The organism is Hymenobacter tenuis (genome assembly GCF_054780495.1).
In genome coordinates, this window is record NZ_BAAGWF010000004.1 from 513507 (window position 1) to 624726 (window position 111220).

Annotated in this window: 119 protein-coding genes and 1 tRNA gene (1 of these 120 running past the window's edge); 89 read left to right on the plus strand and 31 right to left on the minus strand. The window is 58.3% G+C overall.

The annotated features are described in order from the left end of the window. Nucleotides 1–53: 53 nt before the first annotated feature. The gene (locus ACYVGU_RS15670; RefSeq protein ID WP_460622822.1) at nucleotides 54–713 is read right to left on the minus strand and encodes a helix-turn-helix domain-containing protein; all 660 of its coding nucleotides are present in this window, start codon (nucleotides 711–713) and stop codon (nucleotides 54–56) included. Nucleotides 714–840: 127 nt separating this feature from the next. Here ACYVGU_RS15670 and ACYVGU_RS15675 point away from each other — a divergent pair, with 127 nt between their 5' ends. The 15 genes from ACYVGU_RS15675 (at nucleotide 841) to ACYVGU_RS15745 (ending at nucleotide 7277) form a co-directional block, all read left to right on the plus strand. Then, on the plus strand, nucleotides 841–1107 hold the full coding sequence (locus tag ACYVGU_RS15675) for a hypothetical protein (protein ID WP_460622823.1): 267 nt from the start codon (nucleotides 841–843) through the stop codon (nucleotides 1105–1107). Then, the gene (locus tag ACYVGU_RS15680; RefSeq protein ID WP_460622824.1) at nucleotides 1104–1949 is read left to right on the plus strand and encodes a hypothetical protein; all 846 of its coding nucleotides are present in this window, start codon (nucleotides 1104–1106) and stop codon (nucleotides 1947–1949) included. The genes ACYVGU_RS15675 and ACYVGU_RS15680 overlap by 4 nt, the downstream gene beginning before the upstream one ends. Further along, on the plus strand, nucleotides 1949–2728 hold the full coding sequence (locus tag ACYVGU_RS15685) for an antA/AntB antirepressor family protein (protein WP_460622825.1): 780 nt from the start codon (nucleotides 1949–1951) through the stop codon (nucleotides 2726–2728). Before ACYVGU_RS15680 ends, ACYVGU_RS15685 begins: the two co-directional genes overlap by 1 nt. Before the next feature lie 131 nt (nucleotides 2729–2859). Next, nucleotides 2860–3267 carry a hypothetical protein gene (locus ACYVGU_RS15690; protein WP_460622826.1) on the plus strand — a complete coding sequence of 136 codons (408 nt, stop codon included), beginning with the start codon at nucleotides 2860–2862 and terminating at the stop codon, nucleotides 3265–3267. A gap of 74 nt (nucleotides 3268–3341) precedes the next feature. Further along, entirely contained in the window at nucleotides 3342–3578 is a 237-nt protein-coding gene (locus tag ACYVGU_RS15695) for a hypothetical protein (RefSeq protein WP_460622827.1), read from the plus strand. Nucleotides 3579–3849: 271 nt separating this feature from the next. Continuing rightward, nucleotides 3850–4278 carry a hypothetical protein gene (locus ACYVGU_RS15700; RefSeq protein ID WP_460622828.1) on the plus strand — a complete coding sequence of 143 codons (429 nt, stop codon included), beginning with the start codon at nucleotides 3850–3852 and terminating at the stop codon, nucleotides 4276–4278. Between the two features lie 9 nt (nucleotides 4279–4287). Beyond that, nucleotides 4288–4545, plus strand: a complete 258-nt coding sequence (locus tag ACYVGU_RS15705; protein WP_460622829.1) for a hypothetical protein — start codon at nucleotides 4288–4290, stop codon at nucleotides 4543–4545. A gap of 246 nt (nucleotides 4546–4791) precedes the next feature. Beyond that, entirely contained in the window at nucleotides 4792–4989 is a 198-nt protein-coding gene (locus ACYVGU_RS15710) for a hypothetical protein (RefSeq protein WP_460622830.1), read from the plus strand. An 11-nt stretch (nucleotides 4990–5000) separates the two neighbouring features. Beyond that, nucleotides 5001–5261: a hypothetical protein gene (locus tag ACYVGU_RS15715; RefSeq protein ID WP_460622831.1), complete on the plus strand. Its 261-nt coding sequence runs from the start codon at nucleotides 5001–5003 to the stop codon at nucleotides 5259–5261. Nucleotides 5262–5264: 3 nt separating this feature from the next. Then, a complete protein-coding gene (locus ACYVGU_RS15720; protein WP_460622832.1) occupies nucleotides 5265–5594 on the plus strand; it encodes a hypothetical protein in 330 nt (109 codons plus the stop codon). Between the two features lie 241 nt (nucleotides 5595–5835). Then, nucleotides 5836–6030 carry a hypothetical protein gene (locus tag ACYVGU_RS15725; protein ID WP_460622833.1) on the plus strand — a complete coding sequence of 65 codons (195 nt, stop codon included), beginning with the start codon at nucleotides 5836–5838 and terminating at the stop codon, nucleotides 6028–6030. Further along, nucleotides 6024–6380 carry a hypothetical protein gene (locus ACYVGU_RS15730; protein ID WP_460622834.1) on the plus strand — a complete coding sequence of 119 codons (357 nt, stop codon included), beginning with the start codon at nucleotides 6024–6026 and terminating at the stop codon, nucleotides 6378–6380. Before ACYVGU_RS15725 ends, ACYVGU_RS15730 begins: the two co-directional genes overlap by 7 nt. Before the next feature lie 4 nt (nucleotides 6381–6384). Next, complete coding sequence (locus ACYVGU_RS15735; protein WP_460622835.1) at nucleotides 6385–6642, plus strand: hypothetical protein; 258 nt, start codon at nucleotides 6385–6387, stop codon at nucleotides 6640–6642. Then, entirely contained in the window at nucleotides 6627–6800 is a 174-nt protein-coding gene (locus ACYVGU_RS15740; protein WP_460622836.1) for a hypothetical protein, read from the plus strand. The genes ACYVGU_RS15735 and ACYVGU_RS15740 overlap by 16 nt, the downstream gene beginning before the upstream one ends. Nucleotides 6801–6803: 3 nt before the next feature. Further along, on the plus strand, nucleotides 6804–7277 hold the full coding sequence (locus ACYVGU_RS15745) for a dUTP diphosphatase (protein ID WP_460622837.1): 474 nt from the start codon (nucleotides 6804–6806) through the stop codon (nucleotides 7275–7277). A 236-nt stretch (nucleotides 7278–7513) separates the two neighbouring features. Here ACYVGU_RS15745 and ACYVGU_RS15750 read toward each other — a convergent pair whose 3' ends face one another. Continuing rightward, the gene (locus ACYVGU_RS15750) at nucleotides 7514–7699 is read right to left on the minus strand and encodes a hypothetical protein (RefSeq protein WP_460622838.1); all 186 of its coding nucleotides are present in this window, start codon (nucleotides 7697–7699) and stop codon (nucleotides 7514–7516) included. A 232-nt stretch (nucleotides 7700–7931) separates the two neighbouring features. Between ACYVGU_RS15750 and ACYVGU_RS15755 the strand changes: the two genes are divergently transcribed. From ACYVGU_RS15755 to ACYVGU_RS15850, 20 genes are all read left to right on the plus strand, one after another. Further along, nucleotides 7932–8603, plus strand: a complete 672-nt coding sequence (locus tag ACYVGU_RS15755; RefSeq protein ID WP_460622839.1) for a hypothetical protein — start codon at nucleotides 7932–7934, stop codon at nucleotides 8601–8603. Next, entirely contained in the window at nucleotides 8590–9624 is a 1035-nt protein-coding gene (locus ACYVGU_RS15760; protein WP_460622840.1) for a hypothetical protein, read from the plus strand. The genes ACYVGU_RS15755 and ACYVGU_RS15760 overlap by 14 nt, the downstream gene beginning before the upstream one ends. Further along, on the plus strand, nucleotides 9563–10384 hold the full coding sequence (locus tag ACYVGU_RS15765) for a hypothetical protein (protein WP_460622841.1): 822 nt from the start codon (nucleotides 9563–9565) through the stop codon (nucleotides 10382–10384). The genes ACYVGU_RS15760 and ACYVGU_RS15765 overlap by 62 nt, the downstream gene beginning before the upstream one ends. A gap of 2 nt (nucleotides 10385–10386) precedes the next feature. Beyond that, complete coding sequence (locus tag ACYVGU_RS15770; protein WP_460622842.1) at nucleotides 10387–10635, plus strand: hypothetical protein; 249 nt, start codon at nucleotides 10387–10389, stop codon at nucleotides 10633–10635. Further along, nucleotides 10628–10825 (plus strand): hypothetical protein, encoded by a 198-nt coding sequence (locus tag ACYVGU_RS15775; RefSeq protein ID WP_460622843.1) that lies wholly within the window; start codon nucleotides 10628–10630, stop codon nucleotides 10823–10825. The genes ACYVGU_RS15770 and ACYVGU_RS15775 overlap by 8 nt, the downstream gene beginning before the upstream one ends. Then, nucleotides 10822–11043: a hypothetical protein gene (locus tag ACYVGU_RS15780; RefSeq protein WP_460622844.1), complete on the plus strand. Its 222-nt coding sequence runs from the start codon at nucleotides 10822–10824 to the stop codon at nucleotides 11041–11043. Before ACYVGU_RS15775 ends, ACYVGU_RS15780 begins: the two co-directional genes overlap by 4 nt. 30 nt (nucleotides 11044–11073) lie before the next feature. Next, nucleotides 11074–11640: a hypothetical protein gene (locus tag ACYVGU_RS15785; RefSeq protein WP_460622845.1), complete on the plus strand. Its 567-nt coding sequence runs from the start codon at nucleotides 11074–11076 to the stop codon at nucleotides 11638–11640. Next, nucleotides 11637–12032, plus strand: a complete 396-nt coding sequence (locus tag ACYVGU_RS15790) for a VRR-NUC domain-containing protein (RefSeq protein ID WP_460622846.1) — start codon at nucleotides 11637–11639, stop codon at nucleotides 12030–12032. Before ACYVGU_RS15785 ends, ACYVGU_RS15790 begins: the two co-directional genes overlap by 4 nt. 219 nt (nucleotides 12033–12251) lie before the next feature. Next, entirely contained in the window at nucleotides 12252–12638 is a 387-nt protein-coding gene (locus tag ACYVGU_RS15795; protein WP_460622847.1) for a hypothetical protein, read from the plus strand. Next, nucleotides 12628–13035 carry a hypothetical protein gene (locus ACYVGU_RS15800; RefSeq protein WP_460622848.1) on the plus strand — a complete coding sequence of 136 codons (408 nt, stop codon included), beginning with the start codon at nucleotides 12628–12630 and terminating at the stop codon, nucleotides 13033–13035. The genes ACYVGU_RS15795 and ACYVGU_RS15800 overlap by 11 nt, the downstream gene beginning before the upstream one ends. Before the next feature lie 87 nt (nucleotides 13036–13122). Further along, nucleotides 13123–13701: a hypothetical protein gene (locus ACYVGU_RS15805; RefSeq protein ID WP_460622849.1), complete on the plus strand. Its 579-nt coding sequence runs from the start codon at nucleotides 13123–13125 to the stop codon at nucleotides 13699–13701. A 19-nt stretch (nucleotides 13702–13720) separates the two neighbouring features. Continuing rightward, entirely contained in the window at nucleotides 13721–14476 is a 756-nt protein-coding gene (locus tag ACYVGU_RS15810) for a hypothetical protein (RefSeq protein ID WP_460622850.1), read from the plus strand. 124 nt (nucleotides 14477–14600) lie between these two features. Further along, nucleotides 14601–14966 carry a DUF5681 domain-containing protein gene (locus ACYVGU_RS15815; protein WP_460622851.1) on the plus strand — a complete coding sequence of 122 codons (366 nt, stop codon included), beginning with the start codon at nucleotides 14601–14603 and terminating at the stop codon, nucleotides 14964–14966. After that, nucleotides 14947–16389: a phage terminase large subunit gene (locus tag ACYVGU_RS15820; protein ID WP_460622852.1), complete on the plus strand. Its 1443-nt coding sequence runs from the start codon at nucleotides 14947–14949 to the stop codon at nucleotides 16387–16389. Before ACYVGU_RS15815 ends, ACYVGU_RS15820 begins: the two co-directional genes overlap by 20 nt. Before the next feature lie 64 nt (nucleotides 16390–16453). Next, nucleotides 16454–18487 carry a hypothetical protein gene (locus tag ACYVGU_RS15825; RefSeq protein ID WP_460622853.1) on the plus strand — a complete coding sequence of 678 codons (2034 nt, stop codon included), beginning with the start codon at nucleotides 16454–16456 and terminating at the stop codon, nucleotides 18485–18487. A 176-nt stretch (nucleotides 18488–18663) separates the two neighbouring features. Further along, nucleotides 18664–18849 carry a hypothetical protein gene (locus ACYVGU_RS15830; protein ID WP_460622854.1) on the plus strand — a complete coding sequence of 62 codons (186 nt, stop codon included), beginning with the start codon at nucleotides 18664–18666 and terminating at the stop codon, nucleotides 18847–18849. Nucleotides 18850–18857: 8 nt separating this feature from the next. Further along, entirely contained in the window at nucleotides 18858–18989 is a 132-nt protein-coding gene (locus ACYVGU_RS15835; RefSeq protein WP_460622855.1) for a hypothetical protein, read from the plus strand. 4 nt (nucleotides 18990–18993) lie between these two features. Beyond that, the gene (locus tag ACYVGU_RS15840; protein ID WP_460622856.1) at nucleotides 18994–19365 is read left to right on the plus strand and encodes a GNAT family N-acetyltransferase; all 372 of its coding nucleotides are present in this window, start codon (nucleotides 18994–18996) and stop codon (nucleotides 19363–19365) included. Then, a complete protein-coding gene (locus tag ACYVGU_RS15845; protein WP_460622857.1) occupies nucleotides 19355–20251 on the plus strand; it encodes a hypothetical protein in 897 nt (298 codons plus the stop codon). The genes ACYVGU_RS15840 and ACYVGU_RS15845 overlap by 11 nt, the downstream gene beginning before the upstream one ends. A 17-nt stretch (nucleotides 20252–20268) precedes the next feature. Then, nucleotides 20269–20520: a hypothetical protein gene (locus tag ACYVGU_RS15850; RefSeq protein WP_460622858.1), complete on the plus strand. Its 252-nt coding sequence runs from the start codon at nucleotides 20269–20271 to the stop codon at nucleotides 20518–20520. Nucleotides 20521–20896: 376 nt separating this feature from the next. Here the strand turns inward: ACYVGU_RS15850 and ACYVGU_RS15855 are convergent, their stop codons facing one another. Next, nucleotides 20897–21058 carry a hypothetical protein gene (locus ACYVGU_RS15855; protein ID WP_460622859.1) on the minus strand — a complete coding sequence of 54 codons (162 nt, stop codon included), beginning with the start codon at nucleotides 21056–21058 and terminating at the stop codon, nucleotides 20897–20899. A gap of 82 nt (nucleotides 21059–21140) precedes the next feature. Between ACYVGU_RS15855 and ACYVGU_RS15860 the strand changes: the two genes are divergently transcribed. From ACYVGU_RS15860 to ACYVGU_RS16010, 31 genes are all read left to right on the plus strand, one after another. Further along, nucleotides 21141–21326 (plus strand): hypothetical protein, encoded by a 186-nt coding sequence (locus tag ACYVGU_RS15860; RefSeq protein ID WP_460622860.1) that lies wholly within the window; start codon nucleotides 21141–21143, stop codon nucleotides 21324–21326. A 3-nt stretch (nucleotides 21327–21329) separates the two neighbouring features. Further along, nucleotides 21330–21527, plus strand: a complete 198-nt coding sequence (locus tag ACYVGU_RS15865; protein WP_460622861.1) for a hypothetical protein — start codon at nucleotides 21330–21332, stop codon at nucleotides 21525–21527. A gap of 68 nt (nucleotides 21528–21595) precedes the next feature. Continuing rightward, entirely contained in the window at nucleotides 21596–22480 is an 885-nt protein-coding gene (locus ACYVGU_RS15870) for a hypothetical protein (RefSeq protein WP_460622862.1), read from the plus strand. A gap of 43 nt (nucleotides 22481–22523) precedes the next feature. Then, the gene (locus ACYVGU_RS15875) at nucleotides 22524–23564 is read left to right on the plus strand and encodes a hypothetical protein (protein ID WP_460622863.1); all 1041 of its coding nucleotides are present in this window, start codon (nucleotides 22524–22526) and stop codon (nucleotides 23562–23564) included. Between the two features lie 101 nt (nucleotides 23565–23665). Continuing rightward, the gene (locus ACYVGU_RS15880) at nucleotides 23666–24727 is read left to right on the plus strand and encodes a hypothetical protein (RefSeq protein ID WP_460622864.1); all 1062 of its coding nucleotides are present in this window, start codon (nucleotides 23666–23668) and stop codon (nucleotides 24725–24727) included. Beyond that, nucleotides 24727–25236, plus strand: coding sequence for a hypothetical protein (locus ACYVGU_RS15885; RefSeq protein WP_460622865.1), 510 nt, complete (start codon nucleotides 24727–24729; stop codon nucleotides 25234–25236). Before ACYVGU_RS15880 ends, ACYVGU_RS15885 begins: the two co-directional genes overlap by 1 nt. After that, nucleotides 25233–25529 (plus strand): hypothetical protein, encoded by a 297-nt coding sequence (locus ACYVGU_RS15890; RefSeq protein WP_460622866.1) that lies wholly within the window; start codon nucleotides 25233–25235, stop codon nucleotides 25527–25529. Before ACYVGU_RS15885 ends, ACYVGU_RS15890 begins: the two co-directional genes overlap by 4 nt. Continuing rightward, nucleotides 25522–26097, plus strand: coding sequence for a hypothetical protein (locus tag ACYVGU_RS15895; RefSeq protein ID WP_460622867.1), 576 nt, complete (start codon nucleotides 25522–25524; stop codon nucleotides 26095–26097). The genes ACYVGU_RS15890 and ACYVGU_RS15895 overlap by 8 nt, the downstream gene beginning before the upstream one ends. Before the next feature lie 397 nt (nucleotides 26098–26494). Continuing rightward, a complete protein-coding gene (locus ACYVGU_RS15900) occupies nucleotides 26495–27013 on the plus strand; it encodes a hypothetical protein (RefSeq protein ID WP_460622868.1) in 519 nt (172 codons plus the stop codon). A 188-nt stretch (nucleotides 27014–27201) separates the two neighbouring features. Continuing rightward, nucleotides 27202–30969 (plus strand): tape measure protein, encoded by a 3768-nt coding sequence (locus ACYVGU_RS15905; RefSeq protein ID WP_460622869.1) that lies wholly within the window; start codon nucleotides 27202–27204, stop codon nucleotides 30967–30969. A 31-nt stretch (nucleotides 30970–31000) separates the two neighbouring features. Next, entirely contained in the window at nucleotides 31001–31522 is a 522-nt protein-coding gene (locus tag ACYVGU_RS15910) for a hypothetical protein (RefSeq protein ID WP_460622870.1), read from the plus strand. Between the two features lie 77 nt (nucleotides 31523–31599). Beyond that, nucleotides 31600–33702 carry a hypothetical protein gene (locus tag ACYVGU_RS15915; protein ID WP_460622871.1) on the plus strand — a complete coding sequence of 701 codons (2103 nt, stop codon included), beginning with the start codon at nucleotides 31600–31602 and terminating at the stop codon, nucleotides 33700–33702. Nucleotides 33703–33705: 3 nt separating this feature from the next. Beyond that, the gene (locus tag ACYVGU_RS15920) at nucleotides 33706–35634 is read left to right on the plus strand and encodes a hypothetical protein (protein ID WP_460622872.1); all 1929 of its coding nucleotides are present in this window, start codon (nucleotides 33706–33708) and stop codon (nucleotides 35632–35634) included. Nucleotides 35635–35683: 49 nt separating this feature from the next. Then, the gene (locus ACYVGU_RS15925; RefSeq protein WP_460622873.1) at nucleotides 35684–36256 is read left to right on the plus strand and encodes a hypothetical protein; all 573 of its coding nucleotides are present in this window, start codon (nucleotides 35684–35686) and stop codon (nucleotides 36254–36256) included. Nucleotides 36257–36320: 64 nt separating this feature from the next. Next, a complete protein-coding gene (locus tag ACYVGU_RS15930) occupies nucleotides 36321–36992 on the plus strand; it encodes a hypothetical protein (protein WP_460622874.1) in 672 nt (223 codons plus the stop codon). A 3-nt stretch (nucleotides 36993–36995) separates the two neighbouring features. Further along, complete coding sequence (locus tag ACYVGU_RS15935) at nucleotides 36996–38090, plus strand: hypothetical protein (RefSeq protein WP_460622875.1); 1095 nt, start codon at nucleotides 36996–36998, stop codon at nucleotides 38088–38090. Between the two features lie 2 nt (nucleotides 38091–38092). Further along, entirely contained in the window at nucleotides 38093–38962 is an 870-nt protein-coding gene (locus ACYVGU_RS15940; protein ID WP_460622876.1) for a hypothetical protein, read from the plus strand. Beyond that, on the plus strand, nucleotides 38963–39484 hold the full coding sequence (locus ACYVGU_RS15945) for a hyaluronate lyase N-terminal domain-containing protein (protein ID WP_460622877.1): 522 nt from the start codon (nucleotides 38963–38965) through the stop codon (nucleotides 39482–39484). A 2-nt stretch (nucleotides 39485–39486) separates the two neighbouring features. Beyond that, complete coding sequence (locus ACYVGU_RS15950; protein ID WP_460622878.1) at nucleotides 39487–41442, plus strand: hypothetical protein; 1956 nt, start codon at nucleotides 39487–39489, stop codon at nucleotides 41440–41442. A 7-nt stretch (nucleotides 41443–41449) separates the two neighbouring features. Continuing rightward, nucleotides 41450–42172, plus strand: a complete 723-nt coding sequence (locus ACYVGU_RS15955; protein ID WP_460622879.1) for a hypothetical protein — start codon at nucleotides 41450–41452, stop codon at nucleotides 42170–42172. 12 nt (nucleotides 42173–42184) lie between these two features. Further along, nucleotides 42185–42658: a hypothetical protein gene (locus ACYVGU_RS15960; protein ID WP_460622880.1), complete on the plus strand. Its 474-nt coding sequence runs from the start codon at nucleotides 42185–42187 to the stop codon at nucleotides 42656–42658. Next, nucleotides 42658–42786 carry a hypothetical protein gene (locus tag ACYVGU_RS15965; RefSeq protein WP_460622881.1) on the plus strand — a complete coding sequence of 43 codons (129 nt, stop codon included), beginning with the start codon at nucleotides 42658–42660 and terminating at the stop codon, nucleotides 42784–42786. The genes ACYVGU_RS15960 and ACYVGU_RS15965 overlap by 1 nt, the downstream gene beginning before the upstream one ends. A 2-nt stretch (nucleotides 42787–42788) precedes the next feature. Further along, nucleotides 42789–44072 (plus strand): hypothetical protein, encoded by a 1284-nt coding sequence (locus ACYVGU_RS15970; RefSeq protein ID WP_460622882.1) that lies wholly within the window; start codon nucleotides 42789–42791, stop codon nucleotides 44070–44072. A gap of 60 nt (nucleotides 44073–44132) precedes the next feature. Further along, nucleotides 44133–44654: a hypothetical protein gene (locus ACYVGU_RS15975; RefSeq protein WP_460622883.1), complete on the plus strand. Its 522-nt coding sequence runs from the start codon at nucleotides 44133–44135 to the stop codon at nucleotides 44652–44654. Continuing rightward, nucleotides 44632–45081 (plus strand): hypothetical protein, encoded by a 450-nt coding sequence (locus ACYVGU_RS15980; protein WP_460622884.1) that lies wholly within the window; start codon nucleotides 44632–44634, stop codon nucleotides 45079–45081. The genes ACYVGU_RS15975 and ACYVGU_RS15980 overlap by 23 nt, the downstream gene beginning before the upstream one ends. Next, nucleotides 45078–45398 carry a hypothetical protein gene (locus ACYVGU_RS15985; RefSeq protein ID WP_460622885.1) on the plus strand — a complete coding sequence of 107 codons (321 nt, stop codon included), beginning with the start codon at nucleotides 45078–45080 and terminating at the stop codon, nucleotides 45396–45398. The genes ACYVGU_RS15980 and ACYVGU_RS15985 overlap by 4 nt, the downstream gene beginning before the upstream one ends. 2 nt (nucleotides 45399–45400) lie before the next feature. Beyond that, nucleotides 45401–45925 (plus strand): hypothetical protein, encoded by a 525-nt coding sequence (locus ACYVGU_RS15990; RefSeq protein ID WP_460622886.1) that lies wholly within the window; start codon nucleotides 45401–45403, stop codon nucleotides 45923–45925. A 3-nt stretch (nucleotides 45926–45928) separates the two neighbouring features. Further along, nucleotides 45929–46399, plus strand: a complete 471-nt coding sequence (locus tag ACYVGU_RS15995; protein WP_460622887.1) for a M15 family metallopeptidase — start codon at nucleotides 45929–45931, stop codon at nucleotides 46397–46399. Nucleotides 46400–46412: 13 nt separating this feature from the next. Further along, nucleotides 46413–46769 carry a hypothetical protein gene (locus ACYVGU_RS16000; RefSeq protein ID WP_460622888.1) on the plus strand — a complete coding sequence of 119 codons (357 nt, stop codon included), beginning with the start codon at nucleotides 46413–46415 and terminating at the stop codon, nucleotides 46767–46769. Further along, nucleotides 46769–47167 (plus strand): hypothetical protein, encoded by a 399-nt coding sequence (locus tag ACYVGU_RS16005; protein ID WP_460622889.1) that lies wholly within the window; start codon nucleotides 46769–46771, stop codon nucleotides 47165–47167. The genes ACYVGU_RS16000 and ACYVGU_RS16005 overlap by 1 nt, the downstream gene beginning before the upstream one ends. Before the next feature lie 517 nt (nucleotides 47168–47684). Continuing rightward, complete coding sequence (locus ACYVGU_RS16010; protein ID WP_460622890.1) at nucleotides 47685–47918, plus strand: hypothetical protein; 234 nt, start codon at nucleotides 47685–47687, stop codon at nucleotides 47916–47918. 142 nt (nucleotides 47919–48060) lie between these two features. Here the strand turns inward: ACYVGU_RS16010 and ACYVGU_RS16015 are convergent, their stop codons facing one another. Beyond that, a complete protein-coding gene (locus tag ACYVGU_RS16015; protein ID WP_460622891.1) occupies nucleotides 48061–49389 on the minus strand; it encodes a phage integrase SAM-like domain-containing protein in 1329 nt (442 codons plus the stop codon). Nucleotides 49390–49643: 254 nt separating this feature from the next. Then, a tRNA-Arg gene (locus ACYVGU_RS16020) sits at nucleotides 49644–49715 on the minus strand. 132 nt (nucleotides 49716–49847) lie between these two features. Here ACYVGU_RS16020 and ACYVGU_RS16025 point away from each other — a divergent pair. Continuing rightward, nucleotides 49848–51008, plus strand: a complete 1161-nt coding sequence (locus ACYVGU_RS16025) for a DUF2652 domain-containing protein (RefSeq protein ID WP_460622892.1) — start codon at nucleotides 49848–49850, stop codon at nucleotides 51006–51008. 116 nt (nucleotides 51009–51124) lie between these two features. Here ACYVGU_RS16025 and ACYVGU_RS16030 read toward each other — a convergent pair whose 3' ends face one another. After that, nucleotides 51125–52366, minus strand: coding sequence for a Pycsar system effector family protein (locus ACYVGU_RS16030; protein ID WP_460622893.1), 1242 nt, complete (start codon nucleotides 52364–52366; stop codon nucleotides 51125–51127). Nucleotides 52367–52607: 241 nt separating this feature from the next. On the opposite strand from ACYVGU_RS16030, the gene ACYVGU_RS16035 reads away from it, so the two are divergent. Both ACYVGU_RS16035 and ACYVGU_RS16040 read left to right on the plus strand, forming a co-directional pair. Continuing rightward, complete coding sequence (locus ACYVGU_RS16035; protein WP_460622894.1) at nucleotides 52608–56507, plus strand: metallophosphoesterase; 3900 nt, start codon at nucleotides 52608–52610, stop codon at nucleotides 56505–56507. Between the two features lie 94 nt (nucleotides 56508–56601). Continuing rightward, nucleotides 56602–57726 carry a DUF6268 family outer membrane beta-barrel protein gene (locus tag ACYVGU_RS16040; RefSeq protein ID WP_460613598.1) on the plus strand — a complete coding sequence of 375 codons (1125 nt, stop codon included), beginning with the start codon at nucleotides 56602–56604 and terminating at the stop codon, nucleotides 57724–57726. 217 nt (nucleotides 57727–57943) lie between these two features. Here ACYVGU_RS16040 and ACYVGU_RS16045 read toward each other — a convergent pair whose 3' ends face one another. From ACYVGU_RS16045 to ACYVGU_RS16075, 7 genes are all read right to left on the minus strand, one after another. Continuing rightward, nucleotides 57944–58279: an ASCH/PUA domain-containing protein gene (locus tag ACYVGU_RS16045; protein WP_460613599.1), complete on the minus strand. Its 336-nt coding sequence runs from the start codon at nucleotides 58277–58279 to the stop codon at nucleotides 57944–57946. Nucleotides 58280–58624: 345 nt separating this feature from the next. Further along, nucleotides 58625–60724 carry a polyphosphate kinase gene (gene ppk1 / locus ACYVGU_RS16050; RefSeq protein ID WP_460613600.1) on the minus strand — a complete coding sequence of 700 codons (2100 nt, stop codon included), beginning with the start codon at nucleotides 60722–60724 and terminating at the stop codon, nucleotides 58625–58627. 84 nt (nucleotides 60725–60808) lie between these two features. After that, on the minus strand, nucleotides 60809–61300 hold the full coding sequence (locus ACYVGU_RS16055; RefSeq protein WP_460613601.1) for a SixA phosphatase family protein: 492 nt from the start codon (nucleotides 61298–61300) through the stop codon (nucleotides 60809–60811). Between the two features lie 184 nt (nucleotides 61301–61484). Next, nucleotides 61485–63188 (minus strand): GEVED domain-containing protein, encoded by a 1704-nt coding sequence (locus ACYVGU_RS16060; RefSeq protein ID WP_460622895.1) that lies wholly within the window; start codon nucleotides 63186–63188, stop codon nucleotides 61485–61487. A gap of 280 nt (nucleotides 63189–63468) precedes the next feature. After that, complete coding sequence (locus ACYVGU_RS16065; protein ID WP_460622896.1) at nucleotides 63469–64743, minus strand: M43 family zinc metalloprotease; 1275 nt, start codon at nucleotides 64741–64743, stop codon at nucleotides 63469–63471. A 348-nt stretch (nucleotides 64744–65091) separates the two neighbouring features. Beyond that, complete coding sequence (gene hflX, locus ACYVGU_RS16070) at nucleotides 65092–66336, minus strand: GTPase HflX (protein WP_460623401.1); 1245 nt, start codon at nucleotides 66334–66336, stop codon at nucleotides 65092–65094. Nucleotides 66337–66496: 160 nt separating this feature from the next. Next, nucleotides 66497–67276 carry a c-type cytochrome gene (locus ACYVGU_RS16075; RefSeq protein WP_460622897.1) on the minus strand — a complete coding sequence of 260 codons (780 nt, stop codon included), beginning with the start codon at nucleotides 67274–67276 and terminating at the stop codon, nucleotides 66497–66499. Nucleotides 67277–67460: 184 nt separating this feature from the next. On the opposite strand from ACYVGU_RS16075, the gene ACYVGU_RS16080 reads away from it, so the two are divergent. Together ACYVGU_RS16080 and rfbC are read left to right on the plus strand one after the other, a co-directional pair. Continuing rightward, nucleotides 67461–68588 (plus strand): glycosyltransferase family 4 protein, encoded by a 1128-nt coding sequence (locus tag ACYVGU_RS16080; protein WP_460622898.1) that lies wholly within the window; start codon nucleotides 67461–67463, stop codon nucleotides 68586–68588. 63 nt (nucleotides 68589–68651) lie between these two features. Continuing rightward, nucleotides 68652–69194 (plus strand): dTDP-4-dehydrorhamnose 3,5-epimerase family protein, encoded by a 543-nt coding sequence (gene rfbC / locus ACYVGU_RS16085; RefSeq protein ID WP_460622899.1) that lies wholly within the window; start codon nucleotides 68652–68654, stop codon nucleotides 69192–69194. Between the two features lie 102 nt (nucleotides 69195–69296). Here the strand turns inward: rfbC and ACYVGU_RS16090 are convergent, their stop codons facing one another. Next, nucleotides 69297–70607 (minus strand): UDP-N-acetylmuramoyl-tripeptide--D-alanyl-D-alanine ligase, encoded by a 1311-nt coding sequence (locus ACYVGU_RS16090; protein ID WP_460622900.1) that lies wholly within the window; start codon nucleotides 70605–70607, stop codon nucleotides 69297–69299. 60 nt (nucleotides 70608–70667) lie between these two features. Between ACYVGU_RS16090 and ACYVGU_RS16095 the strand changes: the two genes are divergently transcribed. Beyond that, nucleotides 70668–72965, plus strand: coding sequence for an FG-GAP-like repeat-containing protein (locus ACYVGU_RS16095; RefSeq protein ID WP_460622901.1), 2298 nt, complete (start codon nucleotides 70668–70670; stop codon nucleotides 72963–72965). A 134-nt stretch (nucleotides 72966–73099) separates the two neighbouring features. On the opposite strand, the gene ACYVGU_RS16100 is transcribed toward ACYVGU_RS16095, so the two are convergent. The 3 genes from ACYVGU_RS16100 to msrA form a co-directional block, all read right to left on the minus strand. After that, on the minus strand, nucleotides 73100–73909 hold the full coding sequence (locus ACYVGU_RS16100) for a nitrilase family protein (protein WP_460622902.1): 810 nt from the start codon (nucleotides 73907–73909) through the stop codon (nucleotides 73100–73102). Nucleotides 73910–74011: 102 nt separating this feature from the next. Further along, nucleotides 74012–75169, minus strand: coding sequence for a pyridoxal phosphate-dependent aspartate aminotransferase family protein (locus ACYVGU_RS16105; protein WP_460622903.1), 1158 nt, complete (start codon nucleotides 75167–75169; stop codon nucleotides 74012–74014). A 160-nt stretch (nucleotides 75170–75329) separates the two neighbouring features. After that, a complete protein-coding gene (gene msrA, locus ACYVGU_RS16110) occupies nucleotides 75330–76004 on the minus strand; it encodes a peptide-methionine (S)-S-oxide reductase (protein ID WP_460622904.1) in 675 nt (224 codons plus the stop codon). Nucleotides 76005–76133: 129 nt separating this feature from the next. On the opposite strand from msrA, the gene ACYVGU_RS16115 reads away from it, so the two are divergent. Next, complete coding sequence (locus tag ACYVGU_RS16115; protein WP_460613612.1) at nucleotides 76134–76529, plus strand: hypothetical protein; 396 nt, start codon at nucleotides 76134–76136, stop codon at nucleotides 76527–76529. 73 nt (nucleotides 76530–76602) lie between these two features. After that, the gene (locus ACYVGU_RS16120) at nucleotides 76603–79482 is read left to right on the plus strand and encodes a TolB family protein (protein ID WP_460622905.1); all 2880 of its coding nucleotides are present in this window, start codon (nucleotides 76603–76605) and stop codon (nucleotides 79480–79482) included. 95 nt (nucleotides 79483–79577) lie between these two features. On the opposite strand, the gene ACYVGU_RS16125 is transcribed toward ACYVGU_RS16120, so the two are convergent. Beyond that, nucleotides 79578–80015: an META domain-containing protein gene (locus ACYVGU_RS16125; protein WP_460622906.1), complete on the minus strand. Its 438-nt coding sequence runs from the start codon at nucleotides 80013–80015 to the stop codon at nucleotides 79578–79580. A gap of 357 nt (nucleotides 80016–80372) precedes the next feature. Between ACYVGU_RS16125 and ACYVGU_RS16130 the strand changes: the two genes are divergently transcribed. Next, on the plus strand, nucleotides 80373–80822 hold the full coding sequence (locus ACYVGU_RS16130) for a DUF2141 domain-containing protein (protein ID WP_460622907.1): 450 nt from the start codon (nucleotides 80373–80375) through the stop codon (nucleotides 80820–80822). Nucleotides 80823–80824: 2 nt separating this feature from the next. On the opposite strand, the gene ACYVGU_RS16135 is transcribed toward ACYVGU_RS16130, so the two are convergent. Together ACYVGU_RS16135 and ACYVGU_RS16140 are read right to left on the minus strand one after the other, a co-directional pair. Next, the gene (locus tag ACYVGU_RS16135) at nucleotides 80825–81304 is read right to left on the minus strand and encodes a YdeI/OmpD-associated family protein (RefSeq protein ID WP_460622908.1); all 480 of its coding nucleotides are present in this window, start codon (nucleotides 81302–81304) and stop codon (nucleotides 80825–80827) included. 226 nt (nucleotides 81305–81530) lie between these two features. Next, a complete protein-coding gene (locus ACYVGU_RS16140) occupies nucleotides 81531–82598 on the minus strand; it encodes a TlpA family protein disulfide reductase (protein ID WP_460622909.1) in 1068 nt (355 codons plus the stop codon). A gap of 305 nt (nucleotides 82599–82903) precedes the next feature. Here ACYVGU_RS16140 and ACYVGU_RS16145 point away from each other — a divergent pair, with 305 nt between their 5' ends. Continuing rightward, nucleotides 82904–83605 (plus strand): DsbA family oxidoreductase, encoded by a 702-nt coding sequence (locus ACYVGU_RS16145; RefSeq protein ID WP_460622910.1) that lies wholly within the window; start codon nucleotides 82904–82906, stop codon nucleotides 83603–83605. Nucleotides 83606–83675: 70 nt separating this feature from the next. Here ACYVGU_RS16145 and ACYVGU_RS16150 read toward each other — a convergent pair whose 3' ends face one another. Both ACYVGU_RS16150 and ACYVGU_RS16155 read right to left on the minus strand, forming a co-directional pair. Then, nucleotides 83676–84107 (minus strand): META domain-containing protein, encoded by a 432-nt coding sequence (locus tag ACYVGU_RS16150; RefSeq protein WP_460622911.1) that lies wholly within the window; start codon nucleotides 84105–84107, stop codon nucleotides 83676–83678. A gap of 69 nt (nucleotides 84108–84176) precedes the next feature. Then, entirely contained in the window at nucleotides 84177–85160 is a 984-nt protein-coding gene (locus ACYVGU_RS16155) for an aldo/keto reductase (RefSeq protein WP_460622912.1), read from the minus strand. 262 nt (nucleotides 85161–85422) lie between these two features. Between ACYVGU_RS16155 and ACYVGU_RS16160 the strand changes: the two genes are divergently transcribed. Next, a complete protein-coding gene (locus ACYVGU_RS16160) occupies nucleotides 85423–87930 on the plus strand; it encodes an MG2 domain-containing protein (RefSeq protein ID WP_460622913.1) in 2508 nt (835 codons plus the stop codon). Nucleotides 87931–87977: 47 nt separating this feature from the next. On the opposite strand, the gene ACYVGU_RS16165 is transcribed toward ACYVGU_RS16160, so the two are convergent. Beyond that, complete coding sequence (locus tag ACYVGU_RS16165) at nucleotides 87978–88697, minus strand: hypothetical protein (protein ID WP_460622914.1); 720 nt, start codon at nucleotides 88695–88697, stop codon at nucleotides 87978–87980. 586 nt (nucleotides 88698–89283) lie between these two features. Here ACYVGU_RS16165 and ACYVGU_RS16170 point away from each other — a divergent pair. Both ACYVGU_RS16170 and ACYVGU_RS16175 read left to right on the plus strand, forming a co-directional pair. Beyond that, on the plus strand, nucleotides 89284–89754 hold the full coding sequence (locus ACYVGU_RS16170) for a YsnF/AvaK domain-containing protein (protein WP_460622915.1): 471 nt from the start codon (nucleotides 89284–89286) through the stop codon (nucleotides 89752–89754). A gap of 36 nt (nucleotides 89755–89790) precedes the next feature. Beyond that, on the plus strand, nucleotides 89791–90684 hold the full coding sequence (locus ACYVGU_RS16175; RefSeq protein ID WP_460613624.1) for a YsnF/AvaK domain-containing protein: 894 nt from the start codon (nucleotides 89791–89793) through the stop codon (nucleotides 90682–90684). Between the two features lie 301 nt (nucleotides 90685–90985). On the opposite strand, the gene ACYVGU_RS16180 is transcribed toward ACYVGU_RS16175, so the two are convergent. Continuing rightward, nucleotides 90986–91354, minus strand: coding sequence for a hypothetical protein (locus ACYVGU_RS16180; RefSeq protein WP_460622916.1), 369 nt, complete (start codon nucleotides 91352–91354; stop codon nucleotides 90986–90988). A 504-nt stretch (nucleotides 91355–91858) separates the two neighbouring features. Between ACYVGU_RS16180 and ACYVGU_RS16185 the strand changes: the two genes are divergently transcribed. Both ACYVGU_RS16185 and ACYVGU_RS16190 read left to right on the plus strand, forming a co-directional pair. After that, nucleotides 91859–92407 (plus strand): fasciclin domain-containing protein, encoded by a 549-nt coding sequence (locus ACYVGU_RS16185; protein ID WP_460622917.1) that lies wholly within the window; start codon nucleotides 91859–91861, stop codon nucleotides 92405–92407. Nucleotides 92408–92811: 404 nt separating this feature from the next. After that, on the plus strand, nucleotides 92812–94209 hold the full coding sequence (locus ACYVGU_RS16190; protein WP_460622918.1) for an FAD-binding oxidoreductase: 1398 nt from the start codon (nucleotides 92812–92814) through the stop codon (nucleotides 94207–94209). A 124-nt stretch (nucleotides 94210–94333) separates the two neighbouring features. Here the strand turns inward: ACYVGU_RS16190 and ACYVGU_RS16195 are convergent, their stop codons facing one another. After that, the gene (locus ACYVGU_RS16195; RefSeq protein WP_460622919.1) at nucleotides 94334–95878 is read right to left on the minus strand and encodes a DUF4394 domain-containing protein; all 1545 of its coding nucleotides are present in this window, start codon (nucleotides 95876–95878) and stop codon (nucleotides 94334–94336) included. A gap of 738 nt (nucleotides 95879–96616) precedes the next feature. Beyond that, complete coding sequence (locus ACYVGU_RS16200; protein WP_460622920.1) at nucleotides 96617–97678, minus strand: serine hydrolase domain-containing protein; 1062 nt, start codon at nucleotides 97676–97678, stop codon at nucleotides 96617–96619. 426 nt (nucleotides 97679–98104) lie between these two features. Between ACYVGU_RS16200 and ACYVGU_RS16205 the strand changes: the two genes are divergently transcribed. After that, complete coding sequence (locus tag ACYVGU_RS16205) at nucleotides 98105–98614, plus strand: GNAT family N-acetyltransferase (protein WP_460622921.1); 510 nt, start codon at nucleotides 98105–98107, stop codon at nucleotides 98612–98614. Nucleotides 98615–98790: 176 nt separating this feature from the next. Beyond that, a complete protein-coding gene (locus ACYVGU_RS16210) occupies nucleotides 98791–100794 on the plus strand; it encodes an NACHT domain-containing protein (RefSeq protein ID WP_460622922.1) in 2004 nt (667 codons plus the stop codon). A 61-nt stretch (nucleotides 100795–100855) separates the two neighbouring features. Here the strand turns inward: ACYVGU_RS16210 and mfd are convergent, their stop codons facing one another. Further along, nucleotides 100856–104395, minus strand: a complete 3540-nt coding sequence (gene mfd, locus ACYVGU_RS16215; protein WP_460622923.1) for a transcription-repair coupling factor — start codon at nucleotides 104393–104395, stop codon at nucleotides 100856–100858. A 201-nt stretch (nucleotides 104396–104596) separates the two neighbouring features. Between mfd and ACYVGU_RS16220 the strand changes: the two genes are divergently transcribed. The 3 genes from ACYVGU_RS16220 to ACYVGU_RS16230 all read left to right on the plus strand — a co-directional run bounded on the left by ACYVGU_RS16220 (nucleotide 104597) and on the right by ACYVGU_RS16230 (nucleotide 107297). After that, nucleotides 104597–104827 carry a hypothetical protein gene (locus ACYVGU_RS16220; RefSeq protein WP_460622924.1) on the plus strand — a complete coding sequence of 77 codons (231 nt, stop codon included), beginning with the start codon at nucleotides 104597–104599 and terminating at the stop codon, nucleotides 104825–104827. 119 nt (nucleotides 104828–104946) lie between these two features. Continuing rightward, a complete protein-coding gene (locus ACYVGU_RS16225; RefSeq protein WP_460613635.1) occupies nucleotides 104947–105687 on the plus strand; it encodes a metal-dependent hydrolase in 741 nt (246 codons plus the stop codon). A gap of 608 nt (nucleotides 105688–106295) precedes the next feature. Then, entirely contained in the window at nucleotides 106296–107297 is a 1002-nt protein-coding gene (locus tag ACYVGU_RS16230; RefSeq protein WP_460613636.1) for an NYN domain-containing protein, read from the plus strand. Nucleotides 107298–107447: 150 nt separating this feature from the next. On the opposite strand, the gene ACYVGU_RS16235 is transcribed toward ACYVGU_RS16230, so the two are convergent. Beyond that, the gene (locus ACYVGU_RS16235; RefSeq protein ID WP_460622925.1) at nucleotides 107448–107927 is read right to left on the minus strand and encodes a PaaI family thioesterase; all 480 of its coding nucleotides are present in this window, start codon (nucleotides 107925–107927) and stop codon (nucleotides 107448–107450) included. A 73-nt stretch (nucleotides 107928–108000) separates the two neighbouring features. On the opposite strand from ACYVGU_RS16235, the gene ACYVGU_RS16240 reads away from it, so the two are divergent. Then, a complete protein-coding gene (locus ACYVGU_RS16240) occupies nucleotides 108001–108309 on the plus strand; it encodes an Mpo1-like protein (RefSeq protein WP_460622926.1) in 309 nt (102 codons plus the stop codon). 11 nt (nucleotides 108310–108320) lie between these two features. On the opposite strand, the gene ACYVGU_RS16245 is transcribed toward ACYVGU_RS16240, so the two are convergent. After that, nucleotides 108321–108761 (minus strand): GNAT family N-acetyltransferase, encoded by a 441-nt coding sequence (locus ACYVGU_RS16245; protein WP_460622927.1) that lies wholly within the window; start codon nucleotides 108759–108761, stop codon nucleotides 108321–108323. 211 nt (nucleotides 108762–108972) lie between these two features. Between ACYVGU_RS16245 and ACYVGU_RS16250 the strand changes: the two genes are divergently transcribed. Beyond that, entirely contained in the window at nucleotides 108973–109464 is a 492-nt protein-coding gene (locus ACYVGU_RS16250) for a YajQ family nucleotide-binding protein (protein WP_460613640.1), read from the plus strand. 105 nt (nucleotides 109465–109569) lie between these two features. After that, nucleotides 109570–110343, plus strand: a complete 774-nt coding sequence (locus ACYVGU_RS16255) for a TerC family protein (RefSeq protein WP_460622928.1) — start codon at nucleotides 109570–109572, stop codon at nucleotides 110341–110343. A gap of 73 nt (nucleotides 110344–110416) precedes the next feature. Here ACYVGU_RS16255 and ACYVGU_RS16260 read toward each other — a convergent pair whose 3' ends face one another. Then, on the minus strand, nucleotides 110417–111217 hold the full coding sequence (locus tag ACYVGU_RS16260; RefSeq protein ID WP_460622929.1) for a J domain-containing protein: 801 nt from the start codon (nucleotides 111215–111217) through the stop codon (nucleotides 110417–110419). Continuing rightward, nucleotides 111217–111220, minus strand: partial view of a hypothetical protein gene (locus ACYVGU_RS16265; RefSeq protein WP_460622930.1) — the 3' portion only. It continues 425 nt past the right edge of the window; only the last 4 of its 429 coding nucleotides appear in the window; its start codon lies off the right edge, out of view — the gene reads right to left on this strand; it ends in the stop codon at nucleotides 111217–111219. Before ACYVGU_RS16265 ends, ACYVGU_RS16260 begins: the two co-directional genes overlap by 1 nt.

Consider the following 111220-nt stretch of genomic DNA (forward strand, 5'->3'; position numbering starts at 1 on the left):
ATTTTCAGCAGCTTACAAACGTGTGCTTGTGTGACCTAACCTGAGGACTGACCTTAGGCGGCTGTAGCATCACTTTGTAAATGAGTAACCGAGCCCGTGTGCTCCTCGATTTTCCTAGCTACCCAGGCGGCCATTTCAATTACCGTGGCTTCGGGCTGCGCGGCATCCGTCTTGCACTTGGTAGGAATCATGGAAGGGGTAGAGGAAGGATTTACAAACAGGGCTGCATCCGGGTTACCCTCAGGCTTTTTTCGCAGCTCCTCCTTAAAGAACCGTTTATCTTCTTTCAGGTCAGCAATGGCCGCGTCGCGTTCGGCTATCTTATCCAGCGCCGCCTGTAGCTGTTCGCGTAGGCTCACGTTCTCAATCAGCACGTCGCTTACCTGCTCATCGGTGAGCCCTTCCATCTTGGAGAGCTTCAACCGGCCTAATGGCTCCAGCGTACGGCCTGCTTCTTTTTTTGCGGGCGCTTCTACGGGCGTCAGGCTGCGGCCGTCGCGTAACATCGGGCCGTTGCCCATCAGCAGCCAGTCCGGGTTGAGGTCAGGCTTACGGCGCAAGAGTTCAGCCAGCGCATCCGCGTCGGGCGTGGTCTTGCCGTTGACGATGGTGCCGACTGTGCCGCGCTTGATGCCGCACAGATTACCCAGTTCCTCCTGAGTAAGACCCCACACCTCTAATAGGTGCCGGAATCGTTCTGCATGTGTTTCCATGAGTCAAAATATTGTGCTAATACCTTGCTTATGTTAAAGGTTTAGCGTATGTTTGTTGAGGTTGAAGCCAATATATCGGCGTTAGACAACACAAACGTACAAAGTATTAGCACAAACGCAAGAAATCATGCGAAGAAAGTCACAAGACAAAATTCAGCAGGACCAGCTCGTTGATGAGCTGTACCCCTACCTGCCCCCGAACTACGCGCAGATTGTGAGGCACTTTCGGCCTGATATTGATGCGATGCGGCTTTACAACGTCGTTCGCAAGCGCGGCACGGAAGCCGACCACGAAGCCTACATGGCGCTGCTGATGGCTAAAAAACCGACACTGGTAGCTCGGCAGCCCCGCAAGAAGCACGCCTCACGTTCCTTATCTACTGCTACGGTATGAGTGTCTATGCTATTCACGCCATCAAGGGCAAGGCCCCGGTGACGAAGCTGTTTAATGAGTATCTGAATGCCCTGCGCACACCGGATATGGCCGCCGCGCCGCGCTACAGCATGAAGCGTTTCTGGAAAGAGTGCGACAAGCCGGAAGACGAAGACGCAACAATGGGCCGGGTGGCCTTCAATCATTACTTACTGCGCACCGTCAATTGCAGCCTACACGATTTAAACCGGGCGCTAAAGAACGCTGAGGATACCTTGGAATCCTTCTTTAAAGAAGGCAAGACCCTGGAAGAGTGGGCGCGGGCTAACCGGCTGCAGATGATTGAAGAGTATGGCGGCGAACCGGAAGATTGGTTTGACACGGGCGCTGTAGACGAAGCAGGGGAGCCGGTCTGGGCTATTTGCGAGGCTACGCCAGAAGACCTTACTCACTACGATCTGTGGGATGAAATGAGCCGCTTCTTTGCTTCTGGCGGAATGCATGGGGAGTACATAGGGTCTAGCCGCCCAGAGGATTACAACCCGACTACCATCATTGTAGAATCTCAATCGGTCTTCTCGTTTCGACGGATGATTGAAGGCGTTACTGGCAAGCCTGCCAATCTGGTGACAGTGAATGAAACAGGGGAGCAAACGCCCGTCTCGCTGGGTCAGATGATTGAAGATGAGATAAATGAGGACTTGCGCGGAGCAGATGTGGCCGGACGCTTCCGGGGTGCCATTGCCGCCTGTTGCATGGCCCGCACCTTTTTTAAGCGCCTAGATCGGACTAACCCAGAAGACTTCCGCGCCCTACTGCAACTAGTACAGAACATTCGTCAACTTAATACAGCCCCCTTCTAATGAGCAACCTAGCAAAACCCATCGGCAGCATTGACCTGAGCAAGTTCCGCCTGCTGAAAAATGATCTGTTCCCTGTCTATGAAAGCCAGCGCGGAGAAAAGATTGTAAACCTTCGGGATGTACATGCCGCCCTTCAGGTGCGCAAGAAGTTTGCCGACTGGGCAGACGAGAAGATGGAAGAACACGCCTTCACCGAGGGAACAGACTATGCTAAAAAACACCTACAGGGGAAAATCAAAAAGGCAGGCCGCCAACGGGTTGAGTATATCCTTCCGTTGAAAGTAGCCAAGAAGGTAGCAATGGGTGTCAACACGAAGGATGCCGAGTTTGTAAAGGACTACTTCCTAATCTGTGAAGAAGTGGCCGTATCCATCACGGCGGCACTGGAGCCGCAGCCCCTGAACCTGCTGGACTTCACGAATGAACGGGTGCAGGTACAATGCGTGCGCCGGGTGGCAACCTACCTAATGCCCACTACGAACCCGGCTCTTGCTATTGACCACTTCCGCGAAACCTGCAAGCTGCTGACTGGCCAGCGCCCTTCCGCCTACCGCAAGGCCTTTGTTCAGGCAGGTAATCGGGTTAAGTCACTCAGTGGGCGTCAGTTAATGCGTCGGTTTGAGCCCGCCAAGGCGTGTGCCGCCGCCTTCCTAGATGATGCCCGCCAACGGGGCCGGGATGTTGCCCAGCTGGCGCAAGCCGGGGTAGTAGATGCCATTACACCCGCCTTTGATGCGCTCTTGAAAGCAGGGTACACCATGCAGGAATTAGGGGCGTGATATTTTTTTGCTTACTTGTGTCAAAATATTAGCTCAATATGTTTGACGTTGTGCTAAATAATTAGCACCTTTGATTCACCGGCAGGGCAGCACCCGCCACACCAACCCCCGAACCACTAGCCACTACCACGATGAACGCCGCCCAGCTAACCCTCGAATCTGCTTCCCTTACTGCTCGCCTAAACGAGTTCATGCAGAGCTACCCGATTGAGTGGGCTGGCAAGACGAAAGTTGCAGGTCTGCCTCATTCAGACACGAAGGTGCAATACGAGGCTACCATCATCGGGAGTGGCATGCAGGGTATGTACGACTTAGCGGAGGCACTATATGGCGAACCCGCCTATCTGTATGGCCCCGTTGCTCGGGCTAAAGAACAGCAGTCCAGCCGCTACTACACCATTCTAACGCGTCGCATCAGCCGCGTAGGTCGCGGCAAAGCAAAAGTAGGGGAGTGGGGCTACTTCGGTATCGAATCCACCCTAGAGGCCGCCCTTGCCAACCTGCCCACTGTGCGCTCAGGCGCTTTCATTCAAGCATAACACCCCACAAAAAAGCCGGGCACATGCTACCAACACGCGCCCGGCCATTCCTAACCATTAGCACGACAAAGATAATGACAATTGCCCGCGACACCCAACGAACCAAGATTAATCCGAGCGAACTGCGCTACCTGCGCGAATCCATTGCCGCCTGCTCCGTGGGCTGCCGCTACCAAGCCATGCAGGCCATTGTCGCCTACGCCTACCTGCATGATGGCTTAGACCTGACGGATGAGGCCGCTTACCTGAAGGCCGAGTTTGAAGCCGCTGAAGTGAACGAAACCCCGGTGCATCTGAGCGCCGCCAATTAAGAGATACGGATATGGAACTGAACCCTGATTTCTCCTACATCTACCCACGCACGAAGAACTCTAACGTGGTATTGCTCTACGGTAAGCAGCACACAGAATGGGTGTTTCACTCTCAGTACCCGAAGGCCTTCACATGCGCTGTAACAGGTCTTAAGTACTTCGCTGACGGCCCTTGCTATACCAGTTCCGAAGCTCCTGGCGTCCTGATAAGTGGTGAGGGTGTGGCTCGCCTACAGGAGAAAGCCTTCTACTTCTTTAAGTAGCCCGCCCGATGGCTGTCAACTACCACCGCAAGCTACTAGGGCAAGCCTACTCGCTGGAATTTGCCGAGTGGGAAAAGCAGGCCCTCGTTCCCAAAGACATCTTCCGTACCCCTTCCGAACTCGCTGACCGTGCCCGCATTGCCGAATGCATGCGCGACCTGCGCCGGGCGCTGGAGCCGGCCTTAGTACCCGCCACGGTCCTGAATGAACTCCGGGCGCTGGTGGTCAAGCAGACCAAAGCCCTGAACTGCGCCGAGGTCTGGAAGCCAGCCGAAGTCGAGCGCATCCGCTCCGCCGCCGCGAAGGAAACCGACTGGAGCCGCCTGCTGCTCTGGTGCCGCAACACCCGCCGCGAAACGATGCGCCGCTACGACCTGCTGATGGCCGCGCAATACGACACCCAAGGATACTCCGATGGCTGGAATACAGCCGCCTAACCTACCACGATGCAAGACTTCCCCCTCCTTCTAGCCGACCTCGCTCCCTTGGTAGCCTCGGCGGGCCTGCAGAACCTGACCCTGCAAAGCGAGTGCTGCGCCCGCTACGGCTGGCACTTCTCCGCCCACGCCTTCCGGGGTGCTTCGGCCCTGATGCTCGTCCACTCCTTTGATGGCATCGCCACAGCCGGGGAACTACGCGAGGCCATCACCAACGCCCTGCTCGATCAACTGGCTGCCTACTACGCTACCGCCCCGCAGCTATGAAGCCGATCCGCATTATCTGCCGCCTGTCCGACCTGACTACCCTCATCCGTCAAACTGCCTGACCCATGCGCCTGAAAGACCTCTCCCAGCCCATGCAAGCGGCCCTGCAAGCCAAGATAGAGCGCATCCGCAGCGGCGGCCCGATTCAGCCACCCGCCCCGCTCAAGCCGCAGCCCGGCCTCCCGAAACCGCCGTGTGCCGCCTGTGTCGGCTGCGCGAAACCCAACTGCTAACGGAACTACTAAGATGGATACGACTATAAGCCATGCTGCCGAGAAGGCCTTCGAAAAGGCAGAGGAGCAGATAGACTTCTGGCTAGAGGGCAAACCAGTTGAGGAGCAAGCCGCCGCCTTGCTGGCAACAGCTGAGGCCTTGAAAGCAGAAGCCCGATACCGCACCACCAGTGGGCGCGTGCTCTACACCCCCACACCTCCCACCTGCTAATCCTTCCCGCCATGCTAACCCCCAAATACTCCCTCGATATGTTCCGCTCTGAAACCCCGGCCTACTACCTCTCTCGTGCCCCGCGTGGCAAGAAGGCCAAGAAACGGGATGGCTTCCGCTCGTGCGTGATCTGCGCCGCCTTTGGCCTGTTCCTGTTCATGCTTGGTTGCCTCGTGCAATGGCTGGAGCCGCACCCGTTGGCTGGAGTAGATAAGCAGTGGCCTACCCCGAAGAACGGCGTATCTGCCGACATCGCTACTACTAGTAAGTAAGCCATGCTTTCCCTGATGATTACCAAGAAGATCGGGCGCAAGGCGTACCACTTCACCGTGCAGGCCTCTGACTTTCACGAGCTGATTACCGAAGCTGACCGCCTGAGCTTCGAGGACGTGGCTCAATGTGGGCTGTGTGGCTCGGATAGCCTCGAGCTATCGGCGCGCGTGGCAAAGGACAAATACAAGTATGTGAGCGTCAAGTGTCGGGGTTGTAAGGCTGATGTCACTTTCGGCAAGCGGCAGGACGACGACAAGCAGGTGTTCCTACGCAAGAAGGAGGGAGGCCACCCCGGCGAACTGGATTGGAAACTATACCAGCCAGAAGCATGAGCCGCTCCTACTACGGTACCAAACGCGGTCTACGCAACCCGTTCGGCTCTAGCGGTAAACGCCAGATAGAGAAGGCGCCAAAGCTACCTAGCACGGTAGGCCTTCTACTGCGACTATCCGAGCTAGCCCGGCGCGAATGGGTAACCACGCCAATCAAAGCACCCGCCCCCTGTTGGGCCAATGCTGCCCTTGCTGTCTTTCAGGACGTTGGGCAGGCGCTGTATCACGAGGGGTACTACTAATGATCGGCCTCTATCACTGTACGACTGACCAATTGCTTTACAAAGTCAGCTACTCCGACTCCAAACGAACGGCCCTCCAGATGCAGCGCCGCGCCCGCCACGAAACCGAGTGGCGGGCGCCCTACGCGGTGGAAGCCAAACACATTACCCGGCTGCTGAGCTTCGGCAGCTTTACCAGAACTGAACCATGCTAAACGACCAAGAGAGAGGCGCCCTCATCGGCCAACTAGCCGCCGCCCTCGTGAACCTCGACCACTGTAGCCGCCGCCTGCAAACCGGGGGCAACTTCAAACATGACCTGAAACGTCAGCTCAACTTGCTCCAGTTGCAAGGGGAGAAGCTGCTGGATGCCTCCCAAAAGCTCTTTGACTGCCACGATGCCGATTCCATCAATGCCCTGTCGGATGTGCTCGGCATGGCCGGGGAACTGCTCTTACAGCTAACGCCCGCCCAAATCGAATCCTCTTTGGCCCATATGCACAACATGGCCCAATCCAATCTAGCCTACCTGCCAGCCCCCATTCCTTACGCTTCCGCCGCCTAGCCCCATGATACGCAACTCCCTCTTTGACCCCATGCGCAGCCAGCCCGCGCCACACGTTGCCACCGCCACGATGAGCGCCAACCAGCGCCGCGTTATTGCCGCCTGGCATTCGCGCAACCTGCGCTTTACCGAAGATCAGGAACTCAACCAGCTGGCCACGCTCCTGGATACCAACCCCGCCCTACGGGAGCACTTCGTGGGCAAGATGCTCCACAGCCGGGTCACCACCGAAAAGCAGCGCCGGGAATGCCTACCAAAGTAACCCCGAAGAACGCCCACCTCTGGAGCCCGCCAGAACTCATTGCCCGCGAAGATGAGCTGCGCCGCCAGGAACTCGGCAGCAAGTACCGCAGCATCAGCCGCGAATCTGAAATCCGCCTTGTCCGGCTGCAAATCCGGGCTATCACCAATACGATCTAAGTCATGCTCCCTATAAAAATCCAACTCCTGCACCCCAACGCCACGCTGCCCAGCAAGGCCCACCCATCGGATGCCTGCTTTGATGTGGTAGCGGTCAGCATTACCCGTGAGGTAGACTATATCGAGTACGGCCTAGGGTTTGCCACCGAGATACCGGAAGGCTGGCAAGGGCTGGTATACCCCCGTAGCTCCATCAGCAAGTACAATCTGGCTCTGGCTAATGGCGTGGCTGTGATTGATGCCGACTACCGAGGGGAGTGGAAGGTGCGCTTCCGTCAGACGCTCAAAGAGGACCGGCAGTACATGGATGAAGGGGCTTACTACTCCACTATAAAGCCCGGTAATACCATCTATAAGGTAGGCGACAAGGTAGCGCAAATCCAATTCCAGCGGGTGCCCGAGGTGGCCTTTGAGCGGGTGGGCTCCTTACCCGATTCCACCCGAGGCACGGGCGGCTTCGGTTCCACGGGTGCCTAGCCCCGCCCGCCGCCTATGCCACCTGCGCCACTGGCCGGCCATCTCCGCCCGATGCTGGGAGCGGATACTTCAGAGACTACCTAACGAGATACCAGGATGAAGCCGCTCCGCATTTTTTTATACGTCTTAGCCTTAATCAGCTGGAACCTAGGCATGCCCATCTATTGCCGCACTTATCGGGGCACACTGGCTGATATGGAATACTTCGCCGCCTAGCCGCCCCGCTTCCCCCGAGGCTACTGTTTCGGGGGAATGGGCGGGGCCGGGAGCTTGGCCATATCCTCTGCTAGCAGGTGCTTAATGAGGGCCGCCAGGTTCAGCCCCCGCCGCTTGGCGTGCTGATGATACTTCTCCTTATCGCCTTCCTCATCGAAGGTGAAGCTGTAGCCTCGGCTGATGCGGGTGTCTCGGGTAGCTGCCATGCTGCAAAAGTATAAACATATTTCTTACTACTTGCTTGCATATACAGTACATATGTACGACATTAGCATAAGCAATGTAAGTTAAGACGCCCTGGCAGGGGTGCTACTTACGAAACGGGCTGACCACTACCAGCCTTTGCAACGACTTCAACTAGGGCTGCCACCCTTCAACCCGAAGCCGACTTAGCTGCCCTGTAGTGGGGGCGGCGGTCGGCTTCATCATTGGCAGAATATGAGATTCATTGAAAAGGACTTGGAAACTATCATCTGGGAAGATCCTGATTTCTGCCTAGATCGTGGCTTATCAATAGAGCCTTGCTGGCATACGCGATATCGTCAACTAAACCTAACTCCATTTGGGATAGCTGATTTAGTATATCTCGGTTGGGTGCCGCTTGAAAATGCGCTTCGCGTTCAGATAATCGAATGCAAGAAGGACCGGATAGATACCGCTACCTATTTGCAAGCCAAGCGGTACCAAACCGCTCTCAGTCATATTGTTGAGGGGATTCCTGCCATGACCCGTGGCTACGAAATCAGGGATATACAGTATGATGTGTACCTGATAGGTCGGCAGGTTGAGAAGAATATTGACTTCGTTAATCTCTTGACCCTAGATAGCAATGCCCATGTATTCACTTATGAATATAAAGCGGATGGCATTCACTTCAACCGGTATGATGCCCTAAGCACATTAGGAGACCACTATAAAAAGGGTGCAACCAATCCAGGCTTTAGCGCCCAATTACAGGATGATCTTAGCAAACGTATCCGGGATTCGGATGCTATGTGGGCTGGCTTTGAACAGCAGGAATACCAACAGAGCTTGCCATTGCTCATTACCGACAACAAAGTACTGGTTAATGAGAAGGCGGTTAATCTAGACGCGAATGGAACAGACTAAAGCCCTGTTCCCGGTCTACCAGATGATGGACAAGTGGGCGGCCTTTGCCTATGCCACGCCTGAAGTCAAGTCGCACCACCACGCGATGTACTTCGCCTTCGTGACCATCTGCAAGAACAAAGGTGGTATGCCCCGCTTCACCATGCCCTACCAGACGGGTATGGAGCTGTGTGGCATCGGCTCCAAGTCTACCTACCTGACTGCTCTAAAAGAGATGGAGAGCTGGGGCTTCCTGGCTTACACGGCCGGGGCTAACCGCTTCACTGTCCCCATTATAGAAGTCCATTTCTGCCCCTCTATTGGGAATCTACTGGCCCTCTATAGGGAATCTATCGGTACCTCTATCGATACCTCTATAGACACCTCTACTGATACCTCTACTGGCCGCAATAAAGAACTATTAGACTTAGCTACTAAGGAACTTGAAGACTTAAAGACTTCTCTAACGAACGAACGAAAGGAGGCAGAGGGCGTTCGTTCGGGCCTCGAAAAAAAAATAGAGGAGCTTGAACTTGAAATCAAAGGTTTGCAGGAAGAAGTCGAAGAGTTAGACACCCTCAACGGCCAGCTAAAAGCCTCGGTACTTGCCCAACGCCCGGCTTCGCAAACAGGGGGCGGCCGCAGCAAAGACCCGCTGCACTTTGCTCCCTTCTCACAAAGCAAGTACGCTACAGAGGCAGGCTTCCATGAGCTGGCAACCAAGCTCGGCTACCCAGCGGCTTACGTGCCCTACTACCTCTCTCAGGTGAAGCTAAAGACAGCGGGGTTAGATGACCGGACCCCGGAAGGCTGGCAAACCTTCATCGACAACTTCCTGCACAACGACGCTAAGCGCAGCAGCCTCATTACCTCGGACCCCAACAAGCAAACACATGCCAATGGTACCGCAACTCAGTTCCCACAGCAACAACGCCCTGGCCAGAAACCAACCGGTCAAGCCGGATCAATGGCTCGGATGCTTGCTGAACGTCGGGGAGGACCCGGCCACCAGTCGTTCACTGGCGTTATCGATTGCGGATAAGCAGTCGGGCCTAACGCCCGCCCTTGCTCGTCAGTCTCCGCAGGTATCGGCCCTACGCCGCGCCGCGCCGGGGGATGCCGCCGAAGCCCTGGCCAACCTGCTCACCTTCACGGCCCACCTGTTCAACGTGGTGCGCAACCTGAGCGAAGTACAGATTACGCTACTAGCACAGGACTTGATGGAGCGCTACTGGCACTGGAAGTTCGATGAGTTTATCTACGTCTTCCGCGAAGCCACAGCGGGCCGGTGGGGTAAGGTCTATGACCGCCTAGACGCTGGAACCGTGCACGAGTGGTGCAAGGCCTACGAAATCGAAGTACAGCAGCCGCTACTGGAGAAGCAGGCCCTGAATGAGTCGGCCAAGTTCAAGCAGCTGGAGCAAGGGGCGGCCCTGAATGAGAACATGAACCGCGTCTACACCAAACACGCCCTGCTTACCCGGACCAATGAAGAACTAGAAGCTGGCATTGACTACTACTGGCGGCATTTAGACGCGCCGGGGGCCGATATGAAGATTGAGCTGGCGAACGAGATACTTGAAGAGCGGGCCGCCGCCGCCAAACGAGCCGCCGAACGCCTGGAAGAGCAACGCGCCAAAGCCCGCGCCATGATAGGCGAGTACGACGCCGCTACACTTCCTACGCCAGACCTCGAATCAGAAGCCGCCAGGCACTTCGCCGCTGTCAAAGCCATCCCCAAACCCTCGGATATTCTCAAGCCTGCCACCATGCAGGTAGTCAAAGACACTAACGCCGCCTAGTTATGAAGAACCTGAACTACAAACTCATTTCACAGGCACCCAACGAAGGAAGCGTGGTGCTTGAGATAAACAAGTCCCGTGAAACATGGACAGGCGGGACAGCCAAAGCCTCCTTTGCCTGCCTGGTTACGGGCTTGACCTACTATGCCGGGTGCTGGATATACACCAATAGTCAGCGCATTATCAGTCGGGAAGGCATGGTGAAGATTATGAAAGCCCACCCCAACGAACTAGCAATAGCACATGGATAACGCCGCCCACATTCAGCCCGGCCAAACCTTCCCGGCTTGTAACCGCTGCCAGTACATCGCCCGGTCGCCTAACGTGGAATGCTGCCCCTATTGCGGTGGCAATTGGACCCACGATGTAACCCGGCCCGCTAGCCCCTCCCAGTTCGATACCTCTACCATTCAACCAGAAGTCAAGACCCCCGAGATATGAACGAGATAACCGAATTCTCCCAGATACAGGATGGCGACACGCTCACTGTCAAAGGGCTTTTCAAAGGACGCGACATCCACACCTTTCACAATGTGAAAAAGAAGGAAACCGAAGTAGATGGACGTGAAGTGATTCTGCGTCGCCGGGATAATGTCTACTTCAACTTCGACCTGTACCAGGCTGGAACCTCATGGGTGAAGGCTGTATGGAAGCTCTAACCCCCCCCCTCCACCACCATGCCACACGAGATGAACGAGAGAATAGAACAGATACGGGAACGGCTACAGGCCGCAACGCCAGGGCCGTGGGAGAAGGGACGCACCCGCGAATCTTCCAAAGGAGACTTAGTGGCTTCATTCGATATTGAAACAGCCGTATTCCCAACCGTAGCGGGCTATTCAGGTCCAATAGCCGAGGTCGGCGGTGGTGAATGTGACGATGCCACTTTCATCGCCCACGCCCCCGAAGACATCACGTTCCTCCTGGCCCAGCTCCAGCAGGCGCAGGCGGAAGCGGCGGGGCTGCGGGAGCGGGTAGGTGAGTCGCAGCAGACACTGTTCTGCGGCCCACACACTGCCTACTACACCAGCATTGAAGCTAGTGAGGTCTCTGCAGCCATTACACGCCTACATGCTAGCAATAGAGCCGCTGGCAGTGTGTTGCGTCGGATGTTCAATGATTTCATAGGCGGTAAGGCCTTTGTCGAAACCAATGCATTGAACCCCGCGCCGCTCCGCCCCACCGAGCCGCAGGTAGCGCAGGGGTTGCCCGTGGAGCCGCTGAATAAAGGCCTTGACAACACGAACGGGGTATGAGTGCTAACCTGACACCATCCGCCGCCGTGCGTCGCACCACGGGCCTGAAACGGGCTAAGCCGGAAGCTAACCTACAGACCGCGTGCCTGCGCTGGTTCGCCCTGCAATACCCCCGCCTGCGGGACTTGCTCCGGGCCGGGGCCGAAGGAGGAAGCCGCAACGCCCGCGAGGCCGCTAACCTCAAGCGCACCGGGGTATCCGCTGGCTGGCCCGATCTACATCTGGCCGATGGGCGCCCCGGCCTCTGGGTAGAGCTCAAGGTCCCCGGTGGCCGCCTCTCGGAGCTGCAGCGCACGAAGCTGGCCTTGCTCCAGTCGCAGGGCTACACCACGGCGGTCTGCTACAGCATCGAAGAGTTTCAAGACACGATTAATACCTACCTGAAGCCATGAAAAAACACGAGATACTCCGCTACGAAGTCAGTTCCTCTTGGTGGGCAGGATATGTGCCAGCTGGAACCCGCCTAAGCCAGTGGGCAGGCTCCTACTTCGCTTGGAAGGTCAATCGCAAGTGGGCGCGGTATCAGCATAGCCAGAAGATGCGCGCCTTGATAGAGTCGCTCGAAGGTCGAGCCGCTGGGATACAGGAACAGTAGAACGAAGCGAAGCGACATGATGGAAATTCTAAACGAGTTCCGGGCTGATATGCGGGCCTGCACCTCTAGCAAGCAGCACCCCAAGGGCGTGACGGAGGTTATCACCCCGTTCTCTACCCTCTCAGACAACTTTGTGAGCGTGTTTGTAGAGCCTACCGCAGAAGGGTGGAGGGTAACAGATGGCGGGTACTTAGCCGAGCAAGCCTACGCCGACGATGACTTGCGGGCCTATAGCCGGGCTATTGACTTCGTGGAGGATGAAGAAACCGCTATCCGCCAAGACAAGGAGGTCTTCTATCAGCAAGTCACCGACCCCGCCCAGCTAACCAGTGTCATGTTCGATATGGCACAGTTTGTTCAGTTGATGGTGAACCTTTCCTATCTCGCCCAAGATGAACGGTAAGCCACCCCAAAGTCCTAGCGCCCGCTTCCTCGGCGGCCCCGCCCTCCACCCGCCGCCGCAGGGGAGCCGGGTGGTACAGGTGGGCGGGCTACCCCGGACGGTGCCCATGCTGACCGTGTACCCCGATGGCCGGGTAACACCCAACAGCAAGGCTGTAACCCTACTTGGTGGGCACAAGGCCAAGGGTATCTGTTTCCACCCGCCCCAATCTGTGCGCTCAGGATGTACCCCGCAGCTCTGGCAGGTAAACGCCGGAGAATGTCACTTATTGAGGGCAGCTGGTCACGGCGGTCACATACAACTCCGGGCTGCTGGCGACTGCCCACCGCCCGGCAAATACCTGTTTACGCCGATTGCCGATATCCCCGAACGCTACGCCCTGGTGCCCACCGGATAAGTTTTGCAGACGTGGAATAGGACAAAGGCTTTGCCGCAGGTGTAGGTTCGTCTAGTAGACCGCCTACTCCCCGCAAAGCCTTCTCCCGTGAAACTCTACGCCGCCCCCACGCCCCGCTCGCAGGGGTTCTACCGCGCCTCAGACACCCCCGCCTCCGCCTACGCGCTGGAGCAGGACCTGAAGAAAGCCTACCGGGAAGTAAGCCGGGAGTGGTGGGACCTGGACAGACTCATACTCGCCTGCTTCGGCCCCCGCACCGGCAAACGGTTAGCCGCCGCCGAAGACCGCCTCCAGTACGAAGTACCCGAACTACTCGAACGCATGAGCCCGGCGGAGCTACAGGTGGCCGCGCATGTGTTTTGCCAGGGAACGCTGGTCGGCTTCATCTGGCACGTGCTGAGTCAGGAGCGCACCATTCAGCACCGTCTCGGGGAAGGCAACTGCTCCACCCGCCTCTCGGATGATTCCCACGCCAAAGCCGCTGGCCTCGGCAAGAGCAAGCCCGCCCGGAAGAAGACCAAGCCCGTGGTACAGCGCACGCCCACGCCGGCGCCGGTTAAGACCGCACCCCGCCCAGCCCTGCGGGTACAGCACAGCCCCCGCTACTGGTCGCAGGTACGCCAGCAGAGCCAGTTGAGCCTGTGGCCGCCTTTGGGGGTGAACTAGTAGGCAGCAGTTTTGCAGTATGCCCCTGCCCACCACCTTCTCGCTGCAACCCGGACAGAAAGCCCCCACGGGCAACCGCGCCCATCAAGGCGACACGGTGTTTCTGCCCTTTGCCGTCGCGGAGGAATGGCCGGAGCAGCTGCTTTCCTACACCCACGCCGAGAAGCTGGCCAAAGACATCGACCTGCCACCCGGCGGCCGGGCCTACGCCTTCGTGAATGGCTCCTTCATCTTTGGCGATCTGATTGAAGCGCTGATTGTGGAGAAGAACTACCACGTCAAGCGCCTGCTGGTAACGGCCCTGAGCATCAAGAGCGAGAACGTGGACTCCCTCCGCAATCTACTCGCCGGCGACTATGTGGACGCGCTGGGCCTGCTCATTTCCGACTACAACTTCCATCACAACCGCTACGACCTGATGCCTTATCTGGTCGAGCAGCTGAACTACGACGGGCGCCTGACCTTTGCCGCGGCCCGCAACCACTGCAAGGTCTGCCTGATGGAAACTCACTGCGGGCGCAAGCTCGTGCTTCACGGCTCCGCCAACCTCGTGAGCTCCGGCAATATTGAGCAGTTCTGTATTGAGGATAACGCGGCCCTCTACGACTTCAACTTCCGTTACCTCTCGGCCCTACTGCGCAAGTACACTGTGCTCAACGCGCAGGAGCCCGACATCCGCAAGCACAAACCCCTAACCAAAGCCCAAACATGGCATCCGGTTCCACCCAATACAGCTACGTCAACAAGCTCCGCGCCGGCGGCGGAGGAAGCCTAACGTCGGCCGCCTCTCGTCGCAGCCCCCAGCGCACCCCGACGGTCTTCCGCACCACGGGAGCTGGCGCCGTGCGTGAGGATGCCCCATTCTAAATATCCAATAGCAGTAATAAAGCAGTAATACCATGCCGTTTGAGAAGGGCAAGATTCCGGAAGGTGCTACACCATTCCAACCAGGTCAGTCCGGCAACCCCGCCGGCTATCCGCCCGGTGTGCCCAACCGGGGAACCATCCTCAAACGGCTACTGGCGCAGAAGATGACCTACACCGACCCCACCACCCAGGAGGAGGTCGAGGGGACGGTGGAGGAGGCCATGAACTGGGGCATCATCAGCAAGGCCACCAGCGGCGACACGGCCGCCTTCAAGGAGGTGCTGGACAGCGTGTACGGCAAGCAGACCGAGAAACTGGAAGTAGACAACACCCGCAAGATTACCCGCCGCATCGGTGGGCGTACCCCGCCACCTGACGATGCACAAGCCGGAACTTGAGTTAGACATTCACCCGGACTGCTGCAATGCCGCGTTCTGGCCCTATCTGGAGAGCCGGGCGCGGTTTCTGCTGTTTTGGGGCGGACGGGATAGTAGCAAGAGTGACTTCGTGGCCCTGAAGCTGCTGCTCGACTGCCTGACCTTGCCCTATTTCAAGTGCGTGCTGGTCCGGGACGTGTTTAACACCATCGGCGGCTCCCAAGTGGCAACGCTCAAGAAAGTAGCCGAGCGCGAAGGCATTGACGACCTGTTTACGTGGGGCGTAAGCCCGCTCGGCATCCGCTGCCGAGAGAACGGCAACAGCTTCGTGCCGCACGGCATGGACAACCCCGGCAAGCTCAAGTCTTTATCGGACCCTACCCACGCGTGGTATGAGGAGGCCAACCAGATAGCCAAAGCCGACGCGGAAGTGCTCAGCACCTCCCTGCGTAGTTCGGCCCCGGGCGCCTACCTGCAGGAAATCTACACCTTCAACCCCGACCACAGCGGCGACTATACCACGTTCTGGCTCTGGCAGAAGTTCTTCCGCGACACCGGGCACCCGGACGCCACCAGCTTCGGGGGCCGCCTCAGCATCGACGTAAACGGCGAACTGATTGAGATGCCCTACGAGGTGCTCCACACCACGGCCAACGATAACCAATGGTGCCCACCCGAGCGCAAGGCCCTCTACCGCAGCTTTGAAGCTACGGACCCCTACCGTTACCGCGTGTGGTGGCTGGGCCTGTGGGCCACGAAGCGTACGGATAACGAGTTCTACGCCGCCTTCTCCCGGGCTAAACACGTCAAGCCCACGGAGTACCTGCCTGGTGTGCCTATCATGCAGGGCTGGGATTCCAACGCCCTCCCGTACAGCGCCATGCTCATGTGCCAGCCTCACCGCGACAACGGGATACTGACGCTGCGCTTCTTCTACGAGTACGCCCTCACACCACCCCGCTCCGGTCTGGCCAACACCGGCAAACAGTTTCTACTCGATAGGCAGGCGAATGGCTGGCAGTCTAGCCCCGTATTTCTGACGGGCGACGCCACGCTTCGTAACTCCAAAATAGGCGAGGAGCGAGGAGAGAATCAGTTCAAGGACGTGCAGGCGGCCGTCCTTCCGGCCCTGCACAGTTCCAGCGCTGACCTGTGGCCCAAGAAAAACGCCGGTGTCATGCGCCGCCGCGACTTCATCAACTACCTGCTCCGGGGCGGGGTGCCGAGCGTAGCGGTGCAGCTTGACCCCTCCCTGCATAAGACCATTGAGGACTTGGAGCAGGTACAGACGGGCGTAGATGGCAAGGTGAAGCAGATGGTAAAGGATAAAGCCCTAGGCGCCTCGTATCAGAAGCTCGGTCATTTTTCCGACGTGTGGGATTATATAATAGTTTCCCTGCTCAATGCTGAGTATGAGGCCTTCGTAGCGGGCCGCGACGACTAGCCTTTCCGCGCCCGCGCGTATCGGCTTGTTTTGAGCTACGGCCCTACCGCGGCCGGTGCTCCACATGAACCTAGACTCCGCCCGCGCCCGCGTTGAACCCCTGATCCTAACCGGCTCCACCCATGCCGACTACGCCCGCTGCGTAGAGCACGCGACCCTGTGCCGCAAGCTGGCCACGGGGGATACTGATAGCCTACTGCAACAGTTCTCCCGGGAAGAGGACGAAGACTTTGCCGTGCGCAAGCAGCTCACGGTGGCCGTTAGCCCCGCGATCTGGGATGAGCTACGCAAGCCCTTCTACCAGGTAAGCCGCCTCTCTGGGGCCCAGATTGACAAGCGCCTCGACTACCCCGCCGAGTTGTCCGATGCCGAGCGCCTGCGCCGCGTCTCGCTACTGACCGGGGCGCTGGATGCCTACTACGACCGCAAGCCCCAGGAAGACTACCTGAGTAAGCACATCATTCGCTCGGTAGCCCTCACGGACCCCAACGCCTGGCTTCTTACCGAGTTCGGGGCCTTTGACTTCCGCACCCAGCGCCCCCGGCCCTATCCCGTTCTGTTCAAGTGCGAGGCCGTGGTGGACTTTACCCGGGAAGCGGGAGAGGTAACCAGCGTCACCTTCCGCACGAAGGTCGCCGTAGAGAACGTGGAAGGCCTGCGCTACACCATGTACCTGGCGGATGAAGCGCTGGACTTCTGGCCCGTGCTGACCGTGGGCACCAACACCATCAGCACTCTGCCGGAAGGAAGCCGGGTAGCCGGTGAACTCCGCGACCCCGGCACGGGCAACCTGCTGTGCCAGTACCGCATCCTGCAGCACCGCGCCGGACGGGTACCTGCGCTGCCCATCGGCTACATTCCCGATGAGCTGACCGAAGACCGCACCTTCGTAAGCCCGTTGAACGCCGCCCTCTGCTACCTGCAGATGGAGCTCAAGACGGGTTCGGAGCTGCAAATCGTCATGTCGCAGATTGCCCACCCGCACAAGGCGCAGTTTGTGAACCGCTGCGCTGGCGCCCCCGGCAACACCTGCAACAACGGCCTGAACCGGGAACTGCAAACCTGCACCGTCTGCAACGGCACCACCCGCGACCAGATTGCGACCTCCGCCCTAGATACGCTGACCGTACCCTTGCCCAAGGACCTGTCGGATATAAAGATCAAGCTGACCGAAATGGTGGCCTACACGGCACCCGGCACCGATGTACCGCGCCTGCAGATTGACTACCAGACCTACCTCACCGACCGGGCCAAACAAGTACTGTTCGGTACCCAGCTGCTGAGCAAGACGAGCACCACGCAGACCGCCACCGAGCGCCTCGCCCAACTCGCCCAGCTTAACACGGCGCTCACCCCAATGGCCGACCAGTTCAGCGCCTTATGGGTACATGGCGCGTATGTGGCCGCCGGTTACCTCGACGTGCAGACCGGCCTGGAGCCCGTGTACGACTTCCCGCCCGGCTTAGAGCTGGCGGATGTGTCAGACCTCGAAGCTGCCTATGCCGAAGCCGTGAAGGCCGGAATGCCTGCGTTCTACTTAGAGCAGCAACTCAAAGACATCATCCGCCGCCGTTTCGCCACCAATCCGGAGGAGCTGCGCAAGTTCACCATCAAGGCCCGCTTCATTCCCTTCCTCGGCCTGTCGGAAGATGCCGTCCTCAAGCTGGCTACGCTCGGCTACTGCTCGGCGGAGGAGAGGGTACTTCGCACCCATGCCGACAGCATCTTCACGGAGTTGGAACTAGCGGACCCCACGTTCTACGACTTGGGATTCCAGGCCCAGCAGGCCGCGGTAACGCAGAAGGCGCAGGAAGTACTCGGCCGGCAGGCGACCACCGCGGCCCCCGTGGTAAGTAGCGCCTTCCGGGCTCTCACGACTACCCCGCCGCAGGGAGTTGCTCCGTCGGTTGGCGTGGCAGGCACCCGCGTAACCGTTAAGCCTGACGGCGTGCATCAGATGGATGGCATGGGCATGGGCGGCGCGGGCACCGTGGAAATTGTAAGCCCAGAACCAGCCTTAGGCGTGCGGCTGGATAGCATGCCCGATGAGGTGCACAAATGGTATGTCGCCAGTGAGTTAACCCTTGAAAAGTCCTGATTATGAAGATGCCCAAAGCCATGAAAATGCCCAAAACCGCCAAGAAGCCAAAACCCGCCAAGAAGCCAAAACCCGCCAAGAAGGCGCCAAAGCCCAAGAAGCATACTGGCCACTAAGGCCTAATTGTATACCCCGCCGCAGGGAGTTGCGGTAGAACCTGTAACGGCTTAGAAAGGATGGGCATCAAGAAGAAGATTGCAGAGCGCATACGCGAGATTCAGGTCCAAAAGGCTTTTGAAGAAGGCCGCCTATCCGTCGTGAACGAGCAGGGCAAGGACGTAGACCTAGCGAAGTCCATCGGCTCAACTATTCGCACGCAAGCCGCTCTTATAGGGGCCTTTCAAGAATTACTTGCTGAATAGCCCGCCCCATGAAGAAGCCCCCGAAGCAGCTGCGCCTCGTGCGTCCGGCTGATGCGTTTGCCCGCTACCTGCGCCGCGTGTGCGCCGGGGTGGGTGTTGTTCCACCTAGGGCCGCTTCTACGGCGGCTGTTAAGGCGTAAGGCTATGGAAGAAACATCTCCAACAGCAGCAACATCTCCAACATTCTCAGAATTATCAGCACTCTACAAGCGGGAGCTGTATCAGGTCTATGAAGCAGATGGTGAGGTAGCGGCGGAGGCCAACCTCGAACTACGTTCCGGGGTGCGCTGGCTTACGAACCTATGGGTGAAGCACACGCACCGCCAAAAGGGACTAGGCCGCCAGATGCTGAGCCGTGTCGTAGCGGACTATGGTGCAGAGGGCATCTACCTGCACGTACTCAGCTATGATGGCCGCCCGGTAGAGGATGAGGTCTTGACCGCCTTTTACAAGTCGTTTGGCTTTGTCGAAACGGGGGTGGCTGGCATCCTAAAACGCCCGGAAAATGGATCCTAAAGACGCCGCGCTACAGCGCCTCGTTGCTATTGAAGCCCTCCAAGAGAGCCTGCAAGCCTACCTGAGTGAAGCAGATAGAAGGCTTTATGAAGGCCTGCTCCTTCGCTTGCAGGATACGCTAGATAAACCTGAACTCATTCCCACCCTGCTGGCCGAGTTCACGCAGCTCGTACACCTGCCCCTGCTGACCTACTACGGGCAAAGCCTGCTTACCCTGCCCCGGTTGCAGGAAGCCTACTTCACGGCCCTCGATGGCTCGGTGAACTATACCCGCCTGCGCGCTCCCTTGCGGGGCCTGCTCGAGCGCACGTTCGGCATCACGGCGGAAGGCACGCCCGTGGCCGGTGGGTACCTCAGCACCTTTTTGAACGATACGGGCGCCAACCGTGCCCTGCTACACTACGCGTACAATGCGCAGGCTAGCGGCATGGGGCTCACGGAGTACCGCGCGGGGCTGGAAGACCTCGTGCTCGGCGGGGCGAATGGTGGGCTCATCAGCAAGCTGCACAAGGAGAGCGCGGACAATTTCTCTCAGGCGGATAGAGCCCTTCAGGGACTCGCTGCGGAAGAGTTGGGGCTACAAGCCGCGTTGTATAGTGGTGGCCTCATCGAAAGCAGCCGCGCGTTTTGCAAGGCCCGTAACGGCAAGGTATTCCTCAAGAGTGAGATAGCCCTGATGGGAACCAGTAAGGACGCTTACTCAGGATACACCAACAAGGCAGCAGGGGAGTTCAACGGCAAGCCATCAGGCGGGTATTCGCCCCTGGTTGACGCTGGAGGCTACGGTTGTCGCCATCAGTGGAGCTTTATCCCTAACAGCGTGGCCATGGAGCTACGGCCCGAACTTCGGGAGGATGCGCAGGGCCGGTTGGTTATTGGCGGGTAAGTAGCTAGTTTGGCCGCATGGATACCTACTCCCTGCTCAACGACCTCCCGCTGCCACAGCACGAGCGGCAAGCTATTTTCAATACCCTCATGGTGGCCGAACGGGAAGGCTTCGATCAAGATGCCTACACCACGCTTGCCGTGTTTCGGCGCCTGATCTTGGCCCTGCAGGCCATGCGGGATGCTACCTCCATGGAGCAGTTACAGGAACTACACGGAGAACTCGACTCGGTTATCACAGAAGCGGGCGACGGGGATATAGCAGCCTAGGAGAATAGTTAGTAGCTTGTTGGCTCACTATATACTCTTACCACATGGATCAAAAGATTATTACTACAGCTGACAATATCAGCCAAGCAGGCAGCCCTCATGTAGACCCAAGTGGTGTGCTTCAAGCGGCACTAACTAAGGGGTACACAATCGCTTCTGTTACACAATCCGTGGTCCCCTATAACAACGGAAACGGTGTTTGGATGTATAGAACATGGGTTTTAAACCCACCTGTAAAGAAGTAAGCACGAGCCTTTCCCGTAGCCCTTCCCCCGACTACGTTTGTAGAGCATTCTTGTCAGTTTATGTAGACCAACTGGTAAGGTCTGTTCCAGTCCTGAAGCCCCTGCCCGAAACGGTAGGGGCTTTTTTGCGTCTACTGCTGGGCCCGGGATACACCCGTCAGCTTGCCCGCGTAGCCCAGCACCACCACGCCGCCCCCGAGGTGGCAGAAGCAGAAGCCGCCGCGCTTACGCAGGAGGGGCCGTCTGCGCCGATACCACATCCGGATATACCGGTACTGCATGGGGTGTTTCATCGGGGTAAAGGTACGCCTTTGCGGGTGCGGTGTGGCAGTTGTCCTTTGGACTCGATACCAGTAGCCACCAACCCAACCCGCTATGTCTGATACCCAAAAGAAATCCACCGCCGCGGCGAGCCCTGAGCTGGCTGCGGGCCATGTGCGCGTGACCGACAAGGAAACGAGCCTCGAACACGACCTGCCGAAAGCCACCTGGGACCTACTCGGTGCCGCTGGCCAGAAAGGTTTCACCAAAGCCGGCAGCAAGCCCGCCGACCTGAGCTAAGCCATGAAGCAGTACAGCGTCCAATTCGGAACCGGCAAGGCCGAAACCGTTAGCGAGCAGCAGCTAGAGCAGATGAAGGCCGCCTACGGGCAGAGCTTCACCTCCTTCACCGTGAAGGAAATCAAGGAAGCGGCCAAGCCCCGTGACCTGCAGGCTGAAGTAGTAGCTGAGAAGCCTGCCAAAGCCCCCAAAACTGTCTAACCCGGTGCGCGCCCGGGCCTAAACCGTCCGGGTGCCCCGATTCATTTCCTGTATATCCTCTTTGAAAGATGGACGAAAAACTCATTGGGATTCTGGCCGCCGCCGCAGGTGTGGTCGAAACTGAAGTTGCCGAACTTATCAAAACGGCTGAAGGCGTAGACACCCTATCCGACCACCTGGAAGCCAAGATTTCCAAGGTCCGGGACGATGCGGATAAGCGCGCCACCAAGAAGACCCGCACCGAAGTCGAGAAGGCCCTCAAGTCGGCCGGCATCGCAGACGCCTCGTTTGCTGACCTGCCCGCCGCCATTGAAGCCCTCCAGACCCAGGCCTCTACCACCGCCACCAAGGACCTGTCCGACGACCAGCTGCTCAAGCATCCGTCCGTCGTGAAGGAGCTCAACAAGCTGCGCTCGGCGCAGGAGCAGGCCATCGAATCCGCCCGTCAGGAGGAGCGCCAGAAGCTGGAAGCCCAGCGCCAGGCCTTCACCAAGCAGCAGACCGATGCCAAGGTGCGCCAGGAAGTAGAGCGCTTTATCACGGAGTACGATCCTAACTTCTCCCCCGACCCGGCCCGCGCGGCCCGGCAGCGCGAGAAGCTCGTGAACGACCTCGTGGCACAGGGCGGGTATCAACTCAGCGAAGACGGCACTTCGGTGCAGCTCATCGATGCGGACGGCAACCTGCTGACCGGCAAGATGAACAACCCCGTCAAGCTGGCAGACCGCGTGCGCGAGTACGCCGAAGACCTCTACGGCCTGCCCCTGAGCACGGACCGCCAGAGCCCCGGCCTCACGCCCACGGATGCCGCCACGGCCACCCGTAGCACCTACACGGGCCCCAAGACCCAGCAGGAGTTAGACGAAGCCATTCTGAAAGCCAACACGGCCCAGGAGCGCATCGCCCTCAACCAAGGCTGGGAGAAATTTCAACAGGAAACCCCCGCGGCTTAGAGCCTACGCGAGTAGCCGGGCCGCTTAACCCCTCAACCCTATCATGGCAGTAACCCCCGGCGACTTCACGCCTTCAACCCTGGCCACCATCGTAAACCGCCAGGACCAGCTGTTCACGGACCCCCGTAACAGCCAGCTCTACGTACCCCAAAGCCTTGCCCTGCAGGAAATCATGCGCCGCCAGACGGCCCGCATCGGTATCATTGCCGGCTCGCCTAAGAATGTAGCGAACGTTTCGTTCATCAACACGAGCGCCATCACGGCCTCGCAAACCTGCACCACGGACTGCGACCTGACGGGCGTAGAAGTGGGCACCGAAGCCGTACCGTACACGCTCGACCAGTGCGTGCAGGCCACGAGCTTCAAGGTGGAGATTGAGCAAGGTCAGGACGATCCGGCTTCTTCCTACGCAGGCAGCATCTACGGCTACACTGATGTGGTAGCGGCTGGCTTGCTGAAGCAGAAAAAGGAAATCGAGGAGAAGGTATCCCAGGTATCGCTGGCCCTAACCGTGGCCAAAGCCGGCACCAACCTCGACACGATGCCCGAATACGGCACCATCGTAGGCACGGCGACCAACATCCCGGCTGCGCAGTGGACGGCGGATCTGTATCCGTTCTTCCAGATTGAGGCCATGATGAACAACATCGGCTCACCGTACCTGCTGCACGGCCGCAACCTGCTGCTGGCCATGGGTAACGCCGCCCCGGATGCCCGCAACGACAACGAGCGCGACGCGCAGGCCAAGTTGGCGCTGATACCGTCGACGTGGGACCCCAAGTCCTTCACGATGGCGGGTATTGCCAACGTGTCGCTGATGATTGACGCCCCGGCTATTGCCTTCGCGGCCCGCAACATCCGGACCCGCAACGTGCAGCAGCTCGACGCCAACACCCGCGGCTTCTCCTTGCCTTCTATCTCGCTCGGTGGCATTGACTTCGATGTACGCGTACAGCGCACCTGCGAAGCTGGTGTGTACTACGATACCTACGAAATGAAGCTGCCGTACTTCAACGTGATTGCTAACCCCGCCAACGGCTTTGCCGGTTCGACGGGTGTGCTCAAGTTCGTGAAGACCGCCTAGGCTGCAACCTAGCCTGTGATGTGAAGTTGGATAACACCCCGGCCGGACTGGTCGGGGTGTTTGTGCTTTCGGGGCGGCCCTCCCCGGGCTTCTTTTGTTCTATGCCCGCTAGCCCCTCCTGTCTCACCGGCCTCGTTGGCCTCTCCCGTGCCGCCTCTCCCTGCTTCGCCTTACCGGTCGGCACGGAAGAAGTGCCCGCGGATAATGCCTTCATTACGGAATCCACTACCGGCCGCTACGTCGACAAGGTGGAAGGCCTGATTCTGCGCCCCGCATCCGGTCAGCAACCCGGCTCCGATGCGTGGGCCCGACTCGACCGCGCCCGCAGCCAGGCCATCGGCTTTGTGGAGGTGGAACTCGGCAAGCACCTATCTGCCCAGACCGGCCCCTTGAAGGAGCCCCTCGGCGGTAAGTTCGGCTCGTTGGGGGATGGCTCTCTGCTGCCTCTTGGCACCCAGCCGCTGCTGCGCCTGCCGACCCGGCTCTTGCCCGGCCGCGGCTATACCCTCGTTTCGCTCTCGCTCTACGCCTCCGCCGAAGTCACCGACGTACCCGTGCTGCTCGACGGGGTAGAGATTGCCCGCGTGACCACCAGCGCCACTACGCCTACCATGGTGTACTTGCAAGAAGGCGTGACCGTGCCCTTCGACGGGCAGGTGCACACGCTGTCGGCCGTACTGCCCGAAGGCGTGCAGGCCCGGGCGGGGAAGCTCACCTGTGGCTGTGGGGACCGGAACCCCGATGTAGCGCTAGCGCTCACTGGCCTGCGCGGCGAAACCCTCACCAGCCGCTACAACCAAAACGCGTGGAACGGGGGCTTCCTGCTCTACCTGGAAACCACCTGCCTAGACCCGAGCAAGCTCTGCTACGTGCTCAGCACCGACGACGAGCTACAGCAGTCCGTAGCGTTTGCCATTCAGTACAAGGCCGCGGAGTATGTGGTAGCCAGCCTGCTAGCGGATGCCAACTATTCCCGCTACACCTCCCTCGACGTGAAGGCCCTGGAGTTTCTGGCCGAGCGCTACCAGCAGCTCAACCACGCCACCACGGAAGACTCCCCCGGGCATCTGGTATGGCTCACGAGCCCGAACGGCCTGGCCCGGGTAGCCCATCCGTGCTACGACTGCAAGCCCCATCCCTACGCCCCGCGCCTCGTTCGTTAATGGACACGCTCGCCCACGTCATTGCCCGCGCCAAAGCCGCCCTGCAGGCCGAGCAGCCCCGCATTGTGCTCACCATGGCACAGACGGGGCTGGCGCTGGCCGTAGACCGGCTGCAGCGCACGGGCCTACCCGGGCGGCGCTATTCCACGAATCCTATTCCGAAGTACTGGCTCCAGCCCACCAATGCCGCGGGCCGCGCCTACGTCAAGAAGGAGAAGAAGCCCACCTATGCGGGCATCCGCGGCGCGCAGGGCATGGAAACGGGCTTTGTGAACCTGACCTACTCCGGCCGGATGCTGCGCTCCCTGCAACCCGTACCCGCGGGCACCCAGGCCTTTGTCTCCTTTGCCCGGGTGGTTAGCTCCGACCGGGAGAACGCCCGCAAGCTGGAGCGCAACATCGCGCGCGAAGGTGAGTTCCTCGCGCCCACCGCCCGGGAGCAGGATAGTATCAACCGTTACGCGGGCGCTGAGTGTGACCGCGTGATTCAACAGGCCCTCCAAGGATGAGCACCTACACCGAGTATGCCCCCTTCCGTGAATATGCGGGTAGCACCGTTTTCGGCTGCGACTACTTCTTTGGTGACGAAGAACACGGCATCAAGTACGGCAGTGGACTCTGGGATTGGGCAGATGTTTCGGGGGTGCAGACAATGGGCGACCCGTTGCCTGATGCCTTCCGAGAGGTCGAAGGGCCCATGTGCTCCGTTGTGTTTAAGTCCGGTGTATCGGAGTTCCTCCGTGCTGATGTAAACGAAGTCGGCAAGGCGTGGCTCCACTACAAGACCAAACGACATGACTGAACAACTCGCTGACATCCTCGCGGCCCGAATTGCCGCGCTCCCCCTCGCTGACCGCGTGGTGGGCCTCGTGCGCCCGTACCGCCACGACGTACCCAATGGAGAGGATGCCCCGCGCAGCATCACCTTGCCTGTGCCCGCTACCTTCACCGTGCCGGAATGTGAGGCCACGCCCCGCTACCTCGTGCCGGATGAGAACACGGCTACTATCTTCTACTTCGAGGATGGCGGCACCGTGCCCACCCCCAACGGCTGGCAGTCTCGCCTCCGGTTGCTCGGCTGGGTGAACCCGCGCTACTTCGCTGCCCCGCCTACGGACGTGCAGATGACCGCGGCCCTGCACCGCGCGCTCCTGATTGAGCGCCGGGCCACGGAAGGCCCCTACGTGGATTTGTACGTGACCATGAGCGCACTACCGGCCGATGCGGCCCTGTTCAGCCGCTACACGGATATACCCCTGCTGTTTCCGCCTTACCGCGTGGTCGGGCTGGAGCTCACCTGCACCTACCGGCTCTCTTCGGCCTGCGCTGAGCAGTTGCCTGAACGTATCACCCCCGCACCGTTATGCTAGACCTGTTCGTTTTTGGCCTCTGTGTGGCGCTCGTGGCCGTGGTGTGGGCGGTGGTGCTCGTGGATACTGGGATGCTCTTGGAGGGGCTACAACGGTGGGTAAGAGAGTGGCACCGTCTGCGGTATATGCGCCGGCATCTTGTTGGGGGCGACCCCGAAAGCGGGCCGATTCGCTACGCCACCAATACAGAGCGCCTGTACTATCAAGGCAATGAGTTAGAGGCTCAGTGGTGGTGGAAGCCAGTATGGGGGTGTAGCACTTGCGTAGCGGGGCAGTTGGCCCTATGGGGGTACCTGTTACGCTGCTACCTACTCAGTACTCCCTACAATCCGTGGCATCACCTGCTTGTCGTGTGCGGTGCCATTTTTCACGCTTGTTTGCTTAAACGCCTATACAATTGGAGCCAATCGTAAAAGAAGAACCGCCCCGCCTGATTGAACCGGCCCCCGATGCGGACAGCTTCATGGTGGACGGCATCACCTACACGCTCGAACCCGAACTTACCGTGGCCCGGGCCCGGATGCTGCAGCGGTTTCAACTTGAACTCGGCTACGACCAGACCCTCGCCTCCATCATTCAGACCGTGGATAAGGGCTGGGCAGCCCTAAACGGCAACCAGCTGGCCACGGGCATCTATGAGTTCGGACGCCTACGCGAAAGCCTGAACGGGGTAGGCGAGGGGCGGATGTCAGACGTGAACATCTGCGCCCTGTTCTACAATGCCCCCGGCGAAGACCTCGGCTACAACCACGCGGCCATGCTGGAGAAGATGCGCAAGTGGGAAAAGGTCGCCGCGGGTTTTTTCCTGGTAGCGGCCTTCGCGCGGCTCACCGCTACCTCCACACGTTACCCTCTTCCGGCCGCGGCACTCAACCAGCCACCCCCAACGACTTCCGCTCCCTTGCCGAACGAATAGAGGAACAGGAACAGTACTGGGCCGACCTCTACTACTGGGTATCGGATAACCGCCCCGATGCCTATGCCGCCCTCGATGCCATGAAGGCCAGCGCCTTCTACCGTCACCTCGACGCCGTGCGCCGGCACACCAAAACCACCTAGCCTGGAGCCTTTCCCCGCGGCCCTTTCGGGGTGTTCTTTGGGGCTATGGCTGAAGTAGGAACCGTTTACAAATTAGACACCGCGGCCGCGTTTGCTGCCCTAGACCGGCTCGCCAGTAAGGACGCAGAGTTCCGTGCGGCCGTGGTGCAAACCGGACAAGTGTCGCGTACCGCGTTCCAGGATGCCGCTCAGCAGGCCCTGGCGTATCAGCAGCGCCTGGCCGCCGCCGCCGCCGAAGTCCGGCAGGCGGGCAGTGTCTACAACGAGCTGCGCGCCGAACTACGCGGGGCTGTGGAAGAAGCCAAGAAGCTGGAGCAGGCCAGCAAAGCCGCTGGTGGCAACTCCACCGCGGCCGGCGCCAAATTAACGGCTGAACTCGAAGCCAACCGCCGTAAACAGGCGGAGCTGAAGGTCGAAATTGATCTAACCCGCAAGGCCATCGACGGGGAGCGGGAAGCTGTTGCCAAGGTTCGCACGGAGCAGCAGCAGCAGGTAGCCCAGCAGAAGCTGGCCACGGCCGCCGCCCGGGATATGGCCGCGGCTGAAAAGCAGGTAGCCCAGGCCGCCAAAGAAGCCGCCGCCGCTCAGAAGCAGGCCACCGAAGCCAGCAAAGAAGGCGTGGGCGGGTTTCTCGGCGGACTACTCGGTAAGATTGGCGGACTAACAGCCGGTCTGTTTACAGTAGGCAAGGTTATAGATGGCATCAAGGCCAGCGTTGCCAGCTTTGCGGAACTGTCTGGAATTCAGAATACATTTAAAGCCATTACTGGCAGTGCCCGCGATGGCGCCCGCGAATTTGTCTTCATCAAGGAAGAGGCCAACCGCTTCGGCCTGGAGCTGGCCCCGATTGCCCGCTCCTACGCCTCGCTCTACGCCGCGGCCAAGGAAGCTAACCTGCCGCTGGCGGACACCCGCAATATCTTTCAGGGTGTTTCCGCCGCCGCCAAGACCTTTAACCTGAGCAGCGCGGAAACGGAGCAAGCCCTGAAAGCGGTGCAGCAGATGCTTAGCAAGGGCACTGTGAGCAGCCAAGAACTAAAGCTCCAGCTCGGCAATGTCCTGCCCGGCGCCTTTGCCGTAGCGGCTAAATCCATCGGTGTTACCACCGTGGAGCTGGGTAAAATGCTCGAAAAGGGGCAGGTGGTTTCCGCTGACTTCCTCCCCAAATTCGCCGCTCAACTCAAGCGCACCTACGGCGCTGGCACGGAAGACGCTGCCGCTTCCGTGCGCTCTAATCTGGGCCGAATCAACACGTTCTTCCAGGAAACATCCGCCCGAATAGGTGCCTCTTTTGCCCCGGCCATTGCCGCTGTTGCCAAGTTTGTCAGCGCTGGAGAGACGGCCGCCCAGAAATCCGAACGGGTAGCCGCCAACTTCTTTAAGCAGGCAGACGCCGCCCGTTCCCTGGCCACGACGGTTACGCCCCTGCTCGGCCGCTACGAAGAACTAAGCAGCACTACCAACCGCAACGCCACCCAACAGGAAGAACTGCGGAAAGTCATTGATGAGCTAGCCAAAACCGTTCCTTCCGCCGTTACCCAGTTTGATAGCTACGGCCGGGCGCTGGGCATCAATGGCGAAGCGGTGAAGAAGTTCTTGAAGGACCAAGAGCTGCTGAGCAAAGCCATGAACAAGGAGGCCATCACGACGACGGGCACCGCCATTGCCCGTCTCGGTGACCAGCGCCGCGCCCTGCAGAAGGAGCTAGCCAGCAACGTTACTGCGGAGGGCCTTCGCACGACTACCTTCCAGGAACAGCGTGGCAATATGCCCGCCGTTACCCGCACCACCGTGCTGAGTCGCGAGGAGTCTAATGCCATCACCGAGGAGCTGCGTCAACAATTAGAGAAGGTAAACGAGGACATCCGCGGCCAAGTGTTACTATTGGATCAACTCGAAGGCCGCGCCCTAAAGCCCGTAGTTGACCCCGCGAAAGACCCCGAACTGCGCCGTCTAGGCCTTATTCTGGCCCTGCAGCAAAAGATTGCCGACCTGCGCAAACAACAGGAAGCGCCGGAAACCACCGAAAACGACCTGCTGCGCAAGGGCGGGTTAAACGACCAGATCAAAGCTGCTCAAGAGGAGTTAGACCGCTTGCTCGGCAAGCAGGACCGGGCGGCTAAAGCCCGCAAGGGGACCGATTACCTTAAGCAGCTGCTAGCTGCGGAAGCCAAGCTACGCGACGAGGCCAATAAAATAGAGCTGGAAATGCTCAAAGACCAGGGGCAGGCCAAAGCCGCCGAGCAACTACGCCAGGACCAGGAGGAGATTGCCCGCACGGAGGCGAACCTGAAGCGCCTGGAGAAGTTAGCGGGTCGGGATGGGTTTATTGATGGCGTGCAACGGGATGAGCTAGGCCGACTGCGCCTGGCTGCCATGGACCGGTATTACGAGCGCATCCGGCAGATTGCGCAGGCTCATGCCGACCGCTTATTTGATCTTTTGGCTGATTCTGACCGCAAGGAGATCGAAGCCCTTGAGCGCCAGCACCAAAAGGAAGTGCTAGCCGCGCAAGGGCAGGCGGATGTCCTTATTGCCCTAGAAGAGAAGAAGCAGCGCGACCTGTTGGCGCTCCGACAAAAGCAGGAACAGACTAAGATCGAACGCACGGCTACGCTGGAAGAAAATTCCATTCGCGCTGGCATCGGTCAAATCTTCGGGGAAGGCACCGGTCAGAGCGTAATCGAGGCGAAGGAGCGGGAGAATAAAGCCCTCATTGAAAGCGATCTAAAGAAGAACGAGGCCTTACTAAACAACTCCCTGCTACTGGCCGGAGAGCAGGGTGAAATCGTTCGCTCTGCCTTACGGGTGCAGATTGGGGAGCTTCGTAACGCCCTGAAGGAAATAGACAAAGAGAAGGGGAAGATCGACCCCAAAGACTCTATTTTCCGTCTGATTCTAGGAGAGCGCGACGGGCCAGAGGAGCGCCGCGCCTTGGAAGAAGCAATTGGCGCGACCATGCAGGCAGTGGACTCACTCCGTCAGGCAGAGCTAGCAGTCACGCAAGCCAAGATAGACGCCCGCACCCGTAATATTGACGACCTCCAAACCCGTTTATCTCAGGAGCTGCAGTACAACAAGGAAGGCAGTGCCTCCAATATTGCGGGCATCCGGGAGCAGATTGCCGCGGAAAAGGCCGCCCGCCGCGAAGCTATAGCCGACCGCAGGAAGGCCGCTAAGGAGCAAATTCTTATCGATACCCTGCTTCAAAGCAGTAATGTTATCACTGCCGCCTCGCAGGCGCTGAGTGCGTTCCCTATCCCTATCGTCGGTCCCGCGCTGGGCATTGGTGCCGCCGCCCTGATTGTTACGGCCTTTGTTGCCTCCAAGATCAAGGCCATTCAAGCCGTCAACCAGCAGAGCGAGGGCTTCTTCAAAGGCGGTTACACCGGCGACGAAGACAAGCACCAGGAATCTACCAAGCTGGGCAAGCGCTCCTATGTGTACCACCATAAGGAATTTGTCTTCAACAACGAAACCACCAAGGAGTACCGCCACACCCTCTTTGAGCCGCTGCACCAGGGCCGTCCGGAACTCATCGACTGGCAGGCGCCGCAAATGCAGGCACTGTTGCCGGATATGGAACTACCTAAGAAGCTACACGAGGAGCGCAAAGTAGCTACGGAGCAGCGGGTGCTGCACCAGTTCGCCCCGATGCGGGAGGAGTTCAAAGCTATGCAGGACAGGCTAGCCGGCATCGAGAAACACGTAGCAAGTACCGCTGCTCGTCGGGATGTGGTGCCAGTACCCGAAGGGTATATGCTCGTAGATCAGGCCAGTAGAAGCACCCACACGGTAAAGCTGGCACCATAATGGATTGGGCGAAGTTCCGTATTATCGTCCCATGAAATATCTTATACTCTTCTGTGCGTTACTGGTTAGTTACGCAAGTCAAGCCCAGACAAAGCCCGCGCCCCCGCGCTATGAGCTCAAAGGCATCGTTACCTACTATTTCAATGACAACTATGGCTACAAGTCCGATGTGGGCGCAAAGGCCTACATTCTCAAAGAAGCAACAGTAAAGGCGGGCAAGATTGAGGTGAGCAAACTAGAACAGTACCTGGCTTCACCCCCGGACGCTCGTAATCCGACCACTCTGCTTCCCGGCGAGTTCGACGTAAAAACCATTGAAGCAGACGCCCAAACAGCCAAGTTTCGTATTATGACTGACCCGGCTGCCAGCATTGTGACGGCGGATGGCAGCGGGGTCTTCACCAAGAAGCTAGCCCCAGGCACGTACTTCGTACTCATTAACTCGGCCAACCGCGACCGGGTAAATCTGGTGGAGTCGCTCGGACAGTCTCAACTGCGCAAGGTTGTAGTCAAGGACGACGACATCGAGGTGTCAGCTAAATTCAACCCCTAAACCACTAGCCCCGCCCATCCGGCGGGGCTTTTTCGTAGCCTTTCCGCGCGGCCCATCCGGAGCGACTTTCGCCCTAGATGCCAGCCGCCCCCGCTCCGACCCAATCCCTGCGCTACCTCTCCCTGCTGCTTTCGCTCGGCGGTACAGGTGGCGGGGGTGTGCCGGTTTCCCCTACGTCGGACAAGCTCAGCCTGGCCTACGAGCCAGGCGGAGAAGACGCGTTCTACTTTCGCCGCAAACTCAGCGGCCCGCTGGTCTTTGAGAAGGCGGACTACGAGTTACTCTACGCACTCGAAAACAGCACTGACCGCTGCCAAACCCTCTATCTGACCCTCGAAGCCCGCGCCCAACTCACGGGCCCCGTGGGCTTGAGCTGGCGCGGCACCTTTACCTGCAACGACATTACCTTCGATACAGGCAAGTGCACGGCCTCCGTCACCCCTCTGCCCGCCGATGGCTACCAGGAACTCTTCGATACGTGGGATCGCCCGGTAAACCTACTCAGCGCTCCCGCCTTTGACCCCGCGGCCGGCCGCCTGCGCACCGTCACCGCGCAACTAGCCGAACTCCCCCAGGGGCAGCAGATTGAGTTCCGCCGCATCGGGCAGCCCGAAGAAATGGACTTCGTGGGCACCGATGGCTGGGCCGTGTTCCTGCGCAATACCTCCTACATCGGCGGTGGCACCCGCGACGAGTCGGTGCTGATCTTCCGCTACCGGCTCCGGGCCGTGCCGATGAAACTGGATGAGTTCGGGGCGTATCAACCCCTCGACCTCTCCGCTGCCGGCTGGCAGTTCTTTACCCGTGACGATACGGTTTCCCCGCCCACGGCCGACTACGTAAAGGCCCCCGAGATTGCGGGCTTAAAGGTCTACCAGATCGGCACCTTTGACGACTGGTATCACACGGAAGGCGGGCGCCGCCCCCGCTACGGCACCGACCTGCTGCTCTTGCCCTGTGGTCAGCAGCCTTCTGCCTACGGCTTCAGCAATGACGGCTACGTGGAAGTCACGGGCACCGGCGGAGCCGTTACGGACACGGAAGATGAGCAGAGCCCGTGTTTGAACGTGCGCCGCAGCCTCACGAATAGCAACTACAAAAGCCTCTGGTGGAAGTTCGGGCAGTTCTCCTTTTCCCGGTGCTTCCCCCTGCTCGATGGGCTCTACCACGTCCTGCAGCAAACCGCGCCCCAACTACTGCCCCCGCAGCCCACGGACCTCTCCAGCTTTCTCACCCACCCCACGAACCCTGCTACGGGCCTGACGGGCAGCGCCAACGAGATACCTAGTCTGCTGCTGAGTGCCGGCTCCGACGTGAAGCGCTACGGCGCCTCCGAGCCCGCCACTAGGTTGCTTATTTCCTGCAAGCAGCTGCTCACCGATGTGTGCACGCTCTGGGATTTAGGCTACGACATTGACCCGCTCACCGGCTGGCTGCGCATCGAGCACCGCAGCTTCTACGAGCAGCGGGAAGACGGCCTCGTGCTGGATCTGACCACGACCAGCCCCGAAGGCTACGCCCTCACCGCTGTAGTGCCCAAGACCTACCAGTACCTCTCCGCCCAGCTGCCCCAGTACGAGCAGCTCAGCATCAGCGCCGCCGTCACGGAGGAGTTTGACCGGGGCATCTCGTTTCGGGAGGGGGAGATTGAGTACAGCGGGGCCTGCGTGAACACCCGCGAGGGGCAGAACACGCAAGTGCGAACCGTGCAGCGCCTCACGGGCGATCTGGCCGGGCTCGTGCTCAGCGGCGACGCGTTGCCCGATACGGCCATTGCCCTGCTGGATGTCGGGCCCGATGGGGCCGTGCGCAACGGCAACCGTGCCCTGGCTTCTTCCGAGCTGCTGCGCCGCTACCACACCCACGGCCGGGTCCGTCCTACGGGCATTGTCCGGGCCGCCACGACGGAGGAAGGGGAGGTGGTCACGTTCGCCTCCGTGCGCCTGGCCCGGGAGCAGACGGGCGTATCCGTGCGCCTGTGCTCGGCCGAGCTGCTGAGCCCCTCCACCAAGGTGCTGACCGCGCTGGGCCCCAACGGCCGGCTGGCCAAGGCCACGCTGGAACTGCAGACGGGCGTGGTGACCCTTACCGTGCGCTACCCCGCCCCTGAAGGCACCGCCCCCGGCCCGCTGCTGCGCGCGCGCCAATTCTCCAACAGTTTCGACCCCTCGGCCGGTTAAGTTATGGCGCAAATAGAAATAGATGCCCTCTTTTGGGATTCGCTGAACACCCGCGTCCGGGTGTACTACAACCAGGGAACGGATAGCACACCCCGCTCTATTTCCGTGGGGCCCCGGGAGCGGATCGACCCGGCCTTCCCCGCGGAGCCCCCGGGCGTAGAACCGCCTTCCCAGCGCACGTACCAGCCCGGCGAGGTGATGGCGGAGTTCCCCGAAGGCACGGACAAGGTTACCCTGACCGCGCAGAGCCTGAGCCCCTACGCCAGTATTGCGGTATCGCCCAACGGCACGGGGGAGAACTGCGACCTGTTTGCGACGGTCGCCAGCGCGTCGGGCTCGACCATCGTCTTCAACGTGACGACCTCACACCCGCCGTTCTCCTCCTCGGATGACGGCGTGACCTTCGTGGAGAACCGCACCACCTTTACCAGCGTGGTGGCGGGCCAGAGCAAACAGTACTACTTCGCGGACGCCCAGGGCTGCTCCGCGGTGCGGACCGCGGGCATTAACGCCACGACACCCCCGCCGGGCGCCCCGAACGGGTTGCTGATTGACTCGTTTCAAGAGGGTGGCGAAACCATCAGCCTCTACTACCTCACGTCGCCCACGCGCGCCATTCAGTTCTACTCGCCTTCCGGGCGGGTGCTCGTCGGGCCCGTGGATGAGGCCACCCGCCAGCGCACGGAGGATAGCCTGTTTGGGGATGGCATCTGCGAGGGCACCACGCAGGTAAAGTTCCGCACGACGCTCATCCGCCCCTTTGCCCAAATCGTGGACCTGGCGGATGCCGCGGAGTGTACCCCCGTCGTGGCCTTTGCCCTGACCTCCTCCACCCCCTTCGCGCCGGTTCCGCCGGCGACGACAGGCCGCTGGCAGGTCGATACCACCGGCGGGCTGGCCCCGCGCATGGTATCCGTGCCGGGCTACGCCAGCGGGGTATTGCTTTCCTCCGAAGGCTACAAGGAACTCGCCGGAATTCCTCCCGGCCCGCACACGGCGACGCTGACGGATTCGAGTTCGCCGCCCCAGGTGCTGACGGTGGGCTTCACCATTCCCGCCTACGTGCCGCCCGCGCCCACCGTGCCGGATGCGCTGCCCGAGCCGCCCCCGCAGAACCTACAGACCTTCCCCTTCACGGCCACGGGCCAGCCCCTGCTCGATGCGGCCCCCGCTGCCTGCGCCGACCAGCCCTTTGCCCTGCGCGCCCCCGTTAGCCGGTTTCTGCCCTTCTCGCTGCGCCGCCTGAAAGCCGCGGGCCGCTGGCTCGACTGCGCCCAGGTGCTCGACGCGGATACGGGGGAGGTGCTACTGACGCTCAATCCCCGCCTGCTCGGCTACGAGAAGTTCACGGATGCGACCTACGACTACTTCCTCTCCTACGGCGGCCCCGTAACAGGCCTCTCGCTGCCCCTGTGCCGGCGCCTGCGCCTGCGGGTGGATGAGTTTACCAGCGTAGCGTTTCAGGCCGTTAGTGACCTCTCGGAAGACCTGCTGGTGCGCTGGTGGCATCCCGGCCCGCTGGCGCACCTGCCCTACGGCACGGGCCTGGAGCAGCACCTCTACATTCCCGGCGCGACGCTGCGCGAAGGAGCCCCGCGTGAGGAGCGCACGGAAACCAAGAACGCGCTGACTGCCAGCGCCCGGGTGGACTTTTTGGCCCAAGCCCGCACGGTTAGTTTTGAAACGGAGCCCTTCCCGGCCTGGCTGGTTCAGGCTGTGCAGGGCGCCAAGGCCCATGCCGTGTTTGCCGCCCCTGGCTTCACAGGTGGGGAGTACCCGGTGCAGGAGGTCAAGGCCACCGAGTTCGGGGCCCTCTCGTGCTTTCGCTCCCTGAGCGTGAGTCTGGAGTATCCGCCCCTGGTGGTAGTGGGCTGCCCGCCCGCCGCGCCGCTGCTCTCCCCGCTGCCCGCTTCTTATCCCATGAGCTGCTAACGTTTTCTTTCTCTTCTGTTTTTAACCCTCAACCCCATTTCCTACTGCCATGCCAGTAAATCCAGATGACCCCACGCTAGCAGTGGGCTGTGCGGACCAACCCGCTACCGTACTGACGGCCGACGTATGCGCGCCCGAATTCAACTACGGCCCTATTTCCAACATCTACCTCACCAACGCCCCGTTTGACGAGACGCCGACCGCGGCGGAAATTGCCCGTCGTATTGCGCTGGCCGACACCGCCCCAACGGACCCGGAGGCCATGACGCTGTTTATCGGCACCATGACCATCGGCAACGGCACCCCGGAGTTTGAGGACTTCAACGGCCGCAAGTACCCCAAGCCCTCGACCAAGGAGTATCCGGTGTCGACCAAGATTACCTCCCAGGCCTACTACGAGTTCATGCGGACCACGGAGCGCGGCGGCTTGAAGCGCCGGGCCTACGGCGTGAGCAATGACTCCAAGTACTGGTACGGTGGCCTGAACGGCGTGGATGGCGTGCTGAACCTCTCCTACAACATGAGCGAGGACTTCACGGGCGTGAACACCATTGCCGGTAACTTCTCGACCAACTCCTTCTTTAGCCCAGCTCGTATCGCCTCGCCGGTTCCGGCCCAGTAACCCGGCGCTCCCCTCTAAAAGCCCCCGCCTTTCCGCCCGGAGAGTTGGGGGCTTTTTTTGTCCTATGCCCGCCACCCCGCAGCCCCAGACCCGCGCCCAACTTCAGGCCGAACTAGAGCGGCTGATTACCGATGAGCTCAACTATCAGAACACCGCCGTGCGGGTGCGGACCGTGCTGGGCAGCCGGGACTTGTCCTTCTGGAACAAGGAAGATGATCTGATTCCCATTGCCCACCTCGACGGGCTGGTAGGCGCCACGGGCCAGCTGCTCATCAACCTGCTGCCCCCGCCCAATGCGCGCCCCGGCGGGCCGTTCTTCCTTGACCACTGGCTACTTGAGCAGGAGGAGCCGCTGGTTCCCTCTTCGCTGCAACGCCTGCCGAGCAACCTACTCTGCATCGGCTGCGAGATCAACATCCGACTAGGGGAGGAGGCCGGCCGCTACGAGGTCGTGATGGCCGAAGGGGAAGACGCCAGCCTGCTGGTACACCCGGACGGCTACTTCCGCGCGGGCGCCACGCTCGTGCCCGCTACGATTGTGCGGCAGGTGGGCGGCACAGGCGACCTCTCAGACTACCTGCGCAACGACGAACCGGTGCCGGAGGAGCTGCTGCCCATCGTGGCCTTTGAGCCCACGCAGTTCGCCCTAAACGAAGCCCAGCAGATCAGCATTCTTCTCATCGACGGCGGCACCCCGGGCTTTCAGGGCCCCCGCACCAAGAACCCCTACCTCTAAGCCATGCCCGACTCGTTTATTCAGATCATCATCAAGAACGGCGACGTGCAGACGTGGCTGGCCTTTGACGATAACGCTCATTTGCTTGCCAAAGGGGAACCCGCCGCGGTGTGGAAGGTCAAGACGGCGGCCGATGGCACCCCCTTGTTTGAAGCGGATGGCATCACCCCGCAGTCGGGCAAGCTGCTCTATCACGTTATCGGGGATGGCTTCACCCGCTTTTCTCTACTGGAGCAGCTCTGGCCAGTGCCGAAAGGCGCATTTAACTCCGTGGTATCGAGCCGTCAGGGGCAGGCCCGCGACCCGGACGACCTGACCAAAACCAACGCCACCCTTCGCTTTGAAACCTTTGGGGAATGGGTAGATGCCAACGCCCACCCGTTTGCCAAGCCGACCTTCAGCTCCTTTACCCCCGACTCCTATACCGACCGGGAAGTGGGCGAGCCACTGGCGCGCACGTTTGCCTTTGGCTGGGCCTCCTCCAAGGCTGAGAACGTGCAGCCGGGCTCGGTTTCGATTCAGCAGACCTTCAACGGCACCACCACCAACATAGCCACGGGCCTCAACGCCTCGGGCACCTTCACCCCCAGCGGCCTCGCAGCCCTGGTAGGTACGACCATCGGTCAAAAAGCCGTGTTTACCCTCAACGGGGCTTCCACCAAGGGCACGGCCATGCCACCCCTAGAGCGCACGGCGGAGTGGAAGGGCAAGCGTACCATCTTCCTGCACGACGATGCGCAGTGGCTCACGCCCGGCATGACAGCGAAGGTAGGCGACCCCGTGGGCACCTACGTGAGCGCGGACGCGACCGTAGCGGCCCTCATCAACACCGCCCTCAACGGCGCGGCCGGGGTGCTCGGCAATGGCACCTTCGGCCTGCAGACCCTCGACGGCGGCACCAGTGGCAAGCGCGCTTACCTGGCCTACCCCAAGGACTACAAGACCACGGCCCGCTTCATCGACCCCAACTTCAACGTGGATCAGGCTCCCGTTCGCACCCGTGAAATCACCATTACCCGCAACGGCGTGGCCGTGGTGTATGTGCTCATGGGCCTTGACCTGCGCATTGTACAGCAACTCTCCTCTTACGTCAGCTAGCAATGGCCTACTCCGCAACCCCTCCGGCCCTGGTGCAACGCACCTCCGCTGATGGCCTCGTTATTGGCAATACGCTGGTACTAAACAGCACCGGCAACCTCAACCCGCTGGGCCTCGCGGCCGAACTCAAGGGCGGCCTGCACTACGTCGAGTACCTGGAGTATTTGAACGAGAACTCCTACCGGGGCATCAGCATCGGCCGCCGCGAGGTGGGGATGCTCGCCTACGTGGCCCGCGAGTGGGCCAATGGGGCCGATACCGTGCTGGGCAAGTACTACACCCTCAAGTCGCTCGCTGGCAATGGCGTGGGAACGTGGGAGGCATTCACCGGCGGATCTACAGCCGTTACCACGAACCAGACCTACGCGGCGGCCACCATTGCCGCCCGCAACGCCCTGCCCGGCCTGGTGGAAGGCGACATTGTGGTGGTGGCCGATGCCTCCGGCGATACCACCGTGGTGCCCGCTCTGACCGGGGGCGCTACCTACGTGTACACGGCCGAAGCCGGCAACCTCTGGCTGCGGTTCCTTTTCCCCACGGACCCGGCCCTGGCCAAAGCCCACGACCAGAACACGGACGTCCGCATGAAAGTCGTGCGGCAGGGGCAGGCGGATACCTTCTTGGAGTCTACTACGATTCAGACCCACCTGGATGATGCCACGATTCACTTCAAGATCAACGACGGCAACGCCACGGGCTCGCTGGCAGAGGTGTATTCGAGCGCCAAGCTGAAGGCCGAGTTCCTGCAGAAGAACCCCGCCGGCGACGTGAACAAGTTCTTCAACGAGCGCGGGGAGGCCGTCACGGTGCAAACCAACTTCACCATCACCCGCATCAACGGCGGCACCCCCTCGACCATCTTCCCCGCCTAAATGCCCGGTCAGATTCTCACCGTCCCCATTTGCCAGCGCATCGGCACCGCCGCCCAATGGGCCGCGGCCAACCCCGTGCTGCTTAAGGGGGAGGTGGGCTACGAGTCCAACACGGGCCGCCGGAAGACCGGCAACGAATCCACGCCGTGGAACGAGCTGCCCTACGATGACGCGGCCCTGTGGGTTAAGATCGAGGAGCTGCAACTGGCCCCCCGCCGGCAACCGATTGACTGGTATATCACCAAGGACGCCAGCGCCCTGACCTACCGGCTGCCGCCCACCACCACGGCGGTCTTTGACATGGTGACGGAGCTGAACCAGGACCTGCGCCGCCTGCGCGGGGCCTTTACCCTGAACCTGCAGGCTGCCCCGCCTACCATCACCTTCACCCCGGCCGCTCTTGCCCCGCTCGCGGCGGGTCAGACGGTCTACATGACCGTGTGGGCTGATCCGACAGCCTTTGAAAATGGCTATGTCCAACCCGGCTACGTGCAGCTCGGCTACGTTTCCAAACCCCTCTAGTAATGGCTGATATTACCTACCGGCGCAACTTGCCCCGCGACCTAACCCCGGACGAAGTAGACGACAACTTCTTCAACCTCAACGAAGAGGTCAGCGCGGCAGCGTCTGCCCTCGCGGGCCCCAAGTTCGGCGTGGGGTTTGAACTGGTCACCACGTCTACCCGTGTCTACGGGGGAGCGACCTACCGCATTACCCTGCCGGGGGAAGGGGAGGTGCTGTTCCGGGCAAAGTTCAGCCAGAACGACAACAGCCAGGAAATGGGCACCGTCCTGCCCACGGCCAACGACCTGGAGAAGAACTCCAACACGGGCGGTATTTACTGGCATGAGCAAAGCCCCACGCTACGCACGGCCGTAGAACCCTGGGTGCAGGGTCACCAGCGGGCGGGACAGCTGAGCTGGTCGGCGGGTAAGCTCTGGCGGGCCAAGACCGCGCTGGTAAACAGCTTGGTAGAGCCGGAAAACGACCCCGCTAATTACGAGGTAGCGGGCGGGGGCACTACTCTCACCGCTGACCAGGTAGCAGCTATTCAAGGCGCTAGTTTGCCTAGTGCCGATAACCCATTTGCAACGCTGGGGGATACTTCTTCTATTGTACGGGTAACCTCCAACGGGCAAGTGATCCCATCTCAAACCGCCTTCCTGGGCTTTGATGGATTGCTTGGGGTAACACAATACACCAGCTACACCTACCAGTACAGCACTCTGCCTGCTGACTTTACAGCGGGCAAGTTCCTGATTACCCAGCGCGGCGCCATCAATCTAGGCGTTGGCGTGGGTGGGCAAGCAGGGACCCCGATCAACGTCAACAATACGCTCGATGACTTTGATTACGGGTTTGTAAACATTCCGACGCCCATCGGCTCGACCATTTACATCAGCCGCAACCCGTCCCGCAAGGGGCCGGAATCAACGTACACCACTTTCCGCCTGCCGTTTAACAAGAGCGACTTCGCGTTTGACCCTGCCTTTGTGGACAAGCAGCCGCGCCTGCGCAAAGACGGAACGACGGAAGTAATCACCGTCTGGAATGATGGCACCAATGTCTGGAAGCTACGCGAGGACGGACTGGGACTGGTGGGCACCGGCACCACCTACACCGACGAGCAAGCCCAGGACGCTATCTGGAACGCGCTGAACCACCCCAACCACCAGTACATTGATGTCACCTACTTAGATGACACGGGCCGCATCAAGCTCAGTGTCATCGGTATTCCCCCCTTTACGTGGGAAGATGCGCAGGACGCGGCAGCGGCGGCCCTGACAGCGGGCACCCACACGGGTATCTCGTTTGCCTATGATGACGTGGCTGGCAAGATCAACGCCACGGTTACGGGCGGCGGCTCTTCCTATACCGACGAACAGGCCCAGGATGCAGCGGCCGCTATGCTGGTAGCAGGCACCCACACGGGCGCTACGGTCGCATACGACGACGCGAATAACAAGCTCAATATTACCGTTACGGGCGGCGGCGGGGGAGGGACCTGGGGGAGTATCACGGGCCCCATCACGGCGCAAACCGACCTGAACACCGCCCTGAACGACCGCTTCCGCTACCGGGGCGCGTTCGCGGCCTCCACGGCCTACGCCAAGAACGACGCCGTGCTGCAAGGCGGGGCCATGTACTTTGCGCCGGTCGCCTTCACCTCCGGGGCCAGTTTCAACGCGGGCAACTGGCAGAGCTTTGCCACCACCTACACCCGTCTGACCTTCTATTTCGCGGCCGGCACGAGCTCGGAGCAGTCCATCCCCATTGCCTTCATTGACCAGACGGGCATCTACAATGTGGAAACCACCAGCAACGTGACCAACCTGCAATACAAGCGGCAACCCGCCTCGGGCAGTTCCTACATCTCCCCCAACATCAACAGCGAGCAGTTCTACCTGGGTGACTCCGTGGTAGTGGGCGGCACGGCGGCAGTCGGCACGGCGGGCTACGTGGTACTTCGTAAAGTTTAATTCAGTTATGGCAGATACCCCCGGAGCCAACTACTACGCCAGCGTGCTGGCCCCTTACGGCAAGGATATGGGCGTTTACCCCGACGCTAATATTCTGGCCTACTACGACACCGACAACCGCTTTAAGGTGGCCAAGAGTGCCGCGGGCAAGGTCAACAACTGGATTGACCGCAGCGGCAACGGCTGGCACCTGAGCACGGCCGCCACCAAGGAGGCCAGCATCCTGACCGACACGGACGGGCGCGAAGTCATCAGCTTCCCCGGCATCAGCGGCTCGCTGGTGGGGCTGCTGGCGGCCAACACGAACACGCTGGTCAACCCGCCCTATACCGTGGTGGCGCTCATGCGCAAGGCCGCTGACTTTGGCACCGTGGACAAAAACGTGATTGCCTTTTCCGGCGGTGGTGGCCCGTTCATGTACATGAACACCTTCCTGGGTACGCACTTTAATTCCGGCTACGCCACGATGGGCAACACGGCCTACCTCTGGGAGCTAAGCATTGCCTCGATGGCGAACGGCAACAGCAAGTTCTATAAGACCAACGCCAACGGCACCCCCGGCACAGTGCAAAGCCCCGGCATCACCGGCATCTACAACTTTTCTGGCGTCAACCTGGGGGCGGGCAAGGTGCACCAGCGCCTCTTTATGGTCTACACCCGGGCTTTTACGCCCACGGAAATGCTGGCCCTGCGCGATCAGATTGCCCAGCAAAACGGTCTTACCCTCTAACCCTTCCCCGCGATGGCCCTGCAAACCTTTGACCCGACCTTTATTCAATACCCCCTCTCTGACCTGACCATCGGTGATACCCAGGTCAAGCAGATGGGGCAGCTCACGGACTTCCACTACCACAAAAACCGGCAGACCGGCGAGGCGTGGGCCAAAATTACCCTCTACGTGACCCTGCACGCCGACATTGCCGGTGGTATTGGCCCGGAACTGCCCGCCACTGTGTTCGGGGAAGGGCGGGAAGAGTACCTGGTAGCCGATAACAACACGCTGGTCGATGCCGAAACCGGGGAAATCCTGGCCATCAAAGGCATTCACCCGGATGCGTACTGGCAGGAGTTGGTCGAAGGGGAACGATTAGTGGAGCTACAGGGCGTCTACTTCGACAAATACTCGGAGCGCATTCCCGAGCAGAGCATTGCCGATATGTGGCGCTGGCACATCCTGAACGCCGTGGCCATGGGCAAGTTCACCCTGCCCGGCTGATGCACTGCCCGATTCCGGAGGCGGCGCGACCCTTCGCTACGGGCCTGCTGCTATTCGTGGCGGTCCTGGCCCTAACCGTGTACATCATCCTTCACTCCGAACCACCCCGTCGCTCTAAGCGCCCCTAGCCATGCCCTATTCTCCCGCCTACCTGAAGGGCCGGCGCGTGACGCTGGGCGCGCTGACCCCCAAGCCCCCGGACGTGCCGCCTACGCCGCCCGCGGGACCCAAGGGCACGCTGGCCTACTACATGGGCGCCCCGCCGAAGCGCTACGCTCCCCTCTACCGGCGGCCCCGGCCCTTGAGCTGGGAAGGGCCCGCGCAACTAAGTGGGAGCGGGGTGCTCGTGGTGGAGGGCCGCAACTTCGACAACCGCAACAGCGGGCAGCCCGCCCTCGTGGTGAATTGCGCGGGGTGCTCTTTGGTGCTGATTCGCGGCATCAACCTCACGGGCTGGTCACCGTCCTGCCTGCTCCGGATTGAGAACCTGCCCAAGTCGGCTACGCTCGTGGTGGAGAACTGCGGGTTCTACGGCTACCAGACTCCTGCGGGCAAGAGCGGCTACCCCGGCAAGTGCCTGGATATAATGAGTACCTGCAAGGGCACTATCACCATCCGCAACAACTACGGGGAAACCATTATCGGCTTTCTCGTGGACCGCTACACGGACCGGGATAACCTGCTCACCCTACAAGGCAACTACCTCTGGAACGTGCAAAAGCTCGACCAGAACGGCAACACCGATCAGCTCAGGGCCAACGGCTACCAACTGCTGCAGTGCGGCGAAATCAAGGCGGATATCCGCTTCAACCTCATTGAGAACACGGTGGGCCTGTGCACCCAACAGGACGGGATAAATATCCACGGCACCAGCGGGCAGCTGGCCCGGCGCCTGCGGGTGCAGTATAATCTCCAGCTCGGCCTCTACCTGCACCCCACGGCCACCAACAAAACGGGCTCTAGTATTACCCTCGACAACGACACGCAGAGCGATGCCACGGGGGTGAACGATCCGCACTACGTCGATATCACCGACAACTACGCGGTCGGCTCCACGTTCGGGGGCTTCAATGGGGCGGGCGGCTACCTCAACCGGTTTGAGCGCAACGTGAACGTGAACACGGGCCTGCTGCCGGACGGGGTGAGCCCCAACGGGTTGCACATCGAGGGCATCAACGTCTGGAACTACCTCAGTAGGGACCTCGCCTACTTTCGGGACAACACCTGCGCGGCGAACTTGCTTGGGGTAAGGAACCCTTCGGGCTTCCGCGCCGACCAGGGCTTCGGGGTAGACCCGGCCCAGCAGCTGCACTTCCCCGACTCCTTTATTACCCGTGCCGCCGAGCTGGCCATGTACGACTTCTGGCGCTTCGACGCGGAAGAGGCTGGCATCCCGGTGGGCCTGCTCTCCTGACCTCTCCCTGCCTCACCTCTTGCAGCCCACGCCTGCCACCGATGACCCGCTATCTACCCCGTGCTACTACAGACCGCCGAACTAACCAAAGCTGCCACACAAGCGGCCAGTAATGTCACTGCCCACGCGGGCAATGATGCCTTTACCAGCCTCTCGTGGCTGCTGAATATCGTGTTCGGCGGGGCGTTAGGGCTCCTTGTGTACAAGCTGATCTGGAAGGATAAGCCCGTGGGCAAGATCGAGTTCGATGGGCTCGTGAAGGAAGTAGGAGAACTCAAAATTCTGTTTGCCGGGCAGTTATCCGACCTGAAAGGAGCCTTTGCTGAGCGCAAGAAGTCGGCCGATGAAATCCGCCTGACCGATAAACTCAAGATCGAGCAGGACTTCGCCGCCGTGGCTGCGACGCTGAACCGGCTGGCGGATATGGCCGACTCGCTCACTACCATCATGGAGCGGGTGAACTGGCACGGCAAGGAGTTCGAGAGCTACAAGGAGCAGCTCAAGGACCTGCACGAAGAACTCAAGGAAGTCAAAAAGGAAATCCGTGAACTCTACCGCAATGGAACATCTGCCCGAACCTGAATACCGCCGCTCCCTGCGGGCCACAGCCGCTAAGCTGGAAGGCATCGGCTCCCGTCTGGAGGCGACCCTGTGCCTGCACGGAGACGATGGGCAGGACTACGTGGTGCCGCTGTCTTCCGCTTGGCAGCCCTTACCCGGCCGCCCGGGGGTGCAGGTCTTTCACATTCCCGACCCGAGCGGCGCTCCTGGCTTGTACATGACGGCCTTTGCCGTGGAAGAAGGAAGCGCCTATTCCGGTTCGCGCATGGATGAAAGCCGTCTGCTCGTGCTCATGGAGGGCCTGATTGAATGCAACGGCCACGCCTACAAGCCCGGTGAAGTCTTCTGGATTGGGCCGAATGAATCTACCAGCTGGCACGCGCCGCTAGTCTGCCTGGGTGTCGTGCGCTACAATGTTCCCTCGCCTGACGAAACCAACTCCCTATGAATCCAACCGAGTTCTTTAAGCGCTCCCTCTGCGATGCCAAGGGCAACCCCGATGGCAAGCTGCTCACCCTGTTTGGTCTTTCCGCCGCCATAATGGCAAGCTACCCGATTGGCTGGCTAACCGGGCGCTGGCTGCCTGACGCGGTATTTGATAGCACCCTGCTGTTTCTGGCCGCTGGCTTCGGCATTGATGCCTTTGTAACGCGCTCCAAGATTCTAGCCGAAGCGCAGGTAGCCACGGCAGAACTAACGGGCCAAGCACCGGCCACGCCAGTAGGAGCCACCACTACGACCACTACCACGCTAACCCCTGAATAGCTATGAAGAACTTTCTACGCCTCTTCCTACTCCTGTGGCTCGTCAGCTCCTGCCGTGGCTCCCGCCTACCCGAGAAACCCGCTCCGGGCGTGCCAGAGTTAACAGCTCAAAAGCCTGACGTTGTACAGGATAGTAAAGCGCATGCTGTTGCGCATGCTACTGCGCATGCAGAAAAACCCGGCATCCTATCCGGCGTGGGCCGCATCTTCAGCACCCCCGAAGGCACGGCCCGGCGTCAGGCCCGCAAGGATGTAGCCGCCACCGTTCCCCGCAAGCTGGGCAAAGGAGCCGTGTATGCGCCCGCTGCTACGGAGGTCGTAGCCGCCTACAAGTCCAAAGCCCCGGTGATTAATGCCGACAGTGGCGCGAAGGTCGCCACGGCCACGGAAGGGGTAGCGCAGGCCGGGGAAGGCAACAGCGCCACCCAAGAGAGAAACGGCCTGCCGTGGTGGCCTTTCTTCTTGGGCGGGGCACTGGTCCTGACATGGATATTCCGCAAGACACTCTTACCCTTCTGGTTCGCATAGACTATGGCTGACATCAACCAACTCCACTCCCTGCTTTTTGCGGCCTACACGGAAGCCAAAGCCGAGTACATCAAGGCGCACCCGAAGCTGCCCAAGCCCATGCTGACCTTCACGTACCGCTCCCCAGCGGTGCAGAATGCCTTCTATGCGCAGGGTAGACTGAGCCGGGAAGCCATCAACGCCCTGCGGCAAGCCCAAGGCCTGTACCTGCTCGGCCCGGTGGAAGCCTCTCGCAAGGTGACCAATGCCAAAGGAGGCCAGAGCCCCCATAACTACCTGCCCGCAATGGCCTTCGATATCGGCTTTGCCAAGGCCGATGGGGTGATGGACTGGAGCGAGGCCCACTTCCACCGCTTCGCGCCCTTCGTGCTGAAACACCACGGCATTACGTGGGGCGGCAACTTCCACTCCTTTAAAGACCTGCCACACTTCGAGATAACAGGTTGGAAATCCAAAGTACGTCCATTAACCTAATCCCCTTACTCCTATGAAAAAGCTCTCCAACGGCACCAAGTACACCCTGGCTGCCTTCGCGTTCTTCACCGTGCTCGGCCTGTACTTCACGTATCGGGACTACACCCAGCACGACGACCTGAGTAATATCTGGTGGCCTCTGATTACGGCCCTCATCTTCGTTATCGTCTACATCGGTGGGCGCATGACGGATAACAAGGCAACCATGATCGGCCTGCTGCTCCTAGCCACCGCCGCCGCTTCCTGCTCCCGTGCCTCTCAGGTCTCTAGCTGGGAACACCAGGCCGCCAAAGCCTCGGATGTCGTATCTGACTCAGTGCTGGTATACCGGGATGTAGAGGGGTATGATTGCACGGTAGCGGTTCGGTAATGGAGCTGCTCTTTTGGCCGGTCTTCTGCGCTCTCATTGCCTACATGCAGGGGGCGCTCATGCCCGCTATCCGCCGAACCCCGCCCGGTGCGGAAGCCAAGCGCCAAGCCTTTGCCCTGCACATCGTCGGCGGGGCGGTGTACTTTCTTCCGCTGGTAGTCTTCGTGTACTACCGTCCGGAACTATGGGCGGAACACCTCACCAGTAGTGTTGCCAGTCGGATACTCCTGTTTGATGTGGTGCTGAATACCGCCGCCCTGCGTCCACCGTTTGAGGTCGGCAAAACCGCCTTGACGGATAGGCTCTTGCGCCGCCTCTGGCCTGCCCACCCGGAACTACTAAGTGCCGGTATTCGGGGGTTGGTGTTGGTGGGGGTAGTGGTGTGGTTGGCGTGGTAAAATGTGGATAAATTGTTGATAATCTGATAGTTAAATACGGATTGGCAACGTATATTTATACATGACACCAGCCGAACAACTAGCCGCCCGTAGCTTGGCCGAATGCAAGTTTTTGCCGGGTGGGTGGGACAAACGGTTCGCCCATGACATGGCCGTGCGCTCCCACTATCACACGTCTGACCTCACCGACTTGCAGCGGAAGCACCTGTGGAATCTAGTGCACCGCTATCGGCGGCAAATACCCCAACATATTCAGAGCTTAAGCCCGCAACTCTAATCCTTATGTGCGAAAAAAGCCTACCCGTTGGAGCACAGTCGAAAATAGCTGCTGAACTAGGCCTTAGCAGACAGGCAGTAAGCCGCGTATTAAAAGGTCACTTCCAGAATAAAGCGGTGTTGGCGCGGGCTAATGAGATCGCCGCCGAGTATGCCAACAGCCTACGTGCGCAAGCCTACCGCAGCTACATCAACTCTCTTTCAGACGAAGATTTAATAACCCTACTTAACCAATCAACTCATGACTGTAAAAGCTAAATTCCAAGTAACCACCATCGAAACAAACGAAAACGGGTACACGCAAATAGGCATGGCACCCGTGTATAGTGACGACCCCAACCATGAGAATAAGAAGTACTGGAATGCTACCCCGGCTGGCACCATCTTCTTAGGTGTTAGCAATGAGCAGGCCTTTGCTGGCTATGCTACTGGCGACGAGGTGTACGTGACCTTCGACAAGGCTACAGGCAACTAAACCACCACTTCACCCCGCCACCCGCCCCGGCCCCTCTCGCAGCGGTCGGGGCGGTGTCGTTTCTAGCTGAACATACCCGCCGCAGCCGGGCCGCAGCGCCAGCGGTGACGGAATCGGGAAAGACGGAGGCGTGGGGAGCGGATCATGCGGCTTCGTTGTTTTGACTCAGGATAAGTTGACGCAGTAGCTGGGCTTGCGCAGGGTCTTGCATGGCCTGTAGTAGTTGCTCGGCTAAGGTAGCAGGGGCCGCCGTGGGCAGCCTGCCTTTCAGCTTCTCGTATTCCCCAGCTATCCGCGCCTCCCGAATACGGGAGTAGTGCAGGTTCATGGTTTTGGGGTCGTGGCCGGCCATGGAGGCCGTTACTTCATCCGAGAATCCCATGTCTCGAATCCGCTGCGAGAACGTATGCCGGGCAAGTCCGACAGTTAAGGGCAGGCTCAGGTAGCACACCTGGCTCACGATCTTCAGTTCATCGTTAAAGTGCTGGTTAGAGAACTTAGGCAGCCCACCTTCGCGCTTATACCGATCCAAGATAGCGGCCGCCTCTTCCAGTAGCAGCATGGAGAACTTGACCTTGGACTTTTGCCGGGTCATACGAATCCAGCGGATGCCGCTGGCGTCGGTGTGTAGGTGTTGGGCGGGGTCGAAGGCCATGTAGTCCACGTACGCCAGCCCCGTGTAGGCGCAGAACAGCCACGCATCCGCCACCCGGCTCAGACCGGAACGCGTGAACTCGGTCTTGGCGAGTAGCTGCAGCTCGGCTTCGGGTAAGTACGCGGGGTCTTGCCGGATAACCGGCGTCTGGAAATGGTAGTCAGCTATTTCGTTCGTGGAGAGCTTGCCTTCATGGGCTCCGAAGCTGATGATGCGCTGGAGCGTGTTGATATGCTTGCGGGCGGTGGAACCCGTATAGCCCCGGTGATCGACACACCAGCGCTCAAACTTGCGCACCCAAGGCAAGTCCACAGCGGCAGCGAGTAGGGTAGCCTGACAGGTGAGGCGTAGATACTCTTCTAGTATCCGACGCCGGGAGCGCAGGCCCTTTAGCGTGTTGTCAGCTACGCCCGCGCCGGGGCGACTCTCGTTTTCATAGAAGGCATCCGCTAACGCCAGTAACGTAAGGGGAGAGGTCCCGGACGCGGCAACACGCCGCTTGATGTGATCCGCCGTAACGTAGCCGCCCTGCTCTTTTAGGTAAGCCCAGGCATCGTTCGCTCCCTTGACTTTCGCCAGCAGCACCGCGTTGGCATCCTGCGCCGCCGCCCGCCTAGCTTCCGCCAGCTCCGGGCCGCACCCCTTCACAATCGCTTTGAGCTGTTTGGCCCGCACATCCCACTCCGCTTCGGTAGCTTCTACGCCCGTGGCAACTTCCCTTCGTTGGGGACCAACCTTGATGCGCATATAAATAGGAGCTTTCCCCGTTACAGGGTCGGCCTGGTTGTTGACGCGCCACAACAGGGGAGGCTGCATACGGGGCTGAGGAATAGGCGGCATAGAGAGAGAACTAGTGCGAACTATAATAGCAATACTAACGCCGTTAGTATTCCGCAAGTTGTTCTTTCGCCGGGAGAAAAAAAAGTAAACCAGTCCAACTAACCTCACCCTCCTTTCCTAACCCCAACCCTAACCCCTGCTCCACTGAGCAGAAAGGGCCAAAACAAAGCCGCCAGCCCGTATATACAGGGGCTGGCGGCTTGGTACTACTGCTAAAAATAAGTTACTTGTAGCCGCGACGGGAATCGAACCCATATCAAGCGTTTAGGAAACGCCTATTCTATCCGTTGAACTACGCAGCCGGGGTAGTACGCTAGTACAAAGCTACGCCGAAAGCGCGGGCTGCCCAAACCCCGTGCGGCCAGCAAGGCGTATAGGCCGCAGGGCGCTAGGCCATTTCGTAGCACAAACCTTCACCCTCTTCTTCTCTTAGCATGGGCTTACTGGATGACTTGCGCGCTGACCGGCGCACAGCCGGCGGAAGGGCCTTGCAGGAGGCCGATAAGCAAGTGCCGGCCCTGTTACTCATTCCCGATATCAGCGGCTTCACGCGCTTTATTGAGGAGTCAGGCAGTCCGCAGGCGCCGTTTCTGGTGGCCGATTTGCTGGAAATCCTGATTGAGGCCAATATGCTGGATTTGCAGGTAAACGAGATTCAGGGCGATGCCGTGCTGTTTTACCGCCTGGGGCCGCCGCCGCCCATTGCCGACCTGGTGCGCCAGTGCCGCCGCATTTACCTTGACTTTCAGAACTACCTACGCCTGGTGGAGCGCGATACGGGCTCGGAACTGGCCGAAGCATTGCAGGAGTTGGCCCTCACCCTCAAAATAGTGGTGCACTACGGCCGGGTAAGCGTGGCGCGCATTCGGGAGCACACCAAGCTCATGGGCCGCGACGTAATTGTGGTGCATCGGCTGCTCAAAAACAACATTACCGGCTCAGAATACCTACTGCTTTCCGAAGGCTATACGGCTACTCAGCACCCCGCTGTCCTAACCCGCGCCTTCTCCTGGACGCGCCTGCAGCCCGGCGCCACCTACTACGAATATCTGGGCGAAGTGCCTTATCACTATGCTCATCTGTCGCCGTTGCGGCTGCTGGTGAGCACCCCGGAAGTAGCCGACGATACCACGCAGAGCTGCGCCCTGAAAGTGCGACGGGCGGTGCGCGTATCGGCGGCATACGCACTGCGGGTCATCAGTAACTTTCGGCTCCGCCCCCTCTGGATGGAAGGCGTTTCGGCTGTGCACTACGATGTAACCAAGGCCGGGCGCCTGGGCACTAGCTACAAAGCAGATGTATACCGGGGCCAGATTGACTTTCAGGCGGTGCAATACGTGGAAGAAGACGGCCGTTTGGAATACGTGGAAAAGATTTCTCATTTCCGTCTTTTCCCGAATACGCTGCTGTTCTACTGCCTCGAGGTAGTGGACACCAGTACGTGCTTTATTACCATTGAACTCCGTTACGGCCACATTGCCAGCTCTAATCGGTTGGTGCGGTTTGGCCAGCTACGCCGCCTCCACCGCTTTCTGGGCAGCTCCCTTCACCAATTCGCGGCGCTGGTTGAAAAGCAGGCACCAAGTGTCGCATAACCTTCCTGGCTACTAGGCCTCCAAAACGCTAAAAGCGGTTGACCCTAAAACGGGACCTAGTATGATGCTAGGTCCCGTTTTGGGGTCGACCGCTTTAAGAACGTAAATGGGTTGAGTTACACCTTGTAAAGCAAAGCAATACCGAACGAAAGCGCCGTCAGGATCAGGCCTACCATGAAAATGGTGTAGCTCAGGCGCAGCAAGCGATACTTTTTGGTCAGCACGTCGCCGAGGTAGTAAATGTCCGTCACCATGTTGGTATACAGTGCCTCTTTCTGGCCCATAATCTCCGTCATGCCATGCTGGAAGTCATCGAGGCTGAGCTTGCTGAAGTTGCCAAAGAACAGCAGGTTTACGCGGCGGTTGGTGGCAATTTGGGGGCTGCGCTTCAGCCATTTAAAGCTTGTTACATCGGGCTGTGCACACAGAATGGCCGTGATAACCGACCCCAGGGCCGTAGCCAGCAGAATACCCATGGGCACCGTAATAACTGGGTTTCGGATGAGGCCCACGTTACTCAGGGCTGCCGACTTGCTGCCCAGCTTAGCGCCGAAATATGTGATAATCAAGGACATGAGCACGGCATTGAGGCTGATCATCATGTTGGCCTTTTTATCGGCCATGTCCGAGAGCTTCATGTGGTTGCTGTACATCGTCCGGAACATGGTTTCGATGCCGCGCTTGGGTTCCGCGAAGGTACCCTGCTCTTCTTCCTCTTTCTTCTTTTTCTTTTTCTCGGACTTCTTCAGCAGTTTTCGCTGCTCCTTTATATTGTCTTTGAACTGCTCCTGGTAGCGCTCTTTGGCCACCTTGGTGTAGTACTTGCCGCCAATCAGGAAGGCTAGCTGGTTATCGGCCCACTCGGGGTTCGAGTAGGTTTTGCCAAAGGTGGCTTCCCACTCAGCACGCAGCAGCTCGGCATTCGAGAAGAAATCGTCGCGGCCCATGCCGCTCATGTCGGCATCCACTAGCAACTGCTCCAGCTCTGTTTCGCGGGTCGCGTCGCGGTGAGTGGCCCGGATCAGGTTCTGCACCAGTTCAGTGCGCTCAGGAGGGTAGCCTTGTTGGGTAAGCCACTCGCCGGCCATTTCAGCGCTCCGGAACTCATGGCCATCATATACTTCTGTGTAGCCTACATCATGAAACCAAGCGGCCAGCACTAATGCTTCCTGGTCGGCCTCGCTGAGGCCAGCCGCTTCGCCAAGGGCACGCGCTTCCTTCACCACTACGGCAGTGTGCTTCGGGGAGTGATACACGAGCTGGGCCGGAAGCTTTTCTTCCAGCAGCGCCATCACATAAGCCTTTGCGTTCTTGACAATTTCGGCCTTAGCCGGTTTCTGAGTAATAATGGGTTCCATCAGGAGATGTGGAAAACAAAAAACGACAGCTAGGCTGTTCGGCTTACAACGCGAATTGCGGCCACAGGTTTTGGGCAGCCGCAACCCAACCGTAGCCAGTTGAATTGCGTAGGGCAGCGCACAGCGCTATACTCCGGTTGTAAGGGGTAGCCGTTGCAGGTAAGTTTACGTATTTCCTGAACACTCTCCCCCCTTAACAAGTGCCGTTTCAGGGATTCCCTGTTTTTTGCTACCTTCTTTTATGAGCAGACATTTCCTGTCCTGTTGCTTACTGCTGGCTTTGGCTGGTGCTGTTGTGCCCGTGGCGCAGGCCCAGCAGAAAGAGCAAGCCTCTCACCCTACGCGGCCTAACTACCGCAAGGCCGGCCTGAACTGGGAGTCCAAGACGCCGCCCGATAGCTCCCGCATTCGCTATAGTGTATTTCTGATTGGCGATGTGGGCAAGCCCGCCCCGGAGGCGGAAGGTGGCGAGCCTTCCCTGAACTACCTGCGCAAACAGATTCTGGCCGCCGGCTCTAAAAGCACGACGGTGTACCTGGGCGACAATATCTACGAGTATGGCATGCCGGAAGAAGGCGCCTACGACCGCAAAGCCTCGGAGCAGCGCATCGTTGACCAACTGAAAGTACTGCGCGACTACCAGGGCGAGAAATACATGATTCCGGGCAACCACGACTGGAAGCAGGGCCTGCAGGGCTCAGTGGAACAGGTGAACCGGGAGCAGTTTTTCGTGGAAAACTACCTGCAGAGCGACTCCGCCGCTTTCCCCTACACCGGCGACTTTTTCCTGCCCCGCGATGCCTGCCCCGGTCCGGTTGAGATTCGCCTCCAGGATGACCTAGTACTTATTGCCATCAACTCCCAGTGGTTTCTGCAAACCAACGGCGAGCGGCCGTACGGCGCCAACAGCGGCTGCGGCATTGCCAACGAGACGGATTTCTTTGTGCAGGTAGAGGATATCATCCAGCGCAATGAAGGCAAGAACATTATGGTGGTTGCCCACCACCCTTTGTTCTCCGATGGTATTCACGGAGGCTACTTCACGCTTGGTGACCATTTCTTCCCGCTTTCCATTGTGTACAAATACGCCTTTGTGCCGCTGCCGGTCATTGGCTCTATTTACCCCTTTGCGCGCAAATACGGCGGAGTAACCCAGGACTTGCCCCACCCGCTGTACCAAGCCTATAAGAAGGGCCTGATGGAGGTGTTTAACAAATACCCCAATATCATTTACGCGGCCGGGCACGAGCACAACCTGCAGTTTTTCAAAGAGGGTAACCTCAACCACATTGTCAGTGGCTCGGGCTGCAAAACCCAGCACGTAAAGCCCGGCAGCGGTGGCGACGCTTGGTTCTCGGATAAGGAAAAAGGGTTTGCCCGCGTCAACTACTATGACAACGGGGAAGTCTGGACGGAATTCTACGTGCCCGAGGGCAAAGGCCAGACTGGCCGCCTCGTATTCCGGTTACCGCTGTATGCTCAGCAGGCCAGCGCCGAGGAAGTAGTGGTGCAGCCTACCGGCAACCGCCCCAACTTTGCCGATAGCACCGTAACCACACCTGTAAATACTAGGTACGCTAACCGGAGCAAGTTCCATAAATTCCTGTTTGGCGAGCACTACCGCCACGAGTGGGCTACTCCTGTTACCTTTCCGGTGCTAGACCTGGCTACCGAAAAAGGCGGCCTGACGCCATACAAAATTGGTGGTGGCAAGCAAACGGCCTCGCTGAAAGTGCGCAACGAGGAAGGCCGCAACTTTACCGTTCGGAGCCTGAACAAAGACCCCTCGGCGGTACTGCCGGAAGCCCTGCGTGAAGGCGCGGCCGCCGATATTCTACAAGACCAGATTTCGGCGCAGCACCCATTTGCCTCTATTGCACTGCCACCTCTGGCTGATGCTGCTGGCATTCTGCACACCAACCCCGAGCTGCGCTATATTCCGCAGGACCCGTTGCTGGGCCAGTACCTCGAGCGCTTCGGCAATACGCCCGGCGCTATTGAGGAAGACGCCAAAGACGATCAAAGCGACGTGGCCTCCCTGGGAAATGCTAAGAACTTAGTAGGCACCGACAAGGTGTTTGAGCGCATCACCGACGACAACGATAACCGCGTCAACGAGAAAGCCTTTGCCCGTTCGCGCCTCTTCGATATGTGGATTGGCGACTGGGACCGGCACGAAGACCAGTGGCGCTGGGCCGAGAAAAAGGATAAAGACGGTGACCGCAAATTCACGGCCGTACCCGAAGACCGCGACATAGCCTTCTTTAAAGGCGATGGCATCTTCCCGTACCTGGCCTCGCGTAAGTGGGCTATCCGCAACTTCCAGAACTTCGGGCCCGATTACGCCGACTGGAAAGGCCTGAACCTAACTGCCCTCAGCAACGACCGGGTTTACCTGGCTTCTGTCACGAAGGAAGACTGGGTAAAGCAGGCCGAGGAAATGAAGGCAGCCCTTACGGATGAGCTCATTGAGCAAACCCTGCGTGAGCGGTGGCCCAAGCAGATTTTTGAGTTGCACGGCCCTGAGATTATTGCCAAGCTCAAGAGTCGCCGCGATTTGCTGCCTCAGGTAGCCGCCGACTATTATGGCTTGCTGAGCGAAGTAACCGAGGTGAAGGGCTCCAAGAAGCGGGAGCGGTTTGTGGTGGAGCGCCTGCCTAGTGATCAGACGCACGTGACGGTGCAGAAGATCAACAAGGAAGGGCAGCTAACCAAAATCCTGTTCGACCGCACCTTTGATAATAAGGTGACGAAAGAGCTGCGCCTGTACGGATTTGAAGGCGAGGACCAATACGAGCTGAAAGGCGACGTGAAGCGTGGACCGATGGTGCGCATCATTGGTGGCACCGACCGCGACTCCATTGTGGACCGCTCAAATGTGGCGGGCTTGGGCCACCGCCTGCATGTCTATGACGCGGATACCGGCAACGTAATTATTGCAGGGAAAGACGCTCGTTTGCGTTTGGAGCCCGGTATTGATGTCAGCCAGTACGACGTCCACAACCGCACCGACCGCAAAGACTACACGCTCAACTACTTCGGGCCCACGGCTTACTTCGGCTACAACATCGACGACCGGTTGTTCCTCGGAGGGGGGGTAGTATATCGTACGTATGGCTTCCGGAAGGCACCATATGCTACCGAGCAAAGCCTGGCGGCGAACTACTCGCCTTCCCAGAGCGCTTACAACGTACGCTACCTCGGGCACTTTGTCGATACGTTCGGCAAGCTCGATTTGCGCGTGAATGCTCAGTTGTATGGCCCGCAGCTGCTCTACAACTTTTTCGGGTTGGGCAACGATACGCGCAACGTGCTGGCCGACGACCAGGATACCCGCGCCCGCGACATCAACGATACCTACCGCATCCGGTTCTCGCGCCTGAGCGTGGCCCCGATGTTGGAGCAGGATGTGTTCAGTTTCCTGAAGTTGGGCTTTGGGCCGCAGTACGACCAGTTTCATATTGAGCGCGACCAGCTCGGGCTGGAAATTGCCAACGGGCTCGATGCCAACAGTAATGGGCAGGAAGGTACGGCCGCGGCCGGTATTCGGGCCTCTGACTTTGGTGTGAACCGCTACCTAGGCGCCAAGGCGTATATGAGCCTCGATGCCAGCTCCTCGCCGAAAAACCCCCGCATCGGCTTGCGTATCTACAACTCGGCGGAGTATAACTACCAGCTTAACGGCGAGCGGCTTAACTATGGCCGACTAGCCACGGAAGCCCGCTTCTATCTGTCGCCTAACTTCCCGTTCCAGCTAACCTGGGCTGGCCGCATTGGCGCCAACCGCAACCTCGGCGACTACCGCTTCTACCAGGCTAATACCCTAGGTGGCACCACCAACCTGCGCGGCTACCGCCGCACCCGCTTTGCAGGTCGGAGCTCGGTGTATGCCAACGGAGAAGTGCGGGTGCAGCTGTTCAGCTTCAATGCCTACCTAGTGCCCGGCAAGTTCGGCATACTGGGTCTGGCTGATGCTGCCCGCGTGTTTACCTCCCGCGATACGGATACCGGCATAAAGGCTCTGCACACGGCCGTGGGCGGTGGCATCTGGGTTGATGTACTGAAGCAGGCCGTTATTAATGCTACGTACTCGGTAGGAGAAGAAAAGCTGGTTTTTGTTGGGTTTGACTTCCTATTCTAGCTACCGGGGCATGGCTGCTAGCTCACTGCCGGGCGCCAACCTCACTCTCCGTTTTTGCGTTTTCACCTGCTCTCATCCTTCCTCCCTCCTTTGTATGCGTACTCTCTTGACTCCTTTGTATAGCCGGCTTGTGCGGCGGCTCGGCGCCAGTATGCTGGTAGCGGCCCCGCTGCTGGCAGCTCAGGCGCAGGTAACGCCCGCCCAGCCTCGTGTGTATCCGCCGCCCGCTCCCTTGCCCGGCGATACTATCCAGGCAGGAAATGGGCAGGAGTTTGCCGTGCCTTCGGTGGTAGGAATGGGCCCCAGCAAAGGCCTGATTTTCCACTATGAGCGGATGCCACGCTTTAATGTAGACTCCGATGGCAAAGTGGTAGGCCTGCAGGATTTCAGCTCAGAGGCCACCAAAAATGCGCGCCTAGTAATCAAAGGCTACATCCCGATGCTCAACCATCCGCACCTTAAACTGGTGATGGGCGTGAATTATGAGCGGGAAGAATTTAAGTTTCGGCAACGCCCCACCGGCTACGAGCTGTATGATAACATCGAGGACAAGGGCCTGAAAACACTGGGGGCACAGCTGGCGGTCATCCGTCCTGTGAACACCGTGAACTGGTATATCTTCCGGGTGAAAGGGGAGCTCAGCGGCGACTACACCTCCTCGGAGCTGAGTGTGCGCGACTACCTGCGCGTGTCCTCGGAGTTTCTGTACGGCTGGAAGCGCAGCCCGACCTTCTCGTGGGGGGTAGGGTTGCAGCTTGGCTACACTTTTGGGCGCCAGAGCATTTATCCAGCTCTGTTATATAACCGCACCTTCAACAACCGCTGGGGCGTGGAAGCGCTATTTCCAGCTCGCGTGACCATGCGTTACAACGTGTCGCCGAAGTCGTTGCTGTTTGCGGGCTACTCCGTTGATGGTTTGAACTACATTATCAAGCTGCGGGAGCCCCTGCGGCGCGAAGGAGCTATTGATCTGCGCACCTTGGAGCTACGCGAAACGGAAGTGAAGTTCCGCGGCCGTTGGGAGCGGGAAATCTATGACTTCCTGTGGTTCGGGCTGGAAGGAGGATACCGCTACAACTACGCTTTCGACGCCTTTGACCGCACCAATGATAACCGTGTCAAAATCATCGATTCTAAGCTGGCCGGTGCTCCCTACGCTTCGTTTGAGCTGTTCATTGTGCCTCCGCGCAAGTTCCTGAAAAAGGCCTCTGGCAACTAAGCCTATTCCAGCCAGCTTATTTGCATTGGGGTTTGCCCCGTACTTAGGGCTAGTAAAACAGTACACAACAAGCCCGGCCGCTTTTCAGTGGCCGGGCTTGTTGTTTTTGCTGGTGCTACCTAAGCTGCACATCCAGACTACGAGGAGTAGCAATGCCATAAAAAAAGCCCCCGCACAGCGGAGGCTTTCAACAGAAACAGACCCTAGGAAAACACACTTACCACAGGCGCGTGTCGCTGACGCCTAGGGGCAGCGGCGGGTGCTCGGCCAAGCCAATTACGCACCAGCCGGCCTCAATGCCAAAGGCGCCGCCTTGCAGCAGGTAACTGATCCAGCGCTCCGTAGTACGGCCGCTGTATTGCTCGCTTTCTGGCTCGTATTCGCACAAGAGCAGCGCGTCGCCTACTTGGTATTCTCGGTCGTTGAGGCGCACGTCGAACGGTTTTCGTCCGTCGAGTACGGCCTCAAAACAGGCGGGCCAGACCTTGAGCTCGTGGTAGTTGGCAATAGCGCGAATGGCGGGAGCTAAAGTGCCGGAAGAAAAATATTGCATGGTAGTAGTATCAGAGGTGAAAGGAAATTCGGCACAGGAATCATGCCGTATTGCCTCAAAGTAGAAAAAAACCAGGTAAAAGCAAGCAATACAAGCGTATTATAGGAGGTAACGGATGTTTAGTTGGAATGTTCGCGGTTTGTGACAGAATGGCGGTTGTAATTTATTAGATATGAGCAAGATATATTAGAACGGGTGCCTTTAAGGCAAACACGTACCTAGCGCCGACTATAATACAAAAAGCCAGATGCCGCTACCAAAGTGGTAGCAGCATCTGGCTTTGAGTGAGTTGGTTATACAGACAGGAAGTGCGGCACTTGCACTCCTGCAAGCCGGTAGGGCCAGCTACTTGCGCGGTGCCCGCAGCTTTTTAGGCGCAGTTAGGCTCTTCAGATACTCATAGGTATCAAACTGGGAGCGGACGCGGGCAGAGGCAGCATCCTCGGGGCCGATAAAACGGTTGTGGAAGTCACGGGCTTTTACGTTGTCCTGACGTTGTAAATCCAGCAGGTGGCGTACCTCGGCCCGCAAGTCGGGCTGCAGAATCGGGAAAGCTACTTCCACGCGCCGGTCGAGGTTACGGGCCATCCAGTCCGACGATGCGACGTACACCTTTTCCTCGCCGCCGTTGCCAAACACATACACGCGGGCATGCTCCAGAAACCGGTCAACCATGCCCCGCTGGCGGATGTTTTCGCTCTGGCCGGCTAGCTCCGGAATCAGACACGAAATTCCCCGAATCAGGAGTTCTACCTTCACTCCAGCCTGGCTGGCCTCATACAGCTTCAGAATCATGCGTTCATCCTGCAGGGCATTGAGCTTCAGAATGATATAGGCATCCTGGCCCTGCTGGGCCAGCTCTATTTCGTGGTCGATGAGGGCGTTAAGCCGTTCACGCAGCTCAAACGGAGCTACTAGCAAGTGCTTGAACAGGCCGCTTTTATCCTGGCGGTCGTGGAAGTAGCGGAACACCTCAGCTACCTCGCGGGTGAGCTCGGGGTTGCTCGTGAACACCCCATGGTCGGCGTATATCTCGCTGGTTTTCTCGTTGAAGTTGCCAGTGCTCAGGTACGCATACAGGCGGTTTTGGCCTTCTTCAGCCCTAGTAATCAGGAGCAGCTTGCTGTGCACTTTCAGTTCCGGAATGCCATAGATGACGTTAGCGCCAGCTTTTTGCAGCTTCTCGGCCCAAAACATATTGCTTTCCTCATCGAAGCGGGCTTTGAGCTCCACTACCACGGTTACTTGCTTGCCGTTTTTAGCTGCTTTCAGCAGCGCTTTGGCTACCTCACTTTTGCCTGCCACCCGATACAGCGTGATGCTGATGCCGCTTACCTGGGGGTCTTGCGCTGCTTCCGTTATTAGGCGCGTAACGTAACCGAACGACTGGTATGGTGGGTGCAGCAGGTGGTCGCGTTGGGCAATAGCGGGCAGCATTTTGCCAGTTCGCGGCAATGTAGGGTGCTGCAGCGGGGGCATGGGCTCGTACTGAAGCTGCTCCAGCCCAAAGTCCGGGAAGCCAAAAAAGTCGCGAAAGTTGTGGTAGCGGCTGCCTTCCACCAGCTCTTCTTTGCCGATGCCGGTTTTCTGCATCAGGGCGCGCAATACGGCTTTGGGCATGGCGGGGTCATAGAGCAGGCGCGCCGGGTAGCCGGTTTCTCGCTTTTGCAGGCTACTCTTGATTTTGGCCAGCATATTACCCGATACTTCTTCCTGAATGTCGAGCTCGGCATCGCGGGAAAGCTTCACGGCCTGCACCTGCACCTTCTGGTACTTCGGAAACAGTGAGCTGGCGCAGCACCGGATTACGTCGTCCAGAAACATTACATACTTGTCCTCGCCGTGGGCCGGCAGCTGCACAAAGCGGCCACCGTGGCGCTTGGTAGGCAGCTCCATCACTACCACTCGCTCTTGCTCTTGCTTTTTCTGATCAAGGGGCTGGGAGAGCAGGAACGTGAGGTACACGCTCTGGTCGCGCAGAAACAGGTGGTGTAGGTTATCGTCGAGAATAATGGGCGAAAGCAAATCCTGCACGTGCTGACAAAAGTAGTCGTTCACCCAGGTGCGCTGCTCTTCCGTCAGGTCGTGCTCCGTAACTAGGTGAATGTGCTGGGCGCGCAGCTCCGGCAGAATGTCATTGCGGAAGGTTTCGCCAAACTGCTGCTGCTGGCGGCCCACTTCTTCCAGCAGGTTATGCAACTGCTCCACGGGGTCTTCGCCCAGCTTGGCCCTAGTCTTCTTTTTCAGCTTTACCAGCCGGCGCAGGGTAGCAACCCGCACCTTGAAATACTCATCGAGGTTGCTGCTAAAAATGGCCAGAAACTTAATGCGCTCTAGCAGCGGCACGTTGGGGTCCTGCGCTTCCTGCAGCACGCGGCGGTTGAAAGCCAGCCAGCTTAGTTCTCGGTTTAGCAGCCGGGGCTGAGCCTGTGTGGTTTCGGACATGGTAGGGGGTAGGGCCCGGGGCGTAGGAGGTGGGTTTGAAAAGTAGTGCCAGTGCGGCAGCAAGGTTCCTAGGCCACCGGGTCCCTAGTTGTGTTTCGGATAATCGTAGAAGTAGTATTCGGCATTCGCCCGGTCAATTTCAACCCAATGGGCGCAGTTGAACTTCAGGCACACAATGGCCGCCGTGGGCATATCCGGAATTTCGCTGGGCGAAAGCAGATTGGCAAAATCGGTGAGGGTGTTGTTGTGGCCCACCAGCAGCACCGAGTCCGCCGTATCGGGGCACTCGCGCACCACCGTCAGCAGTTCGGGCACGGTGGCCTCGTAAATGCGGTCTACTACCTGAATGCGCTCAGCCGGATACTCCAGCTCGTGGGCTACTAAGGCCGCCGTGCTCAGGGCCCTAACGGCTGATGATGCCACGATGAGGTCAAGCTGAATATTACGCTTGGCTAGCGCCTGGCCCATCAGCGGCGCATCGTCGCGGCCACGGTCGTTGAGGGGCCGTTGCTTGTCGCTTAAATCATCGAAGCTCCAGCTCGATTTGGCGTGGCGCATCAGGTATAAGGTCTTCATAAGGGAGAAAACAGTAGGCACGCCTCTTTACTGTGGCGCTAGGAAAAGGTTTTGCTTCGGAGGGCGGGTACGTCCAAAATCGGGCCGGTAACTAGCCGGCAACTAAAAAGACCCGCCCAGCCGGGCGAGTCTTTTCGTTGCAAGCTACGCAATGCCAGCGGTTTAAAGCCGGCAAGAGCCTAGGTTATTCTTTAATGAAACGTTGGTGCGTCACCTGCTGTCCATCGGCAATGCGCAGCGTGTACACGCCTTTGGCCAGGCGGCCCACATTGAGCAAGTTGCCATCAAACGATACCTGCTTCATTTCGGCGCCGCGCACATCGTACACCCGCACCGAAACAGCGCTGGCGTTGAGAGCAGCTGGCACTTCAATGTTTAGGACATCTGCAGCTGGGTTCGGGAAAATGCGGTAGCCCGCAGCTTCAGCCGTAGCTCCGTCTTGGCGGGCAGTGCCACCCGAGATAGAAATGCTGTAATCTTCGGTTTCACCGTAGCTGTAGCTGTTGCAGCTGGTGGTAGCCGAGGCATCGCTCATGACAATGCGCAGGCGGGTTTTGCCCGTTTTGGCAGTAGCTGGTACCGTGAAGGTGCTGGTCAGGGTGCTGGCCGAAGCGCTGCTGCGGCTGGCTACTAGCTCGCCGGAGTCGATGAAGTCGCCGTCCTGGTTGTAGTCGATGTGCACTTTCCAGTACTCAGTGTAGGCCGTGGAGGCATAGCCCGCGGAGTAGCTGATGGTCTGGGAAGAGCCGGCGGTTACGGTAGTGGACAGGGCTGTGCCATCGTAGTAGCCTGCATTGGCCCCCGAGGTGCGGCTGATAGAGCCTAGCTGCACAAAGTCAATCCACTCATACGACACTGAATTGCCTTTGGAAGCGCAGTACGTAGGCGTGGTTGGGGTAGTGCCGCCAGGAGCAGTGCCACCGGTAGAAGTAACTAGGCCCACGCGGGCGCCGCCAGTGGCGAAGAGGGCATTCATGCGCGAAGACTGGCCGTTGGAGAACATGTACATGCAGGCATCATCGGTATAGTCCATGTAGTTCATGAACATGTCGCCGTTGGGCCCGTTGGAGCAGGTCACCTTCGGGAAGGAAGGGCAGCCGTAGTTGCTGGTTTGCTGGGTCGGGGTGTCCGACACCAGGTCATTGCCGCAGCTGGCATCGCCCCAGATGTGGCGCAAATTCAGCCAGTGCCCTACTTCGTGGGTGCCGGTACGGCCCAGGTTAAACGGAGCCGAGGCCGAGCCGCCGCGCCCGAAAGCCGACGTCAGGATTACTACCCCATCGGTGCTGACGGGGCCGCCCGGAAACTGTGCGTAACCCAGTACGCCGCCCGATAGGTTGCACACCCACAGGTTCAGGTATTTGGTAGCATCCCAGGCGTTCAGGCCACCAGTAGCCGTGCTCTTCATCTTGTCGTCGGTGCCCCAGCTCGTGATGGTCGTCGACTTGCGCTCGATGCCGGTGGTAGCGGTGCCGGAAGGCGTGCGCTTGGCCAGCACAAACTGAATGTTAGCGTTAGCAGCCAGGCCAGCAAAAGCCGAAGGCGTCTTGCTTACGTCGGCGTTGGTTTTGCTAAAGTCCTCGTTCAGAACCGTAATCTGCGACTGAATCTGGGCGTCGGAAATGTTCTGGGCCGTGGTGTTGTACAGCACGTGCACCACTACCGGAATGGTAATAACAGCCGTAGTGCGTTGGGCTACCGGGTCGGCTTGAAACTGGCGGGTCTGGTTTTCGATGTTCGACAGGCGCTGGGCCATGGTCGGGTCGGCGGCCAGCTGCGCCGCCAAGTTTTCCATGGTCGAGCACTGCCGGACCGTTTGGGCTTCCGCCGTAAGCGAGGCGCCTAGCCCCATGCAGGCCAAGGCCAGGGCGTAGATAGTTTGTTTCATAGAGAAAGGGTTTGGTTGTGAAAAAGAGGAATGGAGCGGGTAAAAAAGAAGGCAGGTGTGCTGGCTGTGAGAAAAGGGCGAAGGGTACTATGGTGAGGTAAGGCCGGTTGCTAGGGTGCCGGAAAGGCTAAACTGCTTGGTGCCTGCTGTTTTAGCGAAGACGATTCAGCAACTCTCCGAAAGCACTTGCTGCCGCGCTGAATTGGGAGCGCTGGCACGTACCCACAACGCCCACTCCAATCAGTATCGGAGCGGGCGTTATTTGGTATAAGCGGTAGGGCTACTCCTTGCGGAAGCTCTGGTGCTGAGTTGATTTGCCGTCGGTCAGGACGAGGTGGTAGATGCCATTAGGCAGGGCCGAGATGTCAACGTTACCAGCTTCGAGGCTGCGCGCCTGCTTCATTTCGAAGCCACGCAGATCGTATACTTTCGCCGACCATTTGCTGGCGGGCATGTTCAGGCCTGTGCGGATCGAGAGCTGATCGACAGCGGGGTTCGGGAATACATTCAGGGTTTCTACCGAAGTAGAGCTCATGAGTGGAGCGGTACCGCCGGTTGAGCTGACCAAACCCACGCGGGCGCCACCAGTGGCGAAGAGGGCATTCATGCGCGAAGACTGGCCGTTGGAGAACATGTACATGCAGGCATCATCGGTATAGTCCATGTAGTTCATGAACATGTCGCCGTTGGGCCCGTTGGAGCAGGTCACCTTCGGGAAGGAAGGGCAGCCGTAGTTGCTGGTTTGCTGGGTCGGGGTGTCCGACACCAGGTCATTGCCGCAGCTGGCATCGCCCCAGATGTGGCGCAGGTTCAGCCAGTGCCCCACTTCGTGGGTAGCCGTGCGGCCTTTGTCGTAGGGTTTGGCTGTGCCGCCGGGCAGCGAGGAGTACAATACTACTACCCCATCGGTGCTAGGCGAACCACCCGGAAACTGCGCGTAACCCAACAGGCCTTGGCCCAGGTTACACACCCAGATGTTCAGGTATTTGGTCGCGTCCCAGGCATCATCGCCGCCGCGCTTGGAGTTCTTAACGGCATCGTTTGAGCTCCAGGAAGAGGTTTTGGTGTATTTGTGGATAATGCCGTTGGTGGCCGTGCCGGTTGGTGTGCGCTTGGCCAGCGTGAACTGAATGTTGGTGTTGGCCGCGGCACCCGCGAAGGCCGCCGGAACTAGGCTGGCATCGGCGTTGGTTTTGGCGAAATCCTGGTTCAGTACATCAATCTGAGCCTGCACCTGCGCATCCGATACGTTCTGAGCCGTGGTGTTATACAACACGTGCACTACCACCGGAATAGTTACGGCAGCATTTGTGCGCATGGCCGTGGTGGGGTTATTCACAAACTGGCGCGTCTGAGATTCAATGTCCTCCATGCGCTTTGCCAGGCCGGGGTTAGCCGCCATTTGCGCCGTAAGCACATCCATCGTCGCGCACTGGCGGCCAGCACCAGCCGGAGCAAAACCGTTTGCAAGGGCACCAAGCTGGCCGCTCTGCGCTGAGGCAGAGGCTGCTAAACATACTAGGCCCAAAGTGAGAGAGTAAAAGGTTTTCTTCATGTGAAACGGGTTGGTTGTGGAAACGGAAACTGTAATTTAAGCGCTTATTACTGATTTGTTAATAAAAGGTTCGTTAAACTGAAAAATTATTTAAAATATGCTCTTTAGGAGTGATAATGTTTAAAATAAAGTGACCAAATGCTGAATCCCTACTGTTGTTCTGCTTGCGACCCAATCTGCTAATCAAGAGCTCAGTTCATAAGCAAACAGACTTGCCAGTAAAGCAGGGGCTAGTAAAAAACACGGCACGTCACTTGGGTAATGGAGCCTTATTAGCGGGTTGCTAGGACGCTAAAACGCCCGAACCGCTGATGCGGCCCGGGCGTTTTTCTGAATGCTCAGTGGCGTTTACTCGCTTTCGTCTGGCTGGGTGGCACCGTAATACTGATGCTGCGAAAGCGCCGATACGTGCCGTACGAGCAAGTCGCGGAGCTCATCAATGTTTTCGCGCTCCTGGGCCGAGATGAATATAACCGGGTCGTGCAGCTTGGCCATGTACGTAGCCTTCAGCTGTTCCAGGGTGGGGCGCGGCGTGTGCTCCTCGTCCTCGTTCATGCCCTCGAAGCCGCTGTGATACCCCACTTCTTCTTCGCTATTGTACCGGTCAATCTTATTGAACACCAGCAGCATTGGCTTTTCAGCCGCCCCAATGTCCTTGAGCGTGTCATTGACTACGGCAATCTGGTCCTCAAACGTAGGGTGGGAAATATCCACCACGTGCACCAGCAAATCGGCTTCTCTGATTTCATCGAGTGTGCTCTTGAAGCTCTCAATCAGGCGGGTGGGCAGTTTCCGGATAAATCCTACTGTGTCGGAGAGCAGAAACGGTACCGTGTCCAGTACTACCTTGCGCACCGTGGAGTCAACGGTAGCGAAGAGTTTGTTTTCGGCAAACACATCGGCGCGGCTCAGCAGGTTCATGATGGTGCTTTTGCCCACGTTGGTGTAGCCCACCAGGGCTACCCGAGCGATGCCCGAGCGCGACTTGCGCTGGGTGTGGCTTTGCTTATCAAGCTCCTTTAGGCGCTCTTTCAGCAAGTCAATTCGGTCGCGCACCACGCGACGGTCGGTCTCGATTTCCGTTTCACCAGGTCCGCGCTGGGCTACGCCACCACCTCGCTGTTTATCTAAGTGAGTCCAGAGGCCAGTCAGGCGGGGCAGCAAGTACTGGTACTGGGCCAGCTCTACCTGCGTGCGGGCCGTCGCCGACTTGGCGCGGCTGGCAAAAATATCAATGATCAGGAGCGAGCGGTCGACGATTTTGACTTTCAGCTCGGCCTCCAGGTTGCGGAGTTGAGAAGGTGAGAGGTCATCATCGAAAATAACCATGCTGGCATTGGAATGCTGCACGTACGCTTTGATTTCCTCTAGCTTGCCTTCACCCACAAACGTGCGGATATCGGGCTTTTCGAGGCGTTGCACAAAGCGTTTGGTGACGGTAGCGCCGGCTGTTTCAGCCAGAAAAGCCAGCTCGTCGAGGTACTCCTGCGTGCGGGCATCAGCTTGGCGCTTGTCGGGTACGGCTACCAGCACAGCGGTTTCTTCTTCGGGAGCGGTTTCGTAGGTGCCATCTTTGCCTGATTTGGCCAGCATGCGGCCTACGCGGCCTTTTACAGTATCGGTAGCGCCGGGGTGGCGGGTGCTTTTGCCCGGCTTACGGCCTTTGGAGGCGGGTTTGTTAGCCATGTGGAAAGGGGTAATGCTAGGGGAAGAGGTGGGGTGAACGGTAGGGTAGGGAGCAGATGCTGGCTTTCTATTTCAAGGTAAGGGAGTAGGCTACCACCTGTTGAATCTGCTCTTCCGTGAGTTGCTCCTTGAAGGAAGGCATCTTGCCAAGGCCGTTCACTACCATATACACGCGGCCCGTGGTATTCAGGTTGCTCTTGGTTAAATCGTGGGCGCCGTTGAGGCCCAGTTTTCCATCGGTACCGTGGCACACGGCGCAGTTCTGGGTGTAAAGGATTTTGCCAGCTACCAGCGCCTCATCGCCGGAGGTTTCTGCCGCGGGTACCTCGGCTGCTGCCGCGAGGGTTGCTACATCCGCCGCCGACAGATCAGTGCTCAGCGACGTTGTATCAACCGGAGCGGAAGCTTCCGGCGTGGCCGTGGCTTCGGCCCGGCCAATGGGGGTGCCGGCAGGGTTGGAGGCCGCTGTAGGGCTAGTAGGGCGGCTAAGCGTAAAGGAGCCCGTTTCGGCTAAGCCATACACATACAAAAACCCCAGGAACGTGAGCACTACGCCCGCTTTGTGTTGGCGACGCATGGCAGCAATGGCCAGCGGCAATAGCACCACTACTAGGCCCAGTTTCACCCACAACCAGCGCGGTGTATCACCCGGGTATTGGGCTAGCAACGTGCCACCGGTTAGTAGAATAAGCAGGCCTAGTACCGAGTCGGCTACGCGGGTACGAGCCCGCACAGTGCGCAGCGTGTCCTGCCGGTTGGTTAGCAGCAGCACGGCTTTAAAGGCGTAGAACAGTAAAAATGCCAGCACAACCAGCAGGTGCAGGCGCAACAAAAGCGGGGAAGGCATCAGCGAAATAAGGTAAAGAAGAAGGCAGGAATGTAGCTCGCAAAGATAGGACGCTCGGGAACGGCAGCACGAAGTTGGCCCCAAACCAGCCCTAAATTCAGACTTACCGTATAGGGCCGCCGGAAGGCCCGTATCTTTGCGGCCCGTTTGCTCCCTAGCTTCTTCTTTTCCTTAAACCTCCGGAATGCGCGTTGCCATCGTTATTAATACCAGCTGGAACATCTGGAATTTTCGTCGGAGCCTAGTAAAGGCCCTGCAGGCTGCCGGCCACGAGGTGCTAGCCATTGCCCCACCCGATGCGTATTCTGAGCGGTTGGAAACTGAGCTGGGCTGCCGATTTGTGCCGATTCTGATGGAAAATAAGGGTACCAATCCGCTTAAGGATGCCCAACTCACCGGCCGGTTTTACCGCATCTATCGCCGCGAGCGGCCCGATGTAGTACTGCAGTACACCATCAAACCCAACATCTACGGCACTATTGCCGCCAAACTGGCGGGCATCCCAAGCGTGAACAATGTGTCGGGCCTAGGCACAGTGTTTATCGTGAAGAACTTGGTAAGTAGTGTGGCCTTGGGCCTCTACCGCTTTGCTTTTCGCTTTCCCAAGCGCGTCTTTTTCCAGAACAACGACGACCGACAGCTTTTCCTGCAGCATGGCTTAGTTGCGGAGCGCATCACTGATCTGCTGCCCGGCTCCGGCATCGACACGCATAAATTCCGGCCCGCCGCTGAGTTCACGCGTCACGAGCCCTTCACCTTCCTGATGATTGCGCGGGTGCTGTATGAAAAGGGCGTGGAGGAATATGCGGAGGCCGCCCGGTTGGTTCGTGAGGCAGTACCCGGAACCCGCGTGCAGCTGCTGGGCGGTATTGATGAGTCGGGGGGGGTAGGCGTGAAGCGCGTGGTGTTCGAGGAGTGGCTGAAAGCCGGAAACCTGGAATATCTAGGCACCTCCGACGACGTAGCCGCTCACATCCGCCAAGCCGATTGCGTAGTACTCCCCTCGTACCGCGAAGGAACCCCCAAAACCTTGCTTGAAGCGGCCGCCATGGGCAAGCCCATCGTCACGACGGACGTACCGGGCTGCCGCGAAACGGTGGTTGACGGGCAAAATGGCTTGCTCTGCGAAGTGCGTAATGCCCAGGATTTGGCTGCCAAAATGCTTCAGATCGTGCGCATGCCTAGTGAGGAGCTTGCGCAGATGGGCCGCGCCGGCCGGCGCCTAGCCGAGGAAAAATTTGATGAGCGCATTGTGCTAGACAAGTACCTAAGCATCGTGCATGACGTCACTACCCGCCGCAATTCTGGCTAACTTGCCACAAAATTCGGCCCCAAACCAGCCCTCATCCCTGTCTCATTATCCCATTCTTAGTCGATGGAAATTAAGCATCACGCCCTGGCCGGCGTAGTAGAGTTTACCCCCCGCGTATTCGGCGACGCCCGGGGCGCCTTCTTTGAGTCGTTCAGCCAGAAAATCATGCACGAAGCCGGCGTTGATGTAGACTGGGTGCAGGATAACCAGTCGCGCTCCATGCGGGGCGTGCTGCGGGGGTTGCACTTTCAGCGGCCGCCGTACGCCCAAGCCAAACTAGTAAGGGTAGCCCAGGGCCGGGCGCTGGATGTAGTGGTAGATATACGCCGCGACTCGCCCACCTACGGCCAGCACCTAGCGGTAGAGCTGGATGCGACCCGGTTTAACATGCTGTATGTGCCTATTGGGTTTGCCCACGGCTTCGCGGCCCTGGAAGACGACACCCTCTTTCTGTACAAGTGCAGCAATTACTACCAGCCTAGCTCAGAAGGCGGCCTGATTTGGAATGACCCTCAGCTCAATATCAACTGGGAGCTTTCTGAGCCGGTGATTTCGCCCAAAGACCAAATCCAGCCTTCCTTGGCCGAGTTTGATAGCCCTTTTTAGGATAGCATATCAACAGAGAAACCGCCCTTCTGCTGGTGTTGCAAGCTGTTAAAGCTATGGCAATACCAGCAGAAGGGCGGTTTCTCTGTTGATGTGCTTACGCTAGACTAGCTCTAGCAACGACTCCAACCCCATGCCGCGCGAGCCTTTGATGAGTAGCTGGCTGCTGCGCAACGGATTTTCGCGGAGCCAATTGGCGGCTTCGGGCTTGGTAGGGAAGTATAAAAAAGAGGAGTCCGTGACGGCGTGGTGCATGTCTTGGCCAATGAGCACCACTTTGCCAAACGGCAGGCCCTGCAGTAAATGGCCAATGGCCTGGTGCTCCGCCTGGCTTTCCTGACCCAGCTCAAACATGTCGCCCAGAATAACCACTTTTTGGGCCGGGTTTCCGGGGCGGGCGGCAAAGCTGTTGAGGGCGGCCGTCATGCTGCTAGGGTTGGCATTGTAGGCATCCAGCACCACTTCGTTGTGCGTAGTGCGCACCAGCTGCGAGCGGTTGTTGGTGGGGGCATAACTGGCCAGCGCCTCTGCAATACGAGCCGGCTCCACGCCAAAATAAGCACCTACTGCGGCCGCTGCTGCCAGATTCGGGAAATTGTAGCCGCCGGTAATCTGAGCTTCCACCACCGAGTCATCAAACAGGCGAAACTTCACGTTGGGAGCGGCACTGAGCAACTCAGCCGGATAGGTGTCAGCGGGGCCCGGATACGTGACGCGCTCCGATACGCTTTTGGCCAAACCAGGTAGCCGCATATCCAGCGTATTCACGAAGGCCGTGCCGCCTACCTGGGCCAGGAACTGGAACATTTCGCCCTTGCCTTTGGCAATGCCTTCTACCCCTCCAAACCCTTCCAAGTGTGCTTTACCGATATTGGTAATGAGGCCGTGGGTGGGCTCAGCTAGGCGGCATAGCAGCGCAATTTCGCCTTGGTGGTTGGCGCCCATTTCCACAATGGCCAGCTCATGCTCGCCGGGCCGGATGCTGAGCAGCGTAAGTGGCACCCCAATGTGGTTGTTGAGGTTGCCGCGGGTGTACTGCACCTGGTAGCGCTGGCTCAGCACGGTGTACACCAGCTCTTTGGTAGTGGTTTTGCCGTTGGATCCCGTGATGGCCAGCACCGGAATAATCAGCTGCCGGCGGTGATAATGGGCTAGCTCCTGCAGGGCCGCCAAGGGGTCGGGGGCGTAGGTATAGCGGTCGGGGTCCTGAGCGGCCAGGGCTTCATCATCTACTACTGCGTAGCGGGCGCCGGCCGCCAAGGCTTGGGGCGCGAAGTCGCGGCCACGGAAGCTAGGGCCGTTCAAGGCAAAAAACAGGGTGCCGTCCTGGGGGTGGCGTGAGTCGGTGCTGACGGCGGAAGCGGCACGGTACCGCTCGTAGAGAGCCGGGAGGTCTGCCAGGCGGTTTTGCATGTAACTTAGTGCGGAAGAAGACTGTTGGTTGATTGGACCCTGACGTAACGCCCGGAGTATATGCGCCGCTATTTTATTGGAAGCTACCTCGCCGCTTTGGTAAGCGGATTTTCACTGCCAGCAGCAGCCCAAAGCGGCGCCCCTTTCGGGTTTGAATACCAGGCTGTAGCAAAAGTAATGCACGGCGAGGAGACCCTGCTACATGCGTGGGCTGGCGGACTGAATTCGCCGCAATTTTCCAACATCGACTTAAACGCCGATCAGCAGCCCGACCTGTATGCCTTCGACCGGGCTACTAACCGCTCTTTCACGTTTCTCAACGTAGCCACCGCTACCGGCCGCGGCTGGCAATATGCCCCCGAGTACGAAGCTTTGTTTCCCCGCGACCTGCAAGGCTGGGTGCTGCTGCGCGACTATGACTGTGATGGCCGCCCGGATATCTTCACAGCGGCCAACGGCGGCAACATCCGGATACTGCGGCAGGTGCCCACGGCGCAGGGGCGGCCCGCTTTCCAACTTACCACCGATATGCTGCTGTACTTCGACCCCTCCTCGAACGGCGGCAACATCAACATCACCACTGGCGGCTACAACATGCCGAGCATTCAGGATGTGAACGGCGACGGGCGCCTGGATATCCTCACCTTCGACTTTTCCGCTGCGGTTCCTAGCATCCTGTACTTTCGCAACACCACGGCTACCGGCTGCGGCGGACTAGCCTTTGAGTTGGCTTCCACCCAATGGGGAGGGCTAGCCGCGTGTACGTCAGGGTGTACAGCCTTCACGTTTGGTACTGATTTGTGCCGGCCCTTACCCCGGCCTTTGCACACGGGTGGCTACAACATTACGCTGCTGGATTTGGATGGCGACGGCGACCAGGATTTGCTTTCCGGCCGCGACAACTGCCCGGAGCTGGTGAGTGTCCGGAATGATGGCACCGCCCAGGATGCCCGCATGACCAGCGCTGGCCTTAATGCTGCCTTCCCTACGGGCACCAATGCGGCCCGGGTGCCGAACTTTCCGGCAGCGTATCTGGCCGATGTAACCTTTGATGGTCGCCAGGACGTGCTGGTAACGCCCAACCTCTTCGATAACGTAGATACCGTCGAGACTAGGCAATCGGTGTGGCTGTACCGCAACACGGGTACAGGCGCGGCGCCCACGCTAGTGCGCGAGCAAACCGACTTCCTGCAGCACGATATGATAGACGTAAGCGAAAGCGCGGCGCCTACCTTCGGCGACCTAGATGGCGACGGCCTACTGGATATGCTGATCGGGAGTGTGAGCCGCAACAACGCCAAGCGGTTTTACCGCGCTAGCCTCAGCTACTACCGCAACACTGGCACCCGTACCCAGCCGGTCTTTAAGCTGGTAACCAACGACTACCTAGGCCTGTCCGGCCTGAAACTGGTTTCCCTGAAGCCCGTGCTGGCCGATTTAAATCAGGATGGCGCTCTGGATTTGGTGTACTCAGCCTACGAAAAAGGCAGCGCGGCCAATACCATAGCCTACGTGCTGAACACGGCAGCCGTTAGCCAGCCAGCGCAGTTCAACTTGGCCGCTATCAGCAACTTCGCCAACGTGCCCGGCCAGAAACATGACGCGCCCTGTTTTACGGATGTGGATGGCGACGGGCGCCTGGATATGTTGCTGGGTACCAACTCCATCACCACGGATAACACGGGTGGCTCGTTGCGCTATTACCGCAATACGGGCGCGGCGGCACTGAGCCAGACGTTCGTGCTGCAAAACAACGATTTCGGCCAGATCAGGACGAGCACCGGCAGCCGGCCGAGCTTTCTGCACCCTACCGTAGCTGATTTTGACGGAGACGGCCGCCCCGACTTACTAACGGCCGATGCCTCTGGCGAAATCCGCTTTTTCTCTGATTACCGCGCCCAAACCGGAGCTTTCACGGCGCGCACCGATGTGTTCTATAATGCCCTCACGCAGCAGTTTATAGCTCCCCGGCTGGGCTCCGCGGCTGAGTTCCGGTATGCGCCCACCGCCGCCGATGTTAACAACGACGGCGCGCCGGAGCTGTTTCTGGGGCTGGAAGGAGGCGGTATTACCAGCTTTGTGGGCCGCAATAGGGTAGTAACTGCCAACCAGCCCGTTCGACCCACGCTAGCCCTGCAACTGTACCCAAACCCTGCCTCAGCCACTGCAACTATTTTGGCGCCGTCTCCGGTCCGCCTCACGTTGCTTGACCTGACGGGCCGCGTAGTGCGTCGCCTTCCCACCTTCGCCCGCGAACATCAGCTGAACGTAGCCGGGTTGCCGGCCGGCGTATACCTAGTACGCTGCGAAACGGTAGCCGGTGAACTAGGTGTGCGGCGCCTAGAAGTAAGCAAATAGCCTGAAAATAAGCTTTTCAGGTTCACCTAAAGATGGCACCAGTCCTGACAGGAGAATTGCTGAATCAATTCAAAAAGAGAGGCCACTTGACTGAATGTCAAGCGGCCTCTCTTTTTATCACCAGATGCCTTTATCTACTTTGACCCAGCAGAGGGAGCTAGTATCGTGTGCAGCTCAAACGAGTCGCCATCGTTGAGGGCCGGAAAACGCTCCCGGAAGGCGGTTAGCTCGTCGCGGCGCAGGGCCCGCGTGATGCTGGTTTCCTGGTTGCCTACTTCTACTAGGTACTCGCCGCGCATATCAAGCAGGGCCGAGTCGCCGGCATAGGCCAAGCTGTTGTCATCAATACCCACCCGGTTTACCCCGAGCGTGTAGGCCAAGTTCTCGATGGCGCGGGCCCGCAGCAGCGTTATCCAGGCGGTGCGGCGAGTGGTGGGCCAGTTGGCAACGTACAGCAGCAAATCGTACGGTTGGTCGGGAGAGTTGCGGCTCCACACCGGAAAGCGCAGGTCGTAGCACACCAGCGGGCAGATGCGCCAGCCGCGCCACTCCACAATCAGGCGCTCAGTGCCGGGTGTGTACACGTGGTGCTCTCCGGCCATGGTAAAGAGGTGGCGCTTGTTATAGTAGCTAAACGAGCCATCGGGCTGCACCCACAGCAGGCGGTTGTAGTAGCGGCCCTCTTCCTCCACAATAAGGCTGCCGGTAACCACGGCATCGTGGGCGGCAGCTTGGTGGCGCATCCACTCCAAGGTGGGGCCCTCGGTAGGCTCAGCCAGGGCTGCCGCTTCCATGCTGAAGCCGGTCGTGAACATTTCGGGCAGCACAATCAGGTCCGTTGGAATCGAAATGGCATCCATGTGCCGGCCTAGTTCCTGGCGGTTGGCATGCGCATCGTGCCAGGTCAGGGAAGCCTGTACAAAGGAAACGGTAAGGTCAGACACAGCTCTAGCGTAAAGTGAAAGTCAGGAAGCAGGAAGAAGTATACCGAAAAAAGGTAATACCAAAAAGGGAAATGTTTCTATTCGAAACTTTCCCGGCCCCAACTACCGCCGCGGCAGGCGCTCAGCAGCAGCGCGCAGGGTAGTGTCTTGCTTGGCAAAGCAAAAGCGCACCAACCGGTGATCCTGCCGATTGTGGTAGAACGCTGATATAGGCACCACGGCTACCCCGCTTTCAAGGGTTAACTGGCGGGCAAACGTTTCATCATCCAACTCCGGGGCCACGTCCTGAAAATCAGCGACCTGAAAGTAGCTGCCCTGCACCGGCAACAGCCTAAACCCCGTGGGCGCCAGCAGCTCCCGGAACAGGTCGCGCTTTTGCTGGTAAAACTGGGGTAGTGAGTCGTATAGGGCCGTATCCGCCAGCACATCGGCCAGGGCGTGCTGGGTTGGCGTGCTCACGCTGAACGTCACAAACTGATGCACGCGGCGTAGCTCCGTGGTGAGAGCCGGCGGTGCCACGCAGTAGCCCACTTTCCAGCCCGTGGCGTGGTAGGTTTTGCCAAACGACGACAGCACAAAAGCCCGCTCGCGCAGCTCCGCGTGGCCTATCACGCTCTGGTGCTGCTCGCCATCAAACACCATGTGCTCATACACTTCGTCGCTGAGCAGTAGGGTAGGGGTATCGCGTAGCAAACCGGCCAGCTGGTCCAAATCTTGGGCGGTCAGGACGGCGCCCGTGGGGTTGTGTGGGGAGTTGATGAGCAGCAGCCGGGTACGCGGCGTGAGAGCCGCAGCTACTAGGTCCCAGTCGGGCCGAAACCCTGGCAGCTGCAGCGGCACGTATACCGGCGTACCACCCTGCAAGCGCACAGCGGGCGCATATAGGTCGTAGGCCGGTTCCAGAATCAGTACTTCATCGCCGGGGCGTACTACGGCCGCCAGCACCGCGTACAGGGCCTCGGTAGCGCCACTCGTGATGGTAATTTCAGTAGCCGCATCGGGCGTGTAGCCGTAGAGACGGGTTGTTTTGGCGGCAATGGCTTCGCGCAGGCGCGGCAGGCCTGGCATAGGCGCGTACTGCTGGTGGCCGGGCGTGAGCACGTGGCGGGCCAGCGCCTCCAGTAGCGGCTGCGGCGGGTCGTAGTCAGGAAAGCCCTGCGCCAGATTGATGGCTCCACTTTCCTGGGCCAGCTGGGTCATCACGGAGAAAATGCTGGTGCCTACATCGGGCAGCTTCGAGAGCAGCAACGGCTGAGCCATAAAAGGGAGCTAGAAACAAGAGGATGGGCCCCCAAAGTACACCTGGTTAGCTGAAAACCCAGCGCCAACTCGTAGGCTTTAGCCTTATCATGAGCCTAGCACTTGCCCGAAGGCAAAACGCTAGGCAGTTGCTGTCCATAGAGCCTCTACTCAGGAAAGGCTACAGCGGGTTTTTGAGCAGCTGCGGAAACGTATGCCGAAACTTCTCCACTTTGGGTGTCGAGATGCTGCGGATGTACGCTTCCTGCGGATGCAGTCGGTAGTAGCCTTGGTGGTAGCCTTCAGCGGGCCAGAAGGTAGCAAACGGTACCACCTGCGTGACGATGGGGTTGCTGTATTGCTTGGCCGCATCTACGCGCCGGATAGCTTCCTGAATAAGTTGCTTTTCCTGGGGCGTGCGGTAAAAAGCCACCGAGCGGTATTGGGCGCCAGCATCGGGGCCTTGGCGGTTCAGGGTAGTCGGGTCGTGCGCGGCCCGAAAAAACACATCTACCAGCGTAGCAAAACTGATTTGCTTGGGGTCGTAGTACACCTGCACGGCTTCGGCGTGGCTGGTCTGGCCGCTGCCCACTTCCTCATACGTAGGATTGGCCTCGCGGCCACCACTGTACCCTGATACTACCGCCTGCACCCCTTTCAGCTCTTCAAATATTTCCTCCGTGCACCAGAAGCAGCCGCCGGCAAACGTGGCCGTAGCCAGCCCGCGCAAATCGCGGGGGGCGGGAGAAGCTGTGGAGCGGGCTAGTACCTGGCTACCCGTCTGGGCTTCGGCAGGGCGCCGCTCTGAGCAGGAAAACAACACGGCCAGCAAGGTGGCAAAACAGAAATACCGCATGGGTAAGAAGGTAAAATCAGTGAGAAAGAGCAGTATATACGCAGGAACTTAAACCCCCGGTGAGGCCGCCGCCGTAGAAGCTGTTCCTTAACGCCTCGTCAGCCCGACCCTATTCGTTAGTTTTCTATCATGGCCTTACGTCTTCTGCACCAAGATGCTAGCATCAGCATTTGTTTTGACTATCAGGAGAACTGGCTTTCCGCCGAATGGACCGGGGAACAGAACGGCGAAACTGTGAAAGCCGGCGCCCTGCGGATGCTGGACCTGATGCGCCAGGAGCAGTGCCATAAAGTGCTGAATGATAACCGACTCGTAACCAGTATGTGGTCGGAGGCGGCGGAGTGGGGCGGCACGGAGTGGTTTCCGGCCATGGCCGATGCGGGCCTAGAGTACTTTGCGTGGGTATACTCGCCCAACGTGTACAGCCGCCTTTCCACAGACCTGACCCTGAAATACACCACCCGCCCCGTTGTGCTCACCTTCGACAGCATGGATACTGCCAGCGCCTGGCTGCGCCAGATGTAAAACCGCACTCCCGGGCGCTTGCTTTCCGGCGGCGCGGGTAGTTTATTCGGAAGTTTCAACCCTAGCTTGCTGCGTGATTTTCTTTCTGCGTACCCTGCTGCCAACGGCATTGCTGGCTGGCGTTTCCCTAGGGGCAGTTTCGGCTCAAAGCCTGCTGCCCGCCCTTCAGCAAACGCCCGCGGCCCTGCGCTGGTATGAGGTGCGCACGCCGCACTTTCGGGTGCTGTACCCAGCAGGGTTTGCTGACCGTGCCCGCCGCACGGCGCATCGGCTAGAGCAGGTACACGAGCCCGCTGGCGCATCGTTGGGCATAGCGGCACGGCCCGTCACGGTGGTGCTGCAAACCCGCAATACTATCGGCAATGGCTTCGTGACCTTGCTGCCGCGCCACTCCGAGTTCTTTACTACCTTCCCCCAAGATCCTTACCTAGTAGGCACCCTCGACTGGCTTGATCAGCTCACGGTGCACGAGTATCGCCACGTGGTACAGTATGATAAGGCGCGCCAGGGCTCCGGCCTGATTGGCTACGCGCTGGGCGGCTATGGGGGCCTGGGCCTGACGACGCTGGGGGTGCCCGATTGGTTTGCCGAAGGCGACGCGGTAGGCACTGAAACTGCCCTAACGCGCAGTGGCCGCGGCCGCATTCCCAACTTCGATGCCTACCTGCGCGCCAACCTGCTGGCTGGCCGCCGCTACACTTACGCCAAAGCCGTGGGCGGCTCTTACCGCGACTATGTGCCCAACCACTATGTGCTAGGGTACTTCCTCACCACAAGCCTTAAGCGCACGGCTGGCCCCGGCGTGTGGGGCAATGTGCTGAACCGCTACTACCGCTTCCCGGTCTATCCGTTTTCCTTTTCCGATAAGCTGCGCCTGACCACCGGCCTGCGCACCGACGACCTGTACCAGCGCACCATGCAGGAGCTGGACAGTACCTGGCGCACCCAACAAGCTCGCCGGGAGCTTACCCTCGCCACCCAGCTGCCCGTGGCCTCTTCCGAGAAAATTTTCACCGAGTACCAATACCCACAGTATCTGGATAACAACACAGTGCTGGCCCTTAAAAGCGGCTTGGGCCACACGCCCCGGCTAGTAGAGTTGCGGAGGGGTGGGCTGGAACGGGAGTTGCTTGTGCTGGGCCTCAACAACAACCCCGAGCAGCTTTCGGCGGGCGGCGGGCGGGCGGCCTGGCTGGAGTTTCGGTACCACCCGCGCTGGCAGCAGCAAGTGTATTCGGAGCTGCGCATTCTGGACCTGGCCACCGGCCGACTGAGCCGCCCGGGCCGCCGTACGCGCTACTCAGCGGCGGTGCTCTCGCCGGATGGGCAACGCCTGCTCGCCGTCAGCACCGACTCGGCTTATCAGCACCGCTTACAACTGTTAGATGCTGCTACCGGCGCTACCCTGCGTACGTACCCCAACCCCCAGAATGAGCCCTACTTACATCCACGCTTTGGGGCCGACGGGCGCACAGCCGCGCTGGTGCGGTTGGAGCCCGCGGGCAAGCGGCTAGAGCTGCTGGAAGTTGAAACCGGCCAGGCCCGCACCGTTTTGCCCGCCGCCAACGACAACCTCTCGCACCCCCAGCCCTGGCAAGACTACGTGCTGTTTAACTCGCCGCGCTCAGGCCAAGATGAGGTGTACGCCGTGCGCATCAGCACCGGCGAGGTGCGACAGGTAACGGCCCGGTCCGTAGGCGCCTACCACGCTACCGTAGCGCCCGATGGGCAGCGGCTGGCGTTCCATGAGGTGCAGGCCCAAGGCAGCCGGGTGCTGGAAATGCTGCTTACTCCGGACCAGTGGCGCCCCGTAGCGGCCACGGCCGGCAACCTCACCAACGCCTACGCCGATGTTCTGGCTGCCCAGGAGCCGGGCGCGCGCACTGTGGGTAGCATTCTGCCTACTGATTCGGTGGCCGGAGTGCCGCTTACGGAGCACCGCTACCGCCGCCTGCCGCACGCCCTCAACCTCTATGGCTGGGGCTTGGTGCAGAGTCCTACGGGCACGGGCCTCAACCTAGGGTTGCGCGCCCAAGATGTGCTCAGCACAACCCAAGTGGTAACGGGCGTTGGCTACGATGCCACAGAGCGCACCGGCCGCGTATTTGCCGATGCCAGCTACCAGGGCTTGGGGCCGATACTGGACCTAGGAATTGAGCACGGGGGCCGCCGCGCCATTGGCCCGGTAGCTCCCGATGAGTTTGCCGATGACCGGTGGCAATACACGCGCCTGAGCGTGGGTAGCCGCCTGCCTTTGGTGCTCACTACCTCTCGCATGCTCACCGCCTTTACGGCCGGCGCTTATTACCAACTCGAGCAAACACAAGGATACAATTTCCTGGTACCTCCGGGCCGCACAGAGGTTGGTAGCCAGCCGCTGCACGCGCTGCTGGGCAGCCTAAGCTTTTCACGCACGCTGCGCCAGAGCTACCGCGATGTAGCACCGCGCTGGGGCCAGAGCGTGAGCATGGTGTGGCGCGGTACGCCTTTCGGCAAGGGCATTTCGGCGGAGCAACGGGCGGTACAGGCCAGTTTATTTCTGCCCGGCATAGGCTGGCATCATGCTGTGCGGTTGCGGGCCGGCTATCAGTGGCAGCAGCAACAGCAGTACCGGTTTGGAGCAGCCATATTCTACCCCCGCTCTCTGCCGTATCTGAGCTATAACCAACTCACTTCCTACAGCGCCGAATACCGGTTGCCGCTGGCTGATGTGCATTGGGAGTGGGGCCGGGCCTTGTATGTGCAGCGGCTGAAAGGTGCCGTATTTGCTGATGGTGTACGCGGTGAATCCGGCCCGCTGCGCAAGTCCTATTATGCCACGGGCTTCGATGTGTCGGCGGTGTTTAATCCGTTGCGGTTGCGCACGCCCTTAGAGCTAGGGATTCGTACCGTGTATAACTCCTTCGACCAGCGCTGGCAGGTGCAGCCCTTGCTCCTGAATATCGGCTTCTGATCCTTTCGTAACAGCAGCACGTCCTGATTCTCGTGGCAGAATCAGGACGTGCTGCTTTGTAGGTACTGTACTAGGTATCTCGTAACTCTTAACCCCTACTTGGCGGCTTTGTACACCAACAAGGGCTGGGCGTGCGCAGCATCATACAGCGAAAGCTGATGGTTGCTGATAGTGTAACGCGTCACTTGAGGGAGTAACTCGAGGTAGCGCGTTTCCTGTGACTGGGCGGCGCAGGTGGCATACGTACTGGCTTGGGTGCCGAACCGGAGCTGCGGTGAGCCAGGAGCCAGCGTGTACTGTCCGCCGTAGGTATTGCAGGCTGCCCGCCCTGAGTTGGTGCTGCCCACGGCACTAAGCACCAAGTCGGTAGCAGTGCTGCCGGGCTGCGCACTAATGGCCTGTCCTTCCAGCTCCACTAGCTCCCAACGCTGATCCAGCAGGTACACGGGTGCCGGCATGGGTTCACTGTCTTTGGCGCAGCTGGTCAGCAACGCAGCGCTTGTCAGCAAAGTCAGGAGGAAGGAACCACGCATAAGGCAGCACAACAGATAGGGTGAGGAGTAGTACAAGGAGCAAGGTAATCAGCAAATAGTTGCATGCTAATTTCGGCTCCCATTTTAGGTCGCTTTTCTGCTGCCTGCCTCCAAATTTTTGGGCTGTTTTCCGGCCAAATTTTCTGAGGAAAAAGCAGCGGTGTTTAGTACCGTTTACTAGACTGATACTGGCCCCAAACCTGACTTTTGTGCAAGGTTTAGATCTTGTATTTCAAAGGATTACATGATGGTTCGGTGCTTTAGCAGGGCTAGTGTGGCGGAACTGTAACCGGGGGCTACGTAATTATTTTTGAGCGGCGTGTGTTAGAGCCTGCATTCCAATGCCTATCTTCTGCCATGCTAGTACTTCCGCTCCTTTGCCTCCCTGCTTTTTGTGCTACTGATTTGGCTGTTCCGGCCGCGGCTCCGGTGGCAGGCTCTGCCACTTCCATCACGGTGGTGGTATCGTCGCTGGCCTCTACCTCTTCTTCCGTGAAGCTGTACTTCTATAATGTGCGGGAAAAGTTTCTGGAGAAAGGTGGCTATGCCTTCATGCGGGTAGTGAAGCCAGGCGGGCAGCGGCAGGTAACCTTGCCAGTAGAGTTGCCGAATGGCGACTGGGCCGTGGCCATCACGCAGGATACCAACAACAACGATAAGCTGGACAAGAACTTTATGGGCATCCCCACGGAGCCTTTTGCCTTTTCCAACAATGTGCGCCCCCGCCTAGCCCCTCCTGATTTCAACGACTGCAAGTTTACCGTCAGCGGCGCGGGCAAAGTGGTGAGCATCGTACTTACTAAGTAAGCTTACTCTTTCCGAAACGGATGCGCGCCTTTAGCTAGGCGTTCCGTTAGCTCCACGGCCCGCCGGGCGCGGGTTTCCGGCTGCCGTGCCGTCGTAATATGCTGTACTACTGCCCGGCGCATACTGGCGGAAAGCTTTTCAAACCCTAGCCCGGCCTCGGGCCAGGCTGCAAACGCTTCGCTAAGCTCATCCGGAATATCTACGCGGTCGGGCTCCGGGTCGGGGGCGAGCATAAGCGTAACCTGCTGGCCAACCTGCACGCTGGCGGCTTGGCACAGGTCTTTGTTGAGCATTAGGTAGCGGCCCCCGCCGGTTTGGGGCAGCAAGCTCAGCCGGATAGGATGCCCATTGAGCGTGCCAACTACCCGTTTTATGCTTTTGCCGCCCAGTGCCTCCAGCACCAGCGGCGGCACCACAACCACCTGCGTAGGCATAAAGCTGGGCCCGCCCGCCTCAATGCAGGACGTGAAAGTAGTAGACATGATATAGGGTTAGAGTAAGTTGCTAGGCTAGTAGTTGTTACATGTAGTTTTACTGGTGGCAAACAGCAGAGTAAGGACGGTTTCTGGCAGCTAGCCGCTGGGCCCCAAACCATACGTCTTTGAGCTGGGGTGCCGCAATGTGGCCCTCCTACGCATCATAGAGATACTTGCCAGGTAAAGCTACCTTCTGCTTCCGCTTATCAGTGCCCGTAAGGGCCAACGATAGTTATAAAGTTTGTTGTAATTTCTTTCGCAGTCCTGGCAGCAAGACATCGACGGCCACAATGTGGCCTGTGCTATCCACAAGCAGGTTGGCCGGGATGCCGGTAACGGCAAAACGCCTGATGTCCTCTCCATTCCCGCCTTGCAGCTCCGATAGGTGCGGGATATGCAGGCTGTCCTCGGCAATGGCTTGCACCCACTTGTTGTAGTTGTTGTCCAGCGAGACGCCAATCATGCCGAAGCCTTTGCTGTGGTACTGGTTGTATAGTTGGCGATACTGGGGCATTTCCATGCGGCAGGGACCGCACCAACTCGCCCAAAACTCAATCAGCGTTAGTTTATTCTGTTGAAAGAGGCGTGCCGCATCCAGCACTTGGCCCGTTGGGGTCTTGCCCGCCAGGTGCTGGATGCGGCGGCCCACAAAGCGCTGACTGTTCTGGTTGCGGCCTTCGTTTTTGGCCAGCTGCTTGTCGAGTAGCTGGCCCGTGTAACTCTGTTTCAGCTGCGCCGGCATAGCTTGGTAGTACTGACGGAAGCGCTCCACCGAAGGCCGGTCATTGCGGTTATCCAGCATAGCATAAAGTGCTACCACGGAGGTAGGATGTTGCCGAACGAATAGATCAGCCGCCGCGGCCCAGTAACTGGACGCCCGGTAATTGAAGCCGTTGACGGAGTCCGCCCATTGCTCTATCAGAGCTTTATTGCCGGAGCCGAAGGTCTCCCTAAACTTGGCCGTGACCAAGGCTTTATCAACGAAAAACTTATGCCAGAGGCTGTCCCGCGTGAGTAGATATTGCTCCCACTGCTGTTGCAGCGGGGAGGTAGAGAAAACGACCGTGTTTTTTAAATAAGAACCCATATCGGGCCGCTGATAGAAGTCGGTTCGAATCAGCTTTTTCGTGGCTCTTATATGAATAGAGTCGGTAGGCAGCTGCAGCTCGATGTAGCCTGAAACCGTGTTATCTGCTTTGCTGACGTAGCGAAGACCGTAGAGACCGGGCTGGGTAACTACCCCCCGCAGTGAAAAGCGGCCATTGGCGGTTTGCGTCGCATTGATAACGGAGTCTTGCATCCATAATTTTGCCTGACAGTCTTTACACCCTTCCACATCCGCTACAATCAAATAGCTGTGTTCTTCGGGCTGCTTTTGCTGGCAATTGCTAAGCAGTGCTACACACAGCAAAAAAATCCAAGTGCTTTTACAAGTAGCCCTAACACACATACTATTCAGCTTTTCTTATATAGGTAAGTGTTGGCTCTGGTAGCCGTTATTTACCGAATACAACTTGGCGTATGTAATGCGCCTTTCCAAAGCCTCGGAAAACTTTTTGGTCCTTGCGAGGCTTATAGCCTGCTGAAAACATAGATCTTCTTCCCATGAAAATAGAAATCTGGTCCGATATCGTGTGCCCGTTCTGCTACATCGGCAAGCGGCGCCTGGAAAATGCCTTGGCAAAATTTCCCCACGCCGAGAACGTAGAAATTCACTGGCGCAGCTTTGAGCTGGATGCGCAAGCCAAGCCCGAGCCCGGTGTGAGCCTCTACAAGCGCCTCGCCGCCAAATACAACAACACCGAGGCCTGGGCCCGCCAAATGAGCGCCAACATGACCCAGTCGGCTGCTGAACTGGGCCTGGCCTTCGACTTCGATAAGGCCGTGCACGCCAACACGCTGCATGCCCACCGCCTTGTACACCTGGCCGAGCGCCACGGCAAGCAGGACGCGGCCAAGGAGCGTTTTTTCAAGGCCTATCTGGAGGAAGGCGAAGACCTCAACGACTTCGCTACGCTCACGCGCCTGGCCACTGAGCTAGGCCTGCCCGCCACTGAAGTAGCGCAGGTGCTACACTCCAATGAGTTTGAGCAGGAGGTGCGCCACGACGAGTACCAGGCTCGCCAGATTGGCGTGCGCGGCGTGCCCTACTTCGTGTTCGATGATAAGTACGCTGTGTCGGGCGCCCAGCCCACGGAGCTGTTCCAGGAAGTGCTGGAAAAAGTGTGGGAAGAGTCGCGGCCGCAGCCGGTGCAGCTGGCCGGCGCGGATGGCGCCGCCTGCGGTATTGATGGCAGCAACTGCTAATAAGCAGCCTAGCCTACAAAGTCAAAACGGCCGCCCTAATATAGGGCGGCCGTTTTGGTTGATAACGAACCTAGTCCGCGTCTTTAAAAACTAGGATGGGCTTCAGGGAATTGGTGGCATCATACAGGCGCAGTTCTCGCCCACTAATTTCGTAGTTAACCGTGCGGGGCAACACGTTTAGATACTGATCTTCCAGGCTTTGTCCGCCACAGGTAAGCTTGGTGGTGGCCTGCTCACTGATGGTTAGCCGGCCCGCCGGGCCTAGGGTAAACACACCGCTGTACGTGTTGCAGGGCGCTTGGCCGCTGGTCTTGTCCGTAGCGGCATCAAACTCAATATAAGAGCTATGCGCGCCTGAATAGCTGGAAGCCAGTATCGGGAAGTCCTCCACCTTTTCCAGCATCCAACGCGTACCGGGTAACTGCGAATCCTGGTTTTTGTCTTCGCAGCTACCAAGCAGCCCCAGCGCGGCCACGCACACAGAGAGAAAAGATAGGCGCATAAGTAAAGCGATTATAGAGTAGGAGAAACACCTGATGCGCTGATGATACCAAGCCCGCGCGTAAGGTTGCTAGAGCTGAGCTAGTTGTTGCGAAATGAAATCTACCTCCTGCGGGGAAAGCTGCACATCAATAGCGTGAGCATTCTGCACGGCCTGCTCAGCGTTGCGTGCGCCCACCAGTGCCACCGAAATGCCAGGCTGCGCTAGGGTCCAGCGGAGCACCAACTGCCCCAGTGTGGCGTTTTTGGTTTCCGCCATCGGCCTGATTTTGTCGAGGAAGGCATTTACGCGCGTCACAAACTCCGGAGTGAACAGCGGGTGGCCCCAGCGCAGGTCGCTGGCATCGAAGTGTTGGCCCGGCTTGATTTTGCCCGTGAGCAGGCCTAGCTGCAGCGGGCTATAGGCCAAAATGGCTTTGTTGTGCTCCAGGCAATAGGGCACCACATCCTTCTCAATATCACGGCGTACCATGCTGTAGGGCACCTGGTTAGAGGCGAGCTTAACTACCTGCTCAGCTTCCTGCATCTGCTCCACGGAGTAATTGCTCACGCCAATGGCGCGCACTTTGCCCTGCTCCACGAGGCGCTGCACAGCTTCCATGGTATCGGCAATGGGCGTGGTGATATCGGGCCAATGGATCTGGTACAAGTCAATGTAGTCGGTGCCAAGGCGGCGCAGGCTGTCTTCGCACTCCTTCATGATGCTTTCCGGCGCAGCGTACTTGTACACATCAATGTCTTGGCCCTCGTTGTTCTTGCTCTTGAAGCCGAAGTCGCCTTTGGTATCGTCCCAGCGCATGCCAAACTTGGTCAGGATCTGCACCTTGTCGCGGGGTAGAGTTTTAATGGCTTCGCCCACAATTTCCTCGCTTAGGCCCTGCCCGTAAATAGGCGCCGTATCAATGCTGGTGACGCCCAGCTCATACGAGGCCCGGATGGCGCCTACGGCGTCGTTCTGCTCGGTGCCGCCCCACATCCAGCCGCCGGCTGCCCAGCTGCCAAACGTAATGCGCGAAACCTGTAAGCCGGAGTTGCCTAGTTCAATGTATTCCATAGCCAGAAAAATAACGGTGATGCCCTGCCGCCCCGGCGGCGTTGCCGGGCGTGCAGGAGCTAGTAACTACCCGCTCTGCCACCTGAATGTTGCGGCTGGGCCACTACGGTTGGGTTTCGTTTCAGGCGCCGGAGCGGTTGAGCGGGCCAGAAGGGCTAGTAGCCGGCCATCAGAATCAGACAAGAGGCGGGAGAAGGCTGTGGGCAGCAGGTAGATAAATTAGCGCTATACTTCGGACACAATCTTTATCTAGTAATCCGCCATGCATTATCCTCGACTGTTACTGGCTGTTTTGGCCGCCGGGCTGCTCGTATCCTTCCGACTTCCCCTCGATGAGTTTGCTCGCTTGGTGGAGCAGCAACTGGCGCGTTTTTATCAGGCCGCCGCTCCCGAAAAAGCCTATCTGCATTTCGATAAGGACAGTTATGCCGCGGGCGAAACCATCTGGTTTAAGGCGTATGTAGTAGATGCTGCCCGCCACCAGCCCGATAGCAGCCGGGCCGTGTATGTTGATTTAATTGGCCCTGATCAGCAGGTACTGGGGCATCAGGTACTGGCCCTGCAGAACGGGGGCGCCCCCGGCGACTTTGTGCTGCCCCCCGAGCTTCCGCAGGGCGGGTATACCGTGCGCGCCTACACTAGCTGGATGCGCAACACCCCGGAGTTTTTCTTTAGCCGCGTGCTGCCCGTATGGTCAGAAAACACTAGCCCTTCCCGCAGTGAAAACCCCGCCGGCAAGCCCGATGTGCAGTTTTTTCCGGAAGGCGGCCAGCTGGTGAATGGGGTGCCCAGTGTGGTAGGGTTTAAGGCCACTGGCCCAAATGGGTTGGGCTTGGCTATAACAGGAACGGTTCAGGATGCGCAAGGCAACGTAGTGGCCGAGCTCCGCAGCCAGCACCTGGGTATGGGGCGCTTTGAGCTGGTGCCCGCGGCCGGCCAGCGCTATACAGCCCGCATCCGGCCGGGCAATGGTCCCGAGCTTACGTATGCGTTGCCTGCTGCTCAGCCTTCGGGCCTGGCATTGCGCGTGCAGGACCTGGGCGATGCATATCAGCTCACGGTGCAGCGCCAAGCTGGGGCCACCGACGCGGCTGCGGAGCGCATCACGGTGATGGCGCACGTGCGCGGCCGCATGGTGTACCTGGAGCAAACCGAGCTGCAAGGCCGTGCGCCCTTCGCGCCGAAGATTCTGAAAAGTCAGTTTCCGGCCGGCATCATCCACTTCACCGTCTTCGATAGCCAACGCGCCGCACGGTGCGAGCGGCTGGCTTTCGCTGATACCGACCCCGGCGTGCGCCTCACCCTGCAGCCTGATAAAGCGGTGTATGCTCCTCGTGAAAAAGTGACGGTGAAAGTAGCCGCGCAGGGTGCTGCCGGGCGCCCCGTTGCCGCCGACTTTTCTCTGGCCGTTACCGAGGCGGCCCTGGCGGCTCCCACCGGCTACGAAACCGATATCCGGACCCACCTGCTGGTGACCTCGGATTTGCGCGGCCACGTGGAGCAGCCTGCCTTCTATTTTACTAGCCCTACGCCGGCCACCAAGCAAGCCCTCGATGATTTACTGCTGACCCAGGGCTGGCGCCGGTTTGCCTGGCAGCCGCTGCTAGCAGGCCAGTTGGGCAACTTTCCGCATCCGCTGGAGCGTACGTTGAGCCTGCGCGGCAGGGTAGTGGGCTCGCGCCAAGAGCCATTACCTGGCGTCACCGTTGAGCTTACTCGTTCTAAATCCGCCGCCCCGCAGCAAACCCTCACCGATGCCGAAGGCCGCTTTGTGTTCACCGGCTTTTCGGGCCTCGATACAGCGCTGGTTCGGTTGGAAGCCAAACCCACCCGTAAAGTGCGGCAGCCCCAACTCCTGCTCGATACTGATTACCCAGCCGTTTCGGAGGTAGCGCAGGCCCTGCAGCTCCCCATGCCGCCGGAAAACCGCGTGGCGCTGCTGGCCAGCGCTAGGAGTAGTGCCACCGCTGATCCTACCCCCAACGGGCGCAGCATTCTGCTCAGCAACGTAACCATAAAAGGAAGTAAAGCCGCGCTAAAACCAGACAACCGGCGGATTTACGGGCGAGCGGATGCTGTTATCCAGACTAAAAATATTGCCGGAATCAGCACCTATCGGGATGTGGTGCAGGTGCTGCAGGGCCGGGTGGCGGGCCTAAGTGTAGTATCCAATCAGAACTTTGTGCAGATAACCATGCGCGGCGTTAACTCGGTTCAGCAGTCGCGGCTTAGTCCTGTTGGTGGCGGTAATTCTCGAACGGCTTCCTCGGATGCACCTTCCATAAAAACCGCAGTCCCTCTGTTTCTGCTCGATGGTGTGCCCACCGATATCAACATGATTAACTCGGTGCCGGTCACGGATTTCGAAACCATTGAGGTGCTAAAGCCCAGCTCCGCCGCTATTTTCGGCGACCGGGCCGGGGCTGGCGCTATTGCGTTTTTCACGAAGTACGCTAACCCCAACTACAACCCGGCGGCTGACCAGCAGCCCACCCGCGAGCCGAACATGTACATGCCGCCTCGCTTTTACCAGGCTCGGAAGTTTTACGAGCCGGCGTACGGCACCAACCCTAGCGCCGCTGCTGCCGATAAGCGCGGAGCCACTATTTATTGGAATCCTACGGTGCATACGTCTGCTGCCGGTGTGGTCACCATATCATTTTATACCTCTGAGAAAACCGGCGTCTTCCGTTTGCAGGCTGAAGGACTTTCGCCAGCCGGTTCTCCCGGCCGGGGCACGGCTATACTAACGGTGGAGAAAACAAAGTAAGCACCGCATGGCCACTTGCGGCCAGAAGCGGGGGTGGTAGCCAACCGTTATTTCAGGCGGCGGTACGGAAAGTCGCTTGCCGACCGGCGAACCAAATCAGCGGCGAGCTTGGCCGGCTTGAGTGCCGCCGAACCCGTGCGGTCGTAATCGAAGCGCCACGTTAGCTGCCCAGAGCGGCAGTCGTGTACCGTTAGGTTGGTGGTGGCCTGGCTGAAAGGAATACTGGAGGGCGAATCGGTGGCGAGCAAGGGCTCATTCAGAAGCAGGCGGGCCGCCAGGGCTAGCCCACCAGGTAGGGGTTGGTACAGGTCCGTCTGGCCCGAGAGGATGGCGTCAACCCCTAGCGCCTGCTGCAGCTCGCTCATAGAGCGCTCCGGCAAATTGGCGTAGCTGATGCCCGCGGCCTGCAAGCGTCGGTTGGTTTCGGGCACGGGCTGGAGCTGCACCGTGTAGCCGGCCGCTGGTCGTTGTTTCTGCAGCTCCGCGTACAGCAATTGCTGTAGCTCGTAGGCCAGCTCTTGGCTTTCGGCCTGCTGCTGAGCCGTCCAGTCCTGTTGCACGCGCTGCTGAGTTGCTAGGGTGGTATCGGAGCCCAAGTACCGCAGGTCGCGCATTCGAAACCGGTCTTGGGTTACTTCAAAGGGCAGAATGGCAACCGTTCGGTGTGCCGTTAGGGCCGAGGCATCGAGGGTGCGGGCCGCGTAATTACTAGGGGTGCAGGAGGCTACCAGCCATCCGGCCAACAGCAAAAGCAAAACGCGCGACATACAAACAATAAGCTAAATCAAAAGTGAAAGTACACCAGCTCCACGCAGTCGTAAAACAAGCACGGCTCCCTAGGCTCAATACACCAGCCAAGCCATTGCGCCGCAGCTTGGCACTACACCTGGAGTTGCAAGCGCAAGTGTAGGCCACATGGTAACGGAAGACTACAGCAGGACTAGGCGGAGCGCGGTTCAAGCAACGGTAGCACCTAGTTGAACAGAGCGCCGATAAAGCTGTAAGGTTGCTTGGGTGGCGCTGGGCAAGATGAATTTCTGGCTGGAGTAGGCTAAAACTTCTGAAATGCGCGTGCGAAGTGGTGTTCAGTACCCCACCAGCCGCTGGCATATAGGTCTGGCAACAAGTGAAATTTACACGTCTATCCTGCGTGAGTTAATCATAGTAAAATTATATAATCGAAATATCTGCTTATTTGTCCGAAGTAGTTTTACGTGCTTGTTTAAGACACTATATGGTTTGTTAATAGTGAATTAGATATACAAGATGATTTATAAAAGACAAAATTTTATATAGGTAAAATACAGCTCGTCAGTAGCAACATGCCTGTCATGGAGGCGTAGAAAAAGCCCCATGAACACTACGCCAACTTCCGCTTCCGGGGCTCGTCTCCCTGACCCGGCCCCAGCTGCCGGGGCAGTGGTACTACCTGTTATTGAAGAGCAAGCCGTTGTTCGGCGTGAGGTAGTGGAAACGGGCCGCGTGTTCGTGACCAAAACCGTACAGCAACACGAGGAAACAGTACAGCTTGATCTGCTGCATGATGAGGTACAAGTAGAGCGCGTACCCGTCAATACATTCGTTCCGGATGGCGCCACGCTGCCCGGCGTACGCTACGAAGGCGACACCATGGTGATTCCGGTGGTGCGCGAAGTAGTAGTGAAACGAATGCTGGTGGTAGAAGAGCTGCACATCACTAAACACCAAGTCCCTACCCAGGAGAGTCATACGGTAGTGCTGCGCCAGGAGGTGGTGCAAGTAAACCGACAGGACCTTACCCCGCCTCCGGCCGCTCCGGCCACGTCTGACGCTCCTATTCTTTAATCTATCCATTCCTTCCATCCCCCTTTCCACCACACAATGAACCAGACAGTAGTAGGAATTTTCGAAACGGCTGCCCAGGCGCAGCAAGCTGCTCAGCAACTAGCCGCCGCCGGCTTCAGCACCGAACACGTAGATGTAGCTTCTTCCGGCGCCGCCGGTGCAAGCACTAGTAATAGCAATAGCAATTACCGCAACAGCAGCGGTACTGCCGTAGAGGGCGTAGCCGATGCCGCCGGCCGTACCGCCGAACATGCTGGCGACGGTATCAGCAATTTCTTCAGCAACCTGTTTGGCGGCGCTGACTCCGACGACGCCCGCCGGTACTCGCACGTAGCTCGCAACAGCGGCTCCGTGGTAACGGTGCACGCACATTCCGCTGAAAACGCCCACCGGGCCGCCGAAATTCTGGATCGGGCTGGCGCAGTTGACGTGGATGAGCGTGCTGGCCAAACCGGCTATCAGTCCGGCAACAACTATAATGCAGGTGCTACCGCAGCCGCTGGTACCGGCGCTACGGCGCAAGTAATTGAGGAAAACCTGCAGGTAGGCAAGCGCGTGGAGCAAACCGGTGGCGCCCGTTTGCGCAGCCGCATTGTGGAGCGTCCCGTTGAAGCCAGCGTGCGGTTGCGCGAAGAGCATGTAAACGTGGAGCGCCGCCCCGTTGACCGCCCCGCCACAGAAGCCGACTTTAACACCTTTAAAGAAGGCGAAATCGAGATTACAGAAAGCGCTGAGCGGGCCGTAGTAGCCAAAGAGGCTCGGGTAGTAGAAGAGGTTTCGTTGGGTAAAGAAGTAACCGAGCGCGAAGAGATAGTGCGCGATACCGTTCGGAAGACGGAAGTTGATGTGGAGCGCCTCGATGGCCGCACCGATGTAAACACCAACTCTGGCACGAACACCGACCCCAATTACAACCAACGCAATAGCTAAGCACAGCGCAGTATTGTAGCAAGAAAAGGCGCCCGGGCATTTCGGGCGCCTTTTTTATGTATGCGGGTATAGGTCATGCACGCCTCAGGCAGGTTCAGGCCGATATCACCCCTAGTAAAATATGCTGTGGATACACACAGCCACTGGTAGTATTACTCTGAAACGGTTTAAGCGCGATGCAGGCCTAGTAACATTAGCCGCCTGCAAAACCTAGGATACTGCGAGCTGCTACCAAACAGAAAAGGCCACCTTACGAGTAAGGTGGCCTTTTCTGTGGAAAGGAACAGATGGAGCGGGTGAATTACTCCGGGCTACCGGAAGTGTCTTTCGACTTCATTTTCATCTTCTTGTCGCGCGGCTTTTTCATGTCCTTGGTGCGGCGCACTTTGCGGTCAGTGTCCATGGTAGAGGTACCGCTGGTGGTGCCGTCCATGGTGCTGCCAGAAGTGCCAACTGATGAGCCACTGGTGGTAGCCGTCTGACGGTCGCTGGCGGGCTGCGTGTTGCTGGCCGGAAGCGTACCCAAAGAGCCAGCAGGCTGTGCTGGAGGAGAAGACTGAGGGCTTACGCTACCGTTCACGGTAGGCGTGCTGCCAGCAGTAGTAGATTGAGCGGAAGCGGCAGTAGCACTTAAGGCAATAGCAGCGGCGAAAGCAAATACGATTTTCATAGCGTGGTGATGAATGGAAAATGGATAACGAAGCCAGTTGGCTGGCTGCTGTAGTCCTTACGGGCTCACTAGGTGTTGCGTTCACCAAAACGCCCTTTTAGAAGTTATAAGATCATGGCATTGGGCAATGCAGTTTAACCCAGGCCAGCACCTAGGCCGATTACGCAACCAAGCAAAAGCACCCAAAAAAGCACAGCCGAGAGAACCATTGCTGCGCTTCCCGGCCATCATGCGGAAATGCCGACCCCCCAATTCCCCTCTGGCTCTGCATGACGGTCGGTGCAGTATACTGGTCTGTGCAGCACTGAGCAGATAGCGCCCAAAGTTTAGTTAGCTGAAAACGGGACTCGTTGTACTTCTACGGCCTTGGTTAGGCAGCTTTCATCTACTGGCAGGGCGGCTTGGTACTCAGGGTACTAGGTGCAAAATTTGGTGAAAGCTCGACCATACACTGAGAATGCTGTTGTGTTAGGGTATTCATCACCTAACCAAACGATTATCCTTATGAAAAAGTCAGTTGTTTTGAGTATTGTGTTGGCCGGAGGCTTTTTCCTGTGTGCCACGGAGCAGAGCGCGGCGCAGTCCATGGGCGCTACCACGTCTTCTACCGCCGCCGCCTCAACGGGCAAGGACCTGGCCGCCAGCGCTGGTTTGTCGTCGAACCACACTACCCTGCTGAAAGCCTTGCAAGCCGCTGGTCTGGCTGATCAAGCCAAAGGCGCCGGCCCGTACACCGTATTCGCGCCCGACAACGCCGCCTTCGCGAAGCTGCCCGCCGGCACGCTTACAATCTTGCTCAAGCCCGCCAACAAGAAACAGCTGGCCGGTCTGCTTTCTTACCACGTGGTAGCCGGCAATGTGATGGCCGCCGACCTGACCGATGGCCAGGTGATTAAAACCGTGCAGGGCGAAAGCCTGACGGTGAGCCTGGCAGGGGGCACCGTAAAAATCAAGGACGCTAAAGGCGGCACCGCCACCGTTACGCAGCCCGATATCAAAGCCACCAACGGGGTAGTGCACTCCATTGACACCGTTCTGATGCCTGCCAAATAAGCTTAGAAAGGTTCTGTCAGCAAAAAGGCCACCCAAACCGGGTGGTCTTTTTGCTGTACACGGTGCGGGAATTACCGCCCGGTTGTTCCGGCATTGCGAGGTGAGCTTTGGCGTTAAGCCCCGTCGCGCCCTCGCGCTACATAGCGCTGTGTTGTGCGGTTTCAGTTTCCGTTCAGGCAGACTTTTCGCTAGGTCCTTGCAAGAGAGCAAGCCTATTCATCGGTTGCCTGGTGCCCGCTGCTGAGTTGCGCAGGAGCAGTGTATAAAATCATAATTAGTTGTAATTTACTATATACCCTCTGGTCCAGCGCACCTCGCCGCTGGTACTCCCTGCCGCCTACCCCCGGTAGGCCCACTATACTGGCCTTACTGGCCTGCGTATCCTTTAAGTACAGCTTTGGTATATGTTAGTGGATGAAGTAAATACGCTGCCTTCGCTGAGTGTGCGAGGGCAGATCCTGCGGCCTCACGATGCGCAATATGACGCCGCCCGCCAGGTGTACAACGGCATGATCGACAAGCACCCGGCCCTGATTGTGCGGTGCGCCGATGTAGCCGACGTTATTGCGGCCGTCAATTATGCCCGTACGGAGCACCTGCTGCTTGCTATAAAGGGCGGCGGCCACAGCGGCGCCGGCCTGGGCATGTGCGATAATGGGATGGTCATCGATCTGAGCCTGATGCGGGGCATCCACATCGACCCCGAAGAGCGCACCGCAGTAGTAGAAGGTGGCTGCACCCTCGGCGATGTTGACCACGCCACGCATGCCTTCGGGCTGGCTCTACCGGGCGGCATTATCTCTACCACCGGGGTAGCAGGCCTTACCCTGGGCGGCGGCCTAGGCTACCTCACGCGCCACTATGGCCTCACCATTGATAGCCTGCTGGAGGCGGATGTAGTGCTGGCCGACGGCCGCTTCGTGAAAGCCTCGGCCTCGCAAAACGCCGACCTGTTTTGGGCGTTGCGCGGCGGCGGCGGCAACTTTGGCGTGGTTACCTCCTTTCGGTTTCGGCTGCACCCCGTGAAAATGGTGCAGGGCGGCCCCATGCTGTGGCCGCTGGAAGAGGCGGCCTCCGTGCTGCGCTGGTTCGACCAGTTTATGCAAACGGCTCCCGAAAACATCAGCGGCTTTTTTGCTTTCCTGACGGTGCCGCCCGGGCCACCTTTCCCGGAGCACCTGCACTTGCGCAAAATGTGCGGCATCGTGTGGTGCTACAGTGGCCCCATGGCCCAGGCCGACGAGTCTTTCCGGGCGGTGCGCGCCTTCCAGGCCCCGGCCCTCGATCTGGTAGGCCCCTTGCCTATGCCCGCTCTCCAATCGATGTTTGATGGACTGTACCCGCCCGGTCTACAATGGTATTGGAAGGCCGATTTCATGAACGACGTGTCAGAAGAAGCCATAGCCCAGCACCATCGTTTTGCCGACTTGCTGCCGACCATGCACTGCGCCATGCACCTGTATCCCATTAACGGGGCAGCGGCGCGCATCGGCCGCAAGGAAACCGCCTGGAACTACCGCGACGCCCGCTATGCCATGGTGATTGTAGGCGTTGACCCGGACCCCGCCAACAAGGAGAAAATAATGGCCTGGGCCAAAGCCTACTGGGAAGCTCTGCACCCCTATTCGGCCGGAGGGGCCTATGTTAATTTCATGATGGACGAAGGCGACGAGCGGGTGCGCGCTACCTATGGCGCCAACTACACCCGCTTGGCCGCCATCAAAGCCCTATACGATCCACATAACCTGTTTCGGGTAAACCAGAACATCCTGCCCGTCGAGCCAGAGCATATCTTCACCTGATCCTACCGCCCCTGCGCGCACTCTCCGCATAGCCCGCAAAAAAGCCCCGCCATACATACTGGCGGGGCTTTTTGTGTAGAAGGCATAGGGAACTAGAAGCACGGTAACGTACCAAAGAGCCTCTTTAGAAACCCAGCCCGATAGTGAACCCGGAAACTGAACCGGAGAAGTCGCCTACGCGCTGGGCTTGGCCCGAAGTGGTGCTGATGCGGTAGAGCCCAGTGCGGCCCTCTACGTCCAGCAGGGCGTATGCCTCGTTGCTGGTGCCCCCAATATCAAACCCGGTTGAAGCTTCAGCATTCACTCCCAGTGCGCCTACTTCTACCAGGGTGCCGTCGTTGGGCGGCATCTGCCGGAACAGCTTGTCGCTGGCTACATCAATATCATAAAGCGTGGTGGTGGCGGTGCCGGCCATATTGTTGGCGTAGGCCGCTCCCGTAACCGCGGGCATGCCGGGATAGAGATTGCCGTCCTTGATAACTACCCCATCGGCGGGGTTAATGCGTAGATTCTGGCCCGTGTTGCTCACCAGCCGGATGCGGTCTACCACCGGGTTAAAGTCTACCCCAAAGGAAGTGCCCTGTAGCGGCATGCTGAGGGTAGCCACCAGCGCAGCCGCGCCCGAGGATGCGTTCAGCGTAAACAAACGGCTGTTGCTGCTGACAGCGTACAATTGTCCATTTACCGGCCGGAAATCAAGCCCGACTATAGTTTCGCCACTGCCTAGGCCCGTGATGGGTTTGGCAACGGATGTGCCGGGAGCGGTAGGGTTGAAGATCAGGAGCTGATTGGCGGCATTCACGGCGTAGGCCACGGGTTGCGTCTGGATGGCTAGGCCCGTGTACTGGCCGTCCTTGTCGTACTTGGCCAGGATGCGCGCTGCCCCCGTGGTCAGATCTACTTGGAAAAGCGTGGGTTTCTTATTGACTTCGAACAGGCCTAGCGCGAGGTCGGTGCCGGGCACGATATCGAAGCCGCCATTGCCGGTTACCTTAATCTTCAAGTCGCCTACTTCTACCAGCGTGCCATCGTTGGGCGGGGTTTGCTTGTAGAGCTTCTGCGTGGTCAGGTCGATATCGTAGAGAGTAGTAGTGGTGGCTCCGGCTAGGTTGTTGGTGTAAGCGGCTCCGGCCAGGCGGGCCCCGCTCACCCCATTAATGGGACCATCAACAGCGGCTACAGTGCCGGTTTCGGGGTTCAGGCGCAGGTTCTGCCCGGCGTCGGTTACTACCCGAATGCGGTCAACGGTGGGGTTGAAGTCGAAGCCGGCTACCGAGCCGCTAAGGGCAGGCGTGAAGGCCTGGGTGCCAATGGCGCGGGCGGCTCCCGTTTGCGGATTAATCACGTAGAGTCGGCTGCTACTGCCTAACCCGTATAGCTGGCCGGTGGCCGGGCGGAAGTCGATAGCCAGGATTCTCTCACCGCTCTGTAGGCCCGTAATAGACACCGAGTTGATGGGCCGCTCGGGCGCCGAGCCCTCGAAAGCATCTAGCTGAAGGCCGTCCGCCAGCGCATAGAAGCGAAACGGTAACTCTGCGCGTCTCACGTCGCTGGTGGCGCTGCCCGCCGGAGCCATAGTGGCATCATCGGTTGCTTTTTCGCAACCAACTAGGGCGCAGAAAAGTCCGGCAGTAGCAAGTAGCTGGCCGAAGTAAAGTTTGTTTTTCATTTTCGGGAGTTTAGGTGAGATAAATCCGTGATGAAAAAAGCTACGAAGTGGGTTTGCGTGCGGATTGCGCGCCGCCGAAAAAGCTGAAATGTAGTTGGTTGCGCCCGTCCTGCTGTTGTGCTTCCCGCAAAGCAAATGGCCTTCTCCGCGCGTTTCCGCTACCCGCGGTCCTAGGCCTCTTCATGCCCTGAACCTGGTGCTGGCCACGCTGCCCTGAAACAGCACCTTCGCGGCTTCAATGCGCCTAGGGCCTGTGGCCGGTTAAACCGGAGTAATTCAAAAGTCCGTCCGGCCTGCTCTGGCGTTTCTTCGCAGCGGAAGCCTCTCGCCGTTTCGCTGGGGTTGAGCGAGTTCGTGGCCCTAGTGTTCAGTTCACGAAGGAACGTCCTGCTTGATCTGGCGTCCCTTAAGAGTCGGAGCATCTGGCAGGCAGTCGTTGCCACACAAACCGTCATGCAGAGCCGAAGGCGAAGCATCTCGCTCGAATCGTTGGGTTAGCATGGCAACATCAGCACGCGAGATGCTTCGCCTTCGGCTCTGCATGACGTTCTTCTTTGTATGACCGTTCTTCTTTGTCTGACGTTCTTCTCTGCATGACGTGCTGGTGTAAACACTAGGGCAACGTACCACCGCAACCGCAACCCCGCGGGAGGCAACGGCTGCGCGGACGCCCGAGCAGGCCAGGCGGGCTGGTGGTTATGAAACGGTTTACTTCCGGACCGGGCCTAGCGCTGGCAGCTAGTTGATTTCCGTGTAGAGCTTGTCGCCGAGCAGTTCCAGGTCGGCGGTGTCGGTGTTGGTGAGCAAGATGATGACGTTCTCGAACTTCAGGTCGGTCAGCAGCACGGAGTTGAAGCCATTGATGCTGCCCCGACGCTCCAGCAGCGGGCTGGCAAAGGTTCGGTCGTTGAAATAAAACCCCAGAGTAGGGTAGCCCCGAATTCCCTCGATGTAAGTGGGTTGCTGGGGTTTCAGAAGGTAGGCGGCGGTTGTTTTGGCCGAAAGCAGCCGGTGCGACTTCAGCGCCTGCACCAGCTTATACACATCCTCGGGTGTGGAGTACATGGCGCCCGCCCCGGCGTAGTTGGAGAGGTACGTTGGCGAATCATTAAGCAGCGTATCGGCCTTGCTGCCCGCCCCGAAGGTGTAGTTGTGGTAGCCGTAAGCCAGGTCCGGGGTAACAATCTTCTCCTGTATCACGCCCGAATCCAGCATGCCGAGGGGCGTGAGAATCTGCTCCTGCAAGAGCCGGGCAAACGGCTTCTTCGTAACGACCTCCAGCACTCGGGTCAGCAGGACGTAATCGGCGTTGGTGTAGTGAAAGCCCGGCGCCTTCTGCGGCTCCCGTTTCGCCACAAACCGCTTCACGTACTCAGCCGTTGAGTACCGCGCTTGGTAGGCCAGTAGCGGCTCGTTCTGTAGCCCCGAGTAGTGCGTCAGCAGCTCCTTCACCGTAATGTGCTGGCAGGCCGCCGGCAGCTCCGGCACGAAGCGGCTCGCTTTGTCTTCCAGCCGGAGCTGGCCTTTTTCTACCAGCTGCAAAACTAGAACTGCCGTGAACGTCTTGGTCAGAGACGCAATCGGGAAGCGGGTGCTGTTGCTGATGGGCACCGCAAACTGCCGGTTCGCCGTGCCCCAGTTTACCCGCGCCACCACCTGACCCTGCCGCACCACCAGCGCCGCCCCGTTGAAATGCCCCGCCTGATATTCCGCCTCCAGAATACTCTCCAGCCTGCTTTGCGCAACGGCAGCGGGGGGTACAAGCAAACAGATACCTAGTAGAAATCGGGACAGAAACATACGGAACACACCTATAGCAATACGGAAAGTAGCACCAGCGCCAAGGTAGCCCGTTTTCCGAGACGTGCCAGGTTATGTGAAGAGGGAGGCTTTCCGCAGCTGAAGAATGAACGTTCCTGCGGAGCTACCACTGCAGCCCGCCAACAATCAAAGTATTTCGGCTGGCTGCGGTTGAGCAAGTATGGTGCCCTAGTAAACTAGAACGTCCTTCCTCGGTTGCGCCCGGAGTGACAGCTAGTGTGGCAACCACCACCCGCAGACGGCTGTGGCCCCTGACCTGATACGCCACCCGTTCCGCAGGCTGGTTTCTTTTTACTCCGGTTGCATGGCTGGCTTCACGCCTAGGTCTCTTGATTACACGAACCGCATACCTTGCCACCAACACCGGCAAGCCCAGCGCAGTACCTTCACCCAAAACAGCCCCGCGTGATAACACTAGCCCCGCTGCAACCCGAACACGTAGGCCACTTCTACCGCTGGATTCAGGACCCGGAAGTCATCGAGTATTCCATGTCGTCGTTCCAGACCATGACCACCGAGGCCCAGATCGACGCCTGGTTTGCCGCAACCCTCCAGGATGCCAGCAGCCTCAACCGGGGCATCTTCACCGCCGATACCCAGGAGCTAATTGGCTACGCCGGCATCTCCGGCATTTCCCGTCTCAACCAATCGGGCGAGTACTTCATCTTCATCGGCGAGAAAGCCCACTGGGGCCGGGGCGTGGGCACCGAGGTTACGAAGCAAGTGCTGGCCCTGGGCTTCACCGAGCTCCACCTCAACCGCATTATGCTCACCGTCTCGGAGCCAAACGTAGGCGGGGTAAAAGCCTACGCCAAGGCCGGCTTCAAGCTGGAAGGCCGCCTGCGCGAAGCGAGCCTGCGCAATGGTCAGTTCCATGATAAACTCGTCATGTCGGTGCTGAAAGCCGAGTGGTAGCCGCCCGCCGCTAGGCCACCTCCGTGGCCCCGGTGGATTAATAATATCAAGTCGGTCGGATCAATCGTGGCGTTGGCAGTGATGGTTTTCAGGAAGCGCCTACGGGTAGGATGAAGGTGCGCGTTGAAGCTTGATTGAAGTTGTTATTATCTTCAAGCCACTCCTATAAAAGTCGTATGGATCTCAACACCGCAAAAGACATTGCTACAATAGCAGCTCCCTATACAGCACTTGTTGTAAGTACCTTTTTGAAGCCAAAGTTTGAGGCTGTAGCTGAAAGCTTGGGAAAAAAGCAAAAGCTATTAGGACATGCTGTATTAAATAAATTTGAAAGTTATCTTGATAGAGCTTATGGTAACCAGTCATATGTAAGAACTGTTGTTTTTCAGAATAATAAGAAGTTGTTGAGTGACTTGTATATTCCTTTAACGGTTTCTAATACAAATACTGGTGAGTCAGTTAAGATAGATTCATATCCTAAAAAATTATTGCCTGCTTTTGACAAAGTTTTACTCGTGGATACAGCTGGGATGGGTAAATCTACGATTAGTAGATTTTTATTCTTGAAGGCAATTGAAGGCAATCATGGAGTGCCGATATTTATCGAGCTTAGGAGGTTGAGAACTGGTGTTACTATATTGGAATTGGTACAAAATGATTTAGATAAAATAAATGAAGCATTTGATAAAAATCTACTTTTGAATTTAATAGATAGAGGAGATTTTATATTCATATTTGATGGATTTGATGAGATACCTGTTAAGGATAGAGAATTTGCTACTCAGCATCTGCAGGATTTTGTAGCTAAAGTGCCAAATAATAAGTTTCTAATAACATCAAGGCAGGATTCAGCTCTTAATGCATTTGCTGATTTTCAACGTTTTGTTATTAAGCCACTTAGGCAACAAGAGGCTTATGATTTGTTGAAAAAATATGATTATAATGGGGATGTTTCTGCTGCTTTAATAAAAAAGCTAGAAGAAAATCATGGGGATACACTGAAAAGTTTTTTGGTTAATCCTTTGTTGGTGTCTTTGTTATTTAAAGCTTATGATTTTAAGCCTACATTGCCTCTACGTGCAGATGTGTTTTATCGTCAGGTATATGAAGCTCTTTTCGAAAATCATGACTTGTCCAAAGGAGGATCGTTCATTCGTCAAAAAAGCTCTGGTCTTAATATTGATGATTTCGCTAGAGTTTTACGAGCGTTGGCTATAAAGACTGTAATTTCAGGTAATGTACAGTACACTTCCGATGAATTGATTGCTTATGTAAAAGAAGCTAAGGATAGATGTGTGGGTCTGTTATTTTCTGAATCTGATTTTATAAAGGACTTGATTCAAAATGTACCTCTTTTTGTGCAAGATGGATTAGATTATAGATGGAATCACAAATCATTCCAAGAATATTTCGCTGCCCTATTTATATCAATTGATGCCAAAGCAGGTGCTATTAATATGTTGCAAAAATTAGTTGATAATAAAGAACAACTAAGATTTGTAAATATGTTTGAGTTGTATTATGATATAGATCCTGATACGTTTCAAAAAGCATTAGTAAGGAGGCTTCTGGAAGAATTCATTGCTTATATGAATAGTAGCGTATATGGAGCTAAGTATCCATATGTAGATAAGAATGATATTAGTCTGAGAAAATTAATATGCTTTGGTAGAAGATATATTTTATTTAATGAATCTTCTATAGCTAAAATTGCAAATGAATTTGTTGGTAATGATTCTGTTAAAGTTCATGAAATTATAAGAAATTATTGCATTGCTAATAATTTGTTGAAAGATAATGAAGTAATAGGAAGCTCTACTCATTACCCTTCAGGCAGCGGGCTTGTTGCTTTAAGCAGTTATAATATCATTATAATGGAGATTTTAGGTAGGAAAAAGCATAAAGTTGTTTTAGATATGAGGCAGTCTATTTATAGGAGAGAGTTTAGTGCGACTTTATCACCTAATACGTTGGTAGGAGGAACAACACCTGTTATTCTTACAGAGGGGATAGAAAATTATCTAAATGGGAAAGATAATTTTCGTAAGGTTACACAGCTGTTAATTGAAAACGATCGGGTTAGAATTTCTCTTGATCTGGATGAGTCTAATAAAGAAATGTTTAAGATTAATGATTCTATAGAGCGTAATAATTTAGATAATTTGCTTTCGGATATTTGAAAAATATAGACAAAAAAAGACCTGCATTATATAATGCAGGTCTTTTTTTGTCTATATTTTCTTACACCCCAACCGTCTCCTCACTTCCCAACTCACTCAAAATCCGCTGGGCGGCTTGCACGTTTTTCACGTCCTCGATGCTGATGACAAGCTGCTCCTTGCGCTCCTTCATGGAGGCCGAGCGGGGGTGGGTTTGCACGTAGCTGAGGATGTTGCCGAAGGTGGGGCCCTGGAAGTACCGCTCGTTGTTGGTGGCCGGAATAAAGCCTTTCAGCAGGTTCTTCTTCAGCGTGAGCTTCTCGAAGCCGGCGTGGCAGGCCTGCCAGCGCAGGCGCACAATGTCGGCGAGCTGCTCCACCTCAGCGGGCAGCGGCCCGAAGCGGTCCACCATGCCGTTGAGCACCTTGCGCAGCTCCTCGGCATTCTTGGCCCTGTCCAGCTTGCTATACAGCTGCAACCGCTCCGATACGCTGGCCACGTAGCGGTCCGGTATCAGCACCTGCAAGTCGGTCTCAATGTTGCACTCCTTGGGGCCCGCGGCGCCGGCCACTTCCTGTAGGCGCTGGGTGGTGTCACCGAGGAACAGGTCGCGGAACTCGGTTTCCTTCAGCTCCGTCACGGCCTCGTCCAGAATCTGGTGGTAGGTCTCAAAGCCCAGGTCATTGATAAAGCCCGACTGCTCGCCGCCCAGCAGGTTGCCCGCCCCCCGAATGTCGAGGTCGCGCATGGCCACGTTGAAGCCCGCGCCCAGGTCCGAGAATTCCTCCAAGGTGCTCAGGCGCTTGCGGGCGTCACTAGGCAGGCCCGCCACCGGGGGCGTGAGCAGGTAGCAGTAAGCCTTCTTGTTGGAGCGGCCCACGCGCCCGCGCATCTGGTGCAGGTCAGAGAGGCCGTGCATGTGGGCCCGGTTGATGAGGATGGTGTTGGCGTTAGCAATGTCTAGGCCACTCTCAATGAGGGTGGTGGCCACCAGCACGTCGTAGTCGCCGTCTACAAACTTCATCATGCGCTTTTCCAGCAGGTCGCCGTCCATCTGGCCGTGCACATAGGTCACGCGGGCATCGGGCACCAGGCGCAGAATCATGTTGGCCTGCTCCTCAATGTCCTTCACGCGGTTGTGCACATAAAACACCTGCCCGCCGCGCTTCAGCTCGCGCGAAACGGCGTCGCGCACCAGCAGCTCATCAAACACGTGCAGCTCGGTTTGCACCGGCTGGCGGTTGGGTGGGGGCGTGGCAATCACGCTCAGGTCGCGGGCGCCCATCAGCGAGAAGTGCAGGGTGCGCGGAATGGGCGTAGCCGAGAGGGTGAGCGTATCCACGTTCACCTTTATTTCCTTGAGCTTGTCCTTGGTTTTCACCCCGAACTTCTGCTCCTCGTCAATCACCAACAGGCCTAGGTCCTTGAACTTTACGTCTTTGTTGGTGAGGCGGTGCGTGCCGATGAGGATGTCGGTTTTGCCCTCCGCCACCCGGCCCAGGGTTTCCTTGATCTGCTTGGTGCTCTTGAAGCGGTTCACGTATTCCACCGTCACGGGCAGGTTGCTGAGCCGCTCCCGGAACGTTTTGTAGTGCTGCATGGCCAGAATGGTGGTGGGCACCAGAACTGCTACCTGCTTGCCATCGGCCACGGCCTTAAACGCCGCCCGAATGGCTACTTCCGTCTTGCCGAAGCCCACGTCGCCGCACACGAGGCGGTCCATGGGGTGGGGCACCTCCATGTCGCGCTTCACGTCTTCGGTGGCCTTGGCTTGGTCGGGAGTGTCCTCGTAGATGAACGACGATTCCAGCTCAGCCTGCATAAACGAGTCGTGGGCGAAGGCGTGGCCGGGCGCGGTTTTGCGCTTGGCGTACAGCCGGATCAGCTCGGCCGCAATGTCCTTCACTTTCTTCTTAACCGACTTCTTCTTGTTTTCCCACTCCGGCGAGCCCAGCTTGCTCATGGTGGGCGGGTTGCCCTCGGCCCCCGAGTACTTGGCAATCTTGTGCAGGGCATGGATGCTCACCGTCAGCACGTCGTCGTCGCGGTACACCAGCCGGATGGCCTCCTGCAGCCGGTCGTTTATTTCTACCTGGGTCAGGCCCGCAAAGCGCGCAATGCCGTAGTCCTGGTGCACCACGTAGTCGCCGGGCACCAGGGTGCGCAGCTCCTTCAGAGTCAGGGCCTTTTTCTTGGAGAACTTCCGGGTTTCCTGGGCCCGATAAAAGCGCTCGAACAGCTGGTGGTCGGTGTACACTAGCAACTTCAGCGTCTCATCAATGAAGCCTTCGCGTAGGCCTATCAGCATGTGCTGAAACTGCACGTTGTTGTCCAGCTCATCGAAGATGGTGCGCAGGCGGTCGGCCTGGCGCACCTGCTCGGCGGCAATGATATTGGTGTAGCCCTTCTGCTGGTTGTCGTGCAGGTTCTTCACCAGGCGGTTGAAGTCCTTGTTGAAGCTCGGCTGGGGCTTGCTATTGAATTGGAAGTCCTCACCGGTCTTGTAGTAAAACCGCTTGCCAAACTCCACCACCGCAAAGCCCTCCAGCAGCTTCTTAAAGCTCTTGTTGGTCTCAAACAAATCCTCGGGCTTGCTGACCACTTGGGTACCGCCCGCTACCTCCAGCAGCTCCTTAAAGCCCGCCTCGGCCCGGTCAAACGATTCCTCCACCACATCCAGAGCCTGGCGCAAATCCTTGGCCCAGATGGCGGTGTTCTTCGGGATGAAGTCGAGAAAGGCCTCCCGCGTTTCCTGCAACAGCTTGGTTTGCACGTTCGGGATGATGCTCACTTGCTGGCGCTTCTCCACCGACAACTGGCTCTCGGGGTCAAACGTCCGGACGGTTTCCACCTCATCCCCGAACAACTCGATGCGGTAGGGCAGCTCGTTGGCGTAGCTGAAGATGTCCACGATGCCGCCGCGCACCGCAAACTGCCCCGGCTCATACACAAAGTCTGTCCGCTCGAAGTCATATTCCGCCAGCATGTCACTGATGAAGTTCACGTCCAGCTTGTCGCCCATCTTCACCAGGAAGGTATTGGCCACCAAGCTTTTCTTGTTGATTACCTTCTCAAACAGTGCCTCGGGGTAAGTCACGATGAGGGCACCGGCAGTTTCCTTGGCGGTGGCCTTCGCGCGCTTCTTGCTCTTGGGTTGGCCTTCCGTTTCCGGCGTGGCGTCCTCCGCCTCGTCGTCGGCTTGCTCCGCGGTGGTTTTTGGCCCACGGTGAGAGTTGAGCTTGTTCAGCACCTCGGCCCGCATGAGCACGTTGGCGTTTTCCGTCTCATCGAAGGAATACGGACGCTTGTAGGAGCTCGGGAACAGCAGCGGCTCTTCATCTGGCACCAAGTGCTGCAAATCGGCCAGAAAGTAGGCCGCCTCGTCCCGGTCGTGCAGAATAAACAGGTGGTGCTGATCGGGAAATTCCTGGTGTATGGCGGCAGCCAGCACCGCATCCTGCGAGCCTACCAACCCCTTTAGGTGCATGCGGGGGCTAGCAGCAACTGATTTATCGGCTGTGGCGGGCTTCAGAGAATGGCGCGTGGCCGGGTTCAGGCGGGCGCCGACGGTCATTACCGTCGGGTCCAGCGTGTAGAGCTTCAGTAAATCGGAAACCTTCAAAGCAAGTATCGGCTAGGGGAGGAGGCAAAGGTAGAAGCCCGGCCGAAGTCTACTCCGGTCGGGCAAGGTAAGCTTACTGAGCGCCACGAAGGCGCGCTAGTCAATACCCGCACCAGGCGCCGAAAGTTTCCGTCACTTTTCAGAGTCTCTGCCGTATCTTCCGAGTTCATGCATCGAAGTGGCCCAACAGGGCATAAGGCTATGGCAGACAAGCAGAAGGAGCAAGGGGCCGAAGAGTGGGATGCAATTCTAAGTCATCTGCGCCAAATCAGGCAGCAGGTGCAGGAACAAGGCCCCATGGCTGAGCAGCAAAAAGCAGAAGTAGAGGACGCCTTTCATCGGGGCTTGGCCTTGCTGGAAAGCCAGGTACAGGGCTTTCAAGACGTGCAAGACGTGCAGGGCGGACTGAAAGGTAGCGCCGGCCAGTGGTAGGAATATAGGCCACTTAGGGTTGGCTGCACTTTACTAGGTAGCAAACCCGACATAACGCTCGGTGGGTACTGCCCGTATGCGCGGTATCTTTGTGGCGTATTCTCTTCCTTACCTTTTTAGTGCGCGGTTCTTCTCACCTGGCCATTGGCCTTATTACCGGCGTTGCCGTAGCGGGGTTGGTCCCCGGCATTCCTTTTTCTCCTGCTGGTATTGCGCTGGCCGGCTTCTCCGCTCTCGCCCCCGACCTTGACCATCCGGGCTCCCGCCTCAGCAAGCGCTTGGGCTTTGCGCAAAACTATGTGCGCTGGGCCTTTGTAGCGGTAGCTGTGGGCTTGGCGCTCTACACGCATTTTCAACTGCCACTAGGCCCTGATCGGCGTATGGGCTTCACGGCGGCGCTGGCGTTCGGGCTTATTGGGGCCGCCATGCAAGGCGACTCCACCCGTAAGCTGGCCTTGCTGTTTACGGGCCTGTGCACGGTAGTAGCGGGGCTCTATACCAGCTACGTGTGGCTGAGCATGCTAGGTCTGTTTGTGTCGGTAGCCCCATTTACGGCCCACCGCTCCTGGACGCACACCCTCTGGGCCACCGGTTTCTGGACCTATACGGGGCACCTGGCCAACCAGAGCCTAGGCTGGCACGGGGTAGCCTTGTTTGCGGGCGGCGGCTATGCTTCGCATTTACTAGCCGATACCCTTACCAAAGCCGGCGTAAAGTGGTTTATGCCCCTCACCGATTTGACCCTTAAAATACCGCTTATCCGCACGGGTTCTGCCAGCGGCAACTTCCTGGAAGTAGCCATTTGCGCCGGCTATGCCATGCTGGTGCTAGGGTTAGTGGTGGGCAAGCTAAGTTTCTAAGTAGCTGAAACTTTATTCACTACTGTCGAGCTATAAAGAGCAACTAATGTAGTATTGCATTTGTCTATTATTGTGGAGCTTTTAACCGCCAATAAGGCCTATCGGACGAATAATTACGCCACTCATTGTGAACTCTGTACATTTGTTGCAAGGCCTTACCACTTCATTGGTTGAATATTGTACTTAACCATGAAACTCTTGCTATTCCTCCTATGCTTTTGCATTGAGGTTTGGCAATTACATTTATACAAATCATATTTGATTTGTACTTCTTAAATTTAAATACGATATATCTATGAATTAATATTATACCGGTGATTATATCCAAGCTATTCATTGGAACATGCTAGTTTGCTCTGCCTGAGAGGCAAGCACTGCCTTCCAGAAGATGTTGCTCGCTTGTACTAGATTAATGTAACCGCCAGCTAACCGCTCCACAGGGTTTCTGCCAGCGAAAGGCCCTTAAACATTTCAGCCTATGGATTATTACAATATATGGGAATATACCACTGCTATCTTCAGCCCGAACTGTGCCCGGCACAGGCTTCTTTGCACTTACTACTCGCTCTAATACACACACACCTTTTTGCGCTCAAACCGTTTCTTGTATGAACCAGATGAATAGCCCCCTGATTAGGATCGGCGTCTTCTATGACGGCAATTATTTCCTAAAGATCAGCGATTACTACTACTTCCAGCACGACCGTAAAGCCCGGATTAGCCTGGAAGGTCTCCATGAATTTATTCGTCATCAGGTTGCTGAAGAAGAAGACGTAGACGTACGTCTGAGCCAGATCATTGACTCTCACTTCTTCCGCGGCCGCCTATCAGCTACTGAAGCCCGCGATAAAGACCGCCTGTTCCATGACCGTCTGCTCGACGATATCTTGATGAACATGGGTATTACTACGCACTACATGCCCCTGAAAACGCGCGATGGCCGTTTGCAGGAGAAAGGCATTGATGTGTGGCTCTCGCTAGAAGCATTGGAACTGGCTATCCACAAAAGCTTTGATGTAGTGGTGCTTATCGCCGGCGACTCGGACTATGTGCCCCTGATCAAGAAGCTGAACACCGTGGGTACCCGCGTGATGCTGCTGAACTGGGACTTTAAATACACTGACTTCAAAGGCGAAAACCGCGTCACCCGCGCTTCGCAGCAGCTGTTGGAGCAGGCTACCTATCCCGTGCAGATGCACGACCTCATTGACCAGGGCCTGAACAGCGGCGACGACGTGATTGAGTCGATGTTTGTGAACACGCCCGAGCCGGTAGCTTTCCCAGCCGTGAAGCCCGTACGGCCCACTGGCCCCACGGCGGCCGGACCCGTTGGCACCGTAGGCATCAGCACCATCAAAAACCTGAAAAACGGGTTTGGTTTCGTGGTAATGCCGCCTAACAACCTGTTCTTCAGCTATGCCGACATGGCCGAAGGTGACTTCAACGAGCTGCAGGAAGGCGACTGGGTGGAGTTTACGGTAGGCCGCAACCACCGCGACGAGGACTGCGCCCGCAACGTACGCAAAGTAGAAGCCCCCGAACTAGAGGAAGGCGACGAGTACGGCGACGAGCACGAGCACGAATCGGCCGGCTCTCCGGAGCGGATGTAAGCACTTTCGCCTTTGGGCCTTAAAGGAAAAGCCGCCGGGCAACCTGCTACTAGCAGGTTGTCCGGCGGCTTCTTTTGTGTGGTGTAGGCGGTAAGCAGGGGTTTGAGGTGTTCACGGGCCTAGTAAATGTAGGCTCAGCAGCAGCCTTGCTTACTCGCCGTTTGCCTCACCCGGAAACAGCAGGTTATGAAAATCGCGCTTCGAAGCGGGGTACCGGTTGAAGGTCCCTAGCCCCCGGGCCACCACCAAGTCGTTGCGGGTGGGGCACGTGATGAAGGCGCTGCTGACGATAAGGGTTTTTCCGCTGTGCTCTACCACGCCGTGCGCCACTAGGTGGTCGTGGAGGCGAACCGGGTGCAGGTAGTTGATCTTGAACTCGACGGTAGAAACTAGCTCCCCGGCCGTGAACGCCAGCGAGAGAGCTGCCGCGCCCAGCACCGAGTCCATAAGGCCGGCCAGTACGCCGCCGTGGCAGGTTCCCGGCGAGGAAAGGTGTTCATTCTGCACGGTCATGGTGTAGCGCACGTCGCCAGGCTGGGTCACGAGCAGCTCCATACCATTGGTGCGGCCGTAGTGGTTTATCTGATTATAGATGGCAATGAGCGTCGCAACGTCAGGGGTTGGCTCCATGGAAGGGGGTAGTAGGAAGGGCAGGTGGAAATCAGGAGAAAAGGTAGCTACTTTAGACAAAACCCTACCGCTTATGCCTCTATCTGCCTCGCCTAGCTTTGCCGAGTTCTACCCGCATTACCTGCGCGAGCACAGCCGTCGGGGCACGCGCGTTCTGCATTTTACAGGCACCACTCTGTTTCTGGCTGCCACCGGGCTGGCCATTGCCGAGCGCCGCCCAGCGCTGGTGTTGGCTGGCGTAGTAGCCGCGTACGGCTTTGCGTGGGCGGGGCATTTCCTGGTAGAGCGCAACCGACCTGCCACCTTTCAGCACCCATGGCTCTCCCTGCGCGGCGACTTCCGCTTGTATTGGGACCTAGTACGGGGCAAAGAGAAGTTCTGAGCCAGTACCTGCTAGAGCGCCCGGCGCATCAGGAAATGCGGGATGGTGCCAAACAGCAAATGCGAAGGCGCCACCACCTCATAGCCCAGCCGTTGGTAGAATTGCACTGCTTCCGCGCGGGCGTGCAATACTATTTCCTGCATACCTTGAGTGCGGGCGGCTGCCTCCAGGTGCAGCAATACCGCGCGGCCCAGGCCGCGGCCCTGCCAGCTGGGGTGCACCGCCATAAACCGGAGCTGGCCCTGCCCGGGGCCGGAGGGGTGCAGGCGGCCCACTGCCACGGCTGCGCTTGTGTCGGGGGCTAGAATCAGGGCGTGGGTGGTAGTAGGGGCCAGGTCATCGTCGGCGCGCTCCGAGCCGGGTGGCTGCTGCCAGGGCTGGCGCAACACGGCGTAGCGCAACTGGTAATACGCGTCCCACTCGGCGGCGGAAGCAGGGGTAGTAATATGCATACAACAGAAAACAGAAGTTGACCGGCAAATAACACGGAAAATCAGATGCCAAGCAGGGCCGGTTTGGCACCGGTTGCTGGCCTAGTAGCGAGCCGCTTCTTCTGGGGCTAGCGTTTCATGCGGCGTCATATTCTCGTCTCGCTATCTTTGGCTTCTCAACCCGCGGCAGGATGCTACGTAGCACATTCAGCCCTCACCTTTATTTTCACGCATGGCATCCTTTGATATTGTAAGCAAGGTAGATCCGCAAACCCTCGAAAACGCGGTAAATACGGCCAAAAAAGAATTGCAAACCCGCTACGACCTGCGCGATACCAAAGGTGGTATCGAGCTCGACAAGAAGGCCAACACCATCACGCTCACCTCCGAAAACTCCATGCGCATTAAAGCCCTGGAAGATATTCTGCTCACGCGCATCGTCAAGCAGGGTATTGATGGCACGGCCCTGGATTTTACCGCCGAAGAGCAGCCCATGGGCGCCTTGGTAAAGAAAGTAGTGAAGGTGCGCGCCGGCGTCGACAAAGAAGCGGGCCGCAAAATCATCAAAGCCATCAAAGACGGCAAGGTGAAGGTAGAAGCCCAGATGCAGGACGACCAGATTCGGGTGACGGCCAAGAAAATTGACGAGCTGCAAGCCGCCATTGCTGTGCTGCGCCGCACTGATATTGGCCAGCCCCTGCAGTTTGTAAACATGAAATCATAGGGAAGCAACGAAGCTAGCACATGGCGCGGCGCTAGGCACATACGCTTGCCAAAGCCCCTCGTACCGCTGAGTACACACCATCATTCGTCCTTTTCTCTCTTCCCGATGAACTTCGACTTTTCTGTTTTTTCAAACCCCGAAACCTGGGTGAGCCTGCTGACGCTCACGTTCATGGAAATCGTGCTGGGTATTGATAACATCATCTTTATTTCCATCATCGTCAGCCGGCTACCCCGCGACCAGCAGAAGCGCGGCCGGACCATTGGGTTGATGCTGGCACTGCTGTTTCGTATTGGCTTGCTGCTCAGTATCTCCTGGATTGTGGGCTTGAAAGCCCCGCTGTTTAGCCTGCCACTGCCGTGGATGGAAGGCGGCTGGAGCGTAACCGGCCGCGACCTGATTCTGCTGGGCGGTGGCTTGTTCCTGATTGGCAAAAGCACCACCGAAATCCATACCAAGCTTCAGGGCGAAGAAGAGGATGAGCACGGCAACAAAGGCGGTACGGCCACGATGAGCCACATTATTTTTCAGATTATCCTCATCGATATCGTGTTCAGCTTCGACTCCATTCTCACGGCCGTAGGCCTGGTAGATAACGTGCTGATTATGATCCTGGCCGTGATTCTTTCCATGGCCGTGATGATGATTTTCAGCGGCATAGTGGCCGATTTTGTGAATCGCAACCCCACTATTAAGATGCTGGCCCTGTCGTTCCTGATTATGATTGGGGTGATGCTGGTGATGGAAGCCTTCCACAAGGAAATCGAGAAAGGCTACATCTACTTCGCCATGTTCTTCTCCCTGATAGTGGAGGTCCTGAACATGCGCCTGCGCAAAAAGACCACCCCCGTGCACCTGCGCGACTCGCAGTTTGATTAGCACTAGCTCCCTAAAAAGCAGAAAGCGCCCGAAACAGTTGTTTCGGGCGCTTTCTGCTTTTTAGCATGTTGCCTTAAGAAGCCTGTAGGAAATAAATAACAACCGCTAGCAGCAGTACGCAGCCCAGGCTGCAGTTAATTGTCAGCGGGTAGGGACTGCGTTTGCGTGCGCCTACCGCGGCCACCACCGCCAACAGTACCGGCGCAAAAAAGAAGTTGCCATATACGCTCACCTGATCCACGCGCTGTAGCGGCTGCCCCACCGGAGCTAGTTGCCGCACCTGGCGGAAAAGCGCACTCCGCCGCACGGTAAGCACGGTGCCAGTTTCCAGGTCGAAGTCGTAGTTGCGCAGGTTGGCATGAGGCATATGCAGCGAGTAGTGCGTCACAATCCCGCTTCTTCTAGACGACATGGTGTGCCGCTCCACCGCTTGCACCACTTCCCGGGGGTAGTCGAGAGTCCAGCAGAAATCAAGCAGCAGCAGCCCGCAAAACACCAGCATAAGCTGGCAAAACCGGCGTGCCCAGGGCGCATAGCGGGCGTATACTTCGGCATACGGATCGGCCTTGGGCGCGCGGCGCGGCGCTGGCCGGCCGGTGCGCCGCAACGCTGGGTCACGGTGAAGCGGGGCCGCGGGCGCAGCGGCTACCAGGCGCGGCTGCCGCTGCGCCTGCAGCTGGGCATCGTAGGCTAGGCGCCGATCCGGGATGCTTAATACATCATAAGCTTCATTAATCAGCAGGTAAAGCGCATGGGCCGCCGCGTCGGGGGTGCGGTCGGGGTGCGTGAGCAGCACTAGGCGGCGGTAGGCCTGGCGCAGCTCCGCCGGCGTTGCCTGCTCTGACACACCTAGTATGTCGTAATAGGTGGTCATTAC

Coding starts and splice junctions, on each gene's coding strand:
- ACYVGU_RS15760 (WP_460622840.1), top strand. CDS start 8,590: ATGGAACAGACTAAAGCCCTGTTCCCGGTCTACCAGATGATGGACAAG.
- ACYVGU_RS15960 (WP_460622880.1), top strand. CDS start 42,185: ATGGCCCTGCAAACCTTTGACCCGACCTTTATTCAATACCCCCTCTCT.
- hflX (WP_460623401.1), bottom strand. CDS start 66,336: ATGCTGGCCAAATCAGGCAAAGATGGCACCTACGAAACCGCTCCCGAA.
- ACYVGU_RS15880 (WP_460622864.1), top strand. CDS start 23,666: ATGCCCGCTAGCCCCTCCTGTCTCACCGGCCTCGTTGGCCTCTCCCGT.
- ACYVGU_RS15840 (WP_460622856.1), top strand. CDS start 18,994: ATGGAAGAAACATCTCCAACAGCAGCAACATCTCCAACATTCTCAGAA.
- ACYVGU_RS16235 (WP_460622925.1), bottom strand. CDS start 107,927: ATGGAGCCAACCCCTGACGTTGCGACGCTCATTGCCATCTATAATCAG.
- ACYVGU_RS15735 (WP_460622835.1), top strand. CDS start 6,385: ATGATACGCAACTCCCTCTTTGACCCCATGCGCAGCCAGCCCGCGCCA.
- ACYVGU_RS16245 (WP_460622927.1), bottom strand. CDS start 108,761: ATGCATATTACTACCCCTGCTTCCGCCGCCGAGTGGGACGCGTATTAC.
- ACYVGU_RS16220 (WP_460622924.1), top strand. CDS start 104,597: ATGGCAGACAAGCAGAAGGAGCAAGGGGCCGAAGAGTGGGATGCAATT.
- ACYVGU_RS15740 (WP_460622836.1), top strand. CDS start 6,627: ATGCCTACCAAAGTAACCCCGAAGAACGCCCACCTCTGGAGCCCGCCA.
- ACYVGU_RS15685 (WP_460622825.1), top strand. CDS start 1,949: ATGAGCAACCTAGCAAAACCCATCGGCAGCATTGACCTGAGCAAGTTC.
- ACYVGU_RS15950 (WP_460622878.1), top strand. CDS start 39,487: ATGGCTGATATTACCTACCGGCGCAACTTGCCCCGCGACCTAACCCCG.
- ACYVGU_RS15680 (WP_460622824.1), top strand. CDS start 1,104: ATGAGTGTCTATGCTATTCACGCCATCAAGGGCAAGGCCCCGGTGACG.
- ACYVGU_RS16190 (WP_460622918.1), top strand. CDS start 92,812: ATGTTAGTGGATGAAGTAAATACGCTGCCTTCGCTGAGTGTGCGAGGG.
- ACYVGU_RS15965 (WP_460622881.1), top strand. CDS start 42,658: ATGCACTGCCCGATTCCGGAGGCGGCGCGACCCTTCGCTACGGGCCTG.
- ACYVGU_RS16035 (WP_460622894.1), top strand. CDS start 52,608: ATGAGCAGACATTTCCTGTCCTGTTGCTTACTGCTGGCTTTGGCTGGT.
- ACYVGU_RS15955 (WP_460622879.1), top strand. CDS start 41,450: ATGGCAGATACCCCCGGAGCCAACTACTACGCCAGCGTGCTGGCCCCT.
- ACYVGU_RS15835 (WP_460622855.1), top strand. CDS start 18,858: ATGAAGAAGCCCCCGAAGCAGCTGCGCCTCGTGCGTCCGGCTGATGCG.
- ACYVGU_RS16240 (WP_460622926.1), top strand. CDS start 108,001: ATGCCTCTATCTGCCTCGCCTAGCTTTGCCGAGTTCTACCCGCATTAC.
- ACYVGU_RS15710 (WP_460622830.1), top strand. CDS start 4,792: ATGGATACGACTATAAGCCATGCTGCCGAGAAGGCCTTCGAAAAGGCA.
- ACYVGU_RS16155 (WP_460622912.1), bottom strand. CDS start 85,160: ATGGAATACATTGAACTAGGCAACTCCGGCTTACAGGTTTCGCGCATT.
- ACYVGU_RS15935 (WP_460622875.1), top strand. CDS start 36,996: ATGCCCGACTCGTTTATTCAGATCATCATCAAGAACGGCGACGTGCAG.
- ACYVGU_RS15915 (WP_460622871.1), top strand. CDS start 31,600: ATGCCAGCCGCCCCCGCTCCGACCCAATCCCTGCGCTACCTCTCCCTG.
- ACYVGU_RS15865 (WP_460622861.1), top strand. CDS start 21,330: ATGAAGCAGTACAGCGTCCAATTCGGAACCGGCAAGGCCGAAACCGTT.
- ACYVGU_RS16075 (WP_460622897.1), bottom strand. CDS start 67,276: ATGCCTTCCCCGCTTTTGTTGCGCCTGCACCTGCTGGTTGTGCTGGCA.
- ACYVGU_RS16025 (WP_460622892.1), top strand. CDS start 49,848: ATGGGCTTACTGGATGACTTGCGCGCTGACCGGCGCACAGCCGGCGGA.
- ACYVGU_RS15745 (WP_460622837.1), top strand. CDS start 6,804: ATGCTCCCTATAAAAATCCAACTCCTGCACCCCAACGCCACGCTGCCC.
- ACYVGU_RS15730 (WP_460622834.1), top strand. CDS start 6,024: ATGCTAAACGACCAAGAGAGAGGCGCCCTCATCGGCCAACTAGCCGCC.
- ACYVGU_RS16200 (WP_460622920.1), bottom strand. CDS start 97,678: ATGTTTCTGTCCCGATTTCTACTAGGTATCTGTTTGCTTGTACCCCCC.
- ACYVGU_RS16005 (WP_460622889.1), top strand. CDS start 46,769: ATGGAGCTGCTCTTTTGGCCGGTCTTCTGCGCTCTCATTGCCTACATG.
- ACYVGU_RS15870 (WP_460622862.1), top strand. CDS start 21,596: ATGGACGAAAAACTCATTGGGATTCTGGCCGCCGCCGCAGGTGTGGTC.
- ACYVGU_RS16030 (WP_460622893.1), bottom strand. CDS start 52,366: ATGGAACCCATTATTACTCAGAAACCGGCTAAGGCCGAAATTGTCAAG.
- ACYVGU_RS16045 (WP_460613599.1), bottom strand. CDS start 58,279: ATGCAATATTTTTCTTCCGGCACTTTAGCTCCCGCCATTCGCGCTATT.
- ACYVGU_RS16115 (WP_460613612.1), top strand. CDS start 76,134: ATGGCCTTACGTCTTCTGCACCAAGATGCTAGCATCAGCATTTGTTTT.
- ACYVGU_RS16260 (WP_460622929.1), bottom strand. CDS start 111,217: ATGACCACCTATTACGACATACTAGGTGTGTCAGAGCAGGCAACGCCG.
- ACYVGU_RS15830 (WP_460622854.1), top strand. CDS start 18,664: ATGGGCATCAAGAAGAAGATTGCAGAGCGCATACGCGAGATTCAGGTC.
- ACYVGU_RS15970 (WP_460622882.1), top strand. CDS start 42,789: ATGCCCTATTCTCCCGCCTACCTGAAGGGCCGGCGCGTGACGCTGGGC.
- ACYVGU_RS16145 (WP_460622910.1), top strand. CDS start 82,904: ATGAAAATAGAAATCTGGTCCGATATCGTGTGCCCGTTCTGCTACATC.
- ACYVGU_RS15980 (WP_460622884.1), top strand. CDS start 44,632: ATGGAACATCTGCCCGAACCTGAATACCGCCGCTCCCTGCGGGCCACA.
- ACYVGU_RS15690 (WP_460622826.1), top strand. CDS start 2,860: ATGAACGCCGCCCAGCTAACCCTCGAATCTGCTTCCCTTACTGCTCGC.
- ACYVGU_RS15790 (WP_460622846.1), top strand. CDS start 11,637: ATGAGTGCTAACCTGACACCATCCGCCGCCGTGCGTCGCACCACGGGC.
- ACYVGU_RS15755 (WP_460622839.1), top strand. CDS start 7,932: ATGAGATTCATTGAAAAGGACTTGGAAACTATCATCTGGGAAGATCCT.
- ACYVGU_RS16150 (WP_460622911.1), bottom strand. CDS start 84,107: ATGCGCCTATCTTTTCTCTCTGTGTGCGTGGCCGCGCTGGGGCTGCTT.
- msrA (WP_460622904.1), bottom strand. CDS start 76,004: ATGCGGTATTTCTGTTTTGCCACCTTGCTGGCCGTGTTGTTTTCCTGC.
- ACYVGU_RS15855 (WP_460622859.1), bottom strand. CDS start 21,058: ATGAAACACCCCATGCAGTACCGGTATATCCGGATGTGGTATCGGCGC.
- ACYVGU_RS15890 (WP_460622866.1), top strand. CDS start 25,233: ATGAGCACCTACACCGAGTATGCCCCCTTCCGTGAATATGCGGGTAGC.
- ACYVGU_RS15695 (WP_460622827.1), top strand. CDS start 3,342: ATGACAATTGCCCGCGACACCCAACGAACCAAGATTAATCCGAGCGAA.
- ACYVGU_RS16140 (WP_460622909.1), bottom strand. CDS start 82,598: ATGCAAGACTCCGTTATCAATGCGACGCAAACCGCCAATGGCCGCTTT.
- ACYVGU_RS15670 (WP_460622822.1), bottom strand. CDS start 713: ATGGAAACACATGCAGAACGATTCCGGCACCTATTAGAGGTGTGGGGT.
- ACYVGU_RS15905 (WP_460622869.1), top strand. CDS start 27,202: ATGGCTGAAGTAGGAACCGTTTACAAATTAGACACCGCGGCCGCGTTT.
- ACYVGU_RS16185 (WP_460622917.1), top strand. CDS start 91,859: ATGAAAAAGTCAGTTGTTTTGAGTATTGTGTTGGCCGGAGGCTTTTTC.
- ACYVGU_RS15895 (WP_460622867.1), top strand. CDS start 25,522: ATGACTGAACAACTCGCTGACATCCTCGCGGCCCGAATTGCCGCGCTC.
- ACYVGU_RS15780 (WP_460622844.1), top strand. CDS start 10,822: ATGAACGAGATAACCGAATTCTCCCAGATACAGGATGGCGACACGCTC.
- ACYVGU_RS15715 (WP_460622831.1), top strand. CDS start 5,001: ATGCTAACCCCCAAATACTCCCTCGATATGTTCCGCTCTGAAACCCCG.
- ACYVGU_RS15820 (WP_460622852.1), top strand. CDS start 14,947: ATGCACAAGCCGGAACTTGAGTTAGACATTCACCCGGACTGCTGCAAT.
- ACYVGU_RS15925 (WP_460622873.1), top strand. CDS start 35,684: ATGCCAGTAAATCCAGATGACCCCACGCTAGCAGTGGGCTGTGCGGAC.
- ACYVGU_RS15810 (WP_460622850.1), top strand. CDS start 13,721: ATGCCCCTGCCCACCACCTTCTCGCTGCAACCCGGACAGAAAGCCCCC.
- ACYVGU_RS16175 (WP_460613624.1), top strand. CDS start 89,791: ATGAACCAGACAGTAGTAGGAATTTTCGAAACGGCTGCCCAGGCGCAG.
- ppk1 (WP_460613600.1), bottom strand. CDS start 60,724: ATGTCCGAAACCACACAGGCTCAGCCCCGGCTGCTAAACCGAGAACTA.
- rfbC (WP_460622899.1), top strand. CDS start 68,652: ATGGAAATTAAGCATCACGCCCTGGCCGGCGTAGTAGAGTTTACCCCC.
- ACYVGU_RS15985 (WP_460622885.1), top strand. CDS start 45,078: ATGAATCCAACCGAGTTCTTTAAGCGCTCCCTCTGCGATGCCAAGGGC.
- ACYVGU_RS15910 (WP_460622870.1), top strand. CDS start 31,001: ATGAAATATCTTATACTCTTCTGTGCGTTACTGGTTAGTTACGCAAGT.
- ACYVGU_RS15945 (WP_460622877.1), top strand. CDS start 38,963: ATGCCCGGTCAGATTCTCACCGTCCCCATTTGCCAGCGCATCGGCACC.
- ACYVGU_RS16210 (WP_460622922.1), top strand. CDS start 98,791: ATGGATCTCAACACCGCAAAAGACATTGCTACAATAGCAGCTCCCTAT.
- ACYVGU_RS16160 (WP_460622913.1), top strand. CDS start 85,423: ATGCATTATCCTCGACTGTTACTGGCTGTTTTGGCCGCCGGGCTGCTC.
- ACYVGU_RS15860 (WP_460622860.1), top strand. CDS start 21,141: ATGTCTGATACCCAAAAGAAATCCACCGCCGCGGCGAGCCCTGAGCTG.
- ACYVGU_RS15990 (WP_460622886.1), top strand. CDS start 45,401: ATGAAGAACTTTCTACGCCTCTTCCTACTCCTGTGGCTCGTCAGCTCC.
- ACYVGU_RS15785 (WP_460622845.1), top strand. CDS start 11,074: ATGAACGAGAGAATAGAACAGATACGGGAACGGCTACAGGCCGCAACG.
- ACYVGU_RS16040 (WP_460613598.1), top strand. CDS start 56,602: ATGCGTACTCTCTTGACTCCTTTGTATAGCCGGCTTGTGCGGCGGCTC.
- ACYVGU_RS15705 (WP_460622829.1), top strand. CDS start 4,288: ATGCAAGACTTCCCCCTCCTTCTAGCCGACCTCGCTCCCTTGGTAGCC.
- ACYVGU_RS15800 (WP_460622848.1), top strand. CDS start 12,628: ATGAACGGTAAGCCACCCCAAAGTCCTAGCGCCCGCTTCCTCGGCGGC.
- ACYVGU_RS15930 (WP_460622874.1), top strand. CDS start 36,321: ATGCCCGCCACCCCGCAGCCCCAGACCCGCGCCCAACTTCAGGCCGAA.
- ACYVGU_RS15770 (WP_460622842.1), top strand. CDS start 10,387: ATGAAGAACCTGAACTACAAACTCATTTCACAGGCACCCAACGAAGGA.
- ACYVGU_RS16255 (WP_460622928.1), top strand. CDS start 109,570: ATGAACTTCGACTTTTCTGTTTTTTCAAACCCCGAAACCTGGGTGAGC.
- ACYVGU_RS16000 (WP_460622888.1), top strand. CDS start 46,413: ATGAAAAAGCTCTCCAACGGCACCAAGTACACCCTGGCTGCCTTCGCG.
- ACYVGU_RS16105 (WP_460622903.1), bottom strand. CDS start 75,169: ATGGCTCAGCCGTTGCTGCTCTCGAAGCTGCCCGATGTAGGCACCAGC.
- ACYVGU_RS16065 (WP_460622896.1), bottom strand. CDS start 64,743: ATGAAGAAAACCTTTTACTCTCTCACTTTGGGCCTAGTATGTTTAGCA.
- ACYVGU_RS15795 (WP_460622847.1), top strand. CDS start 12,252: ATGATGGAAATTCTAAACGAGTTCCGGGCTGATATGCGGGCCTGCACC.
- ACYVGU_RS15825 (WP_460622853.1), top strand. CDS start 16,454: ATGAACCTAGACTCCGCCCGCGCCCGCGTTGAACCCCTGATCCTAACC.
- ACYVGU_RS16250 (WP_460613640.1), top strand. CDS start 108,973: ATGGCATCCTTTGATATTGTAAGCAAGGTAGATCCGCAAACCCTCGAA.
- ACYVGU_RS16195 (WP_460622919.1), bottom strand. CDS start 95,878: ATGAAAAACAAACTTTACTTCGGCCAGCTACTTGCTACTGCCGGACTT.
- ACYVGU_RS15850 (WP_460622858.1), top strand. CDS start 20,269: ATGGATACCTACTCCCTGCTCAACGACCTCCCGCTGCCACAGCACGAG.
- ACYVGU_RS15675 (WP_460622823.1), top strand. CDS start 841: ATGCGAAGAAAGTCACAAGACAAAATTCAGCAGGACCAGCTCGTTGAT.
- ACYVGU_RS16090 (WP_460622900.1), bottom strand. CDS start 70,607: ATGCAAAACCGCCTGGCAGACCTCCCGGCTCTCTACGAGCGGTACCGT.
- ACYVGU_RS15700 (WP_460622828.1), top strand. CDS start 3,850: ATGGCTGTCAACTACCACCGCAAGCTACTAGGGCAAGCCTACTCGCTG.
- ACYVGU_RS15845 (WP_460622857.1), top strand. CDS start 19,355: ATGGATCCTAAAGACGCCGCGCTACAGCGCCTCGTTGCTATTGAAGCC.
- ACYVGU_RS16165 (WP_460622914.1), bottom strand. CDS start 88,697: ATGTCGCGCGTTTTGCTTTTGCTGTTGGCCGGATGGCTGGTAGCCTCC.
- ACYVGU_RS16135 (WP_460622908.1), bottom strand. CDS start 81,304: ATGTCTACTACTTTCACGTCCTGCATTGAGGCGGGCGGGCCCAGCTTT.
- ACYVGU_RS16010 (WP_460622890.1), top strand. CDS start 47,685: ATGACTGTAAAAGCTAAATTCCAAGTAACCACCATCGAAACAAACGAA.
- ACYVGU_RS15815 (WP_460622851.1), top strand. CDS start 14,601: ATGCCGTTTGAGAAGGGCAAGATTCCGGAAGGTGCTACACCATTCCAA.
- ACYVGU_RS16060 (WP_460622895.1), bottom strand. CDS start 63,188: ATGAAACAAACTATCTACGCCCTGGCCTTGGCCTGCATGGGGCTAGGC.
- ACYVGU_RS15875 (WP_460622863.1), top strand. CDS start 22,524: ATGGCAGTAACCCCCGGCGACTTCACGCCTTCAACCCTGGCCACCATC.
- ACYVGU_RS16015 (WP_460622891.1), bottom strand. CDS start 49,389: ATGCAGCCTCCCCTGTTGTGGCGCGTCAACAACCAGGCCGACCCTGTA.
- ACYVGU_RS16125 (WP_460622906.1), bottom strand. CDS start 80,015: ATGCGTGGTTCCTTCCTCCTGACTTTGCTGACAAGCGCTGCGTTGCTG.
- ACYVGU_RS16055 (WP_460613601.1), bottom strand. CDS start 61,300: ATGAAGACCTTATACCTGATGCGCCACGCCAAATCGAGCTGGAGCTTC.
- ACYVGU_RS16230 (WP_460613636.1), top strand. CDS start 106,296: ATGAACCAGATGAATAGCCCCCTGATTAGGATCGGCGTCTTCTATGAC.
- ACYVGU_RS15725 (WP_460622833.1), top strand. CDS start 5,836: ATGATCGGCCTCTATCACTGTACGACTGACCAATTGCTTTACAAAGTC.
- ACYVGU_RS16130 (WP_460622907.1), top strand. CDS start 80,373: ATGCTAGTACTTCCGCTCCTTTGCCTCCCTGCTTTTTGTGCTACTGAT.
- ACYVGU_RS15995 (WP_460622887.1), top strand. CDS start 45,929: ATGGCTGACATCAACCAACTCCACTCCCTGCTTTTTGCGGCCTACACG.
- ACYVGU_RS16180 (WP_460622916.1), bottom strand. CDS start 91,354: ATGAAAATCGTATTTGCTTTCGCCGCTGCTATTGCCTTAAGTGCTACT.
- ACYVGU_RS15750 (WP_460622838.1), bottom strand. CDS start 7,699: ATGGCAGCTACCCGAGACACCCGCATCAGCCGAGGCTACAGCTTCACC.
- ACYVGU_RS15940 (WP_460622876.1), top strand. CDS start 38,093: ATGGCCTACTCCGCAACCCCTCCGGCCCTGGTGCAACGCACCTCCGCT.
- ACYVGU_RS15920 (WP_460622872.1), top strand. CDS start 33,706: ATGGCGCAAATAGAAATAGATGCCCTCTTTTGGGATTCGCTGAACACC.
- ACYVGU_RS15885 (WP_460622865.1), top strand. CDS start 24,727: ATGGACACGCTCGCCCACGTCATTGCCCGCGCCAAAGCCGCCCTGCAG.
- ACYVGU_RS16095 (WP_460622901.1), top strand. CDS start 70,668: ATGCGCCGCTATTTTATTGGAAGCTACCTCGCCGCTTTGGTAAGCGGA.
- ACYVGU_RS16170 (WP_460622915.1), top strand. CDS start 89,284: ATGAACACTACGCCAACTTCCGCTTCCGGGGCTCGTCTCCCTGACCCG.
- ACYVGU_RS15775 (WP_460622843.1), top strand. CDS start 10,628: ATGGATAACGCCGCCCACATTCAGCCCGGCCAAACCTTCCCGGCTTGT.
- ACYVGU_RS15720 (WP_460622832.1), top strand. CDS start 5,265: ATGCTTTCCCTGATGATTACCAAGAAGATCGGGCGCAAGGCGTACCAC.
- ACYVGU_RS16080 (WP_460622898.1), top strand. CDS start 67,461: ATGCGCGTTGCCATCGTTATTAATACCAGCTGGAACATCTGGAATTTT.